The organism is Rhodanobacter sp. Soil772, from assembly GCF_001428385.1.
GTDB lineage: Bacteria > Pseudomonadota > Gammaproteobacteria > Xanthomonadales > Rhodanobacteraceae > Rhodanobacter.
In genome coordinates, this window is sequence record NZ_LMSK01000003.1 from 114,387 (window position 1) to 229,729 (window position 115,343).

At 66.9% G+C, this 115,343-nt stretch carries 91 protein-coding genes, 1 pseudogene and 1 riboswitch (2 of these 93 cut by a window edge); of the genes and pseudogenes, 48 read left to right on the top strand and 44 right to left on the bottom strand.

Annotation, left to right across the window (positions count from 1 at the left end; translation table 11 throughout):
- The 6 genes from ASG75_RS12145 to ASG75_RS12170 form a co-directional block, all read right to left on the bottom strand.
- Window positions 1-250, bottom strand: partial view of a peptide chain release factor 3 gene (locus ASG75_RS12145; RefSeq protein WP_056389665.1) — the 5' end (the start) only. 1,352 nt of this gene lie to the left of the window's left edge; only the first 250 of its 1,602 coding nucleotides appear in the window; its start codon is at window positions 248-250; its stop codon lies off the left edge, out of view.
- A gap of 642 nt (window positions 251-892) precedes the next feature.
- Window positions 893-1,360: a PIN domain-containing protein gene (locus ASG75_RS12150; RefSeq protein ID WP_056389667.1), complete on the bottom strand. Its 468-nt coding sequence runs from the start codon at window positions 1,358-1,360 to the stop codon at window positions 893-895.
- Entirely contained in the window at window positions 1,360-2,514 is a 1,155-nt protein-coding gene (locus ASG75_RS12155; RefSeq protein WP_056389670.1) for an ImmA/IrrE family metallo-endopeptidase, read from the bottom strand. The genes ASG75_RS12150 and ASG75_RS12155 overlap by 1 nt, the downstream gene beginning before the upstream one ends.
- 178 nt (window positions 2,515-2,692) lie before the next feature.
- Entirely contained in the window at window positions 2,693-3,043 is a 351-nt protein-coding gene (locus tag ASG75_RS12160; protein WP_056389673.1) for a helix-turn-helix domain-containing protein, read from the bottom strand.
- Entirely contained in the window at window positions 3,040-3,405 is a 366-nt protein-coding gene (locus ASG75_RS12165) for a DUF6516 family protein (RefSeq protein ID WP_056389676.1), read from the bottom strand. The genes ASG75_RS12160 and ASG75_RS12165 overlap by 4 nt, the downstream gene beginning before the upstream one ends.
- 150 nt (window positions 3,406-3,555) lie before the next feature.
- The gene (locus ASG75_RS12170) at window positions 3,556-4,953 is read right to left on the bottom strand and encodes a M20/M25/M40 family metallo-hydrolase (RefSeq protein WP_200935695.1); all 1,398 of its coding nucleotides are present in this window, start codon (window positions 4,951-4,953) and stop codon (window positions 3,556-3,558) included.
- Window positions 4,954-5,257: 304 nt separating this feature from the next.
- Here ASG75_RS12170 and ASG75_RS12175 point away from each other — a divergent pair, with 304 nt between their 5' ends.
- Entirely contained in the window at window positions 5,258-5,824 is a 567-nt protein-coding gene (locus ASG75_RS12175) for a manganese efflux pump MntP family protein (protein WP_056389684.1), read from the top strand.
- Between the two features lie 69 nt (window positions 5,825-5,893).
- Here ASG75_RS12175 and ASG75_RS12180 read toward each other — a convergent pair whose 3' ends face one another.
- From ASG75_RS12180 to ASG75_RS12215, 8 genes are all read right to left on the bottom strand, one after another.
- Entirely contained in the window at window positions 5,894-8,821 is a 2,928-nt protein-coding gene (locus ASG75_RS12180) for a TonB-dependent receptor (RefSeq protein ID WP_056389687.1), read from the bottom strand.
- 289 nt (window positions 8,822-9,110) lie between these two features.
- The gene (gene fusA, locus ASG75_RS12185; RefSeq protein WP_056389690.1) at window positions 9,111-11,240 is read right to left on the bottom strand and encodes an elongation factor G; all 2,130 of its coding nucleotides are present in this window, start codon (window positions 11,238-11,240) and stop codon (window positions 9,111-9,113) included.
- A gap of 175 nt (window positions 11,241-11,415) precedes the next feature.
- Window positions 11,416-11,778, bottom strand: a complete 363-nt coding sequence (locus ASG75_RS12190; RefSeq protein ID WP_056389693.1) for a response regulator — start codon at window positions 11,776-11,778, stop codon at window positions 11,416-11,418.
- Window positions 11,775-15,338, bottom strand: coding sequence for a chemotaxis protein CheB (locus ASG75_RS12195; RefSeq protein WP_082547599.1), 3,564 nt, complete (start codon window positions 15,336-15,338; stop codon window positions 11,775-11,777). Before ASG75_RS12195 ends, ASG75_RS12190 begins: the two co-directional genes overlap by 4 nt.
- Before the next feature lie 88 nt (window positions 15,339-15,426).
- Window positions 15,427-16,038, bottom strand: a complete 612-nt coding sequence (locus ASG75_RS12200; RefSeq protein WP_235580219.1) for a M24 family metallopeptidase — start codon at window positions 16,036-16,038, stop codon at window positions 15,427-15,429.
- Window positions 16,039-16,103: 65 nt separating this feature from the next.
- Window positions 16,104-16,466 (bottom strand): DUF1304 domain-containing protein, encoded by a 363-nt coding sequence (locus tag ASG75_RS12205; RefSeq protein WP_056389702.1) that lies wholly within the window; start codon window positions 16,464-16,466, stop codon window positions 16,104-16,106.
- 104 nt (window positions 16,467-16,570) lie between these two features.
- A complete protein-coding gene (locus ASG75_RS12210; protein WP_056389705.1) occupies window positions 16,571-17,728 on the bottom strand; it encodes an acyl-CoA desaturase in 1,158 nt (385 codons plus the stop codon).
- 96 nt (window positions 17,729-17,824) lie between these two features.
- The gene (locus ASG75_RS12215; protein ID WP_056389707.1) at window positions 17,825-18,550 is read right to left on the bottom strand and encodes a 2OG-Fe dioxygenase family protein; all 726 of its coding nucleotides are present in this window, start codon (window positions 18,548-18,550) and stop codon (window positions 17,825-17,827) included.
- A gap of 498 nt (window positions 18,551-19,048) precedes the next feature.
- Window positions 19,049-19,164, top strand: a riboswitch (SAM riboswitch).
- Between the two features lie 88 nt (window positions 19,165-19,252).
- Between ASG75_RS12215 and ASG75_RS12220 the strand changes: the two genes are divergently transcribed.
- Genes ASG75_RS12220 through ASG75_RS12230 form a run of 3 tightly spaced genes read left to right on the top strand, consistent with a single transcriptional unit; the run spans window position 19,253 to window position 22,580 of the window.
- The gene (locus ASG75_RS12220; protein ID WP_056389709.1) at window positions 19,253-20,275 is read left to right on the top strand and encodes a homoserine O-succinyltransferase; all 1,023 of its coding nucleotides are present in this window, start codon (window positions 19,253-19,255) and stop codon (window positions 20,273-20,275) included.
- Window positions 20,276-20,313: 38 nt separating this feature from the next.
- Window positions 20,314-21,501 carry a cystathionine gamma-synthase gene (gene metB / locus ASG75_RS12225; protein WP_056389712.1) on the top strand — a complete coding sequence of 396 codons (1,188 nt, stop codon included), beginning with the start codon at window positions 20,314-20,316 and terminating at the stop codon, window positions 21,499-21,501.
- Window positions 21,498-22,580, top strand: coding sequence for a homoserine dehydrogenase (locus tag ASG75_RS12230; RefSeq protein ID WP_056389715.1), 1,083 nt, complete (start codon window positions 21,498-21,500; stop codon window positions 22,578-22,580). Before metB ends, ASG75_RS12230 begins: the two co-directional genes overlap by 4 nt.
- A 3-nt stretch (window positions 22,581-22,583) precedes the next feature.
- On the opposite strand, the gene ASG75_RS12235 is transcribed toward ASG75_RS12230, so the two are convergent.
- The 3 genes from ASG75_RS12235 to ASG75_RS12245 form a co-directional block, all read right to left on the bottom strand.
- Window positions 22,584-22,877, bottom strand: a complete 294-nt coding sequence (locus tag ASG75_RS12235) for a helix-turn-helix transcriptional regulator (RefSeq protein ID WP_056389718.1) — start codon at window positions 22,875-22,877, stop codon at window positions 22,584-22,586.
- The gene (locus tag ASG75_RS12240) at window positions 22,874-24,202 is read right to left on the bottom strand and encodes a HipA domain-containing protein (RefSeq protein ID WP_157616969.1); all 1,329 of its coding nucleotides are present in this window, start codon (window positions 24,200-24,202) and stop codon (window positions 22,874-22,876) included. The genes ASG75_RS12235 and ASG75_RS12240 overlap by 4 nt, the downstream gene beginning before the upstream one ends.
- A 128-nt stretch (window positions 24,203-24,330) precedes the next feature.
- Complete coding sequence (locus ASG75_RS12245; protein WP_056389724.1) at window positions 24,331-24,939, bottom strand: YceI family protein; 609 nt, start codon at window positions 24,937-24,939, stop codon at window positions 24,331-24,333.
- Between the two features lie 262 nt (window positions 24,940-25,201).
- Here ASG75_RS12245 and ASG75_RS12250 point away from each other — a divergent pair, with 262 nt between their 5' ends.
- Complete coding sequence (locus ASG75_RS12250) at window positions 25,202-26,788, top strand: hypothetical protein (protein ID WP_056389728.1); 1,587 nt, start codon at window positions 25,202-25,204, stop codon at window positions 26,786-26,788.
- 54 nt (window positions 26,789-26,842) lie between these two features.
- On the opposite strand, the gene ASG75_RS12255 is transcribed toward ASG75_RS12250, so the two are convergent.
- From ASG75_RS12255 to ASG75_RS12265, 3 genes are all read right to left on the bottom strand, one after another.
- Window positions 26,843-28,507: an APC family permease gene (locus ASG75_RS12255; protein ID WP_056389731.1), complete on the bottom strand. Its 1,665-nt coding sequence runs from the start codon at window positions 28,505-28,507 to the stop codon at window positions 26,843-26,845.
- Between the two features lie 105 nt (window positions 28,508-28,612).
- A complete protein-coding gene (locus ASG75_RS12260; protein ID WP_056389734.1) occupies window positions 28,613-31,567 on the bottom strand; it encodes a DEAD/DEAH box helicase family protein in 2,955 nt (984 codons plus the stop codon).
- On the bottom strand, window positions 31,564-33,495 hold the full coding sequence (locus ASG75_RS12265) for a DNA methyltransferase (RefSeq protein ID WP_056390626.1): 1,932 nt from the start codon (window positions 33,493-33,495) through the stop codon (window positions 31,564-31,566). The genes ASG75_RS12260 and ASG75_RS12265 overlap by 4 nt, the downstream gene beginning before the upstream one ends.
- Before the next feature lie 92 nt (window positions 33,496-33,587).
- On the opposite strand from ASG75_RS12265, the gene ASG75_RS12270 reads away from it, so the two are divergent.
- On the top strand, window positions 33,588-34,034 hold the full coding sequence (locus ASG75_RS12270) for a hypothetical protein (RefSeq protein WP_056389737.1): 447 nt from the start codon (window positions 33,588-33,590) through the stop codon (window positions 34,032-34,034).
- Window positions 34,035-34,059: 25 nt separating this feature from the next.
- On the opposite strand, the gene ASG75_RS12275 is transcribed toward ASG75_RS12270, so the two are convergent.
- From ASG75_RS12275 to ASG75_RS12285, 3 genes are all read right to left on the bottom strand, one after another.
- The gene (locus tag ASG75_RS12275; RefSeq protein WP_056389740.1) at window positions 34,060-34,410 is read right to left on the bottom strand and encodes a helix-turn-helix transcriptional regulator; all 351 of its coding nucleotides are present in this window, start codon (window positions 34,408-34,410) and stop codon (window positions 34,060-34,062) included.
- Entirely contained in the window at window positions 34,407-34,730 is a 324-nt protein-coding gene (locus ASG75_RS12280; RefSeq protein ID WP_056389745.1) for a type II toxin-antitoxin system RelE/ParE family toxin, read from the bottom strand. The genes ASG75_RS12275 and ASG75_RS12280 overlap by 4 nt, the downstream gene beginning before the upstream one ends.
- A 124-nt stretch (window positions 34,731-34,854) precedes the next feature.
- Window positions 34,855-36,237, bottom strand: a complete 1,383-nt coding sequence (locus ASG75_RS12285; RefSeq protein WP_056389749.1) for an L-serine ammonia-lyase — start codon at window positions 36,235-36,237, stop codon at window positions 34,855-34,857.
- Window positions 36,238-36,305: 68 nt separating this feature from the next.
- Here ASG75_RS12285 and ASG75_RS12290 point away from each other — a divergent pair, with 68 nt between their 5' ends.
- The gene (locus ASG75_RS12290; RefSeq protein WP_056389751.1) at window positions 36,306-36,536 is read left to right on the top strand and encodes a glutaredoxin family protein; all 231 of its coding nucleotides are present in this window, start codon (window positions 36,306-36,308) and stop codon (window positions 36,534-36,536) included.
- A gap of 37 nt (window positions 36,537-36,573) precedes the next feature.
- Here ASG75_RS12290 and ASG75_RS12295 read toward each other — a convergent pair whose 3' ends face one another.
- The 5 genes from ASG75_RS12295 to ASG75_RS12315 all read right to left on the bottom strand — a co-directional run bounded on the left by ASG75_RS12295 (window position 36,574) and on the right by ASG75_RS12315 (window position 41,024).
- Window positions 36,574-37,968 carry a GTP-binding protein gene (locus tag ASG75_RS12295; protein ID WP_056389754.1) on the bottom strand — a complete coding sequence of 465 codons (1,395 nt, stop codon included), beginning with the start codon at window positions 37,966-37,968 and terminating at the stop codon, window positions 36,574-36,576.
- Between the two features lie 10 nt (window positions 37,969-37,978).
- Window positions 37,979-38,527: a YceI family protein gene (locus ASG75_RS12300; RefSeq protein ID WP_056389757.1), complete on the bottom strand. Its 549-nt coding sequence runs from the start codon at window positions 38,525-38,527 to the stop codon at window positions 37,979-37,981.
- A complete protein-coding gene (locus ASG75_RS12305) occupies window positions 38,524-39,099 on the bottom strand; it encodes a cytochrome b (RefSeq protein WP_056389760.1) in 576 nt (191 codons plus the stop codon). Before ASG75_RS12305 ends, ASG75_RS12300 begins: the two co-directional genes overlap by 4 nt.
- Window positions 39,096-39,716, bottom strand: coding sequence for a YceI family protein (locus tag ASG75_RS12310; RefSeq protein ID WP_056389763.1), 621 nt, complete (start codon window positions 39,714-39,716; stop codon window positions 39,096-39,098). The genes ASG75_RS12305 and ASG75_RS12310 overlap by 4 nt, the downstream gene beginning before the upstream one ends.
- Window positions 39,717-40,022: 306 nt before the next feature.
- Window positions 40,023-41,024 (bottom strand): polyprenyl synthetase family protein, encoded by a 1,002-nt coding sequence (locus ASG75_RS12315; protein ID WP_056389766.1) that lies wholly within the window; start codon window positions 41,022-41,024, stop codon window positions 40,023-40,025.
- Between the two features lie 132 nt (window positions 41,025-41,156).
- Here ASG75_RS12315 and ASG75_RS12320 point away from each other — a divergent pair, with 132 nt between their 5' ends.
- From ASG75_RS12320 to ssb, 10 genes are all read left to right on the top strand, one after another.
- Window positions 41,157-42,359: an MFS transporter gene (locus ASG75_RS12320; RefSeq protein ID WP_056389771.1), complete on the top strand. Its 1,203-nt coding sequence runs from the start codon at window positions 41,157-41,159 to the stop codon at window positions 42,357-42,359.
- Window positions 42,360-42,457: 98 nt separating this feature from the next.
- Window positions 42,458-43,429, top strand: a complete 972-nt coding sequence (locus ASG75_RS12325; protein ID WP_200935705.1) for a DedA family protein/thiosulfate sulfurtransferase GlpE — start codon at window positions 42,458-42,460, stop codon at window positions 43,427-43,429.
- Window positions 43,430-43,683: 254 nt separating this feature from the next.
- Window positions 43,684-43,776: a K(+)-transporting ATPase subunit F gene (gene kdpF, locus ASG75_RS16035; RefSeq protein WP_082547600.1), complete on the top strand. Its 93-nt coding sequence runs from the start codon at window positions 43,684-43,686 to the stop codon at window positions 43,774-43,776.
- Window positions 43,773-45,551 (top strand): potassium-transporting ATPase subunit KdpA, encoded by a 1,779-nt coding sequence (gene kdpA / locus ASG75_RS12330; RefSeq protein WP_056389776.1) that lies wholly within the window; start codon window positions 43,773-43,775, stop codon window positions 45,549-45,551. The genes kdpF and kdpA overlap by 4 nt, the downstream gene beginning before the upstream one ends.
- 3 nt (window positions 45,552-45,554) lie before the next feature.
- A complete protein-coding gene (gene kdpB / locus ASG75_RS12335) occupies window positions 45,555-47,627 on the top strand; it encodes a potassium-transporting ATPase subunit KdpB (RefSeq protein ID WP_056389779.1) in 2,073 nt (690 codons plus the stop codon).
- The gene (locus ASG75_RS12340; RefSeq protein WP_056389782.1) at window positions 47,627-48,424 is read left to right on the top strand and encodes a TorF family putative porin; all 798 of its coding nucleotides are present in this window, start codon (window positions 47,627-47,629) and stop codon (window positions 48,422-48,424) included. The genes kdpB and ASG75_RS12340 overlap by 1 nt, the downstream gene beginning before the upstream one ends.
- Window positions 48,425-48,434: 10 nt before the next feature.
- A complete protein-coding gene (kdpC, locus tag ASG75_RS12345) occupies window positions 48,435-49,019 on the top strand; it encodes a potassium-transporting ATPase subunit KdpC (RefSeq protein WP_056389785.1) in 585 nt (194 codons plus the stop codon).
- A gap of 39 nt (window positions 49,020-49,058) precedes the next feature.
- Window positions 49,059-51,722, top strand: a complete 2,664-nt coding sequence (locus ASG75_RS12350) for a sensor histidine kinase KdpD (RefSeq protein ID WP_056389788.1) — start codon at window positions 49,059-49,061, stop codon at window positions 51,720-51,722.
- Window positions 51,719-52,408 carry a response regulator transcription factor gene (locus ASG75_RS12355; protein WP_056389790.1) on the top strand — a complete coding sequence of 230 codons (690 nt, stop codon included), beginning with the start codon at window positions 51,719-51,721 and terminating at the stop codon, window positions 52,406-52,408. The genes ASG75_RS12350 and ASG75_RS12355 overlap by 4 nt, the downstream gene beginning before the upstream one ends.
- 174 nt (window positions 52,409-52,582) lie before the next feature.
- On the top strand, window positions 52,583-53,086 hold the full coding sequence (gene ssb / locus ASG75_RS12360; RefSeq protein ID WP_056389793.1) for a single-stranded DNA-binding protein: 504 nt from the start codon (window positions 52,583-52,585) through the stop codon (window positions 53,084-53,086).
- Between the two features lie 83 nt (window positions 53,087-53,169).
- Here ssb and ASG75_RS12365 read toward each other — a convergent pair whose 3' ends face one another.
- Window positions 53,170-54,027, bottom strand: coding sequence for a LysR family transcriptional regulator (locus ASG75_RS12365; protein WP_056389796.1), 858 nt, complete (start codon window positions 54,025-54,027; stop codon window positions 53,170-53,172).
- A 324-nt stretch (window positions 54,028-54,351) separates the two neighbouring features.
- Between ASG75_RS12365 and ASG75_RS12370 the strand changes: the two genes are divergently transcribed.
- Complete coding sequence (locus ASG75_RS12370; RefSeq protein WP_056389799.1) at window positions 54,352-54,867, top strand: lipocalin-like domain-containing protein; 516 nt, start codon at window positions 54,352-54,354, stop codon at window positions 54,865-54,867.
- 198 nt (window positions 54,868-55,065) lie between these two features.
- Here ASG75_RS12370 and ASG75_RS12375 read toward each other — a convergent pair whose 3' ends face one another.
- From ASG75_RS12375 to ASG75_RS12395, 5 genes are all read right to left on the bottom strand, one after another.
- On the bottom strand, window positions 55,066-57,033 hold the full coding sequence (locus ASG75_RS12375; RefSeq protein WP_056389802.1) for a M1 family aminopeptidase: 1,968 nt from the start codon (window positions 57,031-57,033) through the stop codon (window positions 55,066-55,068).
- A gap of 29 nt (window positions 57,034-57,062) precedes the next feature.
- Window positions 57,063-58,289 carry an AGE family epimerase/isomerase gene (locus ASG75_RS12380; RefSeq protein WP_056389805.1) on the bottom strand — a complete coding sequence of 409 codons (1,227 nt, stop codon included), beginning with the start codon at window positions 58,287-58,289 and terminating at the stop codon, window positions 57,063-57,065.
- On the bottom strand, window positions 58,286-59,266 hold the full coding sequence (locus tag ASG75_RS12385) for a carbohydrate kinase (RefSeq protein ID WP_056389809.1): 981 nt from the start codon (window positions 59,264-59,266) through the stop codon (window positions 58,286-58,288). The genes ASG75_RS12380 and ASG75_RS12385 overlap by 4 nt, the downstream gene beginning before the upstream one ends.
- 2 nt (window positions 59,267-59,268) lie before the next feature.
- Window positions 59,269-60,525, bottom strand: coding sequence for a sugar MFS transporter (locus ASG75_RS12390; RefSeq protein ID WP_235580241.1), 1,257 nt, complete (start codon window positions 60,523-60,525; stop codon window positions 59,269-59,271).
- 99 nt (window positions 60,526-60,624) lie between these two features.
- Window positions 60,625-61,677 carry a LacI family DNA-binding transcriptional regulator gene (locus ASG75_RS12395; RefSeq protein WP_056389816.1) on the bottom strand — a complete coding sequence of 351 codons (1,053 nt, stop codon included), beginning with the start codon at window positions 61,675-61,677 and terminating at the stop codon, window positions 60,625-60,627.
- Between the two features lie 132 nt (window positions 61,678-61,809).
- Here ASG75_RS12395 and ASG75_RS12400 point away from each other — a divergent pair, with 132 nt between their 5' ends.
- The 6 genes from ASG75_RS12400 (at window position 61,810) to ASG75_RS12425 (ending at window position 70,751) form a co-directional block, all read left to right on the top strand.
- On the top strand, window positions 61,810-64,149 hold the full coding sequence (locus ASG75_RS12400) for a GH92 family glycosyl hydrolase (RefSeq protein ID WP_056389818.1): 2,340 nt from the start codon (window positions 61,810-61,812) through the stop codon (window positions 64,147-64,149).
- 112 nt (window positions 64,150-64,261) lie between these two features.
- Window positions 64,262-66,025, top strand: coding sequence for an ATP-binding protein (locus ASG75_RS12405; RefSeq protein ID WP_235580220.1), 1,764 nt, complete (start codon window positions 64,262-64,264; stop codon window positions 66,023-66,025).
- Window positions 66,026-66,034: 9 nt separating this feature from the next.
- Complete coding sequence (locus tag ASG75_RS12410; protein WP_056389823.1) at window positions 66,035-66,481, top strand: response regulator; 447 nt, start codon at window positions 66,035-66,037, stop codon at window positions 66,479-66,481.
- 78 nt (window positions 66,482-66,559) lie between these two features.
- Entirely contained in the window at window positions 66,560-68,128 is a 1,569-nt protein-coding gene (locus ASG75_RS12415; RefSeq protein WP_200935699.1) for a response regulator, read from the top strand.
- A 32-nt stretch (window positions 68,129-68,160) separates the two neighbouring features.
- Entirely contained in the window at window positions 68,161-69,486 is a 1,326-nt protein-coding gene (locus ASG75_RS12420; RefSeq protein WP_056389826.1) for an FtsX-like permease family protein, read from the top strand.
- Entirely contained in the window at window positions 69,483-70,751 is a 1,269-nt protein-coding gene (locus ASG75_RS12425; protein WP_056389828.1) for an FtsX-like permease family protein, read from the top strand. The genes ASG75_RS12420 and ASG75_RS12425 overlap by 4 nt, the downstream gene beginning before the upstream one ends.
- A 12-nt stretch (window positions 70,752-70,763) precedes the next feature.
- Here ASG75_RS12425 and ASG75_RS12430 read toward each other — a convergent pair whose 3' ends face one another.
- The 7 genes from ASG75_RS12430 to pgmB all read right to left on the bottom strand — a co-directional run bounded on the left by ASG75_RS12430 (window position 70,764) and on the right by pgmB (window position 85,006).
- A complete protein-coding gene (locus ASG75_RS12430; RefSeq protein ID WP_056389830.1) occupies window positions 70,764-72,152 on the bottom strand; it encodes a sigma-54 dependent transcriptional regulator in 1,389 nt (462 codons plus the stop codon).
- A 64-nt stretch (window positions 72,153-72,216) separates the two neighbouring features.
- A complete protein-coding gene (locus ASG75_RS12435) occupies window positions 72,217-73,317 on the bottom strand; it encodes an alpha/beta hydrolase (protein WP_235580221.1) in 1,101 nt (366 codons plus the stop codon).
- A gap of 38 nt (window positions 73,318-73,355) precedes the next feature.
- Window positions 73,356-75,632 (bottom strand): glycoside hydrolase family 65 protein, encoded by a 2,277-nt coding sequence (locus ASG75_RS12440; RefSeq protein ID WP_056389838.1) that lies wholly within the window; start codon window positions 75,630-75,632, stop codon window positions 73,356-73,358.
- Window positions 75,633-75,705: 73 nt separating this feature from the next.
- Window positions 75,706-77,952: a glycosyl hydrolase family 65 protein gene (locus ASG75_RS12445; protein WP_056389841.1), complete on the bottom strand. Its 2,247-nt coding sequence runs from the start codon at window positions 77,950-77,952 to the stop codon at window positions 75,706-75,708.
- Window positions 77,953-77,994: 42 nt separating this feature from the next.
- Window positions 77,995-79,254, bottom strand: a complete 1,260-nt coding sequence (locus ASG75_RS12450; protein ID WP_056389845.1) for an MFS transporter — start codon at window positions 79,252-79,254, stop codon at window positions 77,995-77,997.
- Window positions 79,255-79,358: 104 nt separating this feature from the next.
- On the bottom strand, window positions 79,359-81,908 hold the full coding sequence (locus ASG75_RS12455; RefSeq protein WP_056389848.1) for a TonB-dependent receptor: 2,550 nt from the start codon (window positions 81,906-81,908) through the stop codon (window positions 79,359-79,361).
- A 41-nt stretch (window positions 81,909-81,949) separates the two neighbouring features.
- The gene (pgmB, locus tag ASG75_RS12460; protein WP_235580222.1) at window positions 81,950-85,006 is read right to left on the bottom strand and encodes a beta-phosphoglucomutase; all 3,057 of its coding nucleotides are present in this window, start codon (window positions 85,004-85,006) and stop codon (window positions 81,950-81,952) included.
- Window positions 85,007-85,318: 312 nt separating this feature from the next.
- Between pgmB and ASG75_RS12465 the strand changes: the two genes are divergently transcribed.
- On the top strand, window positions 85,319-86,323 hold the full coding sequence (locus ASG75_RS12465; RefSeq protein WP_082547602.1) for a LacI family DNA-binding transcriptional regulator: 1,005 nt from the start codon (window positions 85,319-85,321) through the stop codon (window positions 86,321-86,323).
- A gap of 4 nt (window positions 86,324-86,327) precedes the next feature.
- Here the strand turns inward: ASG75_RS12465 and ASG75_RS12470 are convergent, their stop codons facing one another.
- The gene (locus tag ASG75_RS12470) at window positions 86,328-87,980 is read right to left on the bottom strand and encodes a HAMP domain-containing sensor histidine kinase (RefSeq protein WP_056389852.1); all 1,653 of its coding nucleotides are present in this window, start codon (window positions 87,978-87,980) and stop codon (window positions 86,328-86,330) included.
- A 303-nt stretch (window positions 87,981-88,283) separates the two neighbouring features.
- On the opposite strand from ASG75_RS12470, the pseudogene sucC reads away from it, so the two are divergent.
- The 3 genes and pseudogenes from sucC to ASG75_RS12485 all read left to right on the top strand — a co-directional run.
- Window positions 88,284-89,450, top strand: a pseudogene (sucC, locus tag ASG75_RS12475) (ADP-forming succinate--CoA ligase subunit beta); the annotation flags it as partial.
- A gap of 11 nt (window positions 89,451-89,461) precedes the next feature.
- Window positions 89,462-90,337, top strand: a complete 876-nt coding sequence (sucD, locus tag ASG75_RS12480; protein ID WP_056389858.1) for a succinate--CoA ligase subunit alpha — start codon at window positions 89,462-89,464, stop codon at window positions 90,335-90,337.
- A gap of 87 nt (window positions 90,338-90,424) precedes the next feature.
- Entirely contained in the window at window positions 90,425-92,116 is a 1,692-nt protein-coding gene (locus ASG75_RS12485; protein WP_056389861.1) for an NAD+ synthase, read from the top strand.
- A gap of 106 nt (window positions 92,117-92,222) precedes the next feature.
- Here the strand turns inward: ASG75_RS12485 and ASG75_RS12490 are convergent, their stop codons facing one another.
- The gene (locus ASG75_RS12490) at window positions 92,223-93,089 is read right to left on the bottom strand and encodes an outer membrane protein assembly factor BamD (RefSeq protein ID WP_056390637.1); all 867 of its coding nucleotides are present in this window, start codon (window positions 93,087-93,089) and stop codon (window positions 92,223-92,225) included.
- A 71-nt stretch (window positions 93,090-93,160) separates the two neighbouring features.
- Between ASG75_RS12490 and rluD the strand changes: the two genes are divergently transcribed.
- The 3 genes from rluD (at window position 93,161) to clpB (ending at window position 97,681) form a co-directional block, all read left to right on the top strand.
- Window positions 93,161-94,135 carry a 23S rRNA pseudouridine(1911/1915/1917) synthase RluD gene (gene rluD, locus ASG75_RS12495; RefSeq protein WP_056389864.1) on the top strand — a complete coding sequence of 325 codons (975 nt, stop codon included), beginning with the start codon at window positions 93,161-93,163 and terminating at the stop codon, window positions 94,133-94,135.
- 71 nt (window positions 94,136-94,206) lie between these two features.
- Window positions 94,207-94,956 (top strand): peptidoglycan editing factor PgeF, encoded by a 750-nt coding sequence (gene pgeF / locus ASG75_RS12500; protein WP_056389867.1) that lies wholly within the window; start codon window positions 94,207-94,209, stop codon window positions 94,954-94,956.
- Window positions 94,957-95,083: 127 nt separating this feature from the next.
- Complete coding sequence (gene clpB, locus ASG75_RS12505; RefSeq protein WP_200935701.1) at window positions 95,084-97,681, top strand: ATP-dependent chaperone ClpB; 2,598 nt, start codon at window positions 95,084-95,086, stop codon at window positions 97,679-97,681.
- Between the two features lie 226 nt (window positions 97,682-97,907).
- On the opposite strand, the gene ASG75_RS12510 is transcribed toward clpB, so the two are convergent.
- Window positions 97,908-100,280, bottom strand: a complete 2,373-nt coding sequence (locus ASG75_RS12510) for a TonB-dependent receptor (protein WP_056389875.1) — start codon at window positions 100,278-100,280, stop codon at window positions 97,908-97,910.
- A gap of 284 nt (window positions 100,281-100,564) precedes the next feature.
- Between ASG75_RS12510 and ASG75_RS12515 the strand changes: the two genes are divergently transcribed.
- The 17 genes from ASG75_RS12515 to queE all read left to right on the top strand — a co-directional run.
- Window positions 100,565-100,855: a zinc ribbon domain-containing protein gene (locus tag ASG75_RS12515; protein ID WP_056389878.1), complete on the top strand. Its 291-nt coding sequence runs from the start codon at window positions 100,565-100,567 to the stop codon at window positions 100,853-100,855.
- Window positions 100,856-100,946: 91 nt separating this feature from the next.
- Complete coding sequence (locus ASG75_RS12520) at window positions 100,947-101,540, top strand: DUF3011 domain-containing protein (protein ID WP_056389880.1); 594 nt, start codon at window positions 100,947-100,949, stop codon at window positions 101,538-101,540.
- Window positions 101,541-101,650: 110 nt separating this feature from the next.
- Entirely contained in the window at window positions 101,651-103,423 is a 1,773-nt protein-coding gene (gene aspS / locus ASG75_RS12525) for an aspartate--tRNA ligase (RefSeq protein ID WP_056389884.1), read from the top strand.
- 99 nt (window positions 103,424-103,522) lie between these two features.
- Window positions 103,523-104,158 carry an alpha/beta hydrolase gene (locus ASG75_RS12530; protein ID WP_056389886.1) on the top strand — a complete coding sequence of 212 codons (636 nt, stop codon included), beginning with the start codon at window positions 103,523-103,525 and terminating at the stop codon, window positions 104,156-104,158.
- A gap of 99 nt (window positions 104,159-104,257) precedes the next feature.
- Window positions 104,258-104,983, top strand: a complete 726-nt coding sequence (locus ASG75_RS12535; protein ID WP_056389889.1) for a YebC/PmpR family DNA-binding transcriptional regulator — start codon at window positions 104,258-104,260, stop codon at window positions 104,981-104,983.
- A gap of 113 nt (window positions 104,984-105,096) precedes the next feature.
- Window positions 105,097-105,657 (top strand): crossover junction endodeoxyribonuclease RuvC, encoded by a 561-nt coding sequence (ruvC, locus tag ASG75_RS12540; RefSeq protein ID WP_235580223.1) that lies wholly within the window; start codon window positions 105,097-105,099, stop codon window positions 105,655-105,657.
- A gap of 37 nt (window positions 105,658-105,694) precedes the next feature.
- Entirely contained in the window at window positions 105,695-106,291 is a 597-nt protein-coding gene (gene ruvA, locus ASG75_RS12545; RefSeq protein ID WP_056389892.1) for a Holliday junction branch migration protein RuvA, read from the top strand.
- Window positions 106,292-106,308: 17 nt separating this feature from the next.
- The gene (locus tag ASG75_RS12550; protein ID WP_200935707.1) at window positions 106,309-108,195 is read left to right on the top strand and encodes a potassium transporter Kup; all 1,887 of its coding nucleotides are present in this window, start codon (window positions 106,309-106,311) and stop codon (window positions 108,193-108,195) included.
- 212 nt (window positions 108,196-108,407) lie between these two features.
- A complete protein-coding gene (gene ruvB / locus ASG75_RS12555) occupies window positions 108,408-109,457 on the top strand; it encodes a Holliday junction branch migration DNA helicase RuvB (protein ID WP_056389899.1) in 1,050 nt (349 codons plus the stop codon).
- The gene (gene ybgC, locus ASG75_RS12560) at window positions 109,450-109,869 is read left to right on the top strand and encodes a tol-pal system-associated acyl-CoA thioesterase (RefSeq protein WP_056389902.1); all 420 of its coding nucleotides are present in this window, start codon (window positions 109,450-109,452) and stop codon (window positions 109,867-109,869) included. The genes ruvB and ybgC overlap by 8 nt, the downstream gene beginning before the upstream one ends.
- Window positions 109,870-109,903: 34 nt before the next feature.
- Window positions 109,904-110,590 carry a protein TolQ gene (tolQ, locus tag ASG75_RS12565; protein WP_056389906.1) on the top strand — a complete coding sequence of 229 codons (687 nt, stop codon included), beginning with the start codon at window positions 109,904-109,906 and terminating at the stop codon, window positions 110,588-110,590.
- Window positions 110,591-110,603: 13 nt separating this feature from the next.
- Window positions 110,604-111,056: a protein TolR gene (gene tolR, locus ASG75_RS12570; RefSeq protein WP_056389908.1), complete on the top strand. Its 453-nt coding sequence runs from the start codon at window positions 110,604-110,606 to the stop codon at window positions 111,054-111,056.
- On the top strand, window positions 111,043-111,987 hold the full coding sequence (tolA, locus tag ASG75_RS12575) for a cell envelope integrity protein TolA (protein ID WP_056389911.1): 945 nt from the start codon (window positions 111,043-111,045) through the stop codon (window positions 111,985-111,987). Before tolR ends, tolA begins: the two co-directional genes overlap by 14 nt.
- Window positions 111,988-111,995: 8 nt before the next feature.
- Window positions 111,996-113,315: a Tol-Pal system beta propeller repeat protein TolB gene (tolB, locus tag ASG75_RS12580; RefSeq protein WP_056390642.1), complete on the top strand. Its 1,320-nt coding sequence runs from the start codon at window positions 111,996-111,998 to the stop codon at window positions 113,313-113,315.
- 248 nt (window positions 113,316-113,563) lie between these two features.
- Window positions 113,564-114,070, top strand: coding sequence for a peptidoglycan-associated lipoprotein Pal (gene pal, locus ASG75_RS12585; RefSeq protein WP_056389914.1), 507 nt, complete (start codon window positions 113,564-113,566; stop codon window positions 114,068-114,070).
- Window positions 114,071-114,111: 41 nt separating this feature from the next.
- A complete protein-coding gene (ybgF, locus tag ASG75_RS12590) occupies window positions 114,112-114,933 on the top strand; it encodes a tol-pal system protein YbgF (RefSeq protein WP_056389918.1) in 822 nt (273 codons plus the stop codon).
- A gap of 12 nt (window positions 114,934-114,945) precedes the next feature.
- Window positions 114,946-115,343 carry the 5' portion of a 7-carboxy-7-deazaguanine synthase QueE gene (gene queE, locus ASG75_RS12595; RefSeq protein ID WP_056389922.1) on the top strand. Its footprint extends 289 nt past the window's final position, so the window shows 398 of its 687 coding nt (coding positions 1-398); its start codon is at window positions 114,946-114,948; the stop codon falls past the right edge of the window.

The following is a 115,343-nucleotide window of genomic DNA, read 5'->3' on the forward strand; positions in this document are numbered from 1 at the left end:
GGTTGACGATCTTGCCGTCGTACGGAAACTGCATCACCGACGACGTCACCGAAATCCCGCGCTCCTTCTCCAGCGCCATCCAGTCCGAGGTGGCGCTGCGCGACGTCTTGCGACTTTTCACCGACCCCGCCATCTGGATCGCGCCGCCGAACAGCAGCAGCTTCTCGGTCAGCGTGGTCTTGCCCGCGTCAGGATGGCTGACGATGGCGAAGGTGCGGCGGCGGCGGGTTTCTTGGAGATGGGTGGGCATGGGGGCGGGTTGGCTGGAGCGCGAACCGGTAATTGTAGCGTGGATGGGCTTCTGCTCCCTCTCCTCCGGCAGCGCCGGGGGAGAGGGTTGGGGAAAGGGGTGCTCTTGTACTAGTGAGTGGCAAGAGCTTTCGTGCGCCTGCAGCGCCCGAGGTACTTCTCTTTTGCTTGTCCAAAAGAGAAGTACCCAAGAGAAAACGACACCCCGCTTGGCGCTTGCCGGGCCTCCTGCCCGGCAAGTCCGTGAGCCGGGGCCGGGCTTTTCGAACGGGCTTCCTGCCCGTGCGAAAAGGAGTCGACCTCCTGTCGACTCCCGCTACGCGGCCTGTCGTCCCCGCCTCACCGCCGCACAGGGGCCCCGGGTAGAGCAGCGCGCCATCCTGGCGCGCACTCGGTGCGCCACCGCTGCGCGGCGGCGGAGGAGCTGGTTGCCAGGGCCGCTGTCTTGAGGACGGCTTCCAGGGTGCGGGAGAGCCTCGGTTCGGTCTGGAGCAACTGCTCAAAAGTGCACTCTGGCCCGAGTTTCAGACCCCGAGTTTCAGTTGCACCAAAGGGTGCAGGAGGGTGTTCTGCTGCAAGTAATCGTGGCCGGCGTCCCTCAGCCTGATCAAAGCGACTTTTGGGTGACTGATGCCAGGATTGCTCAGAATTCCCAGCCTTCGCTCTCCATAAAGCCTTCAAGGTCGAGGTATGGGATCTTGAAGTGATCGCAGATGTTGGGCACCTTGACGGCATGTGGCTTGAGTCGCTCCATCGTCACGACGGTGCCGCCGATGGCATAGGCGCGGGCCACGATGAATGCATCAGCATTGCGGCCACCCTTAAAGAGCTTTTGCTTCTCGATGTTGGCCTGGAAGTGCGCCACCGAATAGATTTTCCCAACGAAGGCACCTTCCTTCGCGTCGGGTGTCGTGAAGAGCCTCTCATTAGCCTTGGCCCATTCAGTATCACCGCCCGGCGCCCCATCGTGCAGCTCGTGATAGGCCTCGCGCGTCGACGTGATCTCGCCGCCCGCAACGAGTTGGTCAAATGCCTCCCACAGCGAGACAAAGCGCTTGCGGTAATAGTTCTTGTGCAGGTTGGAAATGACGTTGGTGTCCAGTACGTACATTAGAGGCCTCCCCCCGCGAATTTCTCTGCGAAGGTCGGCAAGCTCTTCGGCTTGAGGTTCAGGTACTCGGCGAGCTGGCCGCGGTCAAAGCGGCGCTGGTAGTACCTCGTAAAAGCCAAGTCGATGTAGCGTTGGCCTAGGTAAGCATGCTGGCTGTTGTAGTAGTTGCCCGATGACTCGGCGTCCTTGGGTTTCATCTGCGCGGCCCATTCCTTCGCAGCCGCTCCGTACTCGTCGGCGTCGATTAATCCGCGGTCCAGGAACTTCCGATAGATCACCTCGCGGCTCACGTTGAAATAGCCGGCGAACTGCGTTGCAAGCGGCCTTCCGATCCTGGTGCCATCGAGCATCTTGTCCAATACGTCGTCGGGCACCAGGACACGCGCGGCCAGACCATTGCAGATGATCTCGATCTTCTGCTCGGCATTGCCTAGGTGGTCGATGAAATGGTCATCGGACAGGTCAACGCCGCTCGTGTGGAACAGCAGGTGTCCAAGCTCGTGGAAAAGCGTAAAAATTTGACGCGTCTTCGCCGAGCTATTGTTGATGTAGATAACCGGGAACTCGTCGTCGTACAGGCAGAAGCCGAAATAGTTAGGCGCGCGAAAGGCGTCTTTAAAGACGTACACGCCGGCCTTCGCCGCGAATACCTCGCGCCAATTCTCTAGCGCCTTCTCGACGCTTCTCCAGCTCGCTTGCTCTTCAATGCTTACGCCAAGATAGGCACGCACTTTGGCGGCGATCTTGTCGAGGGAAGCGTCTGGGGAGAACTTCAGGTCGGCGGAGATCACGCGGCCTGCAGGATTCTTCGAGTCGTTCAGCTCGGCCAGGTTGAGCTGCATTGCCTGACCACGGCGCAGGAAGAAGCGTACCGTGCGCGGAATGGCGGCGAAGTCCTCCGCCGTGAGCGTGCGGAAAGACTGCTCAATCGGCGGCACCTGGGGCGGCTTCGGAAAGAAGAAGACGGCCACTGGGATCTTGAACCGCTCGGCCATCTGTTCCACCTGCACGTAGCTCGGCAGCGCCTCCCCTGCTTCCCAGGTAGCGATCTTCTTGAAGTGACGGACGGCATCGTCTATCGAATAGCCGGCACGTTCTCGCGCCCACTGCACTACAGCAGGAGTGATCGGTAGTCCGTCCTTTATATCGGCCATATCAGCGACCTTCGCCCCGTTCTATGGAGACGAGGATGTTGGAGAAAAGGTTTCGGGGACAAATTTCAGGGACAAATTCGACAGGGACAATTTCCGACGTTGCCCCCTTTTTTGCGGGCACCTTTCGCGGAAGCTTGATTGTTTGTTGGCTCGGAAAGCAAGAGCTTTCGTACATTTGCTACGCCGCCTGAATCACGAATTCACTGGCCGTGGCGACGGGCTGCACGTTACGCAATGTGCGGCGCATCTCGACCAGTCCATAGCGTTCCATCGTCTTGAGTGTCCGCGAAAGATTACTGGGCGCACGCCCGGTGAACTCCGCGAGCTGGCTCAGTGACTCGGGCTTCTGTTCCCTGATGACACGCAGCAACGCGCGGTTGTCGTCGGACAGCACTTCGGCCAGCGAGCGCATGGAGGTGAACCAGATCTTCGGCTCGCTGGGGCGTGGCTGATGATCGCCGCGCGCAATGGCCAGTGCACGGGCGCGGATGGCTTGTTGGGATGCGATGCCGATGACCAACTTTTTCATGACTTCGTTTCCTCAAGTACGCGGTCGACTTCGTTGAAGAAATCCTCCAGCAATTGCTGCGGGCTGGTGAATTCGTACGGCACGCCCTTGTCGCTGACGTGACGATGTCGATGGTCGTAGGTCAGACGACGACCTGCATAGCGCTTGCGCTTCGGTGGCCTGACGGCATGCGCATTGTCGAAACCGAGTAACCGCGTGCCATAGCGATCATGCAATGTCAGCACGTAGCGTATGCCGTGTGGCACATGCTCGTTTGCCTCGATACGCCATGCCTCGATCTTGATCCAGAAACCGTTGCCCTGATCGTAGATCTCGCCGTTGAGCAACAGCAGCGTTTCCAGTCCCACGTCTTCCTTTGACATGACTATATATCATCCGATGATAACTTCAATGAATCCCGCCACGGTTTGTAGCGGCTGGTCGCATGCCGCTCCATGAAACGGAGTCAGGTTCAGTTGTTTCAGCATCTGTCCGAGGACGGAGCCGACATCACGCCAGCTTCGCCAGGTACATCACTTCGCCAACTGCACCAACACCCGATGCCAGAACTCCAGCCCCGCCGCGACTTCCGAGGCCGGCAGCTTCTCGTTGAGTCCGTGCGCAAACGTGTCGTCCGGTTTGGTGAAGGCAGCATCGATGCCGTAGCTGGGGACGCCGGCGTTGCGGAAGTACATGCTGTCGGAGGCGCCGGCGGACATGCCGGGTACGACTTCCACGCCCGGGAAGCGGTGGTGCACGGCGGCGGTCACGGCGGCGATCACGTCCTGGCGCAGGGGTGAGGCGGGGCTGGCTACCGGTGCGGGCGACAGCACGGTGACGCTGGCGGATTTGTCGTTGATCACCTTGACCAGGGTGTCGCGCACGCTGTCGACCGGCGTGCCGGGGAAGATGCGGCAGTTGATGTTGACGCTGGCGCTTTGCGGCAGGGCGTTGAGCGCGTGGCCGCCGTTGAGCATGGTCGCCACGCAGGTGGTGCGGATCTGGCCGACGTAGGCGGGGTCGGCGGAGATGGTGGCCGCGGCGGCGGCATCGTCGGGGTGGGCGGCGAAGCGGGTCATCGCGGCGCCCAGCGGGCCGGGCGTGTGCGCGCCGAGCGCACGCAGCGAGGCGAGCGTGATCTCGTTGCTGAGCGGCGGAAACTGGTAACCGGCGACGCGGTCGATGACGCGCGCCAGCCGATAGATCGCGTTGTCCGCGTTGGGTTCGCTGGAGTGCCCACCGGCCGAGGTCAGGCTGATATGGAAGTCCGCGTAAGTCTTCTCGGCGGCCTGGATCTGGTACAGCGCGGGCTTGCCGGTATCCGGGTTCAGGGTGCCGCCGCCGGCGTCGGCGTTGAGCAGGAATTCGGCGTCGTGATAGCGCTTGGCCAGTTCGCGGGTCGAGGCCATCGTGGTCTCTTCGTCGCCGGACAGCAGCAGGATCAGGTCGTGGCGCGGCTTGAAACCCTCGTGCTTGAGCCGGATCAGCGTTTCGACCAGCACCACCACCGCGGTTTTCATGTCCGCCGTGCCGCGGCCGTAGAGGTAGCCGTTCTCCTCGATCAGGGTGAACGGGTCGCGGGTCCAGTCCTTGCGCTTCGCCGCCACCACGTCCATGTGCCCGGACAGCAGGATCGGCTTGCCTTCGCCGGTGCCGCGATAGCGCGCCACCAGCGCGGCGGTTTCGCCCACCGGGATGATCTCGACGTCGCTGTCGGCAAAGCCGGCGGCCTTGAGTTTGTCGGCTAGATACGCGGCCAGCACCGGCACCTGGTGCTCGCCCTCGACCGTGGGGACGCTGATGGCATGCTTCAGCGTGGCCATGGTTTCGGGCAGCGCCTCGGCGGTGGTGCCGGCGTGGGCCATGCCGATGCCGGCGCAGAAGACCAGCGCGGCCGCCGCGGCGGGCCCAAGTGCTCGTGGTGCTCTCATGCGAAGTCCCCTGTCATGTCGTGAACGAAGCCCGAGTATGCGCGGCGGCCCGCGCGCTTGTCATATGCCGGGCTCGCTGCGCGATCGTGCTAACCTTGCCGCCGCGCTGGCGGTGCTGCCGTCGGCGCGACACCCCTTGGGGAGTAGCCTGCCTCGTTCCGCGAGGCGTCTTCGTCAACATGCTCGGCCTATCCCGCCGTGGCGAAGACACCGATCCTGGTTGGCGAGACCAACGGCTGACGGCGCCACGACGGTGGGGCGCGCCGTCGTGCCGTTGCGCCTTGCCCGACCGCTATGGCTACCCATGAATCCCGTTTCCATCCTGCTGCTCGGCTTCGCCATGTCCGCCGACGCGTTCGCGGCGGCGATTGGCAAGGGCGCGGCCATGACCCGGCCGCGGCTCGGTCAGGCCATGCGTGCCGGCCTGATCTTCGGCGTGATCGAGGCGATCACCCCGGTGCTCGGCTGGTTGCTGGGCAAGGGCGCCTCACGCTACATCGAAGCCTGGGACCACTGGATCGCGTTCGGCCTGCTGCTGGTGCTGGGCCTGCACATGGTCCGCAACGGCTTCAAGCCGGAGTCGGACGAGCCGGTCGACGAGGCGAAGAAGCACGGCCTTGTCGGCCTTGCGCTCACCGGCCTGTCCACCAGCATCGACGCGCTGGCGGTGGGCGTGGGGTTGGCCTTCGTCGACACGCCGATCGCGGTGGTGGCGGCGGTGATCGGCCTGTGCACGTTCAGCATGGTCACGCTGGGCATCATGCTCGGCCACGTGCTCGGCGCCATCGTCGGCAAGCGCGCGGAGATGATCGGCGGGATCATCCTGATCGGCGTGGGCGCGGTGATCCTGTACGAGCATCTTTCCGCGTGATGGACGCCCCATGAAAAACCCGGGGATCGCTCCCCGGGTTTCGTGGCTTTCCTGCGGCTGCCGGGTTGCCTACAGCTTGTAGCTCAGTCCGAGCATCACCGTGCGGCCCCAGGTGTCGTATTCCAGCGGGCGTGTCACCTGGACGCCGTTGGGCAGGCCGGAAACCTGCACGGTGGTGTCCGGCGTGTTGGTGAGGTTGCTGACCTGCAGCAGCAGCGACAGGCCGTTCCAGTTGCCTTCGGAGAACGCATAGCCGAGTTGCAGGTCGGTCTGCTTGTTGGCCAGCACCCTGGTGTAGCCGAGCTGGTCGAACAGCGCCACGGCTTCACCGGTGAAGGACGAGCGGTAGCGTTCGGCCACGCGCACCGACCAGCCGTACTTCTCGTAGTACAGCGCGAGGTTGGCGACCTTGCGCGACAGGCCGGGCAGGGTGGCCGGGCCGCCGGGGATCGACGAGATCGAACTGACCGGGATGTTGCTGTTGGTCAGCGAGAAGTTGCCCTGCACGCCGAAGCCGTCCAGCGCGTCTGCCAAGAGGCCGCCTTCCAGCACGCCGGACAGCTCCACTCCCTGCATCTTGCCGCCGGTGCCGTTCGCGGGCCGCGTGAACGAACCGATGTTGCTGGTCGGCGTGAGCGTGGGATCGTTGTTGGTGTAGTGCGAGAAGTCGTAGTCGAGCGTGGTCTGGTTGTAGACGTAGTTCAGCAGGTTCTTGTTGAACACCGCCGCGGCGAGATAGCTGGACTTGCCCAGATAGAACTCGTACGACAGGTCGGCACCGACCGCGATGTACGGCTTCAGCTGCGGGTTGCCGCCGCTGCCGGACCACAGCACCTGACCGGCGCCGGGGCCTTCCAGCACCTTCGACACGCTGGCGGAGGTGGCGACCTTCTCGTCGTCGATGCGCCCGCGCGCCATCGTCTTGGCCAGGCCGAAGCGCAGGACTTGCCGCTCGCTGAGCTGCGCGGCCAGGTTCAGGCTGGGCAGCACGTTGTTGTACTTCGCGCCGTCGGTGATGCTGCCGACCAGGGTGTCGCCATCGGTCTGCAGCGCGGTGGAGGACTGGTCGGTGCGTACGAACTGCACGCCCACGTTGCCGCGCAGCGGCACGTTGCCCAGCATCGTCTCGATGTTGAACTTGGCGTAGGCCACCGGCACTTTCTCTTCCACCGTGTAGTTGCGGCTCCAGTCGCCCTGGCCGTTGCGCTGGGTCAGGTAGAACTGGTTCGCCAGCGCGCCCAGCACGTCGTAGTAGAGGATGCCCGGGATGCCGCCGTAGCCGAGCGAGGTGGGCCCGCGCAGGAAGGCGGGATCCACCGGTGCGCTGAAGTGGTTGTCGTAGGTGTCCGCCGTGGAACCGTTGCCGTTGAGCCAGGCGAAGTTCACGTCGGCCTGCTTGGTCTTGGTGCGGTCCGAGTAGTTCACGCCCAGGTTCATGCTGCTGAAGATCCAGCCTAGCGGGTGACTGACTTCCAGGCGCACCGCCTTGATCGTGTCCTTCTGGCGGTCGAATTCCTGGCGGCCGTTGTAGCCGTAGCCGTCCGGGTCGGTGAACACCACCGTGGCGGGATTCGCGAGGTCGACGCCCGGGGCGAACTGCGGATAGCCGTTGCCGAGCGGGGTGCGGAAGTCGACGCTGGTGAAGGCGCCGCCGGCCAGGCCGGTGAACAGGTAGGCGTCGTGCAGTTTCTTCTTCGCGCTGGAATAGGACAGGTCGGCAGTGGCCGCCCAGCCGTTGCCGAAGTCGTACTGGTTGTTCCAGCCGGCCGAGAACAGCTTGTCGTGTTCCTTGGTGTACTGGTTCTGCAGGATCGGCGCGATGCCGTCGATCGTGCCGGAAGTGACCACCGGGTAAGGCTGCGCCGGCGTGACGCCCACGTTGGAGTAGCTGACGTTGTCCCACGGGCTGCTCGACCACTGCGCGCCGTTGGTGAACTTCTTCTCGCCGAAGGTGGAGTGGTACAGGTCGAGGGTGGAGTGGTAGTTGTCGCCCGGCGCCCATTCCAGCACGGCCATCAGGCCGCTGCGCCGCTGGGTCAGCGACTGCGCGCGCAGCTGCATGCCTTCCTGCGAGAGCACGCCGTCGGGCAGGCCCGGCGTATGCGGTCCACCCCAGTTTTCCTCGGCGCTGCCCGGACCGTTGTTCATGCTCCACCACCAGGCCTGGTACTGCTTCTCCTGGATCGGCGAGTCGAGGTGGGCGAAGCCCACGGCCACGCCCAGGGTGTGGTCGAAGAACTGGTCGATGTACGAGATGCTGGCGCGGTGGCCCATGTCGCCCACGCCGCTGCCCGGGCTGAGCTTGCCGTTGCTGGTGTGCTCGCCGCGCAGATTGACGGCGAAGGCGCGGTTGGGCAGGTCCAGCGGATGGATGGTGTGCAGGTCGACCGTGCCGGACAGGCCCTGGCCGATCAGGCTGGCGTCGGGCGTCTTGTAGATCGCCGCGCCGCTGATCAGCTCGGACGGGTACTGGTCGTATTCCACGCCGCGGTTCTCACCGATCGTGGCCTGCTCGCGCCCGTTGAGCGTGGTGCCGGCAAAATCGGGCGCCAGGCCGCGGATCGAGATCACGTTGGCGCGACCGTTCAGGCGCTGGGTGGCCAGGCCCGGTACGCGCGACAGGCTCTCGGCGATGCTCGCGTCCGGCAGCTTGCCGATGTCCTCGGCCGAGATCGCCTCGATGATGTTGTCCGAGTTCCGCTTGGCCTTCAGCGAATTCTCGATGCTGCCGCGGATGCCGGTGACGACGATGGTGTCGAGGTTGCTTACCGTGTTCTCGGACTTCTTGTTCTTCTTTGCGCTGGCGTCGGCTTTCTTGTCGACGGGTACCGTCTGGCTGTCGGTCGGCTGCGGCGCCTGCGCCTGCGCCTGCTGGGCCGACGCCGTGCCGGCCAGGACCAGGCCGAGCAAAGCGGTGGCGCAGGCGGCAGCCAACGGCCGCTGACGGATACGGACAGACCGCGCAAGCAGTGCATGCGGCAAGTGATGAGAATTCATGGGATCCCCTGTTGGATGGTAGGTGCCCCCCGGCACCCGGAAGCAGGAAGTGTCGACCCTGCGGGCGGACAATATGCTACTGCTCAGCGGAGCGAAGGCGTTCCCTACCGTTTTCCTTCGGTACAGGAACGGTGGAGTTGCCGTCGAACGGAACGGGCGCGCCGCCAGCCTGGGCGCAGCTTCCGCCGGATCGTATACCGATAGGCGCAAAAGAAAACCCGGAGATCGCTCCCCGGGTTCGCTGCCTTGCGCCGGCGAGCATCGCCGGCGTGCGCTCGAAGACGAAGCCTTACTTCGCCTCCTTCTCCATCAGCTTCTCCACCATGCTCGCCGGCACGTCCTCGTAGTGGTCGAACTCCATGGTGAAGGTACCGCGGCCGCGGGTGGCCGAACGCAGGAAGTTGATGTAGCCGAACATCTCGGCCAGCGGCACGAAACCCTGCACGAAGGCGGAGCTGCCTTTCTGGCCCTGGTCGCTGACGGTGCCGCGGCGGCGGTTGATGTCGCCGATGACGTCGCCGAGGTAGTCCGCCTCCATCACCACTTCCAGATGCATGATCGGCTCCAGCAGTTTCGGCTTGCTGAGCTTCTGCGCCTCGCGGAAGCACTGCCGGGCGGCGATCTCGAACGCCAGCGCGGAGGAGTCGACGTCGTGGTACTTGCCGTCGATCAGGCGCGCCTTGAAGTCGACCACCTCGTAGCCGGCGACCTGGCCTTCCTGCGATTCGGCCTTGACCGAATGCTCGACCGCCGGGATGTACTCGCGCGGCACGCGGCCGCCGACCACCTCGTCGGAGAACACCACGCCCGAGCCCGGTTCGCCCGGCTCGAAGATCATCGTCACTTCGGCGAACTGGCCGGAGCCGCCGGTCTGCTTCTTGTGCGTGTAAGTGTGCTCGACGGTCTTGCCGAACGCCTCGCGGAAGCTGACCCGGGGCTTGCCCATGTTCGCTTCCACGCCCAGCTCGGTGCGCATTCGGTCGATGGTCACCTCCAGGTGCAGCTCGCCCATGCCCTTGAGCACGGTCTGGCCGGTTTCCTGGTCCACCTCGAGCTTCAGCGACGGGTCGGCCTTGACCATCTTGTAGAGCGCGCTGGACAGCTTGTCGACGTCGTTGCGGTTCTTCGGCTCCACCGACACGCTGATCACCGGGTCGGGGAAGCGCATGCGTTCGAGCAGCGCCGGATGCGCCGGGTCGGCCAGCGAATCGCCGGTCTCGGTGTCCTTCATCGAGACGAAGGCGCAGATGTCGCCGGCGCGTACTTCGTCGATTTCCCGGGTGTCGTCGGCCTGCACCTCGACGATGCGGCCCACGCGCTCCTTCTTGCCGCGGGTGACGTTGAGCAGGGTGTCGCCCTTCTTGATCACGCCGGAATAGATGCGGCAGAAGGTGAGCGTGCCGAACTGGTCGTTGATCACCTTGAACGCCAGCGCGCGCGCCGGCGCGTCGTCGGTGACGACCTGCTCGCCGATGACATGGCCGTCCTCGTCGACCATCGCGATGCCGCCGTTCTCGCCCGGGTAGGGCAGATAGTCGACCACGGCGTCCAGCAGCTGTTGCACGCCCTTGTTCTTGTACGACGAGCCGCACAGCACCGGCACCAGTTCACCGGTGACGGTGCCGCGGCGGATGCACTGCTTGAGCACCGCCGGGTCGAACTCGCCGGTGTTGAGCAGGCGCTCGAACGCGTCGTCGTCCAGCGCCAGCGCGGTTTCCAGCAGGTTCTGGCGCAGCTTGGGCAGGTCGGCGATCCACGCGGTGTCGGCGCTGGCGCCGAACGTCAGGCGGGCCTTGATCTCGTCCAGCGGCACGGTTTCCCACACGCTGTCCTTGTCGTCGGAGGCCCACAGGTAGCCCACGCCGGCGACCAGGTCGGCCATGCCGACGAACTCGTCGCTGCTGCCCAGCGGCACCTGGCACAGCAGCGCGTTGGCGCCCAGGCGCTCGCGGATACCCTTCACGCAATGCGCGAAGCTGGCGCCGATGCGGTCCATCTTGTTGACGTAGCAGATCCGCGGCACCTTGTACTGGTCGGCCAGGCGCCAGTTGGTCTCGGTCTGCGGCTCCACCCCGGCGACGCCATCGAACACCACCACCGCGCCGTCGAGCACGCGCAGCGAGCGGTTCACCTCGATGGTGAAGTCGACGTGTCCCGGGGTGTCGATCACGTTGATCTGGTGGCCCTTCCACTCGGCGGTCACCGCCGCCGACTGGATCGTGATGCCGCGCTTGCGCTCCTGCTCCATGTAGTCGGTGGTGGTGGAACCCCTGCCGTCCTTGGTGTCGTGCACGTCGACGATCTGGTGCTTGCGCCCGGTGTAATAGAGGATGCGCTCGGTGGTCGTGGTCTTGCCCGCGTCGATGTGCGCGATGATGCCGATGTTGCGGTAGAGGGTCAGGGATTTCTTGCGGGCCACGGGCTGGACTCCGGAAAGGGGCTGCACGAACGCAGCCAAGTGACAGCTCAAATGCTGTCTGTGGCGGACTTTTTCAATGCGCGAATGGCCGTGCCGGTTCGACATGGCGGGTCGGGGCAGCGCAACGGTGCCCGGCAGCGCGCGCGACGGCACGTTCCGCCATCGGCGAAGGCGCTTAGGCGGCGCGCAGGGCGGTCAGCGCCGCGGCCAGCTGCCGGGTGTCGTAGGGTTTCTGCAGGACGGTTTCGTTGCGCCATATCTCCGGGATGTCCTCGCCGCCGTAGCCGGAGGAAAACACGAAGGGTATGCCGCGACGGCGCAACACCACGGCCACGGGGAAACTCTGTTCGCCGGCCAGGTTGATGTCGAGGATCGCCAGGTCGATCGATGCGAACTCGGCCAGTTCCATGCATTTGGCCAGCCGCGCGCCCTTGATCACGTGGTAGCCCGAGGCGCTGAGGCGATCTTCCAGCATCATCGCCAGCATCATCTCGTCTTCGGCGAGCAGGATGCAGGGCAGGTTGCTGTGGATGGTCATCGGGAAACTGCCTCGTCCAGTGGTACATCGATGGTGCAGGTGACGCCGTCGGGCGGAAAGGCGAGCGATACCTCACCATCCAGTTCATACGGAATGCCTTCGTCGATCAGGCGTGAACCGAAACCGCGGCGGGTGGGCGGTTCAACCAGGGGGCCTCCGGTTTCCGTCCACTGCAGCAGCAGCCACGGACGGTGGTCCTTCACGCGTGTCGCCCAGGTGACGGTGACCTGGCCTTCGGGCACCGACAGCGAGCCGTACTTGCCGGCATTGGTGGCCAGCTCGTGCAGGGCCATGCTCAGCGCCAGCGCCTGCTTCGGCGGTAGATTGAGTCCGTTGCCCTGCAGGCGCACCCGCGCATCGTTCACGCGCGTGTCGCTGTCCTGCCGGTATGGCGCCAGTTCGTTGTTGATGATGCCGGCCAGCGGCGCGCCGAGCCATGCGTCCTGCGCCAGCAGGTTGTGCGTATGCGACAGCGCCAGCAGCCGCGACAGGAAGCTTTCCGTGAAGGCCGGCAGATCCGCCGCGTTGGCGATGGTCTGGTGGGCGATCGCCTGCACCGTGGCCAGGGTGTTCTTCACCCGATGGTTGAGTTCGGCCATCATCATTTCCGTATGCCGCGCCGCGCGCACGCGCTCGGTCACGTCGCGCGCGATCAGCTTGCCGGCGAACATCGCGCCGTCGTGGTCGCACACCGGCGAGTAGCTGATCGCCAACGGCACCGACTCGCCGTCCGGGCGCACCCAGGTCATGTCGAATTCGGCCAGCCGAGTGGGCCGCTCGTGGCTGACGAAGAACTTCCTGGTCTCCTCGGATGGCTCGGGCGGCAGCAACATGTTCAACGGCTGGCCGACCACCTGCTCGGCGGACAGGCCGAAGATGCGTTCGGCACTGGCGTTCCAGCTGGTGATCCGCTCATCCAGCGCAAAGCCGAAGATGGCGTCGCGCGAAGAGTTCACGATCGCCGCCAGGCGGGCGTGCTCGTTGTTCAACTGCTGGCTCTCGGTGATGTCGACGAAGGTCAGCACCACGCCGTCGACGACATTGTCGAACGTCAGGTAGGGGCGCATGCGCAGCAGGAAGGTCGGCGCGTCGCCGGTCCCGCGCAACATGCGCTCGGTGACCGTCATGTCGTGCAGCACCTGCGCCACGTCATTTTCCAGTTCCGGGTAGTTGATGCGCGGCGAGATCTCGGTGATCGGGCGGCCCTTGTCGCCGTCACGCAGGTGGAACAGCTCGGTCATCATCGGCGTGTAGCTGCGGATGTACAGCTCGCGGTCGAGGAAGATGGTCGCGATATGCGTGCTGTCGAGCAGGTTGCGGATGTCGTTGTTGAGCCGGTTCAGCGCTTCGTTCTTGCTGTTGAGCTCGGCGTTGACGATCTGCAGCTCCTCGTTGATCGACTGCATTTCCTCGGTGGAGGTTTCCAGCTCCTCGTTGGCGGATTGCAATTCCTCGTTGACCGACTGGTATTCCTCATTCGCCGATTTCAGCTCCTCGCTGGCCGTTTCGTGCAGGTCGATCGCGGCATGCAGCTGCACGCGGGTTTCCCGCAGCTCGTCCTCCAGCGTATGGACGCGCGCGAGCTTGCTGCCGGGTTTGCCATCGGCGGCCGTTTCGGCCGGGCGCGGCGCGAGTTCGAGCTCATGGAAGGCGATCACGCACATCTCGACCTTGCCACTGTCATCAGCCAGCGGCTCCGCGATCAGCCGCAACGACCGCTCCTGTCCGTTGAGCAGGAAGGTCAGCTCCTCGCGGATCACCCGCCCGCCGCTGGCGAAGGCCTGCAGCGCGGCGGCGCGCACGACGCCACGCAGGGGTTTGTCGAGCAGCTGGAACAGGTTGAGGCTGGCTGCGCCGGTCGATGGCGCCAGGTAACGCCCGGTGTCGCCGCCGAAGCGCAGCACGTCGTGGCTGGCGTTGATCACCACGTAGGCCGGCGACCATGGCTCCAGCGCCTGGCGCGCACGCTGGTCGATCGGGTCCTCGGCCTGCCGCGGCGTGGCGTATTCGGCACTGTTGAAAGGGCGAAGCTGCATGCTGACGAAATCCCGTGGGCGTGTGTGTGCATCGTCGCGGCGCACGTACAGCCGCTGCTTCTTGTCCAGTTCGGTGAACAGGCGCGCGTTGCGGGCCAGTCGTTCCGATGGGCCCAGCAGCAGGAAGCCGCCGGGTCGCAACGCGTAGTGGAACGACTGCACCAGCCGTTCCTGCAGGTCGTTGTCGAGGTAGATCAGCAGATTGCGGCAGGAGACCAGATCCATCCGCGAAAACGGCGGGTCCTTGATCACGCTGTGCGGCGAGAAGACGCACATCTCGCGGATCTGCTTGACCACGCACCAGTCGTCGCGATCCTTGCTGAACCAGCGCTCCAGGCGCTCGGGCGAAATGCCGTTCAACGGCGCGCGGTAACGCCCGGCGCGGGCACGGGCGATCGCCTGGTCGTCGATGTCGGTGGCGAAGATCTTCACCTTCAGGCCGCGTTGCGAACCCATCGCCTCGCGCAGCAGGATCGCGATGGAATAGGCCTCCTCGCCGGTGGCGCAGCCGGGCACCCAGACCCGCAGCACGTCGTCGCTGGCCCGGTCGGCCAGCAGCGACGGGATCGCGATGGTGCGCAGTGCCTCGAACGCGACCGGGTCGCGGAAGAACTCGGTGACTCCGATCAGGAACTCGCGGAACAGCAACTCGTGTTCGTTCGGATACTGGCGCAGGTGGTCGATGTAATCCGCGACGGTCTCGGCCTGCACCACCAGCATGCGCCGCTGGATCCGCCGCATCAGGGTCTTTTCCTTGTACTGGCTGAAGTCGTGGCCGACTTCGGCATGCAGCAGTTCGCAGATGGTTTTCAGGTGCGCCGCCACGTCGCCGCGCACGCCATCGGAACCCTTCTTCTGCTGCGCGGCGTGCATCTGCTTCTGGTAGGCGAGCAGCCGTGCCGGCATGTCGGACACCGGCATGACGGCGTCGACCAGCCCGGTGGCCACCGCATTGGCCGGCATGCCGGTCATCGCTTCGTGGTCGAAACCGGATTGCGCCAGCGCCAGCCCGCCGTGATCCTTTACCGCGCGCAGGCCTTGCGCACCGTCGTTGCCGGTGCCGGCCAGCACCACGCATACCGCGCAGTCGCCCTGGTCCTCGGCCAGCGACGTGAAGAACGTATTGATCGGCCAGCGATGCTCGCGCGGCGGCGCCGGCTTGCATACCTGCAGCACGCCGTCGGCGATGGTCAGGGTGGTATTCGGCGGAATCACATAGACATGCCGCGCTTCGACGCGCATGCCATGGGTCGCCTCGAGCACCGGCATGCTGGTGCTGCGGCCAACCAGCTCGGCCAGCAGGCTGTTGTGATCGGGCGCCAGATGCTGCACCAGCACGAAGGCCAGCTCGCCATCCACCGGCATGTGCGCGAAGAACGCCTTGAACGCTTCCAGCCCGCCGGCCGAGGCGCCGATGCCGACGATCATGGTGCTGACTGGTGGCGGCTTGCGAAGCTTTGCCGATGAGCCACCCTTGCCGGCGGTCGCGGCGGGGGTGGGCACGGGCTTCAGATACGAGGGCATGCGGGGCAGCCTGAAATCCAGGCAGAACCCGGATAAGGCGGCAGCATAGCGTGCCTGCCGTTCACCTCGGGTGATTGCCCGCAGGCAATCAGCGCGCCAGCAGATCCTCGTGGAACGCGCCGAACGGTTCCGTCGGATGCGCAATCTGGATTTCCAGTATCCACAACCCGCTCGACGGCGACGCTTCCAGGTTGCCGAGGTCGCCGCCCTGGTGGATCGAGTGCGGGAAGTCGCTGACCCGGTGCCCCTTGATCGCGTGATTGAAGCGCCAGCCCATCGCCTCGGCGCGTTCGCCGGCAAACGCATACAGCGCCTGGCCGCTCAGTCCTTGCGAACGCCATGCCGCGGCCACTTCGCCGAACAGCGCGCGTGCGGCGTCCGCGCAGGCCTGCCGCTGCGGCGCGTGACCGACCACGAAGGTGTCGCCCACATCGCCTTCGTGGCCGTCGAACACCAGGCCGAGGTCGACGAAGTAGCTGTCGTTCTCGCCCAGCCGCACGTTCGGATCGGAGCGTTGCCGATACGTCTTGAGGGTATTCGCGCCGATGCGGATCAGCACCGGATGCCACAGCCGCTCGTAGCCCAGCTCGCGGAACACGTCCAGCGCCGCGGCCTTCGCCTCGTCTTCGCTGATGCCCGGGAGCATGCACGCGCGGATGCCGTGCAGCGCGGCCCAGGTTTTTTCGCGGGCGTGTTGCATCCGCGCAGGATCGAAACGTTGTCCGACAGCTTCGCGCGGGGGAGGCGTCATGGGTGTCTGTGCTATCAGGTCAGATGGATGAGCACCAGTGCGACCAGCGCCGGCAGCGCCTGGATCCACAGGATCTTCCGGCTTGCGGTCAGCCCGCCGAAAATCCCGGCGATCAAGACACAGGCGAGGAAGAACACCTTCACGCTGAAACCGGCGCCGCCGGAGCCGAGACAGAGGCCCCAGACCAGGCCGGCGGCGAGGAAGCCGTTGTAGAGCCCCTGGTTCGCGGCAAGCGCCTTCGACTGCTCGGCGAATTCCGCCGTGGTGCCGAACGCGCGGCGACCGGAGGGGCGGGTCCACAGGAACATTTCCAGGATCAGGAACCACAGGTGCAGCAGCGCGATGACGGCAATCACGACATTGGCGGCGATCGACATGGCAACTCCCCTTGAATGGCGCCGGGCGACGCCTCAGCGGCGGAGTGTCGCAGCCGCCCTGGCCGATCGCAATGCGGGAGCGCCGGCGCCGGTTCGCGCCCTGCTCATGCCGGCGTCAGTGCGGGCACGCTGGCGGCCGCCGATTGGCCCAGCCGCCGCAGCAGGCGATAGTGCGAGGCGATGCCGGCGCCGAATGTGCGATGTTCGCGATAGGTCACGCCGAACTCGCGGCAGGTGTCCTCCACCACGCGGGCGACCAGCGGGTAGTGCACGTGCGAGATGCGCGGGAACAGGTGGTGCTCGACCTGGAAGTTCAGGCCGCCGATCAGCCAGCCGAGCACCCGGTTGCCGCGGGCGAAATCCACCGTGGTCTGCAGCTGATGGATCGCCCACGGCGCCTCCATCTGCCTGCCGCTTGCGTCCGGCAGCGGGAACGCCGCTTCCTCGACCACGTGCGCCATCTGGAACACCAGCGCCAGCAGCACGCCGGCGACCGCCGAGACCAGCGCGTAGAACAACAGCACGGTGCCGAGCGGATGAAAGGCCAGCGGCAGGCCGAACGCGAGGGTGAAGAACACCAGTTTGCCGATCACGAACCCGGCCAGGTCCCAGCCTTTCGGGCGGTCGAACGGGCGCTCGCCGACGGTGCCGGTGAGCATGTCGCGGAAGTCGCCGTACAGGTGCCAGCGGATCGCGGTGACGCCGTACAGCGGCCACAGGTACAGGTGCTGCCAGCGATGCCACGGCCGCCGCGGTTGCTGCGGCGACAGCCGGCCGAGCACGCCGAGGTCGATGTCGCTGTCGTGCCCGGCCACGTTGACCCAGGTGTGGTGGAAACGCGCGTGCTTCCACTGCCAGATGTACGAACTGCCGCCGACCAGGTCCAGCGCCAGCGCCATCAGCCGGTTCACCCAGCGCCGCTCCGAATACGCTTGGTGGCCGCCGTCATGCATGATGTTGAAGCCGATCGCCGCCGTCGCGATGCCCAGCACGAGGCCGAGCAGCAGGCCTTGCCACCAGGTGTTGGCGAGGAACACCAGCGCGACGTAGGCGAGCGCGAACACGCCGAGGATGATGGCCGTCTTCAGGTACATCTGCGCGCTGTCGCGCTGGCGGGTGCCGCTGCGCTTGAACTCGGCATCGACGCGGCGACGCAGTTCGCGATGGAAGCTGTTGTCGCCGTTGAACTTCAGCCGGTCGGCGTGGGCATCCGGCGGCGGCGCGGCCGCAGGGATCCCGCGATGTGTTGAATCGAGGGACATGGTAGCGCCTGCGAAAGATGAGGTCGCCATCTTACGCGATGCGAAGTAAGGCGAATGTTGCGCTGGTCGTGGAAAGTGCCGAACCGGCACGCCGCGCTACGTGGTGGCCTTGAACGTCACCACCAGCACGTCGCGGTGCGCCGGTTTCGACGGGTCGAGCGGCGTGACCGCGGTGACGCCGTGGAACACGCGGGCGTCGTCGACCAGCGCCGCATCCAGCGCATGGGTCAGCGTGAAGCTGCCCAGCAGGCTGCGGTCGGCAGCGTGGATGGTGGTGGTGCCGCGCTCGATGTTCTCGCGGTCGATCAGCAGCACCAGCACGTAGTCGACGCCGTCGCGGTGCACGCCTTCGGGCGTGGGCTCGCCGGCTTCGTCGGCGCGTGCCTCGATGCGGAACTGGTGTACCTCGACGTGCCAGTGGCGGGTGGCCGGCGCCAGCGCGCCGAAGCAGTCGTGGCAGAAGCCGAGGATGCGACGCAGGCTGGCGCCATCGGCGATCGCCGGCAGCACCGGTTCGAACCAGCGCTGGAGGTCGCCCTGCAGCGGGTTGTACTTGAGGCTCTGGTAATGCGGCTGATGCGCCTCGCGGCGAATGCCGCCGTCGGCATCGGCGGAGAACGTGGCGTGCCGGCGGCGGCGATGGCGGCCGCTGGCGGCGAGGTAAGTGTCCAGTGCCAGGTCGTTCCAGCTGGCGGCGAACGCGGACCAGTCGGTCAGGGCCTGCGCCTGCAGCAGGCCGCGCATGGTGTCGGCGGTGACGAAGGCAAAGCCGTCGCGCTGCAACCGGTCGTGCAGCGCGGACGTATCGGGGAGGGGAGTCATCCGATTACGTTAGCAGGACCGGCATGAAGCGGCGATGGCTGCGATGTGGTGGGGCGGCGGCGCTGAGGCCGCCTTTCTCCCTCCCTGATTGCAGGGGAGGTTTCGATTTGCTGCCGATGGCGCCTTGCAAGTTCAGCCAGGAAACGCCCGCGCCAGCCAGTCCGGCACCGGGATGCCTTTCCCGCGCAGGAAGGCCGGGTTGAACGGCTTGACCTGGTGGCGCGTGCCGGCGCGAAGTTCCCGGGGGCGAGCAGAACAGCTCCTGCTGCTCGCCGGCGTCGCGGTGGAAGCGGGTCGGGCCTTCGACGGAGTCGAGGGTGAAGTCGGGGCGTCGTTGCCCGGTTGCAGGCTCGTGGCAGTCTCCGTGGCGAATGCCTTGATGCGTCAAGCTTGGCTCCATGCCACTTGGCGACAAATGACTTGATCGAATAACCATATATACGCCTAGACGTTTAGACGTCTATTGACAGGATGTCGTGAAGCATTCACTATCCGCTCCACTCATCGAGACCGGCTGAGGGACAGGCCCTTTGAAGCCGGGGCAACCTGCGGAGCGTTTCCGCCACGGTGCCAACTCCTGCGGAGGTGCTTCGGCATCCACCGGAAGATGGGCGTCATCCGGCTTGCGGCGGTCTGCCGCCGAATCCGGGGTTGGCGACCTTTCCGGTCCTTCGCAGGGCGATGCCGACCGGAGAGAGTTGCATGACGTTCCTGCCCGAAACCCGTTGCACCGAAGCCAGCCAGGCCGCCTTCGCCGTTCTTCCCGAACCGCGCGTGCGGCTTACCGCCCAGCGCAGCACACGCCGGCTGCAGCTCAACCCGAAGTACGGCAGCGGCCCGCGCGAGGTCGAGGTGAGCTACCTGTGGTGCGGCGCGGCGGGCGCGCCCACCGTGATCGTGCAGGGCGGCATCTCGGCCGATCGCGACGTCACCGCGCTGGACGGCGATGCCGCGCCGGGCTGGTGGCAGGCGCTGGTCGGCAGCGGCGCGGCGGTCGACCTGGAGCGCTGGCGCGTGCTGGCGATCGACTGGCTGACCCCGGACCGGCTCGGCGCCGGCTCGGTCTCCAGCGAGGACCAGGCCGACGCGCTGGCCGCGCTGCTGGGCGCGCTGGGCATCGCGCAGGTGCATGCCTTCATCGGTTCGTCCTACGGCGCGATGGTGGCGCTGGCGTTCGCCGCGCGGCATCCGCGCAGCGTCGAGCGCCTGCTGCTGCTGGCCGGCGCGCACCGGCCGCACCCGCTCAGCACCGCGCAGCGCAGCGTGCAGCGCGGCATCGTGCGGCTGGGCCAGGCCAGCGGCCGGGCCGACGAGGCGTTGGCATTGGCGCGCCAGCTGGCGATCACCACCTATCGCGGCAGCGCCGAGTTCGGCCGGCGTTTCGCCGGCGGCCCGGAGTGGCGCGAGGAACGCTTCCATTTCCCGGTCGAGGACTACCTGGCGCACCAGGGCCGCCGCTTCGTCGAGCGCTTCGATGCGGATCGCTTCCTCGCGCTGTCCGAGTCGATCGACCTGCATGACGTGCAGCCCGAGCGGATTCCCACCCCGACCACGCTGATCGGTTTCCCCTCCGACCGGCTGGTACCGCTGGCCGACCTGTGCGAGCTGCAGCGCCGCCTGCATGGCCCGGCCACGCTGGAAGTGGTCGAGTCGCCGTACGGCCACGACGCTTTCCTGAAAGAACCCGAACAGCTCGCGCCGTTGCTGCGCGAAGCGCTGGCCTGATTCCCCGTCCCCGCACAACAAGAACCGGAGATCTCCCGATGACCGAGCCCGCCCCCTGTACCCGCGCCGTGCGCGCCGGGATCGAGAGCGACACCCAGCACGGCGCCGTGGTGCCCGCGCTGCACCTGTCGACCAACTACAGCTTCGCGGGTTTCGGCCGCAAGCGCGCGTACGACTACTCGCGCAGCGGCAACCCCACCCGCGACCTGCTCGGCGATGCACTGGCGGAACTGGAGCAGGGCGCCGGCGCGGTGGTGACCTCCAGCGGCATGTCGGCGGTGGCGCTGGCCTTGGAGCTGGTGCCGGCCGGCGCCACCGTGCTGGCGGCGCACGACTGCTACGGCGGCACCTGGCGGCTGCTCGACGCATGGGCGAAGAAGGGCCGCTTCCAGGTCGAGTTCGCCGACCTCACCGATAGCGTGGCGCTGGCCGCCGGCCTGGCGAAGAAGCCGGCGCTGGTGTGGGTGGAAACGCCGTCGAACCCGCTGCTGCGGATCACCGATATCCGCCACGTGGCGCAGGCTGCGCATGCGGTGGGCGCCTTGCTGGTGGTCGACAACACCTTCCTGTCGCCGGCGCTGCAGCAGCCGTTGCTGCTCGGCGCGGATGTGGTGGTGCACTCCACCACCAAGTACATCAACGGCCACAGCGACGTGGTCGGCGGCGCGGCGGTGGCGCGCGACGCCGCGGTATTCGATCAGCTGAAATGGTGGGCCAACTGCAACGGCCTCACCGGCGCACCGTTCGACAGCTACCTTACCCTGCGCGGCCTGCGCACGCTCAGCGTGCGGCTGCGCCAGCACCAGGAAAACGCCGCGCGTATCGCCGAACAACTCGACGCGCATGCGGCCGTGCGCAAGGTGTATTACCCCGGCTTGGCCAGCCATCCTGGCCATGCGCTGGCGGCGCGGCAGCAGCAGGGTTTCGGCGCGATGTTGAGCTTCGAGCTGGACGGCGACGTGGCGCAGATCGAGGCATTCGTCGACGGCCTTCAATACTTCTCGCTGGCCGAGTCGCTGGGCGGGGTGGAAAGCCTGATTGCGCACCCGGCGAGCATGACCCACGCCTCGATGGCACCGGAGGCGCGCCGCACCGCTGGCATCGCCGACAGCCTGCTGCGCGTGTCGGTAGGCATCGAGGACGGCGACGACCTGCTGCGCGATCTCGACGCGGCGCTGGTCCGTGCCGCGGCCGCAGGGACGTCCAAACGCCGGGTGCTCGCATGAGCGCGGTGCTGGCCGAGCGCGCGGCGAGCGCCAGGAGCGAAGCCTCCACCACCATCGCGATCGTGCTGCTCGGCACCGGCGTGGTCGGTGGTGCGCTGCTGAAATTGCTCAACACCTCTGCCGCAGGTTCGCTGCGGCTGGTCGGCGCGGCGAACTCGCGCCGCCAGCAGACCGATCCGGTCAGCCTGTCCCAGCGTAACCTGCGCGAGCAGCTGAACCAGCACGGTGCCCCGCGCGACAACGCCAGCCTGCTCGCGGCGCTGGACGCCAGCGCAGCGACGGCGAAGGTGATCATCGACGCCACCGCCAGCGCGGCCTTGGCGTCGCGCCACGCCGAGTGGCTGGCGCGCGGCTACCACGTGGTCACCGCGAACAAGGCGCTGGCCGGCGGCGACTTGTCCGGCTGGCGTGCGTTGCAGGCCGCGCTGGCGCATGGTGCGCGCTACGGCGACTCGGCCACCGTCGGCGCCGGCTTGCCGGTACTGTCCACGCTGCGCCGCCTGCGCACTTGCGGCGACGGCCTGCTTACCCTGGAAGGCGTGTTTTCCGGTTCGCTGTCGTGGCTGTTCAACCAGTACGACGGCGGCCGCCCGTTCTCCGAGCTGCTGCGCGAGGCGCGCCAGTTCGGCTATACCGAACCCGACCCGCGCTCGGACCTGTCCGGCGAGGACGTGGCGCGCAAGCTGCTGATCATCGCCCGCAACGCCGGTTTCGCCTTGGGCACTGACGAGGTGCAGGTGGACGGCCTGGTGCCCGAGGCGCTGCGCGGGCTGAGCACCGAAGCGTTCCTGGCGCGGCTGGAGGAACTCGACGCGCCGCTGGCCGCCCGCCATGCGCAGGCCAGCTCGCGTGGCTGCGTGCTGCGCTTCCTGGCGCGGCTCAACCAGCGCGGACATGCCCGCGTCGGCCTGGTCGAAGTGCCGCTCACCCATCCCGCCGCGCGGCTGTACGGCACCGACAACCAGTTCGCGCTCACCACCACCCGTTACCACGCCCAGCCGCTGGTGATCCAGGGGCCGGGCGCGGGGCCGGAGGTGACCGCGCAGGCGCTGCTGGGGGATGTGCTGGCGCTGGCTTGAGCTTCAGGGTTTCGCGTCGATGGCGGTCGGCGGCGTGCGTGACACGATGCCCACGCGCATGCCGAACGGTGCGAACACCGCGTTGAGCGTGCGCACGGTCGGGTTGCCCTGGTCGTGCTCGAGCTGTTGCAAGGTGTTGAGCGAGATCCGGCACATGCGGGCGAACTGCTCCTGGTGCAGGCCGGTCAGTTCGGTGCGCAATCGGCGCACGGCCGCGCCGATGCTGGTGCGACCGTCCAGCAGTTCCGCCTGCAATTGGGCCAGCAGTGCCTGGCGATCGGCGAGGGCGGCGCTCATGCCAGCAGCCCCCAACGGCGCAGGCGCGCATCCAGCCCGCCTAGCGCGATGCGCGGGTGATCGAACACTGCCTCCGGCAGGCCGAGGTCGCGCAGCAGGTCCGGCACCGCGCACAGTGCCGAGGCGTCCGCGCGCAAGTCGTCGAACAGCCGCTGCGGGTCGCCCCATGGCTGCAGCGTCGCGCAGGCGGCGCGCCAGTCCACCTCGCCGGCGACTTCCACCGGCGCAGGCCACTTGGTGGTGCGCGAGATGCCTTCCTCGTCCATCACCATCGGCGCCAGGTCGTAGATCGGCGCCAGCTCCAGCCGGTCGGCGTGGCGCAGCACCGCGGTGTTGCGGCCGTGGTTGTCGCTGTTGCCCAGCACCAGGTTGAGCAGGTCGCGGCGCAGATACTCGCGCAGCAGCGCCGACACGTCGCCGGCCTGGCCGGCGGCGATCCAGGCCGAAGCCAGTGCGGCAACCGCCTGCGGATGGGTCATGTAGCTGCCGGGGCGGGTCACACCGGCCAATGAGTAGACCGATTCCACCGCGATGCGCCGCACGGCGCCGGCGACGATGGCGCGATCGAAGCGCGGCAGCCACAGGCTGGGGCGGGCCGCTTCCTCCAGCCGCATCGCGTCGCCGCCGACCGCGGCGATGTGCAGCTTCGCCAGGGCGCGGTAATAGCAGTATTCCGCGCGCAGGATCGCCTGGTCGGTCGGCCCGCCGTTGCCGCGCGGGAACTTCACGAACCAGTGCCGGTGTGCCCGTGTGTCGTCCAGCGTCGCGTCCGGGTGCAGCAGGCCGCCGGCATCCTCGGTGAGCAGCAGCTTGGGCGCCTCGCCGCCGGCGCCGGTGGCGCCGCCGATCGCCGCGCCCTGTTCGTAGGCGTACTCCAGGAAGCGCGCGTCACGGGCCACCACTTCGGCCATCGGGAAACCGATCGATGGCCCAGGCAGTGCCTCGAACGCGGATTTGATGCGCAGGTGCCCGACCGGCGCCGGCGTGCATTGCGCCAGCAACTGCAGGTCGGTGGCGCCGGTGTCGGCCCGCACCGGCATAGCCAGGCGTTGCAGCAGGAAGCGCCGCGCCGCGCCGCTCGGTTCGATGTCGAACAGGAACGCCGGCCACTGCGGCTCGGTGCGGATGGTCCAGTCCAGCGGCAGCGTCGCGCTGACAGCTGCCGCGGTGGTCACCCCGAGCCGCTCCATGTGCGCCACGACGTAGGCGTCCAGGTAGCCCAGCGTGCAGGGGCTGGCGTGGCCGTCGGCCGGGCGCAGAAACGCCAGCTCCATGGCGTCGTGCCACTGGCCGTCCAGGTGAAGCTGCACGATGAGAGGGATCACGCCAGTTTCTGCTACCCAATGAAATGGGTGCAGTATACCCATTGCTGGCCAATAAAGACAATATAATAGGTTTATCGACCATAATTGGTCGTAAAGCCCTAATATAAAGTGTATTCAACGGCCTGCGATCAGCGTCGCGCGATATCCGCCTCGGCGATCGCCTCGACCTGGATGCGCAGCGTCACCGCCATGTCGAAACCGTAGGGCTTGCCGGCGTCCATGCCGAACGCGTCGCGCTGGAACGTGGCCAGCGCGTCGGCGCCGCACACTTCGCGTTTCAGCAGCGGGTGCGGCATGCACTTGAAGCTGTCGATCTTCAGTTCCAGCGGACGAGTCACGCCGTGCAGGGTGAGCGTGCCGATCACCCGGGTCGGTTTGCCGTCGACGAAGCCGGCGAGTTGGCCCTTGTAGATGGCCTGTGGGTAGTTCGCCGTGTCGAACAGCTCCTTGCCCTGCGCCTTCTCATTGAGCTGGTCCTGGCCGAAGTCGGCGCTCTTCATGTCCACCACGACATTCACCGTGCCGCTGCCGGCCGCCTTGTCCAGCGTCACCGTGCCGCTGCTGTGGTTGAACTTGCCGCGCCACACCGACAGCCCGCCGAGATGGTCGGCTTCGAAGCTGGGGTAGGTGTGGTCCGGGTCGATGCGGTATTCGACCGTGGCGGCGCTGGCGGTGGTCAGCGACAACCAGGCGAGCAGGCCGAGTGCGTGCGTCGTGGAGCGGGTCTTGGGCGACATGGGCGATTTCCTTTCGTGACGTGAGGAGCAGGGCGTTTGCAGGAACGACGAACCGGGCGGCGCGATTTCGACAATGCAGCAACGCCGGGTGATCGCTGCCATCCCGTGTTGCGCCGCGGCGTGGTTGCCGCCAATACTCCCGTTCGCGCCCCACGTCTGGAAGTCCGAATGCACAAGAAGATGATTCGATGAATTCCCGTTCGCCGGCCATACCGGCACTCCCGCACGGCGGCTGCGCGAGCCGTCCAGACAGATCCCGCCCATGAACACTTCAGGCAATCGCTGGTTCGCCCCCGGCGACCTCAATGGCTTCCTCGGCCTGGTGGTGGACAACCTGTCCATCATGGGCTTCCTCGCCGCGGCGCTGATCGGCCTGTTCGGCTTTCCCGCGGACATCGTGTTTTTGCGCATGTTCCCGGGCACCGCGCTGGGCGTGCTGCTGGGCAACCTCGCGTATACCGCGATGGCGCGCCGGCTGGCGCGGCGCAGCGGCAGCGACAACGTGACCGCGATGCCGCTGGGGCTGGATGCGCCGACCAGCATCGGCATGGCGCTGCTGGTGCTCGGCCCGGCCTTCCTCGGCTTCAGGCAGGGCGGCATGGACGAACACGCCGCGGCGATCGCCACCTGGCAGCTGGGCATGGCCTCGCTGGTGGTGATGGGCGTGCTGAAGTTCGTGCTGTCGTTCTTCGGCGCGATGGTGCAGCGGCACGTGCCGCGCGCCGGCCTGCTCGGTTCGATCGCCGGCATCGCGCTGGTGCTGATGGGCTTCCTGCCGCTGGTGGAGATCCTCAAGCTGCCGGTGGTGGGCTTTGCCGGCCTCGGCGTGGTGCTGTACGCGCTGGTGGCGCACGCGCGGATGCCGTTCGGACTGCCCGGCGTGCTGGTGGCGTTCGTGCTCGGCGCGCTGCTGTACTACGGGCTCGGCCCGCTGGGCTGGCTGGGCGCGGGCTACCACGCGCCGGCGGCGTGGCAATGGCGTTTCGCGTTGCCGTGGCCGACCCTGCAGTGGGTGGAAGGGCTTGCGTACATCGTGCCGTACCTGCCGCTGATCCTGCCGTTCGGCCTGTTGATGGTGGTGGGCGGCATCAACGTCACCGAGAGCGCGCGTGCCGCCGGCGATGACTATTCCACCCGCGACATCCTGCTGGTCGAGGCGCTGGCGACGCTGGCGGCCGGCTTCTGCGGCGGCGTGGCGCAGACCACGCCGTACATCGGCCAGCCGTCGTACAAGGCGATGGGCGCGCGCAGCGGCTACACCCTGCTCACCGGCATCGTGATCGGGCTGGGCGGCGTGTTCGGTTATCTGTCGAACCTGGTCGAGCTGGTGCCGCTGCCGGTGCTGGCGCCGATCCTGGTGTTCGTGGCGATCGGCATCACCGTGCAGGCGTTCGAGGCGACGCCGATGCGCTACGCGGCCGCGGTGGTGTTCAGTTTTTTCCCGGCGATCGCGCGGATGCTCACGATCAAGCTGAGCGATCCCGCCTACGTCTCGCCCGAACACTTCGCCCAGTTGTTCAACGACGGCACGCACGGCATCTCCGAGCTGGCGGTGATCACCGTGCTGGGCAACGGCTTCATCATCACCGCGATGGTCTGGGCCAGCTTCGTGGTGGCGCTGATCGACCGGCGCCCGCTGCGCGCCGCGCTGATCCTGCTGCTCGGTGGGGCGCTCAGCCTGTTCGGGGTGATCCACTCGGTGGAGCTGTCCGGCGGCATCTACCTGCCGTGGCTGCTCGATGCCGCCTCGCGCGGCATCGTGTGGCAGTTCGCCGGCGCCTACCTCGTGCTGGCGATCGTGCTGGTGCTGCTGTCGCTGGGCAGCCGCGAGCGGACGGCCGTTCGCTGAAAACAAAAACGCGCGGCTCGTCGCCGCGCGTTCCGGTCGAACGGATGGCCGGGTTCAGTGCCCGGTGATGCGTTCCGCGGTTTCCTCGTCCGGCGGCACCAGGGGCGCGTTCGGATCGACCTTCGCCTCCAGCTCCGCCGCTTCCACCGACGGCGTGCGCCAGCCGGACTTCACGCCCCACAGGTAGAACACCAGGCCGATCACGGCGACCACGGCCAGGTCCATGCCGTAGGACAGGTAACCCTTGCCACCGAAGGTGGTGCTGCCGGCCCAGGAGACCAGCGCCAGCGTGGGCAGGTAGAACACCAGCCACCAGGCGCCCTTCATCTGTCGCCCGAAATCGTGCCAGCCGGACTTGGCCTGGTAGTAAAAATACACCGGCAACGCGACCACCATCAGCAGGATGATTTCGCCGGTCAGCGGCCACTTCGCCCAGTACAGCAACTCGGTGGACATGATGAAGGCGACCCCGGCGAGCACCGACAGGCCGCTCAGCCGCAGCGGCCGGTGCAGCCCCGGCGCGGTACGGCGCAGCGTCATCACGCTGACCGGACCGGTGAGGTAGGAAATGATCGTGGCGACCGAGATCACCGCCGCCAGCGAACCCCAGCCGCGGAAGAAGAACAGGAACAGGAACGACACCGCCAGGTTCACCCACATCGCCGGGCGCGGAATGCCCCACTTCGGGTGCACGCGGCCGAGGATCTTCGGCAGCGTGCCGTTGCGCTCCATGCCGTAAAGCATGCGCGCGGTGGTGGCGGTATAGGTCATGCCGGTGCCGCTGGGGCTGATCACCGCATCGATGAACAGCAGCGTCGCCAGCCACTGGAGGCCCAGGATGATCGCCAGGTCGGCGAACGGCGAGCTGAAGTTGATCCCGTGCCAGCCGACATTGGCCAGCATTTCCCGCGGCACCGCGCCAATGAACGCCACCTGCAGCAACACATAGACCACCGTGGCCAGCAAGATCGAGCAGACGATCGCGAACGGGATGCTCTTGCCCGGGTTGCGCGCTTCGCCGGCCAGGTTCACCGGGCTCTGGAATCCGTTGAAGCTGAACACGATGCCGGCGATCGCCACGGCCGTGAGGATCGAGGGGAAGTCGGTCTTGTGCAGTTCACCGTGGATGCCGACGCTGAAATTCTCGGCATGGAAACCACTGGCGATCAGCAGCACCGCGGTGAGCGCGGGGATCACCAGCTTGAACAGGGTGATCGCGGTATTCGAGCGCGCGAACAGCTTGACGCTCCAGAAATTGAACAGGAAATACATCACCACCAGCACTGCGGCAATCAGCAGGCCGTTGGTGCTCAGCTCGCCGTGCCCGCCGGGCATCTGGTGATACAGATCCTTCGCCCACTGCCACTTCCACGACGACATGTACTGCGCCGAGGCCTCGGCTTCCACCGAGATCACCGAGACGATCGCGATCCAGTTCGCCCACGCCGCGATGAAACCGACCAGCGAGCCATGCGAGTAGTGACCGTAACGAACCATGCCGCCGGATTCGGGAAACATCGCCCCCAGTTCGGCGTAGGTCAGCGCCACCGTCATGATGATCGCCGCACCGATCACCCAGGCCCAGATCGCCCCCGGACCGGCGATCTGCGCCGCGCGCCACGCGCCGAACAGCCAGCCCGAACCGATGATCGAACCCAGGCCGGTGAGCATCAGGGCGAACGGGCCGACGTCGCGGCGGATCTGGCTGGCTTGGGACATCGACGTTCCTGCGGGGCGCCACGACGGCGCGGAAGAGGGCGATATTTGCAGAGTTTGTGGCCCGCTGTCACCCGGCAGAGGTCATGCGGGCCACTGGCGGGCGCGTCAGTCGCCCAGGGCCAAGCCACCTTGCGACTGCGCCGTCGGCACCGCGCGGGCGCGCGAGAACGCCAGCAATTCTCCCAATCGCGCACCCTTCTCCCGCCAGTCGTGAAACAGCGATTCGCCAACCAGCGCGTAGTGCCAGGCCCGTCCGCCACGCAGCTCCGGTTCCAGCGCGTTGATCCGCTCGCACCAGGTCGTCGCCGCTTTCAGCTTGCGCTGCACGTTCGGGTGACCGACCTGTTGCTGCGCCTTGGTCTCGACCAGGTAGATGGCATCGGCCGTGCGCACCAGGAAGTCCGGGATGTAGAACGCGGGCATGCCGTCGTCCTTCACGTAGCGCAGGCGCACGAAGTCGTGGCGGTTCTCGCTGATCTTGCAGAACGCCTCCACGCCGGCGTCCAGTTGCGCCCACTCGATGAACGCACGCTCCAGCCCGCCGCTGCGGGTCGGGTAGGGCAGCCGTGTGTAGATGCATTTGGCCACTTCCAGCGAGGCGCTTTCGCGCACCATCAGCTTCGTCACCTCGGACAACCGACGATGGCGCACTTCGGTGACGCCGCTGACGGTGTGTTCTTCGGCGCGCACCAGCGCCAGCCCGAAGATCTTCACGATATGGTCGATCACCGGCTGCAGCAGCAACAGCCGCCAGCCCTCATCCTCGAATGGCTCGAATGGCTCGTCGAACAGCCGCTCGCGGATGTATTCGTCCAGTGCCGTAGCCAACGCCACCGTATTCATCTGCAGATATGGCGTGGTCAGGTGATAAGCGATCCGGTTGCCCTTCGGCAACGGCTGGTTCAGGGCCTGGCTGATCCGCCGGGTCAGCCGCGACAGCAGCTCGTTGTAACCGCTGACGTTCATTGCCACGCCGTCGACGCGGTAGTCGCCGAACAGGGTGCTGCTTTGCAGGTCCTGCGACGTGAAGGTGTCGCCCTTGCCCAGCAGTTCGGCCAGTTTCGCGCGGCTCATCGCGCTGAAGGTCGGCAAAGCGGCGATGTCAATCGGCAGGTGTTCGACGTTCTCGTCGGCCTCGCGCAGGATGAACGGGATGGCGAAATCGTACTTCTCGAAACCCTCGCGCAGTTCGGCGGCGATCAGGTCGCCGGTGCTGCTGTCTTCATCGTCGCCGGTAGTGCCGACCAGGCCTTCGGCCATCAGTTCGTCGTAGTAGCTCTGAAATGCCGGGTGTTCGACGATCGAGAGGATGTCGATCATGGAGCCTGGCTCTTCGCCACGGTTGATCCGCTCGCGGTTTTCACGCTTGATGTCGACAAACTCCGGGTCGCGCCACATCAGCCGCAGGCCACGGCCTATCAGTTGCTCGACCAGGATAGGTGCTTGGCTTGCACGCAGCGGCACGATCACGCAGATATTGTTGACGTCGAAGCCCTCGCGCAGCATCAGCACGTTGACGATCACCCGCGGCTGCGCGTGCTTGTCCACATTGAACAGGCGCTGGCGCAGCGGTGCCCAATCCTTTTCACCAAGGTCTTTCTTTTTTCCCGAGTCGACGGTGATCACATCTCCCGCGTGCAGCCCTTCATCGCGCAGGAACTCTTCGACCAGGGGCGATACGGTAGTGTCCTCGCACACCACCAGCATCTTCGGGTGGCGGGTGGCGTCGACACGGGCGAAATCGGCCTCCAGCTTGCGCAGCTTCTGCAGGCCCGCGCGCAGCATCACGCGCTGACCCTCGGCAAGCGCGGCGTTGCCGTCGGCATCGCGCTCGGCCTTGAACTCCAGTGACTCCAGCGGCAGCGCGCCCAGCTCCTTGCGCTTGTCCAGCACCAGCGACTTCACCAGCCCCAGCCGCATCGCCGCCTTCAGGTCGAAATCCACCACGATGTGCGGGAAGTAGATCTTGCGCTTGTTCCTGCCGCCGCCCACGTCGTTGTATGGCGTGGCGGAAAAATCCATCTGCACGAAGCGGCGGCCCTTGCCCGCGGCGATGATCGACAGGCTCTTCTGCCACTCGACCTCGGTAGTTTCGCCTTCCTTCTTCAGCTCATGGATATGGTGCGCCTCGTCGTTGAACACCATCAGGTCGGGCAGGTCGGCGAGATAGGAGAGCACGTTGCCGCGCGCCCAGCGCCGGTCCAGCACGTCGAGACTGTTGCCGGTGGCGCGGCCGGGCGTCAGCGGCAGCACGGCATAGGCCACGCGCGCCGCGTCGGCGACCATGCCGGGCGTATCGACCCATTCGGCTTCTTCCTGCTCGGCTTCCTCCTCGGCTTCGCTGAGCAGGTGCCAGTTGGTGATCGCGATCATGCCGTTGCCGGTGGCCTTCAGGCCGATCTCCTGCTTCTGGCAGACGTTGCCGCGCACGAATTGCTCGATCCGTTCGCGCCGCGCCGGCGGCGTGAACAACTCGGCGTAGCTGGCGATGTCGGAGCTGGCGAAGTCGCGGCTCTTGTCCTCGTTCTCCTTGCCCAGGAACGCATCCAACAGGCGCTCGTACACGATCAGCCCCGGTGCCACGATCAGGAAGCGGCGGGTAAAGCGTGGATCGTCGCGGCCTTCGTCCAGCGCCGCGGTCTTGTTCAACAGCTGCCACACCAGGAGTGCCTGCAGCACCCAGGTCTTGCCGGTGCCGGTGGCCATCTTCAGGCAGTACTTCGGGTGGCCGTGCTTGCCTTGCGCCACGTCGGCGAGCCGCGTGCCTTCCAGCAGCGCATCGGCGCAGACCTGCGCGTACAGGTCCTTCAGGTTTGGACTGTCCAGCACCTCGTGCGCCACGATCACGTTGAGGATCGCCTGGCGCTGGCCGGGATGGAAATTGAACGTACGCGACTGGCAGGCATCGTCGCCAAACCACCAGTGCAGCAGCTCGGCCGTCACCGGCGTCACCAGTTCGTACAGGTCGGCGATGCCCTGTTCCAAGCCGATGCACAGTTGTTCAGTACGACGGGTGAGTGCGGCGGCCAGCGCCAGTGGCTGCTCGGTGGGGTGGCTCATGCGCGTGGCCCCGCCACCACCTGCACCACCTCGGCCTCGAAGCCGAACACGTCGACCACGCGCACGCAGACGCGGCGCTCGCCGGGCTTGTGCGGCACGTTGAAGTTCGCGGCGGTCACCACGCGCAGCGGGTCGTCGTCGTTGGCGGTATTGCCGCGATAGTCCTGCCATACCGAGCGGAACACTGCACCGTCGTAGTCCGGGTCCACCGCCCAGTACTCGATCAGCGCCAGCGGCTCGGCGTTGGCCACCTTGAGCAGCTTTTTGCGGTTGTCCTCGTCGAGGTTGATCGCCTCGGGCGAGAGCAGCACGTAATTGTCCAGCACGACCTGCAACTGTTCCTCATCGCCGCTGCGCTGGCGGTGCACCGGCTTGATCGTGAGGTACTGCAGGCTGGAGAAACGCACCTGGCCGCGCAGCTTCTCGATGCCGCCCTTCTTGCGCAGGCGGTCGAGCAGGTCGGGCGGGATCACCAGCACTTCCAGCCGCGGGTCGTTCAACGCAGTGATGCTCTGGCCGATCGACGGCTCGAAATTCCAGCCCAGCACCACCACCCGGTCCCAGCCGCCGAGCAGGTGCTCGCGCTGCGCGATCGCCTTGCGCAAGGTGGCGTCGCCGGTGAGCTTGTTCGGCGAATCCACCAGCACCAGCGTCTTCTTTCCACCGAACACCACCGCACCGAGATTGCGCAGCGGGTTGTCTTCCGGCTGCAGCGGCAGCGCGCCATACAGCGACAACACGATCCCCGACAGGTCGCCCACGCGGAAGCTGCGCCCCAGCGAACTCTTCGCCGCCTCGACCTGGTAGTCACCGATCGCCTGGTACAGGAATGGCTTGGCACCCTGGTCGATCAGCCGCTTGCGCATGATCATGCAGGCGGGCTTGCCAAGGTCGGTGGTGATCCAGCGGCGACCGAGTTTTTCGGCGACGGCGGCGGTGGTGCCGGAGCCGCCGTTGAAGTCGGCGACGAGATCATTCGGCTTCGAGGCAGCTAGGAGAATTCGTTCGAGTATCGATTCAGGCTTTTGGGTCAGGTATCCGGAGTTTTGAGTTTTGTCGGCAGGTTGAAGCATGGAGAGACGCCAAACAGAGTCCACCGTTCGGACATCTCGCTCGACATATTGGACGTTGCCATGTTCGTCGCGCGCATTAACCATGCGTCCGTCCACCTTCTTGCGGACAAGCTGCTTAACCGCTTTCGCTCTGCGCTCCTCCTGATGCTCAAAGAAGTATTCGGATTTTTCGTTCTTTGCGTACCAATAGATGACATCGTGTGATCGAGGAAAGAGTTTATTTCGCGTGTCTGGCATTTTGTTGTAGTAGTACCAGATGAGTTCGTTTCGAAATTGCTTCTTCCCAAACAACTCATCAAGGACGATCTTGACGTAGTGCCCGATGTGCCAGTCCAAGTGGACAAAGATTTGTCCGGTATCGGCAAGTAGTTCGTGCATCAGCACCAATCGCGGCGTAATCATCGCCAGATACGACGCCGTCCCATCCGACCACGTATCCGAATACGCGAACTGCTCGATCACCGTCGGTTTCTGCTCCAACTCGACGCCGGGCAGCGACACCTTGGTGCGATAGTCGGCCTTGGAATCGAATGGCGGATCGATGTAGATCAGGTCGACCTTGCCGCGCAGGCTGGGTGTGTGTTCGTCGCCGGCCAGCAGCGCGGCCATCGCCAGCAGGTTGTCGCCGTAGATCAGCCGGTTGGTCCAGTCGGCGCTGCCTTCGTCGCCCAGATGCGCCTGCCGGTTCGCCGCGGTGATCCAGTCGCTGTCGCGCGTGTCCTTCGACGGCAGCACCCACTCTCGCGTCTGCAGGCTGACCCGGTGGCGTCCTTCCAGGCTCTCCAGAATCTTCTCGGCCTGTTTGCGGCCTTCCCTGACGATTTCCGGCAGCTGTTCCAGCAGTGAATTGGTCACGCGGCCGTTCCCCATGAATTAACTACAAACGTTAATCATAGTGAACTCTATACGTGAACCGGTAGGCCGGACGGCCGCTAAGTTGCCAAGGGATGAGCAATGAACGCGCCGAATTCTCGAAACGTCTGGCTGCCGCGATGCTCGCGCAGGGCCATGAGCCGCGCCCGGGAGTGCTGGTCACGCAGTTCAACCTGCGTTTTCCGGGTACCTCGGTGGTGTTCCAGACGGCTTCGCGCTGGTTGAACGGCAAGGGGATTCCCGAGCAGGACAAGCTGGTCGTGCTGGCCGACTGGCTGAAGGAAAGCCCGGACTTCCTGCGGTTCGGCGATCGGGCCGCGCGCGGAAAGCGTGGCGTCAGGCAGGTCAAGGAAGAGGCGCCGGCGTACGACGACCAAAAGATTTTCGATGTCTACCGGACACTGCCGGCTGCACAGCAGAAAGTCGTATGCGACGTGATTCTTGCCTTGGCAGTACCGCCTTCGAGGCGGTCGGCGTCAGCCAAGCCACGCGCCGGCGTGAAAGCGAACAGCCGCCGATAGCGGCGTGGGGCGGGCAGTATCAGTCCTACGAAGCTGCTTTTGACCGGCGCGATGTCCTGGGCTTTGGTGCCAGCGTGATATGCAGCTCGCAGCCCACCGCATCGGCATAGCGGCGTAGCGTTGCGATCGAGGGCGCGTGCTTGCGGCTGCCGGCGCTGGATTCCAGCCGTGCCACGGAGGCCTGCGCGATGCCCATGCTCGCGGCGACATCCGCCTGGGTCATCTCGGCAAGCTGGCGCGCGCGCACCAGTTCGCCCAATGCGGCGAACTCGTCGGCAAGTGCGTCGTAGGCTTCGGCGAACGCGGGGTCTTTCGACCAGCGTTTTTTCGTGGCCGCGACGTTCAGGGGCACCGGGTTGTAGCGTTCAGGGGTCATGCCTGTACCTCTTTTTGCCGCGCCCGCGCTTTGGCCAGCTCACGCGCAGGGGTCTTGTCTGTTTTCTTGATGATGGCGTGCAGGATCACGATGCGCTCGCCGACCAGGGTGCAGTAGAACGCCCTGCCAATGCCTTCGCGGCCCTTGGCGCGCACCTCGAACAGGCCCGCGCCCATGGCCCTGGTGTGCGGCATGCCGATATCCGGCCCGTACGTCTGCATCAGTTCGGTGATGCGCACGAATCCGGCACGGATGCCGGCAGGCCATGTTTCCAGCTGTTCGGCCACCTTCGCGTTGTAGTAGCTCAGCTGCCATGCCATGACTATATCATCCTTGTTATCATGAGTACGGTCGCGCGGGGCGGCCGGCGGACGGTTCCTTCCTTGAGTGTCCTGCGTGAAGTATCGCCCGCGAGCGGGCTCCTCTACATGGAGCGGCGTGGTTTCAGCACTCGATGACGTTGACCGCGAGGCCGCCGCGGCTGGTTTCCTTGTACTTGTCCTTCATGTCGCGGCCGGTGTCGCGCATGGTCTTGATCACCTTGTCGAGGCTGACGCGGTGCTTGCCGTCGCTCTTCAGGGCCATGCGGCTGGCGTTGATGGCTTTCACCGAGCCCATCGCGTTGCGTTCGATGCAGGGAATTTGCACCAGGCCGCCGATCGGGTCGCAGGTGAGGCCGAGGTTGTGTTCCATGCCGATCTCGGCGGCGTTCTCGACCTGCATCACGTTGCCGCCGAGGGCAGCGGTGAGGCCGCCAGCGGCCATCGAGCAGGCCACGCCGACTTCGCCCTGGCAGCCCACTTCGGCGCCGGAGATCGAGGCGTTTTCCTTGTACAGGATGCCGATCGCGGCGGCGGTGAGCAGGTAATTGATGATGCCTTCGTCGTCCGCTTTCGGGCAGAAGCGCAGGTAGTAATGGCCGACCGCGGGCACGATGCCGGCGGCGCCGTTGGTCGGCGCGGTGACGACGCGGCCGCCGGCGGCGTTTTCCTCGTTTACTGCCAGCGCATAGAGGTTCACCCAGTCGAGGATGGTCAGCGGATCCTTCAGCGCGGCTTCGGGCTGGTCGCGCAGGTCGGCCAGCATTGCCGGCGCGCGACGGGTCACTTTCAGGCCGCCGGGCAACACGCCGGGCGAACGCAGGCCGCGTTCGACGCAGTCCTGCATCGCCTTCCAGATGGTCAGCAGGCCGACGCGGGTCTCCGCCTCGGGGCGCCACACGCTCTCGTTCGCCATCATCAGCTGGGCGATGGTCAGCTTGTGCTGTTTGCACAGCGCCAGCATTTCGTCGCCGCTGCTGAACGGGTAGGGCTGGGCAGTGGTGTCGGCGACGATGCGGTCTTCGGCCGCTTCGTCGGTGTTGACCACGAAGCCGCCGCCGACCGAGTAGTAGTCGCGGCTGGCCAGTTCGTTGCCGTCGGCGTCGTACGCACTGAAACGCATGCCGTTGGTGTGGAACGGCAGTTTCTGGCGCTTGTTGAAGACCAGGTCGGCTTTCTCGTCGAAGGCGACTTCGTGCTTGCCGAGCAGGCGGATGCGGCCCGTGCCGCGGATGCGTTCGAGCGTGGCGGGGATCTGGTCGGGATCGACCGTATCCGGGTGCTGGCCCTCGAAGCCGAGCAGCACCGCCTTGTCGGTACCGTGGCCGCGGCCGGTCATCGCCAACGAGCCGTACAGCTCGGCGCGCACGCGGGTCACGCGGTCGAGTACGCCCTTTTCTTCCAGCCAGCGTTCGGCGAAACGCGCGGCGGCGCGCATCGGCCCCACCGTGTGTGACGACGAAGGTCCGATGCCGATCTTGAACAGGTCGAATACGCTGACGGCCATGGGCTCTGCTGCTGGTTATGTGGGTTGAGCGGCTATTCTACGCGGCACCCCCGCCCATTCGCAGCCGCATGCCCGACCTGATCCTGTACCAGCGCGACTACTGTCACCTGTGCGACCTCGCACTGGCCGTGCTGGCCGAGGCGCGCGCGCCGGATTTCGACAGCGTGTGGGTGGATGACAGCGCTGCGCTGGAACAGCTTTACGGCACCCGCGTGCCGGTATTGCGTGATGGGCGGGACGGGCGTGAACTGGATTGGCCATTCGATGCGGCCGCGGTGCGCGCATTTCTGGCGAAGTGAACTCCCTCCCCTGCCAGCAGGGGGAGGTTAGGAGGGGCTAAGCGCGGCGGGCTTTCAACCGCTTGAGGATTTCCTCGCGCGCCTCGCGCAGGATCGAGTCGCGGTCGAGGCTGGCGACGATGTCGGCGACGGCGCGTTTGGCGCCGGCTTCGCCCCAGGACTTGCCGGCGATCAGGTAGCGTTCGGCGGCGCGGCCGATCAGCACGGTGGCGTACCAGCCCAGCGCGCCTTGCGCCGCGGCGGTGACCACGACCGACAGGCCGGCGCTCATGCCTTTCAATGCCGAGGCGACCAGTTGCATGCCCCAGATCGCACCCATCAGCGCGGCCAGTTGCGCCGAGATCACCGCCACCAGCCGGCCGGATTCGGCACGGGTCAGCGGCAGGCCGTAGACCCGCGACAGCTGCACCACCATCGCCGCGTCCAGCCCGGCGGCGGCGAGCAGGTCGGCCACCGGGATCGGGTTCAGCGCCACCGCCACGCCCTTGGCGAGGCAGTATTGGCGGATCAGTTTCGCGGCCACGGCCTGACGCGTCTGCGCAATGCGTGCGCTGACCTGATCGGTGAGCCGGCCGGCGTACAAGCCGGCGTTGATCGCCGACAGCGTCTTGCCTTCGCGCGCGGCGATCGCCAGCAGGCGCTCGCGCAGGGCGGCGACGTCGGGAAGACGTGGTTGCTCGCGCACCTGTTCGTGCCCGCGCGCGTCGACCTCGACCACGCGTTGCGCGGCAGGATGCGCCGCCACCGCAAGCACGTCTTCCGCGCGCACCAGGCCGGCCACGCGCAGGCGCAGGTGCTGCAGCAGGCTGTCCAGTTCGTCGCGGCCGTAGCGGTCGGCCTTGTTCAGCGCCAGCAGCAGCGGGCGCTGGGTGGCGGCGAGCGTCTTCAGCGCGTCGAGTTCCTCGCGGGTAAGGTCGCCATCGCAGACGAACACCACCAGGTCGCTGACCTCGGCCACCTCGAACGCCAGGCGCTCGCGCGCCTCGCCGTCGAGTTCGTTGATGCCAGGCGTGTCGATCAGCACCAGGCCGTCGTGCTGCGCCTCGTCCAGCATCGCGTGTTCGGCATCGGTGGTGGTGCCGTGCAGGACGCCCACCGTGAACGCCTCGCGGCCGAGCAGGGCATTGCCCAGCGCCGACTTGCCGGCGGAGACGCGGCCGAACACGGCGACGTGCAATTCGCCGCGCTCGAGCTTGTGCAGCATGGCCTCGATGCGCGCGAAGTCGCTGGCCAGCTCGCTGCGCAGCGCGGCCGGGATGGTCGGATCGTCCAGCAGCGCACGCAGACTGTCGGCGACCCGCGTCGAACCGACCGTGTCGCGGGGTGGCGGCGTGGCCACGGGGCGGCCCGGATCAGGCCTGATCCGGTCGGGCCTGATCGAGCCGGGCCTGATCAGGCCGCGCAGGCGTTGCCACAACGTGTCGCTCGCCATCGCGGCGGGGTTACTTCGGTGCCAGCTGCAGGTGCGCGGTGACCTTCACGTCGCCGCCGATCACCGAGGTGTCGGCGTAGTCGCCGGTGCCCACGCCGAAGTCCAGCCGCTTCACCATGCCGGCCACGTCCAGCGTGGCGCCGCCGGCCCGCGGCTTGAACGTCACCTCGAGGCTCACCGGTTTGGTCACGCCGCGCAAGGTGAGCGTGCCGTCGGCGATCACCTTGCCGCCGCTCTGGCGGAAGCCGGTGGTGACGAAATGGGCTTTCGGGAATTTCGCCGTGTCGAAGAAATCCGCGCCGGGCAGCGCGCCGTCGCGATCGGCGTCGCCGGTCTTCACGCTGGACAGGGTCACTTCCACGTCGAACTTCGAGTTGGCGAGGTTCGCCGCGTCGTAGCGGATCGCCGCGGTCCACTGGCCGAACCGGCCGTTGAACGATTCACCCTGGAAGGTGTTGCTGAAGCCGAGCGTGCTGCCCGCCGGCTGCACGGCGTAATCGGTGGCAGCCGCGGCGCAAGGCAGGGCGAGCGCCAGCAGCAGGATGGCGAGACGTTTCATCGGTGGTCTCCTTCGGAAGGGGGGCGCAGACGGCCGAACGGCAGCATCCGGCGCAGCACGTTGTCGTTGTCGAACACATGATGTTTCAGTGCACCGCCGACATGCGCCACCAACACCAGCAGCAGGAACCAGAACAGGTACTCGTGCACGCCGTGCGCAAAATCGCGCAGCGCGTCGTTCTTCGCCACCAGCGCCGGCAGGTTGAACTGCTTGAACCACTGCAGCGGTTTGCCGGTGACCGAATTGAACCACCAGCCGCTGAGCGGCAGCAGCACGATCAGCACGTACAGCACGCCATGCGCCGCTTGCGCGGTGAGTCGCTGCCAGCGTGGCATGGGCTCGTCGGGCGGACGGCGGTCGGCCCAGCGCCACGCGATGCGCAGCAGCACCAGCGCCAGCACGGTCAGGCCGATCGACTTGTGCAGGGCCAGCCAGTTGATCTTCTGCATCGGTGAATGCGCCAGGTCCATCAGCAAGCCGAACAAGCCGTTGCCGAGGATGCCCAGCGCGATGACCCAGTGGAAGAATTTGGCGACCGAACCCCACTGGCGGTCGTTGCTGCGCAAACTCATGGTTGCTCCTTCATGGGTGGAACGGCGTGCTCGTCGCTGGTCGCCTCCAGTTCCAGCCACACGCTGACCTGCGCGCCGATCGAGTTGGGGTTGGCGGTGATGCCGAAGCTGTTGCGGTCCAGGCTGGCGGTGGCCGAGAAGCCGGCCACCTTGTGCGATTCGTAGATGGTCTTGGCGGCGCGGTTGAAAGTGAACGCCAGATCCAGCGGACGGGTGACGCCGCGCAGGGTCAACTGGCCGTGCAACACGCCGTGCTGGTCGTCCGTGCGCTCGACACCGGTGCTGCGGAAATGCGCGTAGCGGTGGTTCGCGCAGTCGAGCAGGGCCGGCTTGCACACCGCCTTGTTCCAGTCGGCGTCGCCCATGTCCAGGCTGGCCAGGTCGATGTCCAGTTCGGTGGCTGCCGTGCTCCAGTCGCCCGGGTCGAAACGCAGCCAGCCGCGCGCGATGTGCAGCCGCCCGAACGGTCGCGAATAGCCGTTGTGGCTGATGCTGAAGACGACCTGGCTGTGCACCGTGTCGTAGCGCCAGCCGTCCCCGGCGGCATGCGCCGCCGCCAGCGGTAGCAGGGTCGCCGCGAGACACCACAGCCAGCGGATTGAGTGCAAACGGAACATGCGGTGAAGTCTGGCCGATTGACGCCGAGGCTGCCAGCGCCGGTGGCTGAACAATGGGTTTCCGGGGGCGAGCCAATCGGCGAGGCTCGCCGAAAAAACCCGTTCGCCCCCGGATCAAGTCCGGGGCAGGCTCTGAGCTTGTCGAAGGGCGTTGCGTGACGCTGGGCCATCAGATCCTTCCGTTCGTCCTTCGACAGGCTCAGGACGAACGGAAGGGGGCAGGCTCGGGACAAATGGAAGGAGCGACAGGCGAGGGCGAACGGAAGGCTTCGGCAGGCAGAGTTTGCTGTCGAAGCCGCCACGTCTTCAGAACGTGCGCTGCACCGAGTAGTCGGCCAGGGTGGCCAGCGCGTCGCGGTGGGCTGAGGGGGGCAGGGTGGCGAGGGCGGCGCGGGCGGCACGGGCGTGCAGCAGGGCACGCTCGCGGGTGCGTTCCAGCGCGCCGGAGTCGCGGATCGAGGCGATGATGCGATCCAGCGAGTCGAGGCCGCCGTGCTCGATCGCGTGGCGCAGCGACTGCGCCTGCTCCGGGTTGGCCTTTTCCAGCGCGTAGATCAGCGGCAGGGTCGGCTTGCCCTCGGCGAGGTCGTCGCCGATGTTCTTGCCCAGCGTGCCGGCGTCGCTGGTGTAGTCGAGCAGGTCGTCGGCGATCTGGAACGCGTAGCCCAGTTCCATGCCGTAGCGGCGCAGCGCATCCACCTGCTCTTCGGGCAGGCCGCCGAGGATGCCGCCCAGTTCGGTGGCGGCGGCGAACAGCACGGCGGTCTTGCGTTCGATCACGGCGAGATAAGCAGCCTCGCTCACGTCGGCGTTGCCGATGTTGAGCAACTGCAGCACCTCGCCTTCGGCGATGGTGTTGGTGGTGTCGGCGAGGATGCGCATGATGCGCATGTCGTCCAGTTCCACCATCAGCTGGAATGAGCGCGAATACAGGAAGTCGCCGACCAGCACGCTGGCGGCATTGCCCCACAGCGCGTTGGCGGTCTTGCGGCCGCGGCGCAGGTCGGATTCGTCGACCACGTCGTCGTGCAGCAGGGTCGAGGTGTGGATGAACTCGATGATCGCGGCGAGCTTGGTGTGGTGTTCGCCGTGGTAGCCGGCGGCACCGGCGGCCAGCACGTGCAACATCGGGCGCAGCCGCTTGCCGCCGCCGGCGATGATGTGGTCGGCGATCTGGTTGATCAGCACCACGTCGGAAGACAGCCGCTGGCGGATCAGCGCGTCGACACGCTGCATGTCGGCGGCGGCGAGGTCGCGCACCTGGGCGAAGTCGGCGGGGCGGGTGGCGTCGGCGGGCATCGAATTCATGGAGGCATCACAGCGGCGTAGGACGTGATTATAGAGGGTGCAGGAAGTTGCGCCGCGACATGTCGCCACAAACCGCTGCGCGGGGCGCGACCCTATAATGCCGGCAATGCCCCTATCGACACCTCTCCCCCGGTGAGCAAACTCACGAGCCTGGAACTGCGCAGCGCGCTGACGCTGGCCTGCGTGATCAGCCTGCGCCTGTTCGGCCTGTTCCTGATCATGCCGGTGTTCTCGCTGTACGCGAAGACGATGCCCGGCTCCACCGGCTTCATGATCGGGCTGGCGCTGGGCGTCTACGGCATCGGCCAGGTACTGCTGCAGATCCCGCTGGGGCTGCTGTCCGACCGCGTCGGGCGCAAGCCGGCGATCACCCTGGGATTGATCCTGTTTGCCATCGGCGGGCTGATCGCGGCGATGTCGCATACGCTGACCGGCATCGTGATCGGCCGCGCGGTGCAGGGCATGGGCGCGGTGGCCGGCGCGGGCATCGCGCTGGCGGCGGATCTCACCGCCGAGGAAAACCGCGGCAAGGTGATGGGCATCATCGGCGTGTCGATCGGCCTGGCGTTCCTGCTGGCGCTGATCCTGGGACCGCCGCTGGAGGCGATCGCCGGGCTGCCCGGCCTGTTTGCCGCCACCTCGATCCTGGCGCTGGTTTCATTGCTGCTGCTGTGGCTGATCGTGCCTACGCCGGAGCGCCCGCGCGCACCGGCCGCGGCGGGTTTCGGCCCGGTACTGGCGATGCTGCGCGACAGCCGCATGCTGGTGCTGAACGGCTCGGTGTTCTTCCTGCATGCGCTGCTCACCGCCAGCTTCGTCGGCCTGCCGTTGCTGCTGGCGGACACGTTGCACCTGCCGGTGAACCGGCATTGGGAGCTGTACCTGCCGGTGATGACGGTGGCCGCGTTCGTGATGGGCGCGACCATGCACCACATGCGCGAGATCGCGCAGAGCCTGCGCATCGTTATGGTGTGCGTGGTGGCGATCGGGCTGGCCCTGCTCGGTTTCGCGCTGTCCGGCAGCCACCTGGCCGCGTTCGGCGTGGCCGCGGCGGTGTTCTTCTCCGCGTTCAACCTGCTGGAGGCAGCACTGCCCAGCCTGGTCTCGCGGCTGGCGCCGGCGCACCTGCGCGGTGCCGCGATGGGCGCGTATTCGACCAGCCAGTTCCTCGGCGCCTTCGTGGGTGGCACGCTGGGCGGCATCGCGCTGGGCCGGCTCGGCCCCGACGGCGTGTTCGTCTGCGCCGCGGCGCTGACCCTGCTGTGGCTGCCGCTGGTGATCGCCGGCTCGCGGCGGATCGGTCGCGCGGCCGTCGCACAGGCACTGCCCGTTTAGGAACCCGAGGGGTTTGCAATAGCCGCCCGGCGGCCCAATCATGGGTGCGCGCGGCGTGGCCGCATCGTGCACCGGGTACCGCTCCGATGGCTCATGAAATCATCGCGCTGATCGCGCAGTACGGCGTGCTGCTGGTGTTCCTCAACGTGCTGGTGACCCAGCTCGGTGCGCCGGTGCCGGCGGTGCCGACGCTGGTGGTGGCCGGTGCGTTGGCGGCGGGCGGGCAGGTGCCGGTGGTCGGCGTGCTGCTGGTCACCGTGATCGCCTGCTTGCTCAGCGACGCACTGTGGTACGCGGCCGGCCGGCGCTACGGCGCGGGCGTGATGCGCCTGCTGTGCCGCATCTCGCTGTCACCGGATTCGTGCGTGCAGCGCTCCGAACTGCAGTTCCAGCGCTGGCGCGGACAGGTCCTGCTGATCGCCAAGTTCGTGCCCGGGCTGGCCACGGTGGCGCCGCCGCTGGTGGGCGCGATGGGCCTGGCACCGTCCGCGTTCGTGCTGTTCGACGGACTGGGCTCGCTGCTATGGGCGGTCGTGGCGATCGGGCTGGGCTATGCCTTCGCCGCGCAAATCGACGACCTGCTGGCCGCCATCGCGAATGCCGGCACGCTCGCGCTGGAGGTGCTGCTGGGCCTGCTGGCGCTGTATGTCGTCGCGCGCTGGTGGCAGCGCCGGCACCTGCTGCGCACGCTGCGGATGGCGCGCATCACGGTCGAGGAGCTGGAGCGCGCGTTGAAGTCGGAGCCGGCACCGGTGGTGCTCGACGTGCGGGCGGAAGGATCGCGGCTGCTCGATGCGCGGGTGCTTCCCGGCGCACTGCTGCTCGACAACCGCGGCATCGACCGCAGCGTGCACGACATTTCGTTCGATCGCGAGCTGGTGGTCTACTGCAACTGCCCGAACGAGGTGTCCGCGGCCAGGGTCGCCAAGGTCCTGATCGCCCAGGGATACCGCCGGGTGCGCCCATTGCTGGGCGGGCTGGAGGCGTGGGACGCGGCCGGCTATCCGGTCGACCGGCTGCCTTCGCCGGTGGGCGTTGCGGATGACGGGGTCGCACGCGCTACCGGCTGATCGCTACGCGCCGAAAATTTACGCGTTGCATACGCGGATCGGCCGAATCGCTACCCCTTTCTTATGCGGCGCTTCCTACAGTGCCCGCCTCATCCCGTGAGGCGACCCCGATGGATTTCGTCTACCTGTTGTTCCTGCTCGTGCTGTGCGCGGCCGCGCTCGGCTTCCTGCTGCTCTGCGACCGGCTCAGCCCGCGCAAGTGAGCCGCGCCTGCCGCTCTCCTCATCCGCCTTCCCAAGCGTGAGTTCCCTGCCATGAATGTCCTTTATGTCCTCGCCACGCTGATCGCGGTGGCGTTGACCGGCTACCTGTGCGTGGCCCTGCTCAAACCGGAGTGGTTCGAATGACCACCAACGATTTCCTGCAGACCGGCCTGTTCCTGCTCGTCTTGCTGCTGCTGGTGAAGCCGGTCGGCAGCTACATGGCGCTGGTGTTCGCCGATGCGCCGAACCGCATCACCCGCTTCGGCGGCCGCATGGAGCGCGGCATCTATCGCTTGTGCGGCATCCGCAGCAGCGAGGAGATGAGCTGGAAGCGCTATGCGCTGGCCATGCTGCTGTTCAGTGTGCTCGGTCTGCTGGTGGTGTATGCGCTGCAACGCCTGCAGGGGTGGTTGCCGCTCAATCCACAGCATTTCGGCGCAGTGTCGGCCGAGTCGTCGATGAACACGGCGATCAGTTTCATCACCAATACCAACTGGCAGGGTTACGGCGGCGAGTCGACGATGAGCTACCTGACCCAGATGCTGGGACTGGCGGTGCAGAACTTCCTGTCCGCAGCGACCGGCATCGCGGTGCTGGTGGCGGTGGTGCGCGGCTTCAGCCGGCGCAGCGCGCTCACCATCGGTAATTTCTGGATCGATCTCACGCGCAGCGCGCTGTATGTGCTGCTGCCGCTGTCGCTGCTGCTGACCTTGCTGCTGGTATCGCAGGGTGTGGTGCAGAACTTCAGGCCCTATGCGGACGTGCCGGTGGTACAGGCCACCAGCTACACGGAGACGGTAAAGGACGCCGCCGGCAATAGCGTGACGCGCGACGTTCCGGTCACCACGCAGACCCTGCCGATGGGCCCGGCGGCCTCGCAGATTGCGATCAAGCAGCTGGGCACCAATGGCGGCGGGTTCTTCAACGTGAACTCGGCACATCCGTACGAGAACCCCACGCCGTTCAGCAATTTTCTCGAGCTGCTCTCGATCCTGCTGATTCCCGCGGCGCTCTGCTACACCTTCGGCATGATGGTCGGCGACCGCCGCCAGGGCTGGGCGCTGCTGCTGGCGATGCTGCTGATCTTCGTGCCGCTGCTGCTGGCCTGCACGGCGGCGGAGCAGGCTGGCAATCCCGCGCTGGCACCGCTGGGTGTCGACCAGCACGCCTCGGCGTTGCAGGCCGGCGGCAACATGGAAGGCAAGGAGACGCGCTTCGGCATCGTCAACTCCACGTTGTGGGCCACCGCGACCACGGCCGCGTCGAATGGCTCGGTGAACGCGATGCACGACTCGTTCACCCCACTCGGCGGCCTGGTACCGATGTGGCTGATCCAGCTGGGTGAGGTGATTTTCGGCGGCGTCGGCTCGGGCCTGTACGGCATGCTTGCCTTTGCTGTCGTCGCGGTGTTCATCGCCGGGCTGATGGTGGGCCGCACGCCGGAATACCTCGGCAAGAAGATCGAAGCCTACGAGATGAAGATGGCTAGCCTCGCGGTGCTGCTGCCGTGTGCACTGGTGGTGATCGGCACGGCGATCGCGGTGATGGTGCCGGCCGGCGTGGCAGGCATCGCCAACCCCGGCGCGCACGGCTTCAGCGAGATCCTTTACTCGGTCAGCTCGGCGTCGAACAACAACGGCAGTGCGTTCGGTGGTCTCTCGGCGAACACGCCGTTCTGGAACGTGCTGCTGGGCATCTGCATGTTCTTCGCGCGCTTCCCGCTCGCCATCGCGATGCTGGCCATGGCCGGCTCGCTCGCCGCCAAGCGTCACGTGCCCGAATCCGCCGGCACGCTGCCGACGCATACGCCGTTGTTCGTCACGCTGCTGGCCTGCGTGGTGATCGTGGTCGGCGCACTCACCTTCCTGCCGGCACTGGCCCTGGGGCCGATCGCCGAATCCCTGATGTCGGGACACTGAACCATGACCGCACATACTCAAGCTGTTGGTGGCTTCGATCGCGAGCTGATTCTCACGGCGATGGCCGATGCGTTCCGCAAGCTGTCGCCACGGATGCAGTTCCGCAATCCGGTGATGTTCGTGGTGTTCGTCTGCAGCGTGCTGACCACGGCGCTGTGGGTGCAGGCGCTGGCCGGCCGCGGCGAGGCGCCCACCGGCTTCATCTTCTGGGTCAGCCTGTGGCTATGGTTCACCCTGCTGTTCGCGAACTTCGCCGAGGCACTGGCCGAAGGCCGCGGCAAGGCGCAAGCCAATGCGTTGCGCGGCTCGCGCAAGGACGTTATCGCGAAGAAGCTCGCCGCGGCCGACCGCAACGCGGCGATCACCTTCACGCCGTCCAGCGAGTTGCGCAGCGGCCATCACGTGCTGGTCGAGGCAGGCGAGCAAATGCCCGGTGACGGCGAGGTGGTGATCGGCGCGGCCAGCGTGGACGAGAGCGCGATCACCGGCGAATCCGCGCCGGTGATCCGCGAGTCCGGCGGCGACCGCAGCGCGGTTACCGGCGGCACCCGCGTGCTGTCGGACTGGCTGGTAGTCCGCATCACCAGCAATCCGGGCGAGAGCTTCCTCGACCGCATGATCGCGATGGTGGAAGGCTCCAGGCGGCGCAAGACGCCGAACGAGATCGCGCTGACGATCCTGCTGGCGAAGTTCACCCTGATCTTCCTGCTCGCCTGCGCCACCTTGCTGCCGTACTCGATCTACAGCGTGCAGGTGGCCGGTAGCGGCAACCCGATCACGCTGACCGTATTGATCGCGCTGCTGGTCTGTCTGATCCCCACCACGATCGGTGCACTGCTTTCGGCGATCGGCATTGCCGGGATGGACCGGATGATTCGCGCCAACGTGATCGCCACTTCCGGCCGCGCGGTCGAGGCGGCCGGCGACGTCGACGTGCTGTTGCTGGACAAGACCGGCACGATCACCCTGGGCAATCGCCAGGCGGTGGCGTTCTACCCGGCGCCGGGTATCGACGAAAAGATCATGGCCGAGGCCGCGCAGCTGGCCTCGCTGGCCGACGAAACGCCGGAAGGTCGCAGCATCGTGGTGCTGGCGAAGGACAACTTCGGCCTGCGCGAGCAGCAGCTCGAGGCGATGCACGCGCAGTTCGTGCCGTTCACCGCGCAGACGCGCATGAGCGGCGTCGATTTCGGTACGCGGCAGATCCGCAAGGGCGCGCTGGACGCCGTGGAGAAACATCTGCAGGCGCAGAACAGCCACCTGCCGCCGCTGGTCAAGCGCATGGCCGAGGACATCGCGCGGCGTGGCGCCACCCCGCTGATCGTGACCGAGGGCGATCGTGCGCTGGGTGTGATCGAGCTGAAAGACATCGTCAAGGGTGGCATCAAGGAGCGTTTCGCCGAGATGCGCAAGATGGGCATCAAGACCATCATGATCACCGGCGACAATCCGCTCACGGCTGCGGCTATTGCAGCGGAGGCTGGCGTCGATGATTTTCTCGCCGAGGCCACGCCGGAAGCGAAGCTGAAACTCATCCGCAGCATCCAGGCCGAGAACCGGCTGGTGGCGATGTGTGGTGACGGTACCAACGATGCACCGGCGCTGGCGCAGGCCGACGTGGCGGTGGCGATGAACACCGGTACGCAGGCCGCGAAAGAGGCCGGCAACATGGTCGACCTCGATTCCAACCCGACCAAGTTGATCGAGGTGGTGGAGATCGGCAAGCAGATGCTGATCACCCGCGGCTCGCTCACCACGTTCTCGATCGCCAACGACATCGCGAAGTATTTCGCGATCATCCCGGCTGCGTTCGCGACTACCTACCCGGCGCTCAACGTGCTCAACGTGATGCATCTGGCGACACCGCAGAGCGCGATCCTGTCGGCAGTGATCTTCAACGCGCTGATCATCATCTTCCTGATCCCGCTGGCGCTGAAAGGCGTGAAGTACCGCGCACTCGGCGCCGGTGCACTACTGCGCCGCAACCTGCTGGTCTACGGCCTGGGCGGCATCGTGGTGCCGTTCCTCGGCATCAAGCTGATCGACCTGTCGCTGGTCCTGCTGGGGCTGTCCTGATGCGCATCCTTGTCATCGCCACGCTCGCCGCGGCACTCGTCCCTGGCCTCGCCGACGGCATGCTGGCAAGCAACATCACCGGCAATATCGCGCTGACCTCCGACTACATGTTCCGCGGCCTCACCCAGAGCTGGGGTCGCCCGGCGATCCAGGGTGGTGCCGACTACGCCAACCCGAACGGTTTCGCCGCCGGCTTCTGGGGTTCCAGCATCAGCGAGCGCAGCTATCCGGGCGGCGCGATGGAGCTGGATCTGTATGCCAGCTACGGTCAGGCGATCAACAGCGACTGGTCGTGGCGCGCCGGCATCTATGGCTATGTCTATCCCGGTGCCAGCCTCGATCAGGCCGGGTTGGCGTCGCGCTCGCTCAACACGGTCGAGGCCAATGCCGCGTTGACCTGGAAGCAGTTCACGCTGAAGTACAACCATGCGTTCACCGACTACTTCGGCGTGGACACCGAGCAGGGCTATCGTGGCGATTCGAAAGGCACCGGTTACCTGCAGCTGGACGCCGCGTTCCCGTTGAACGACGCATGGAGTCTGGCGCTGCACGCCGGCCACACGCACTACACCACCACCCTGGTCACACCGCTGGCCAGTAGTGCGCGCGACCCCAGCTACAGCGATTTCGGTGCCACGCTGAAGTACCAGCTCGCCACGCACTGGTCGCTGAGTGCGGGCCTCACCTATGCCACCCATGCGGATTTCTACCGCCGCACTTCCAGCTTCCTCGACGCCAGTGACACACGCAATGTCGGCGGTTCGCGCGGCTTCGTGATGCTGCAAGGAAATTTCTGAGGAACATCCCATGAGCAAACTGTTACGACAATCCTTCGTCCTGCTGTTGCTGATGACCGTGATCACCGGCGTGCTCTATCCGCTGGCCACCACCGGGCTGGCCCAGCTGATCTTCCCGCACCAGGCCAACGGCAGCCTGATCGTGAAGGATGGCGGGCCGATCGGCTCCGTGCTGATCGGCCAGTCGTTCAGCGACCCGAAGTACTTCTGGGGCCGGCCGTCGGCGACCTCGCCGAATGCGTACAACGCCAGCGCTTCGTCGGGTTCCAACCAGGGTCCGACCAATCCGGCGCTGACCGAGGCGGTGAAGCAGCGCATCGCCGCGCTACACGCGGCCGATCCGGGCAACAGCGCGCCGGTGCCGGTGGACCTGGTCACCGCCTCGGGCAGCGGACTCGATCCGGAGATCAGTCCCGCCGCGGCGCAGTACCAACTGGCGCGGGTGGCAAGGGCGCGTGGACTGAGTCCTGCGCGGGTGCAGGCGCTGGTGAACGCATGCACCCGCGGCCGCCAGTTCGGCCTGCTCGGTGAGCCGCGGGTGAATGTGCTGCAGCTCAACCTGGCGCTGGATGCGGCGCAGACGCATGGCAGCTGATCGCGCTACCGTAACGCCATTTCCCGGACCGACCCTGGCATGAGCGAACCCTCCCGCGAAGCACGCGCCGATGCCCTGCTCGGCACGGCGCACGACGACAGCCGGCGGCTGAAGGTGTTCCTCGGCGCCGCGGCGGGCGTCGGCAAGACCTACGCCATGCTGTCGGCCGCGCGCGAGTTGAAGCGGCAGGGCGTGGACGTGGTGGTCGGCCTGGTCGAGACGCACGGCCGCGCCGAGACGGCGGCGCTGCTGGAAGGGCTGGAGGTGCTGTCGCGCCGGAAGGTGAACTATCAGGGCCGCGATTTCACGGAGTTCGATCTGGATGCCGCGCTGGAGCGCCGGCCGGCCGTGCTGCTGGTGGACGAGCTGGCCCACAGCAACCTGCCCGGCGGGCGGCACGAGCGGCGCTGGCAGGACATCGCCGAGCTGCTCGACGCCGGCATCGAGGTATACACCGCGCTGAACGTGCAGCATCTGGAGAGCCTCGCCGACCAGGTGCGGCGGATCACCGGGGTCAACGTGCGCGAGCGGGTGCCGGATGCGTTCCTCGACCGCGCCCGCGACATCGTGCTGGTCGACCTGCCGCCGCGCGAACTGATCGGGCGGCTGAAGCAGGGCAAGGTCTACGTGCCGGAGACTGCAGCGGCGGCGCTGGATGCGTTCTTCTCGCCGACCAACCTGGGCGCGCTGCGCGAGCTGGCGATGGACACCATGGCCGGCCACGTCGACAGCGACCTGCGCGAGTCGATGCTGGCGCGCGGCGGCACGATGCCGGTGCGCCGGCGCGTGCTGGCGGCGATCGACGGCCATGCGCAGAGCGAATACCTGGTGCGCGTGGCGCGGCGCATCGCCGAGCGCCGCGGCGCGCCGTGGAGCGTAGCCTTCGTCGACACCGGCGCACGGCTGGAGCCGGCCCGGCGTGAACGGCTGGAAGCGGCGCTGCGGCTGGCGCGCCGGCTCGGCGGCGACACCGTGGTGCTGCGCGGCGCGACCATCGCCGACGAACTGCTGGCGCATGCCGACCGCGAGGGCGTGGGCCAGATCCTGCTGGGGCGTACCCGCGAGCGCCTGCTGGCGCGCATGGTCGGCCGCTCGCTGACCCAGCAGCTGCTGCGCCGCGGCGCGCACCTGGAGCTGACCATCATCGCCACGCCGAGCGAGCGGGCGGCGTCGCGGCGACGGCTGCGTTTTCCCGGCGGGCGGGGTTCGCGCGGCGAATACGTCTACGCCACACTCGCCGCGCTGGTCGCGTTGGGCCTGTCGTTTGTCGCCGATCGCTACCTGTCGGTGGCCAATCTGTCGCTGATCTTCCTCACCGCGGTGCTGGCGGTGGCGGTACGCACGCGCATGATGGTGGCCGTCTATACCGCCATGCTGTGTTTTCTCGGCGACAACTTCTTCTTCGCGCCGCCACGCTACACGCTGGCGATCGCGAATTTCGACGACGTGCTGGCGGTCAGCCTGTTCCTGATCGTGGCGCTGGTGTGCAGCCACCTGGCGACGCGGCTGGCCAGCCAGGTGGAATCGCTGCGCGGTGCCCAGGTGCAGTCGCGCGCGCGGCTGGTGCTGGGCCAGCGGCTGGCCGCCAGCACCGACGCCGAGGGCATCCGCAAAGCGGGCGCCATCGCCCTGGCGCAGGCCTTGCGCGGCGAGGCGACGATCCTCGTCCGCGATGCCGGCGGCCGGTTGCAGGTAGCTGCCTGCGCGCCGCATGAATTCGCCTTGTCGACGCAGGACCTGGCCGCCGCCGACTGGAGCGAACGGCACGCGGCACAGGCCGGGCGGCATACCGATACGCTCAACGCCGCGCCGTGCTGGATGCTGCCGTTCGGCGGCGAGGAAAACCGGCTTGGCGTGGCCGCATTGCGTTTTGCCGCGGACAGCAGCGCGCCCGACCAGGACCAGCGCAGCCTGGCGCTGGCGATGGTGCAGGACATCGGCCAGGCACTGGAACGCGCGCGCCTGGCCGACGAACTGGAGGGCGCCCGCGTGCAGGGCGAGACCGAGCGTCTGCGCAACGCGCTGCTGTCGTCCGTATCGCACGACCTGCGCTCGCCGCTGGCCTCGATGATCGGCGCGGCCGACACGCTGGCCAGCTACGGCGAACAGCTGCCGCCGGGCGAGCGCCGCGAGTTGCTGGAGGCGATCCTGGGCGAGGGCCAGCGGCTGGACCGCTACATCCAGAACCTGCTCGACATGACCCGGCTCGGCCACGGCACGCTCAAGCTCAACCGCGACTGGACCGATGTCGCCGAGATCGTCGCCGCCGCGGTCGGTCGCCTGTGCAAGCTGTTCCCGACCCTGCGGGTGGAGACCATGCTGCCGCCCGACACGCTGCTGCTGTTCGTGCATCCGGCGCTGATCGAACAGGCGCTGTTCAACATCCTGGAGAACGCCGCGCGCTTCTCGCCCGCCGACGAAGCGGTGCAACTGGTGGTGCGCGGCGAGGGCGACCGGCTGCTGATCGACGTCAGCGATCGCGGCCCCGGCATCCCGGAGGCGGAGCGGGCGCTGATCTTCGACATGTTCTATTCGGTGTCGCGTGGCGACCGCGCCAGCCAGGGCACCGGCCTCGGCCTGGCGATCTGCCGCGGCATGATCGGCGCCCATGGCGGCAGCGTGGAAGCGTTGCCGCGCGACGGCGGCGGCAGCACGATCCGTATTACCCTGCCGCTGCCTCCACCCCCCGACCGTGCGCCATGAATGCCTCGCCCCGCGTGCTGGTGATCGACGACGAACCGCAGATTCGCCGCTTCCTCGACATCGGCCTGCGCGCCGAAGGCTACGAGGTACTGCTGGCCGCCACCGGTGAGGAAGGCCTGGCGCTGGCGGCCACGCAGTCGCCGGACCTGGTGATCCTCGACCTCGGTCTGCCCGACATGGAGGGTCACGCGGTACTGGTCGAGCTGCGCCAGTGGAGCCAGCTGCCGGTGCTGATGCTGTCGGTGCGCAACGCCGAGAGCGAGAAGGTGAGTACGCTGGACCACGGCGCCAACGACTACATGACCAAGCCGTTCGGCATCCAGGAACTGATGGCGCGGCTGCGCGCACTGCTGCGCAACCGGCCGGGCGAGCCGGAACATCCGCCGCGTTACGACGACGGCCATCTGGCCGTCGACCTGGCGCGCCGCGAGGTGAGCCTGGACGGTGCGCCGCTGGCACTGACCCGCAAGGAATACGCCGTGCTGGCGCTGTTGCTGCAGCACGCCGGTCGCGTGGTCACCCAGCAACAGCTGCTGCGCGAGGTGTGGGGACCAACCCACACCAGTGACAGCCAGTATCTGCGTATCGTGATCGGCAAGCTGCGGCAGAAACTGGGCGACGACCCGGCCAACCCGCGCTGGCTGAAGACCGAGCCCGGCGTGGGCCACCGCTTCATCGTGAACTGAACGCCCCGGCATCCGCGGGTCGGTGCCGACCGCCGGCAGCGGACGGCGCCGACCCGCGGTTCAGGTTTTCCGCGTCTGGACTCGGCCCTTCCCGCGGTTATGATAGCCAGCCTGATTCACCACTCCGGCCGCAACCCATCGCATACTTGCGGCCGGCTCAACGAGGACATTCCCATGGCACGTGGCGTCAACAAAGTCATCTTGATCGGCAACCTGGGCTCGGATCCGGAGCTGCGCAGCACCGGCGGTGGCACCAGCATCTGCAGCTTCAGTCTGGCCACCTCCGAATCCTGGACCGACAAGCAGTCCGGAGAGAAGCAGGAACGTACCGAGTGGCACCGTATCAAGATTTTCGGTCGTCTCGGCGAGATCGCCGGCGAGTACCTGAAGAAGGGGCGTCAGGTCTACATCGAAGGTTCCATCCGCACCGACAAGTTCACCGGCAAGGACGGCGTCGAAAAGTACTTCACCGACATCATCGCCAGCGAGATGCAGATGCTCGGCGGCGGCAGTGAAGGCGGCGCGGGCGGTGGCGGCTTCCAGCGCGAACGCCCGCAGAGCGGCGGCGGCCAGCGCCAGGGCGGCGGTCAATCGCGCGGCGGCGACGACTACGGCAGCCAGCGCCAAGCCCCGGCTCCGGCCGACAGCGGCTTCGCGGACGACGAGATCCCGTTCTAGAGGACACCTATCTAGAAGTGTTGATTTAAGTTTGAAAAGCCCTTGCTCTTGCAGGGGCTTTTTCTTTCCCGCTTTGTTTTCGACTAGGTAGCTTTAGACAGATTTTTGAATGCCATCGCCAGCGTATGCAGCGCATTGCGCGATCGGCGGTCATGCAGCGCCGAATACAGCACCACCTCGTGCGTGGGTAGCGGAGGCAATGAAAGCGCGTGGCCAATATCGATGGTGCCAGACGGCGCAGCACGCTTCGGCAGCACGGCAACTGCCAATCCAATCGTCGCTGCAGCCCCCACCACGGCGGCGCCCTTGCCGATAAACACCTCCGTCCAGGCGATGCCGGCACTATCAAGCGCACGGACCGCTGCCGCACGGATGCTGCATGTTTCCCCCTGGGTCGCTAGCGGCAACGGTTGACCTGCACGCGGCTGCCAGTGCGGGGCGGCGATCCAGGCGAACGATTCGGCGAACAGCACTTCGCCGTTGCGACGACGATCTTCCGGCTGCAATACCAGGGCAGCATCCAGCGCGCCATCGTCATAGGCCTTGAGCACTTCGTTCGAGCCGGCCACGCGTAGCTCGATCAGCAGATTCGGATCGTGCTCGTTCATCCAACGCAACAAGCCGGGCAACTCGCTGCCCACCAGTTGGTGGCTGATGCCGATAACCAGTCGGCGCTGCTTCACTTCAAATGAGGCGATGGCGCGTTCATGCGCCCCAACCAACTCGCGCGCGGCCTCCATGAAAGCGGCCCCCTCGGCAGATAGCCGCACTTGGCGCGGCGTTCGCTCCAGCAGCCGTCGGCCCAACTGGTCTTCCAGCCGGCGCAATTTCAGGCTGATCGCCGATTGCGTGCTGTCCAGCGCGTCTGCGGCGCGGGTGAAGCTCTGTAGTTCGGCGGTCAGGACAAAAGCCTTGACGGCATCCAGGTCGAGGGATTTCATGGCTTATCCATGTCATTTTTAAATGACTGAAATACGTATTCATATGTTTTCTAAATGGATGATAGCGCACACACTGCGCCGCACATCGTCCATCGAAGCGGCAAATCTTTCGTTGGCCGGCTTCCAGTCATCACCTAAACAGGTACGTGCTCATGCGCTCGCTCTGGCGCGGTCTGCTGACGCTGCACGGCCATGTCGTCGATTCGCGTCGCACGCTCCGATGGGCCGATCCGTCCGCATGGAAAGCACAACAGAACACCGAAAGGACGAATGCATCAGGCAACCACACCGCCGATTTGGCAGAACCTTGCAGGATATCCAGTCATGAAATCAGCAAAGACATTTCTATTCGCCCTTCTGACCCTTCTCCCGATCCACGCGGTCACCGCCTCGGAGCCCGATAAAATGAATACAGTGGCTGCCATCGAAGGCACCTGGACGCTTGCCTTTGCCGACGTCAAACATCCGGATGGAACGCGCACACATGACTACGGCGATGCTCCCAAGGGCAGGCTGCAGATCGATCATGCCGGGCACTACTCGCTGTTTGTCCTCGACAACTCGCGCCCCAGGTTCGCCGCCAATGACAAGAAGGCAGGGACGCCAGGTGAATTCCGGGCTGCCACGCTGGGAGCAAGCGCTCATTTCGGCACCGTCGATATCGACCCCGTGAAGGGCACGCTTACCTTCCGTATCGAGGGAGCGACGTATCCGAATTGGGAGGGAGCTACCCAGGTGCGCAGTTATGTGCTGAGCGGTGACGTGCTGAGCTACGAGGTGCCGCCGCGACCGAATGGCGATATCCCGATGACGGGGTGGAAGAAACTACGCGTTGATTGAGGCGCGTGGATATACGCTTTCGAGATCCCGTCGTGGACATCTATTGATACGGATCCCTGCGTTTCAGAGTCGTTCGCCTCTCTTTGCCGTCATCCCTGCGAAGGCAGGGATCGCACTTCACTGTTGTAGAGCGATTTCTGCCTTCGCAGGAATGACGGCCGTGGAGAACGAGCCTGTAACAGAGTGTTTCGCAGCGGCTTACTTCAGCTGCACCGTGTTGTTGCCACGGTCGACGTCGGGTAGCGCATGCGTCGGATCGATACTGACGGACTTCGCCTTGCGCGTGCCGTCCACGTGCACGACGTAGCTGCGGTGTTGCTGCCAGGTTTCCCACGGCACACGCACGTCCTGCTTGCTGCCGTCGTCGTAGGTCACTTCGAGGGTGGCGGGGAGAACGAGCTGGTCGAGGTTGGCGACGGTGACGTCGAGGCCCTTGCGGTAGTCGCCGTCGGTGTAGGCGGCTTTTTGCACGGCGATGTCGAATTGCCAGTTGTGTTGGAACCAGCCGCGCCAGAACCAGCCCAGGTCTTCGCCGGTGTCGCTTTCCATGAAGCGGAAGAAGTCCGACGGGCTCGGGTGCTTGTACGCCCAGGTGGCGATGTAGCGGCGGAACGCCGGGTCGAAGCGTTCCGGCCCGATGATCTGTTCGCGCAGCAGCACGAGGCCGAACGCGCCCTTGAAGTAGCTGATCGGGTGGCGGTACTTCTCCGGCGTCATGTCGGCGCCGTTGAGCAGGGCGGGTGCGGCGGGATCGGCCAGCACGGCGGCGATCTCGTCGGCCGGGTTGCCGCCGCCGGGCGCGTATTCGCTGTCGCGCTTGGGCGCGTATTCGCCGTGGTTGAAGGCGTCGTCTTCGTAGACGTCGATGAAGGTGTTGAAGCCCTCGTCCATCCACGCGTCGCGGCGCTCGTTGCTGCCCACGATCATCGGGAACCAGCTGTGGCCGATCTCGTGCGCGATCACCATGTGCAGCTTGCTGCCCTTGGCCAGTTTGTGGTCGAAGGTGATGCCCGGGTATTCCATGCCGCCAGCGGTGCCGGCCTCGTTGATCGCCACCGGCCACGGGTAGGGATACCACTGCTTCGAGAAGTGTTCGGTGGAAGCCTTGAGGTATTCGGTGGCGCGGCCCCAGGCGGCGTTGCCGCCGCTTTCGGCGGGATAGACCGACATCGCCAGCGCGGTCTTGCCCTCGGGCAGGTTGATCCGCGCGGCGTCCCACACGAACGCCTTCGAGGCGCCAAACGCCACGTCGCGGGTGTTCTGCATGCGGAAGTGCCAGGTCAGCGTGCCGCTCTGTTTTGGACGGCTGGACGGCTGGGTGACTTCTTCCGGCGTGCGGATCATCACCGTGGCGTCGCTGTGGCGGGCCTGCTCCAGCCGCTGCCGTTCGGTCTTCGTCAGCACCTCGTCGGGGTTCACCAGCTCGCCGGAGCCGGCCACGACCATGTCCCACGGCACGGTGATCGCGTAGTCGAAGTCGCCGTATTCCAGGTAGAACTCGCTATTGAGGTAGGGCGCGGTGTCCCACCCGCGCAGGTCGTCGTACACGGCCATGCGCGGGTACCACTGCGCGATCTCGAAGATCTCGCCGTTCTTGCTGGGATTGACGTCGGTGCGCCCGCCGAATTCGCCGGGCACGGTGTAGCTCCACGCGATGTGCAGGCGCAGGCTGCCGCCGTTGCCCTTCAGCGCCGCGGGCAGTTGCACCTGCATGCGCGTGTCGGAAACCAGCCATTTCACTGGCTGCCTGCGACCGTGCGCGTCGTCCACTTCGACCGAGGCAATCTGGTAGCCGTCGGTGAACTCGGTGGGGAACTTGCTGGTGAACGCGCCGCGGGCGTCGTGGCGATAGCGGTTCTGGTCCAGCTGCAGCCACAGCACGTCGAGCGCGTCGGGGCTGTGGTTGGTGTAGCTGATCACCTCGCTGCCGCGCAGCTGCCGCGTGGCCGGATCGAGCGTGGCGGTGATCGTGTAGTCGGCGCGGTTCTGCCAGAACAGCGGGCCGGGCTTGCCGCTGGCCGAGCGATAGGCGGTGGCCGGCTGCGGGTAGCTGTACGGGGCGAAGGTCTGCAGCGGGTCGAAGCGCGCCGTGGCGCCGTCGGCGGCGAACGCAGGCGCGGCCAGCAGGGTGGCGGCCGTGATGGCGAGGGAAATCGCTAACTTCATCGTGCAGTGCCTTGAGGGAGAGTGGTGGATCACGGCTGGCCGCCGGCGCGCAACAGCGCCAGCACTTCGTGGCAGGCGCCCATGGTGTGGTAGTCGGTCTTGCCGGCCGGGCTTTTCTCGTCGTCGTACTTGCGGTTGTCGCGGGTGAGGATGCGGTACCAGGCGCCGTAACGGTGGTCGACGAAATGCTGCCACGCGTACGCCCACAACTTCCCGTACCAATCGTCATAGGCGGGCTCGCCGGTGCGCGCGTGCAACCGTGCGGCGGCGGCCAGCGATTCGGCCTGCACCCAGAAGTACTTGTCGTCATCGCAGACGCTGCCGTCGGGCGCGAAGCCGTAGCAGATGCCGCCGTACTCGCTGTCCCAGGCGCGCGCCAGCGCGGTGTCGAACAGCTGCCGCGCGGTGGGCAGCAGCCAGTCCTCGTCGTAGCCGCGTGCGCGCAGCAGCGGCTCCATGATCAGCAGCAGCTTGGCCCACTCGGTCTGGTGGCCGGGCTGGAAGCCCCACGGGCGGAACAGGTGCTTAGGATCGTCGCGGTGGTAGTTCCAGTCGATGGCCCAGTCGCGGTCGTAGTGCTCCCATACCAGCCCGCCGGCCAGCGCGGCTTGGCGGCGGGTCATGTGGTCGGCGAGGGTGTACGCGCGGTCGAGATAGCGCGGCTCGCTGCTGGCCTGGTAGGCGGCCAGCATCGCCTCGCACATGTGCATGTTGGCGTTCTGGCCGCGGTAGTCGCTGAAGTGCCAGTTCGCATCGGCCTCGTCGCGGTACAGGCCGGCGTCGGCGTCCCAGTAGTGCTGTTCCAGCAGGTGCCAGGTTTCGTCCATCCACGCGGCGGCTTCGCCGATGCCGGCCTTGCGCGCGCTGGCATAGGCGAGCAGCACGAAGGCCACGCCGTAGGCATGGTTGGTGCGGTCTTCCGGCTGCTCGTCGCGGATCGTCCAGGCGTAGCCGCCGGTGTACGGGTCGCGATGCACTTCGCGCAGGTAGCGCAGGCCATGGCGGGCCGCTTCGAGGTATTCACTGCTGGAAGCCGCGGCGTTGTCGAACTCGATCGCCGCCATCGCGTAGTTGAAGACGAAGCGGGTACTGCTGACCAGGTGCCGGTGGGTGCGGTCGTAGATCGTGCCGTCGTCGCGGAAGTAGTGGAAGAAGCCGCCTTCCGGGTCGATCGCGCGCGGGTGGTAGAACGCCATCGTCTGCGCGATGTGCTCGCGCAGGAAATCGGCGGAGCGGAAGTCGGGAGTGGCGTTCATGCCTGTTGCTCCATGAAGGCCAGCACCTCGTCGCCGCGCGGCATCGCGGCGAACGAGCCCTGGCGGGTAACGGTGAGGGCGCCGCAGGCGGCGGCGAAGCGCAGCATCGCGTGCAGGCGCGGCAGTTCGGTGACCAGCCGGTCGAGCCGTTCGGCGCCGGCGTCGAGGTCGGCCAGGCAGCACAGCAGGCCGCCCATGAAGGCATCGCCGGCGGCGGTGGAGTCGACCACGGCGACCGCGTAACCGGGCAGCTCGCCTTCGGCGTCGGGGTGGAACCAGCGCAGCGGCCTGGCGCCGTCGGTCACCACCATCAGCCGGGTGCGGCCCAGCCACAGGCGGTCCAGCGCAGCCTGCTCGCCGTCCGGCGCCAGCCAGGCGAATTCCTCGGCGCTCAGCTTCACCACGTCGGCCAGGTGCAATGCCGGCCACAGCAGCGGGTGCGGATCGACATCGGCCGGCCACAGCGCGGGGCGCAGGTTGAGGTCGAAGCTGACCAGCGCACCGACGCCGTGCGCGCGCTGCATGCCTTCGCGGGTGGTGGCGGCGAGCGTCGGGTCGGTCATGCTGTTCGAGCAGACGTGGAACACGGCGACGTCGCAGAAGGTGTCGGCGCGGAAGTCGGCCGGCTGGAACAGCAGGTCGGCGGTGTTGTCGCGGTAGAAGCTGAAGCTGCGTTCGCCGTGTGCATCCAGGGTGACGAAGGCCAGCGCACTGTTTGCCGTATCGGTGCGCACGACGTCGGCGGTGCCGACGCCGGCCTGCTGCAGGCTGTCGAGCAGGAAGTCGCCGAAGCGGTCGCGCGCGAGCATGCCGGCGAAGCGCGCGTGTCCGCCGAGCCGCGCGGCGGCGACCGCCACGTTGGCCGGCGCGCCGCCGGCGAACGGCGTGAAGCGCGCAGCGAAGCCGCGCGCGTCGAGGCCGTCGGCGTGCAGGTCGATCAGTGCCTCGCCGAAGCACAGGATGGGTCGCATGGCCATCGTCAATGATTTTCGTCGGTGGCCGGCGGCGGGGTGCTGCGGATCTTCGAGCCGCTGACGCCGTAGAACACGATGTACAGGTAGCACAGCAGCGGCAGGAAGAACGCGTGCTGCAGGCCGATGTGATCGGCGAACACACCCTGCACGTAGGGAATGATCGCGCCGCCCACGATCGCCATGATCAGCAGACTGGACGCCTTGCTGGTCATCGGCCCCAGCCGCTCGATGCCGAGCGCGAAGATGGTCGGGAACATGATCGAGTTGAACAGGCCGATCGCGATGATGCTGTACATCGCCACGTTGCCGCTGCTCAGCATGGTGGTCAGCACCAGCAGCGCGTTGATCGCGGCGAACAGGGCAAGCAGCTTGCGCGGCGAGAACTTCGCCATCAGCGCCGAACCGACGAAGCGGCCGACCATCGCGCCGCCCCAATACCACGATACGTAGTGCGCGGCCTGCTGCTCGCTGATGTGGCCGATCTCCGGCATCGACAGGTAGTTGACCATGAAGCTGCCGATCGACACTTCCGCGCCGACGTAGAAGAAGATGCCGAGCACGCCGAACAGCACGTGCGGATGGCGCAGCACCTCGACGAAGCCGTGGCGGTCGTGGTCGCCCCTGTCGGTGGCCTCGGTCAGCGCCGGCAGGCGGAACAGCCACACGAAGATCGCCAGCAGGAACAGCACCACGGCCAGCCCGATGTACGGGAACTGCACCGCCTGCGCCTGCTGGGTGTCGTAGAGCAGGCGCTGCGCCGGTTCCAGCGCGGTCAGTTCGGCCGGGCTCTTCACCACGTTGGACAGGATCAGCAGGCCGCCGAACAGCGGCGCCAGCGTGGTGCCCAGCGAATTCAGCGCCTGCGCCAGGGTCAGCCGGCTGGAACTGGTTTTTTCCGGACCCAGCAGCGCCACGTACGGGTTGGCCGCCACCTGCAGCACGGTGATGCCGGTGGCCAGCACGAACAGCGCGCCGAGGAACGCCGGGTACAGGTGCAAGCTGGCCGCCGGCCAGAAGCCGAGTGCGCCGACACCGGCGATCGCCAGCCCGGCCACGATGCCCTTCTTGTAGCCAAGCGCGGCGATCAGCCGGCCGGCCGGCATCGCCATCAGGAAGTACGCGCCGAAGAAGGTGAACTGCACCAGGATCGCCTGGGCGTAGTTGAGCTGGAAGATCGACTTCAGGTGCGGGATCAGGATGTCGTTGAGGCAGGTCAGGAAGCCCCACATGAAGAAGATGGTGGTGAGCACGCCCATCGCCATCGGGTAGTCGGTATAGCGCTCGCCATGTGCGGGCGAGTCGGGCGTCGGTGACGGAACTTGGGCGAAGGCCATGTGGATTCCCCGGAAAGTGTGGTGTGGTCAGGCGGTGAGTGGTGGGCAGCTGCTTTCGCGAACGATCAGTTGTACCGGTGCCACGGTCTGGTGGCTGGCGGCCTGCGGTTGCTGCAGGCGCTGCAGTACCAGTTGTGCCGCCTGCTGGCCGCGCTCGCGCGGCGCAACCGACAAGGTGGTCAGCGGCGGCGTGCCGAGCGCCGCTTCGGCGATGTCGTCGAAGCCGGTCAGCGCGAAGTCCCGGCCGGGGTGCAACCCGCGCTGGTTGAGGCCGAGCACCAGGCCCAGCGCGACCGCGTCGTTGTAGCAGACCGCCGCGGTCGGGGCGAGTGCGCCGGCGAACAGGGCGGGCGCGTGGTGGGCGGCATCCAGTCGGGTCGGTGCGCATTCGATACGCCAGTACGGTTCGGTGCGCAGCCCGGCCGTGTGCATCGCCTCGACGTAACCGGCGTGGCGCTGCCGGCACGAGCTGGAATCGTGATGGCCGCCGAAGAACGCGATGTGCCGGTGGCCGCGGGCGATCAGGTGTTCAGTAGCCAGGCGGGCGCCATGCTGGTTGTCCAGCATCAGCTGGTCCCAGTGCGCGAATTCGGGCAGCGCGCCGCCCAGCTCGCGGTTGAACAGCAGCAGCGGCACGCGCCGACCGACCACGGCCAGCACGTCGTGCGCCTTGCTGTGTTCGGCCGGCGACAGGATGATCCCGGCCGGGCCGTGTTCCAGTAGCGAGCCGAGCACCGCCTGCTCGCGTGCGGGCGACTCGCCGGTGCAGCCGAGCAGGGTGACGAAGCCGGCGGCGGCCAGCGTCTCGTCCACGCCGGCGGCGAACTCGGCGAAGAACGGATTGGCCAGGTCGTTCAGCACCAGTGCGATGCTGGTCGAGGTGCGCCGGCGCAGGTTCGCCGCGGCGCGGTTGTAGACGTAACCCTGCCGGCGCAGTTCCTCCTCGACCCGGACGCGGGTGAGCTTGTTCACCAGCGGACTGTCGCGCAGCACCAGCGACACCGTGGCGCGCGACACGCCGCAGCCCGCGGCGATGTCGTTCAAGGTCACCTTGCGCCCGATCGGAGTTTGACTCGGCATGCAGTTTCACCGGATTAGAACGATCCAAATGTAACTTATCGCTGCCGTTGCGCACGTCGCGGCGCAGCATGCCTTGACCGGCAGCGAGTGTTAGCGTGCCGCTTTGAATCGTTCCAGCAAACGAGATCGACGATGACCATCCGGCTGCATGGCGTACTCCCCTGTCTGCTCGGTGCCGCGGTCGGCATCGCGGCGATGACACCTGTCGCCGCGCGTGCCGACGGCCACGCTGCGGCGGTCGACCCGCGCATCGGCAGCGGCGGCGACGGCCACACCCTTCCCGGCGCCACCGTGCCGTTTGGGATGATCCAGCTGTCGCCGGACACCGCGATGCCGGACTTCAAGCACGCCTACAAGTGGGCTGCCGGCTACCAGTACGGCGACAGCAGCATCCTGGGTTTTTCGCACACGCACTTCTCCGGCTCCGGCCATTCGGACCTGGGCGACGTACTGGTGATGCCGATTGCCGGCGACGTGCGGCTGGAGCCGGGCGACCCGACCAGGCCGGGCAGCGGCTACCGCTCGCGCTTCTCGCACGCCAGTGAAGTAGCGCAGGCCGGCTACTACGCGGTGACACTGAGCGACTACGGCGTGCGCGCCGAACTCACCGCCGGGCGGCGGATCGGCTGGCACCGCTACACCTTCCCGGCCGGCAAGCCGGCGCACGTGTTGCTGGACCTGCGCCCGAGCATCTACGACTACGCCGGCAAGGTGCTGTGGTCGAGCCTGCGCGTGCGCGGCGACGGCACCGTCACCGGTTGCCGCACCACCCGCGGCTGGGCGCCGGGGCGCGAGCTGTGCTTTGCCATGCGTTTCTCGCAGCCGATGACTTCGCGCGAGCTGCTCAATCGCGAGGCCGACATCGCCTACAAGGGGTTCAAGGGGCCGGGCAACCAGGCCGAGGATCGCGATGCGCAGGACGGCCGCGCACTGGTCGGCGTGTTCGACTTCGGCAAGCTGAAGAAGCCGCTGGAGGTGAAGGTGGCGATCTCGCCGGTGAGCGAGGCGAATGCGCTCGCCAACCTGGACAAGGATGGCGCGGGCTGGGATTTCGACGCGCGCCGCGCCGAGGCGAAAGCCGCCTGGGATGAGGCGCTGGCGGTGGTCGACATCGACGCGCCGAAGACCGCGAAGACACAGTTCTACACCGCGCTCTACCACGCCATGCTGTCGCCCACGCTGAGCATGGACGTCAACGGCGAGTACCGCGGGCCCGACCACGCGGTGCATCGCGCCGATGGCTTCGAGTTCCACTCGACCTGGTCGCTGTGGGACGTCTACCGTGCGCAGCAGCCGTTGATGGTGTTGCTGAATCCCGCGCGCAGCACCGATTTCATCCGCTCGCTGATCGCCGCGCGCGAGGCCAGCCCGTTCGGCATCCTGCCGGTGTGGGCGTACCAGGGGCTGGAGACCTGGTGCATGATCGGCTACCACGCAGTGCCGGTGATCGCCGACGCGTACATCAAGGGCGTGCGTGGCTTCGACGCGGACAAGGCGTTGGCGGCGATGGTGGCCAGCGCCACCTACGCGCCGTACGGTGACCTCGCCGACTACATGAAGCTCGGCTACGTGCCGATCGACAAGGAACCCGAAGGCGCCTCGAAGACGCTGGAATACGCCTACGACGACTGGTCGCTGGCGCAGATGGCGAAGGCGATGGGCAAGACCGACGTCGCCGCCACGTTCGCCAAGCGGGCGGCGAACTGGCGTCATGCATGGGATCCGAAAACCGGTTTCATGCGCGCGCGGCTGAGCGACGGCACGTTCCGCGAGCCGTTCGACCCGACCGCCGCCGGCTACGGCAGCGACTTCACCGAAGGCAACGCATGGCAGTACTCGTGGTACGTGCCGCAGGACGTGGCCGGGTTGATCGGCGCGATGGGCGGCGATGCGAAGTTTGTCGCGAAACTCGATGCCTTGTTCGACGCGAAGGTCGACCCCTCGCACTTCAAGCACGTCGAGGACATCACCGGGCTGATCGGCTGGTACGCGCACGGCAACGAGCCCAGCCATCACATCGCCTATCTCTACGACTACGCCGGCGCGCCGTGGAAGACGCAAGCCAGGCTGAAGCAGATCATGGACAGCCAGTACGCACCGCGCCCCGACGGCCTGAGCGGCAACGACGACCTCGGCCAGATGTCGGCCTGGTACGTGTTCACCGCGCTGGGCTTCTACCCGGTGACGCCGGGCAGCGACGAGTACGCGATCGGCCGGCCGTTCGTGTCGCGCGCCGCGATCCATGTGGGCAGCGGCCGCACGTTCACGGTCACTGCATCGCCGCTGGATGATGCGCATCCGTACGTCGGTGCGGTGACGCTCAACGGCAAGCCGCTCGATCGCACGTACCTGCGCCACGGCGAGATCGTGGCCGGCGGCGAGTTGCACTTCACCATGCAGGCCGGGCCGAATCGCGAATGGGGCCGCGCGGCGACAGCCCGGCCGGCGGCGATGAGTCGCTACGATGAATAAGTCGCGCCCGCGTGGCTTGGGTGAGGCATGGATGAAACATGCCAGAATGCGGCAGGAACCCTTTGACCGTAGGTCGGCCGATGCAGCGGGCGGGATGAAAACCAGGGGAGTCATGCGCTGGCGTACCGTTGGCCTGTTGCTGGCGATGCTGATCATCGTCGGCCTGCCGTATATCGTCACGCTGCAGGGAGCGCGCGATACCGAGCAGGCCACCGAGTGGGTGGTCCGTTCGACCGAGGTGAAGTCGCTGGCCTATCGGGTCGCTTATGTCGTGCACGACAGCGAGGCGGCCACCTATCGTCTGCTGGCAGGCGACGTGAACGAGGCCACGCATGCGCGTGCGGCGCGGGTCGGCAAGGAGGTGCCGCCGCTGCTGCAGGAACTGCGCAAGATGACCCGCGACAATCCCGATCAGCAGGCGCTGATGGGTGCCCTGGCCGGCGGCGTCAATGGCCGCCTGACCCTGATGAACCAGGCGCTGGCCCGGCTGCAGCAGGGCAATCCGGAGGGTGCCCGGCAGTCGCTGCGTGACGCCGACGACCTGTTCGGCATGAATGCGCAGATTGCCGGCATCGTGCAGATCGAGGACGGCCTGCTGAAGCAACGCCGGGAGGAGGCCACGCGGCAGTCCCTCGATGGGCGCATCGTGCTTTCGATCACCGCGCTGGCGCAGATCCTGCTGCTGGCCATCATCGTGATCGCCTCCGAGCGGCAGATCGGCCGGCGTCTGCTGGCCGAGACCCGCGAGGGCCGCGCGGTGCTGCGTTCGCAGCTGATCTTCCAGGCGGTGCGCGAACCGATCGCGCTGTTCGACGAAAACCTGAACAGCCTGCTGGTGAACAACGCCTTCAGCGAGCTGTACGGGATGGACTCGGGGCAGCGCTCGCAGCCGCTGGTGCAGATCGGCGAAGGCGCCTGGAGCGACAACGTGCTGCTGCAACGCCTGAACGACGTGCTGCTGCGCGATCGCGAGCTGTGGGACCACGAGCTGGTCCAGCGCACCGTCGACGGGATCGATCGGCACCTGGTGATCAATGCACGCCGGCTGCAGCAGCACGACGGCGGCGCGCCGGCGCTGCTGCTGACGGTCAGCGACGTCACCACGCGCGCGCTGGCCGAGCAGCAGGTGAACGAGCTCAATCGCCAGTTGGAAGGCAAGGTCACGCAGATCTCCGACGTCAACCGCGAACTGGAGGCGTTCAGTTATTCGGTGTCGCACGACCTGCGCGCGCCGCTGCGCCATATCGCCGGGTTCGCGCGCAAGCTGGAGCAGCACCTGGGCGACCACGTCGACGAAAAATCCGGCCACTACATCGAGGTGATCGCCAGCTCGGCGCAGCGCATGGCCGTGCTGATCGACGACCTGCTGGTGTTCTCGCGGCTCGGCCGCGGCGCGCTGCGGCTGCAGGCGGTGGACATGCAGTCGCTGGTCGACGAGGCCCGCGCGCTGGCCGAATCGGGTGTGCCGGATCGGCGTATGGTGTGGACCATCGCGCCGTTGCCGATGGTGATCGGCGATGAGAACATGCTGCGCACGGTCTGGCAGAACCTGCTCGGCAACGCGGTGAAGTACACCGGGCATTGCGAGGTGGCGCGCATCGCGGTGAGCGTGCAGCAGGGGCGCAATGGCGACTACGAATTCACGGTAAGCGACAACGGTGCGGGGTTCGACATGCAGTATGCGGACAAGTTGTTCGGCGTGTTCCAGCGCCTGCACCGCGCTTCGGAATTCCCGGGCAACGGGATCGGGCTGGCCAACGTGCGACGGATCGTGGCGCGCCACGGCGGTCGCGTCTGGGCCGAGGCCGAGCCGGGGCAGGGTGCCCATTTCCATTTCTCGCTGCCGGCCACCGACGCGGCCGGCACACGCACCTGAGAGCGAAGCATGAACAAGAAAGACCTGCGCACCATCCTGCTGGTCGAAGACAGCCTGGCCGACGCCGAAATGGCGATGGACGCGCTCGGCGAAGCGCACCTGGCCAACCCGGTGGTGCACGTGGAAGACGGCGTGGAGTGCATGGACTATCTCTACTGCCGCGGTGCGTGGGCCGCACGCGATCCGGGCGATCCGGCGGTGGTGTTGCTGGACATCAAGATGCCGCGCATGAACGGGCTGGACGTGCTGACCGCGATGCGTGCCGATGAGCGGCTGCGGCGGATTCCGGTGGTGATCCTGTCGTCCTCGCGCGAGGAAAGCGACCTGGCGCGCAGCTGGGACCTGGGCGCCAATGCCTACGTGATCAAGCCGGTCGACGTGGACCAGTTCTTCGACGCGGTGCGCACGTTGGGGCAGTTCTGGGCGGTGCTCAACCAGGCGCCCGAGCACGAATGAGCGAATGGAACGCGGCGACTCGCATCGGCCCCAGGCTGCATGCGGCGCCGGAAACGGGCGGGGGCAGCAGGGAACCATATGCCAAACCGGCAACTTCGGGCGATACCGGCCATCCGGGTGCTGCAAGTCGAGGACAGCCAGCTCGATGCCGAGCTGGTGCTGGCCGAGCTTGATGCCGATCACATCGGCTACGAGGTGCGCCTGGTCGACGACGAGGCGAGCTTCCTCGCCGCGCTGATCGGCTTCAGGCCGCACATCGTTTTGTCGGACCTCAGCATGCCCGGGTTTTCCGGTCAGCATGCGCTCGACCTGCTGCGCCGGCGCGACGAGGACCTGCCTTTCATCTTCGTCTCCGCCACGCTGGGCGAGGAGGCGGCGATCGAGGCGCTGCGCAACGGCGCCACCGACTACATCCTGAAGCAGAACCCGGCCCGGCTGGCCAGCGCGGTGCGCCGCGCGCTAAGCGAGGCCGAAGCGCGCCGGGCCAGCCGCCGCTCCGAGGCGGAGCTGATCCGCGCGCAGCGTTTCGAGAGCCTGGCGATGCTCGCCGGCGGCCTCAGCCACGACTTGCGCAATTTGCTGCAGCCGCTGCTGCTGGCCGGCGACAGCCTGCAGGATTACCAGGACGACCCGCGCCTGGCGCGGCTGGGCAAGCTGGTGCGCGACTGCGGCAAGCGCGGCCTGGACATGGTGCACTCGATGCTGTCGTTCGCGCGCGGCGCGCGCCGCGCGGAGCAGGTGCGGCTGGGCGCGCTGTTCAGTGCGTTCGATCTGCTGATGCAGGGCAGCGTGCCGCGTACGGTATCGATGGAACTGGTCATCGACGATCCCGAACTGTCGTTCGAGGGCAACCACACCGAACTGCAGCAATGCCTGCTCAACCTGTGCCTGAACGCGATCCAGGCCATGCCGGACGGCGGCCATCTGCGCGTCGAGGCCACGCAGACGTCATTGTCGGCGGATTTCTTCCTGCCGGAAGAACAGCCGCGACTGGGCCGTTACCTGTGCATCAGCGTGATCGACGATGGCCCCGGCATGGACCAGTCGGTGCTCGAGCATCTGTTCGAACCGTTCTTCACCACCAAGGAAGCCGGCACCGGACTCGGCCTGCTTTCATGCCAGCGGATCGTCGACAGCCACGGTGGCGTGATGCGGGTGGACAGCGAACCGGGCCGCGGCACCCGCTTCGACCTGTATTTCCCGCTGGAGGAGCCGGTCGTCGACGGCGGCCAGCCGGAGGGCGAAGACGACCTGGAAGGCGCCGCCGAACGCGTGCTGGTGGTGGTGGAGGAGGCCGGCCAGCTGTCGCTGCTGGCCGATACACTCGATGCCTACGGCTATCAGGCGCATGCCAGTCAGAGCGGTACCGCCGCGCTGCAATGGATCGAAGCCGGCGGCCTGCCCGACCTGGTGGTGCTGGATGCGGACATGAACCTGTTCACCGGCGTGCGCACGCTGGCCGCGCTGATCGAGCATGGCTACAGTGGCGCGGTGATCCTGCTGGCGCGCCCCGGCGCCACGCCGGACCTGCGCGAACTGCCCCTGCTGGAACACCTCTACGTGATCGACAAGCCGGTCACCACCCAGGCGTTGCTGCGCGCCTTGCGCAAGGCGCTGAATGCGGCCGGCAACGCGGCCGATGCGTGAGCCGCGCGGGTACGACGACCACGAGGACAAGGATGTTTGCGGACTACCTTGATCTGGCCCTGCGCAGCTTCCGCCGCAGCAAGGCGCTGACCGCGCTTGTCGTGCTGTTGATGGGCTGTGGCGTGGCCACCTGCATGGTCACCTTCGCGGTGTTTCGCGCCACCGCAGCCGATCCGATTCCTTGGAAGTCGAACCAGCTGTTCGTGCCGCAGATCGACAACTTCGGGCCGGCGCAGAACTGGAAGGGCGAGCCGCCGAACCTGCTCAGCTACACCGACGCCACGGTATTGCTGCATGCGCGACAGGCGCGGCGGCAGGTGCTGATCTACGGCAGCAAGTGGACGGTAATGCCGGGTGACGCGCAGCACCTGCCGTCTTCACAGGAGGGCGATGCGGTCAGCCATGACTTCTTCGCGATGTTCGACGTGCCGTTCCGTTACGGCGGCGGCTGGTCGGCCAGCGACGACGATCAGCGCGCGGCGGTGGTGGTGATCAGTAGCGCGCTTAACCAGAAACTGTTCGGCGGCGCCGACAGCGTGGGCCGCGAGATCAATCTGGATACGCACGCCTACCGCATCGTGGGCGTGCTGGACAACTGGAATCCCAGCCCGCGCTTCTTCGATGTGAGCAGCACGTGGTATCCCTTCAGTCATCCCCGCCAGCTGTATCTCCCGTTCAGCCGTGCCATCGATCTGCAGAAAGCCGCCAGCACCAACTTCTATTGCAGCACAAACTCGGTCGATCCCTACCTGCCGAACTGGGACAGCATCCTGCACAGCGAATGCGCGTGGATCGCCGCGTGGGTGGAGCTGCCCACGCGCGCTGACGTGGAGCGCTACCGCGGCTGGCTGCACAACTACGCGGCTGAACAGCAGCGCGTCGGCCGCTTTGCGTGGCCGCCCAACGTGCGCCTGTCCGATGTCGGGCAGTGGCTGGACGTGATGAAAGTGGTGCCGAAGGCATCGGCGCTGTCGATGATCGTCTCGGCGAGTTTTCTGCTGATCTGTCTGGTCAACGTGGTCGGCCTGATGCTGGCCCGCTTCATGCGCCGCGCGCCGGAGATCGGCGTGCGCCGCGCGCTGGGCGCGTCGCGCGGCGCGATCTATCGCCAGTTTCTGGTCGAGGCGGCGGCGATTGGATTGGCCGGTGGCGTGCTGGGCCTGCTGCTGACGGCGCTGGGCATGGCCGGCATCGGTCACGTGTTCGAGCCGGAAATCGCCCGGCTGGCGACGCTGGATGCATCGCTGTTGCTGCTGACCGTGCTGGTCGCGGTGGCGGCCAGCTTGGTCGCCGCGCTGTATCCCACCTGGCGCGCCGCCCAGGTGCAGCCGGCGTGGCAGCTGAAGTCGAACGGATGAACATGACGATGCAGATACGACCGATCCTGGCCGCGTTGCGTCGGCACAAGATGGCCACGCTGCTGATCGTGCTGCAGATCGCGCTGACCCTGGCGGTGGTCAGCAACGCGCTGTTCATCGTCAAGACGCGGGTGCTGCATCTGTCGCGCCCGACCGGCACCGACGAGGCGCATCTGTTCGTCATCAAGAACGGGTGGATCGGCCAGCCGGACGTACCGCACATCGACGCGCAGATGCGCGCCGATCTGGTGACGTTGCGCAGCCTGCCGGGCGTGCACAACGCGTTTGCCAGCGAAGCCTATCCGATGCAAGAGGGCGGTGGCGGGCTGGTGCGCATCAAGCATCAGGTCGCGCAGACGACGAAGGCGCAGCTCGCCCTTTCCTATTTCGCCGACGAGCACGCACTCGACACGTTCGGCACCGCGCTCGTGGCTGGCCGCAATTTCCGCGCCGACGAGATCGTGAGCCTCGGTCCGTACGATGCGTCGAGACCGGCGGTGATCATCATTACGCGCGACCTGGCGCACAAGCTTTTCCCTGACGGCGCGGCGGTGGGCCAGCGCGTCTATCTCAGCGACGACGGCCCGAGCACGATCATCGGCATGGTCGATCGACTGCAAGGCAGTTACGCGGGCAGCAGCACGCGTTCGATCGACGAGGACACCGTCCTGGTGCCGGCGCGTTACGCCAGCTCCGACGACGGGGCGAGCTATGCCGGCGGTACGGTCTATCTGGTGCGCGCGCAACCGGGCCAGCTCGCGGCGGTACTGCGCGCGGCGCCGGCTGCACTGGTCGCGCAGAACCGCATGCGCGTGATCAGCCCGGAAGACGGCGTGGTTACTCTGGAACAGGCGCGCACAAAGGCCTACGCCACCGATCGCGGCGTGGCGATCATGATGGGCGCGGTGTGCGTGTTGCTGCTGCTGGCGACGGCCGGTGGCATCGTGGGCTTGAGCAGCTTCTGGGTCGGCCAGCGCCGTCGCTCGATCGGCGTGCGGCGTGCATTGGGCGCGACGCGCGGCGACATCCTGCGTTATTTCCAGACCGAAAATGCCCTGATCGTCGGTATCGGCGTGGTGCTGGGCGTGGCACTCGGCATCGCCGCGAACCTGTCGCTGATGACGCACTACGAACTGCCGCGGATGCCGCTGTGGGTGCTGGGTGTCGGCGCGCTGTTGCTGTGGCTGCTTGGCCAGCTGGCTGTGTTCGGCCCGGCGCGGAGCGCCGCTGCGGTGCCGCCGGTGGAGGCGACGCGCTCGGTGTGAGCGTGCTCTGCCTCAGTCGATGCCGAGCTTCTTCAGCTTGTAGCGCAGCGCGCGGAAGGTGATGCCGAGTTTGCGGGCGGCGGCGGTCTTGTTGTAGCGCGATTCTTCCAGTGCCTTGACGATGGCGGTGCGCTCGAGGTTGCTGATGTAGTCGTCGAGACCGCCGTTGGCGCTGGCGGCCGCTGGTGCCGGCGCTGCCTGCTGGCCTGGTGTCGCCGCCTCCTGGCTGGGCCGCGCGCTGCGTTGGGGCAGCATCAGGTCGACGGCTTCGATGGTGCTGCCGTCGCACATCGCCATCGCGCGTTCGAGGACGTTTTCCAGTTCGCGCACGTTGCCGGGGAAGTCGTACGCGTCCAGCGCGTCGCGGGCGGACGGCGACAACTGACCGATGCTTTCGCCGCTCTTGCCGGCCAGCGCCTTGAGGATGAACGCGGACAGCTGCGGCACGTCGCCGCGGCGCTCGCGCAACGGCGGCACGCGCAGCTCGATCACGTTGATGCGGTAGAACAGATCCTGGCGGAACTGGCCCTGCTCGACCAGCTGGCCGAGGTTCTTGTGGGTAGCCGAGAGGATGCGCACGTCCACCGGGATTTCGTCGCGGCCGCCGATCGGGCGCACCGCCTTTTCCTGGATCGCGCGCAGCAGCTTCACCTGCATGTGCAGCGGCAGTTCGGCTACTTCGTCGAGGAACAGGGTGCCGCCCTGGGCGGCCTGGAACAAGCCTTCCTTGTCCACGCTGGCGCCGGTGAAACTGCCCTTGCGGTGACCGAAGAACTCGCTCTCCATCAGCTCGGACGGGATCGCGCCGCAGTTGACCGGCACGAACGGGCCGCTGGCGCGCGGGCCCTGCTCGTGGATCAGCCGCGCCACCAGCTCCTTGCCCACGCCGGATTCGCCGGCGATGTAGACCGGCGCCTGGTTGCGCGCCAGCTTGCCGATGGTGGAGCGCACCTGCTGCATCGCCGCGGAGTCGCCGATCAGGCGGTCGCCGGAATCGCCGGTTTTCGCGGCGGCGGCACCGGTGCGCCTTTCCTCGGCCAGGCGCAGCGCGGTACGCACCAGGCCGCGCAGCATCTGGATGTCGACCGGCTTGGAGACGAAGTCGAATGCGCCGGCCTTCAGCGCGTTCACCGCGGCGTCGACGTTGCCGTAGGCGGTGATCATCGCCACCGGCATGTCGGGATGGTTCGCGGCGATCAGCTCGATGATCTCGTGGCCGGTGCCGTCAGGCAGCCGCATGTCGGTGAAGCACAGGTCGTAGCTGCGTTCGGCCAGCGCGCGGCGTGCCTCGGCGACGGTGCCGACGGCGTCGACCTGCAGGTCCATCCGCCCCAGCGTGATGGTCAGCAGTTCGCGGATGTCGCGTTCGTCGTCAATGACCAGGACGGTCTGTGGGTTCATGGCACGGCGCGTGGCTATCGATGCAGCAGAGAATACCCGGCCCCGAGCTGCGGGGCAAAGACTGTTAGTGCCCCAGCCGGCGGTCGAAGAAGCGCACCATCACCGCGTATGCCTCGCGCGATTCGGGCATGTCCGGGTCGGAGAAGAACGAATGCCACATGCCGTCCCAGACGTGCAGCTCGGTATCCACCCCGGCCGCGGTCAGCAGGGCCTGGCTGTGCAGGACCGAGCTCAGGGTGAAATCGCGGCTGCCGGTGATCAGCAGGGTCGGCGGGAATTTCGCCGGCAGCGCGGGCGAATTGGCCGGGAACACCAGCGGATCGCTGGCGCTGGCGCCCTTGAAGTACGGCAGGTCGGCCAGCTTGAGCGGCCCGGCGGGCGGCGAGTCGCCGCTCAGCACGGGCGCCACGTAGGCGGAATCGCCGCCGAGGTCGCTGATCGAGCCGCAGAAGGTGCCGATCGCTCCCGGCACCGGCAGCTTGTGGGTGATGATCCGCGCCACCGCCTCGCCGGTGAGCACGCCGCCGGCGGAGCAGCCGTAGATGCCGATGTTCCGCGCCGGGTACTGCTTGAGCAGGGCACGGTAGACCGCCTCGACGTCCTCGCTGGCGGTCGGGAACACATGTTCCGGCCCCTGCCGGTAGTCGACGCTGACGACCTTGATCCGGCCCAGGCTGGCCAGCGGAATCGACTCCACCAGCCCGCCGCTGTGTGCACCCCACAGGAAGGCGCCGCCGTGCAGGTTGATCAGCACGCGGTGCCGCTGCTTCGCGGCGATGCCTTGCGCCGGCAGCACCACGTCGGTGGGCACGCCGCCGGCGGTCTCGGCGTGGATCTTCACCGGATAGAGTTTCTGCATGCGCTTGGCGCGATCGGTGTTGATCCTGTCGTAGTAGGCGCGACTGGCGGCGATCGAGCCGATGCCCGGCGCGTGCCGGCTTTGTTCGAGCATCCGCTGGAACTGCTGCTGCGCCTCGGGCGACGCATACGCCGAGTACGGCACGACGAAGGCGGGCACGCTCACGTTGCCGCGGCTGTCGACGCCGGGCCGCTGCGCTTGCGCGAACGCCGCGGTGCTGAACATACTGATGTAGAGCAGGCCGATGTAGAGCAGGCCGGTGCAGAACGCGGTTTGCATCAGCCGGTGGGTGCGTAGTGCAGGCATGGCCTTTCTCCTCGTCGATGCGGGGGGCGCTGGCGGTTCTAAAGTGCGTGGCGGACCAGTTCCGGCTTGCCGTCGGCCGCGCGGCGGACCGTGATGTCGTAGTAGTGGCCGCGCAAGCTGACGTGCTTCAGCGTGAACGACTTCCACGGCGGCGGCAGCACCGGCGCATACGCCTCAACCAGTCCGTCCTGTTCGAGGCGCAGGCCGGTGAAGCCGTAGAGGATGTTCTGCAGCAGGCCGCCCGAGGCGGTCAGGAAATAGCCGGTGTTGTTGGTGGCGGTCTCGGTGCGCACGTTGAACGGCGGTTTCAGCACGTGGGTGGTGAGGTTGCGCTGGAACCACGCGCCGGCCGTGGCCGCGTCGCCCAGCGTGGCGGCGGCGATCGACACGGGCGAAAGCCCCATGCTGTTCGGCTCCTGCCGCGACCGTTCGATCAGCCCCATCGCGTAGTCGAAATCGTTGCGGCGTACCTCGGCGCTCATCGGCAGGTCCAGCGAGGGATAGGCGAGCGCCGGCAGGGCGGTGTCGCCCCAGGCATCGATGTCGTGCGGCACGCTTTCGTCGAAATCGAGATGGTGTCCGTCCTTCGCCGAGAACGGGATGTGCAGGTGCGCGGCGACATCGGCCCAGTGCGGGTCCGGCTTTGCGCCGACGACGGACGCAGCGGCCGCGGCGATGTTCAACGCCTTGCGCGCGGAGGCGTTGGTGAAGGTGTCGTTCGGCACGTCGTTGTAGGCCTCCAACACGGAGGTGACGTGGTGGATCTCGTAGCGGTGTTTGTCTGCCACCCAGGTCGCGCGGCTGGCCCAGAAATCCGCCACGTCGCGGATCACCGACCAGCCGTAGCGGGCCAGCCACTGGCGGTCGCCGGTGGCCAGGTAGTACTGCCACTGGGCGATGGCGACGTCGGCATTGACGTGGATCTCGCGCTCGCCGAGCACGTAGGCCATGTGCGGCGTCTGCTCGCTGCCGTTCTGCGGATCGGCCTCCCATGGGAACATTGCGCCGCGCAGGCCGCGTGCCTGCGCCCGCGCTTCGGCGGCCGGCAAGGTGCGCGAGCGGAACATCACCAGCGATTTCGCCCGCTGCGGATGCAGCAGCAACAGCGCGGGAAACACCCAGGTGTCGCTGTCCCAGAACACGTGGCCGGCGTAGCCGGGCGTCATGCCGCAACCACCGGTCGCCCAGGCGGTGTCGGGAGTAATGTTGGACAGCAGGTAATAGAGATCGGAATGGACGATCCGCTGCGCCTGCGGATCGCCGTCGATGCGGATGTCCGATGTCCACAGTTCGCTCCAGGCCTTGCGATGCGCGTCGAGCAGGCGCTCGAAGCCGGCTGTGCGCGCGGCCGTGGCCAGCGCGCGATCCTGCTTCGCATCGCCACCCCAGCCAGCGCGCGACAGCGCGACGAACTTGGTGAAAGTGTAGGTCTGTCCCTTGCGCACTTTCGCGGTGAGGTTCAACGCCACCCGGTAGCGGCTCCGATACACCCGCAGGTCGCTGGGCTGCAGGCCCGTGGGCAGATCGATCGCGGCGGCTTCGGCCATCGACAGGCCTTGCTCGGCGTGGCCGTCCAGCCACAGCGTGCGGTCGGCCGTGTCGCCATCGGCGGCGGTGACGTGCGTGTCGCCGTGGTACCAGAGCACCGCACGGTCGGGCGTGGCCGGCGCGACCGGTTCGAGCTTCAGGTTGCGCGCCGCCACCGCCTCCTGCATTTCGTCACCGGTCAGGCGCGCCAGCGGGAAACGCGGCTGATGCGGCGCCCACAGGTTCAGCGCGAACGACAGCTGCACCTCGCCGTCGAACTCCGGCGTGATCGACAGCTGGGTCGCGGCGAGATGGGGCGAAGCCTGGCTGACCAGGCTGGTCACTTCGATGCGCGTGGCCCGGCCATGGTCGAGGTGGCGGTAGCGCGTGGTGAGCGTGCCTTCGTACAGATTCAGCTGCTGCTGGTAGTCCTGGAACACGGTCGGATCCAGCGCGGCCTGGTTGAGCCAGAAGTGGCCGGCCGGCGAATTGCCCGCGCTGTAGTCGATCTCGCTCCAGCCGGGCACCGCGGCGGGACGCGCGATGTCGCCCTGCGCATAGTCCATGAACGCGACCAGGTAGGCGAGGTTGCCTTCGGTGCCGCGCGGCGCGGTCAGCGTCGACAGGTAGCCGTTGCCGAGCTGGCCGGGAAAGTAGCTGGCGAAGTCCTTCGCGGTGGCCGTCAGCAGGAAGCTGGGATCGGTCGCGGCTCGTGCGCCGACGGCACTGCCGAGGCCGATGACGGCCAGTGCCGCGAGCTGCCACAGTCGACGGGATGCATATTTCATCTCGGCCTCCCCAGCCTTGCCGGTCGTTGCTGGCCGCACCCGGTTCATCCGGGTGCGGCAGGGTGGCGACGTTTCAGATCGCCGTGCGGGTCAGCCTCGCCTTGCCGTCGGCAGCGCGATCGATGCGGATGTCGTAGAGCTTGCCGCGGAACGCGATGCGCCTGAGCGTCAGCGATTTCCAGCCCGGCGGCAGTACCGGCGCATACGCTTCGGCCAGGCCATCGTCCTCGATGCGCAGGCCGCTGAGGCCGTAGACGAAGCTCTGCACGAAGCCGGCCGAGGTGGCGAGGATGTAGCCCGCGTTGTTGGCGACGGTTTCCGTGCGCACGTTGAACGGCGGTTTCAGGAAGCCGACCAGGTTGCGCTGGATCCACTCGCCGGCGGCCTTGCTGTCGCCCAGCTCGGCCGCGCCGACGGCGAGCATCACCATCATCATCTCGTTCGGGTCGTCGCCATGCACCTTCAGTTCGTGCAGCTGGAACGCGAAGTCGTTGCGGCGCACCTGCGGCGACATCGGCAAGTCGAGGTTCGGGTACATCAGCCAGGCCAGCGACGAGCCCATCCAGGTGATCTTGTCGTGCGGCACCGAGGCGTCGAAGTCGAGATGGCGCTGGTTTTTCTCGTCGAACGGGATGTACATCTTCGCGGCGATCGTGGCCCATTGCGGATCGGGCGCGGCGCCGACCAGCTTGGCCGCCTTGATCGCGATCTGCAGCGACTTGCGCGCGGCGGCGTTGGTGAACGAGTCGTTCGGCACGTCGTTATAGGCCTCGTCGGGCGAGGTGACGTGATGGATCTCGTAGCGATCCTGCGCCTTGTCGTAGGTGACCCGGCTGACCCAGAACTGCGCGATCTCGCGGATCACCGGCCAGCCATGCTGCTTCAGCCAGGTGTCATCGCCGCTGGCCAGGTAGTACTGCCACTGCGCGATCGCGATGTCCGCATTGACGTGGATCTCGCGGAACACGCCATAGGCGAAGTGCGGCGTGTGGTCGACGCCGGTTTCCGGGTCGGCTTCCCACGGATACATCGTGCCTTTCACGCCATACTGCTTCGCGCGATCGCGCGCGGGCTGCATGGTGCGCGAGCGGAACATCACGATCGGTTTGGCGCGCTCCGGGTGCAGCAGGAGCAGGGCGGGGAACACCCACGAATCGCTGTCCCAGAAGGCGTGGCCGGCGTAGCCCGGGGTCAGCGCGCAGGCACCCATCGGCCAGGCCGTGCCCACGGTGGAATTGGACAGCAGGTAGTACAGGTCCGAATGCACGGCGCGCTGCACCTGCGGATCACCATCGACCACGATGTCGGACTTCCACAGTTCGTGCCAGGCGGCCTGGTGTTCGGCGAGCAACGCGGCGAAGCCCTTGTTGCGCGCGGCATTGGCTAGCGTCACGTTGTCGCGGGCGTCGCCGCCCCAGTTCTGCCGCGACGCGGCGATGTACTTGGTGAAGATATAGGTCTTGCCTTTCTGCACCGTGACGGTGAGGTTGAGCGATAGCTTGTGCGGGCCTTTTTCCAGCGTCACGCTTTCGATCGCGAGGCCCGGCGGCAGCCCGATCGCGGCCGCCTCGGCCATCGTCAGGCCGTGCTCGGCGCGGCCGTCCAGCCACAGCGTCAGTGCCTTCGTGTCGCCGTCGCTGGCGAGTACGCGGGTGTAGCCGGGGTACCACACGGCGGCGCGGTCGGGCGTCGGCACCGGCTTGTTGTCCAGCGTCTGGCCGCTGGCGATCACCGCGGCGATCATCTCGTCGCCGGTCATGCTGGCGATCGGGAAGCGCGGCTGGTGTTCGGACCATAGCCGGATCGGAAACGTCAGCTGCACCGAGCCATCGAACTGCGGCGTGATGGATAGCTGCGTCGCCGCCAGGTGGTTCGAGGCCTGGCTGACGAACGTGGTGACCTTGATGTCGGTCGACTTGTTCGCGTACACGAAGCGGTAGCTGGTCGACAGCGTGCCGTCGTGCATGTCCAGCGTTTGCGCGTAGTCGGCGAAGATCTTCTTGTCGATCCGGGTCGAGTTGAGCCAGCCGCCGCCGGGGTTGTAGTCGATCTCGCTCCAGCCGGGGATCGCGGCGGGACGCGCGATGTCGCCGGGCTTGTAATCCATGAACGCGACCATGTACGCGCGATTGCCCTCGGTGCCGCGCACCGAAGTCATCGTGGAGAAATAGCCGTTGGCCAGGTAGCTGGGAAAATACGTGCCGAAGTTGTCCGCGGTGCCGGTGAGCAGGAAGCTGGGGTCGGTGGCGGCATGCGCCGGCAGGGCGAGCGTGGCGGCGGCCAGGAACAGGGCGGCGAGGCGGGGGCTGCAGGGTTTCATGGTTGCTCCAGATGAGGCGTGCTTCGAGCCATGGCCGGCGAGCTATTTCGCGGCAAGCGGGGTGGCCGTGGTGGCCGCACGATCGGTCTCGCGCTTGAACAGGAACAGCGTGAGCAGAATCAGGGTCATCGGCACCAGCGAGAAATAGAACGCGTGGATGCCGTCGAAGCTGGCGAACACCCTGGCCGTGATGTACGAACCCAGCGTGCCGCCGAGCGCGGAGAACACCACGATCAGTCCGGTCATCGCCGCATGCATCGGCTTGGGCAGCGAGCTCAGCGCCACCGAGTTGATCACCGGGTAGATCGGCGCCATCAGCAGGCCGAGCAATGGGATCAGGTACGCGGCGGCCGGCGCGTTGAACCAGCCAACATCCGGTCGCGCCGCCACGTCGCGCGCCAGCGGCAGCACCACGATCACCAATACGCCCATGCCGACCACGCACACGTTGAGCAGCACGTACCAGCGCACGCGCTTGAGCACGAAGCCGGCACCGATGCGGCCCAGCGCGGTCATGCCGGCGAGGATGCTGGCAAACTGGATGCTCATCGCGTTCGGCAGCTTCAGGATCTCGTTGTTGAAGGTGGGCAGCCAGGTGCCGAAGCTCTGCTCGATCAGCACGTACAGGAAGGCCGAGGCGAGGAATACGTAGACCAGCGGGCGCACGAACAGGCGCAGCATCTCCATGATCGCGTCGACAAACGAATTGTTGTGCCCCTGCGCGTGCGCGGCGCTTTCGTCCAGCCGGCTGGTGGCCAGCAGCACGATCACCAGCGCACAGGCGCCGGCGAGCAGCCAGTACACGTTGAACCACGCCGGGTTGCCCGGGTTCGCCGGGTCGACGTACGCGCTGAAGATCCAGTTGCCGGCGAGCACGCCGACCATGAACAGGCCTTCGATGGTGTTGGTCAGCCGCGAGTGCGCGGTCTTGTCGGCGGTGAGCAGGCCGATCGAGGAATACACGCCGACCTTGGCCAGCGCGAACGAAAAACCCACGCAGGCAAACAGCAGCCGCGTGGTGAGGAAGGTGGGGTAGAGCGGCATCAGCAGACAGGCGCCGCCGACAATGGCCAGCGCCAGCATCATCGAGCGCCGGTAGCCGAACAGCGGCAGGAACGAGGCGACCAGGAACGAGGTGAACGCGATCGTGAGGTCCTTGTAGCGCTCCAGTGCGCTGGCCGCAGGCTTGTCGATGCCGAACGTGGCCATCGACTGCAGGATCACCGTGCCGACGCTGTTGAGCAGGATCGCGAAGATGATGTAGATCAGCGCCAGCGCGACGATCATGCGGATTCGATTCATGTCACCCCCGGCGCCACGGCATGTGCAACTTCAGGAAAGCGCGCTTCAGAAAAACGCGGTCCGGACCGCTCTGAGGTACAGCCCGGACCGCGCGTGCCGCTGAACTAGAACAAGTACTTCACCTGGAAGTTGATCTCGCGGCCTTCCAGTGGCCGGGCCAGGATCACGCCGCCGGAAACGGCGGTACCGAAGATGCGCGAGTTGCTTTCGGTCAGGCCCAGTTCGTTGGTGATGTTGGTGCCCTGCAGGCGCACCTGCCAGTTCTGCTCGATGTTCGCGATCACACCGAAGTCGTAGGTGTGATACGTGCCCAGCTGCTGCAGACCGGACTGGTCCTGGGTGTGCGGACCGACATGCGTGTAGGTCACGAACGCGGTGACGTCGCCCCACGCAAACGGAATCCGGTAGCTCGGGGTGAACATGTAGCGGACCTTGGGCTGGCGTTGCAACTGCTTGCCGTTGATCGGCGCGCAGCCGGTTTCGCCGGTGACCACGTTGGTGAAGATAAAGCACGAGCTGTTGTGCGTGTAGTGGCCGTCGAGGTAGTTAGCCACCAGCGACAGCTTCAGGTTCTCGACCGGAGTGAGCGTACCGCTGAGGTTGATGCCCTTGGAGTCCGAACCGTACAGCTGCGCTGTGCCGACCGGCTTGCCGGCGCCGTCGGTGGGCTGGTAGGTGAGGCCGTTGAACTGCTTGTGGTAGACGCTGATGTCGGCGTAGACCAGCTCGGACTGGTACTTGAAGCCCGCCTCGATGTTCTGGATCTTCTGCAGCGGCGCGGTGTTGCCGGTGGTGAAGCCGCGGATCGCGTTGTCGAAGTCGCCGAAGTGCACGCCCTTGTTGCCGCGCACGTAGACGCTCATGTTGTCGGCCAGCTGATAGTTCGCGCCGACGGTCCACGAGGTGTGGGTCTTGTCGTAGTTGGTGCGTGCGAACGTGCCGTTGCAGACCGGCACGCCGTTGTTGTACAGCGTGAGCGGGTTGCCATCCAGGTCGACATTGGTGAGGTTGCACACCGTGTTCGAGGCGTCCTGATTCTCCAGGCGGGCCGATGCGTCGAACAGCCACTGGCCGATACGCCACGAGTCGGACAGGTAGAACGCCTTGTTGGTGGCGACGCCGCGTTCGGTGATGTTGTAGCCGCCGTTGTCGAGGAAGCCCTGGTTGTCGGTCAGCTGCTTGGTGGTGCCGCCGTCGTTGTAACTCACCATGATCGGGCGTGCGTTCGGCGTGTTGGTCATCAGCATCTGGTTGCCCAGTGCCCACTTGTCGTCCATGGTGTAGTGCGCCAGGTAGACGCCGGCGGTCAGCGTGTTGCCCTCGAAGATTTCCTTGCTGAGACGGAAATCGTTGTTGATGTTCTTCAGGTGCTTGTGGATGTACCACCAGCCCTGGTGGATCACGCTCTGGTTCGGGTCGACCGCGCCGCCGCCGCCCGGGCCGGCGTAGGTTGCCGTGGCCGAACCGGCCGGTAGCCCGAAGCCGCCCTGGCTGGACGGGGTGTTGTACAGCTCGTCGTTCAGCGTGGCCGGGTTGGAGCCGGAGAACAGCGCGTTGGTGTCGACGTCGCCGGCGTCGATCAGGAACTTGTCGCTGATCGTCCAGCCGTTGCCCAGGTCGTAGTCGAAGTTGCCGCCGAAGAAGTTCATCTTCGCGCCGCGGCCGTTGGCGAGGTCGGCGTTGGTGCCGCCGCCCGGATAGCCGGCCAGGAACACGTGCTGGATGTACTTGCTGTTGTAGGTGTCCTTGAGCGGGTCGAAGCCCGGATAGGCGCTGAAGTTGTCGGTGCCGTTCTGGATCAGCGGGATCGGCGTGATGAACTGGTTCTTGTCGTTCAGCGCGCGGGCATACAGCATCATCGTGCCGCGATCCGAATCGTGGGTCAGCGTGGCGGTGAACTGGCCACCCTTGTCGGCCGGGAACTGCGGGTCGCGCACGCCGTCCGAGTCGCGATAGAAGCCGCCCACGCTGCCGTACCAGTTCTCGGCAACCGGAAAGCCGAAGAAGCCGTCGACGCGCTTCAGGTTTTCCGAACCGTAGGTGACGCCGATGCTGCCCGACGGCACTTCGGTGCCCTGCTTGAGGATGAAGTTCGCGGTGGCGCCGATCTGGCCGTCGCCGAACACCACCGACGGGCCGCCCTGCAGGATTTCCACGCGCTCCACGGTGTCGTCGAGACGGAAGATCGAGGTGGTCTCGAAGAACGACAGCGTGGGCATGCCGTACAGCGGCGAGCCCATCATCTGGGTGGAGAAGTAAGGCGCGTCGCCGCCGCCCGGGAAGCCGGCGATCTCGATGTTCGCGCCGGTCTGGCCGCCGGTCGATTCCGGCCACAGGCCGGGCGCGATCTTCAGCAGGTCGGCCGTGCTCTTGGGGTTGGCCAGCTTGATCTGCTCGGCGGTCGCGGTGGTGAGCGTGTAGCTCGCGTCGATCTTCTTCACGCCGGTGGCCGAGCCGGTGACGACGACCTGCTGCAGGTTCGTGGTCTCCTTGGCATCGGCGGCCTTGCGCTGCGGACTCTTCCTGGCGGTCGCCGGCGCGTTCGTCGCCGAGGTGTCCTGCGTGCTGTCCTGCGCCATGGCCGTCGCGGACATGAGGATGCCTGCGATGGCGGCCGACAGCATCAGTCGGGTCATTTGCTTGTTGTTGCCCATGTCACGTCCTCCCCATCAGTTTCGGTTTGGGTCGCGGCACATCAATTGATATGTCCACGCCAGTTTGTCGTTCGGGTTGTTGTAAAGGTATGTATGTCGAATGTCGCAATGCTCGGTAACACCAGGTCTGCCTCGGCCAGCGCCTGCGCCTGACCGATTCCCACCGCCGCCATCCCCGCAGCGTGAATGCTGGCAATGCCAGCGGCGGCGTCCTCGACGCCGATGCACTCTTCCGGCGCCACGCCGAGCGCGCTCGCCGCAGCGAGGAAAATTTCCGGATCGGGTTTGGAGCGGCTGATCCGGTTGGCGTCGACGACGGCGTCGAACAGCCCGGCGATGCCCAGGCGCTCCAGCAGCAGGCCGGCGTTGCGGCTGGCCGAGGCCAGCGCCACCTTGAGCCCGGCCTGGCGCACCGCCTCGATCGCTGCACGCGCGCCGGGCAGCAGGTTCTGCGGCCCGAAGCGTTCGATTTGTTCGCGGTAGTAGTCGTTCTTGCGCGCGGCCAGGGCCTGCTTCTCCGCTTCCGGGTAAGCGCGCGCAGCGGCCTGCAGCAGGATCTCCAGCGAACCGCGCCGGTCGACTCCCTTCATGCGCTCGCCGGTGGCGTCGTCGAACGGCACGCCGATCTCGTCGGCCAGCCTTTTCCAGGCGGCGTGATGCACCACCGCGGTGTCGGCGATCACCCCATCCAGGTCGAAGACCACCGCCTTCAGCGGCGGCAGCGGATCGACGAAACCCACGCACGGCAGGCGCAGCGGCTGGCCGGCATGCAGGCGTTGCGGCAGGCCGTCGTGCAGGAAGGTGAGCGCGCTGCCTTCGGTGACCGTGTAGCGCACGCCGTCGCGATCGACCTCCACGCGCAGGTGCGTGCCCCGCCAGCGCAGCCCGAAGCGGTAGCCTTGCCACGCCGCGGGCAGTCGGGGCGCCAGCGCCGGCATGCCGTCGTGCACGCGCAGGCCGCCGTAGCCCCAGGTCAGTGCCAGCCAGCTGCCGGCCATCGCCGCCATGTGCAGGCCGTGCGCCGCGTTGCCGTGCAGGTCGTCCAGGTCGACGCGCAAGGTGTCCAGGAAATAGCGCCAGGCCTTGCCGGCATGCCCCACTTCGGCCGCGAGCACCGCGAAGGTGGAGGCGGACAGGGTGGAATCGTGCACGGTGACGCCTTCGTAGTAATCGAAGTTGCGCCGCTTGGCGGCGACGTCGACCTGCTCGCCCGCCAGCATCAGGCCGAGCAACGTATCGGCCTGCTTGCACACCTGGTGGCGGTAGATGCTCAGCGGGTGCATGCGCAGCAGCAGCGGCTGTTTGCCCGGCGCCGCAACCCGTTCGGACGGCAGGCGTGGCTTGTCGAGGAAGCCGTCGTCCTGCGGAAAGATGCCCAGCGCGGCGTCCACCGGCAGGTACATCGCCTTCGCTGCGGCTCGCCATTGCGCCGGCTCGTCGGCGTGCAGGCCGATCCGCGCGGCCAGCGCGGCGTAGTCGGCCGGATGGGTCAGCGCCATCCACTCGGCGGTGGCGGCCGCGTCGCGCAGGTGCCGCTGCGCCATGCGGTTGGTGTAGTGGTTGTTGTCGACCAAGGCGGAGTATTCGTCCGGGCCGGTAACTTCGTGGATGCAGAACGCGCCGCCGCGGCGCGGATTGAAATGGCCGACGTCGAGCCAGATCCGTGCGGTCTCGAAGATCATTTCGGCGCCGCGTTCGAGCAGGAACGCCTGGTCGCCGCTGGCGTCGACGTAGAGGCGGATCGCCCAGGCCACCGCGGCATTGATGTGGTACTGCGCCGAACCGCCGGGAAAGTACGCGGAACACTCGTCGCCGCTGATCGTGCGCCATGCGTACAGCGCGCCGCACGGGTGGTCGAGTTCGCGCGCATGCTGGCGCGCGTGGTCCAGCGTGCGGTGGCGCCAGGTCAGCATGGCGCGCGCCAGCTCCGGCGCCAGTGTGACTAGTGCCGGCAGCATGAAGGCTTCGGCATCCCAGAAGCAGTGGCCCTCGTAGCCCTCGCCGGTGAGCCCCTTGGCGGCGGTGCCGCTGTGGCTGTCGCGGCCGCTGGACTGGAACAGATGGAACAAGTTGAGGCGCAGCGCCTGTTCGGTCGCCGGGTCGCCCGCGATGGCCAGGTCGGCCTGCGCCCAGAGAGCGGACAACACCTGCGCCTGCCGTTCGAGCAGGGCCGGGTAGCCGAGCGCGGTCGCCGCGGTCAGCGTGGCTTGCGCCTGCGCCAGCAGGGTATCCGCGGGATCCGTGGCGAACGGTACGGTGAAGGCGTAGGCGACGTACTTGTCCAGGCTGACGGCCTGGCCCGGCGCAAGCGTGCCCGCATAGGCCTGCACCACGCCATCCGGCGTCCGGCCGGCGTCGCGGAAAGTGAGTTCGGCGGCGTGCCGATGACGCTGCGCGCAGACCAGCCGGATGCCGCTGTGGGTGGTCTGCTGGCCGACCCAGGCCAGCTCCGCGTCGGCCTGGGCGTCCCGGTTGGCGAGGCCTCCATGAATGCGGCTGCCGATGCGCGGGTCGTTGCCTTGTCCGACGGCCTCGCGCGCGGTGCCGATCGAGGATTCCAGCGTGATCGGGCCGCGGTAGTCGATCGAACGCACGCGGTAACGGATCGCCAGCAGTCCGGCATCCTCCAGGCTGACGATGCGTTCGGCCTCGATTTCCAGCGTGGCGCCTTGCGGCGAGTGCCAGCGCAGCACGCGGCGATAACAGCCACGGCGCAGGTCGAGGATGCGTTCGAAGTGCAGCCATTCGCCTTGGTCGAGCCGCACTGGCGTGTCGCCGAGGCGCAGCCGGATGTGCGTGGCGTCGGCGACCGGGATGCGCGTGTCGGTATGGCTGGCGAAGCCGGGGAAGCGTTCGTGGTACTCGATCGGGGTGCGTTCCCACACTCCGGACAGCAAGGTGGCCTGGCTGGCGCTGTCGGCTTCCTCCAGGTTGCCGCGCACGCCGAGCGTGCCGTTGGCGAGGGCAAACAGGCTCTCGTCCTGCGCGAAGTCGGCCGGGTCGGTGCCGTGGCGGACCAGCAGCCACGGGTCGCCCGTCGCTTGGCCGCCAGACGGTGATGCGTCGGGGCTTGTTGCTGCCGTCGTCGGGTGATCCACGATAAATCCCTGTCTTCCGCGCGCTGTTGGCCGGGCCATACCCCGGCTGGCGGGCAGCTTGGCAGCAAATGTTATCGGTATCAAGATACCGATAACATTTTAGTGGCACAGGCCTGCCATGATGGCTTCGGGGGCGGTGGAGAAGGCCATGGATACGCACTTTCCGGTCGCGTCGGCGGGTTGCGGCGAGGCGGCGCGGGGCGAGGTTGCATCGACAGGGCGAATGTCGACACACTGCAGGTGCCGGTGCGGGCCATCGCTGCAGTCCGGCAGCGCCGCGGCACCGGAGCCAAGCCAACAGGGATCAGATAGTTGAGCAAGAAAGGCGCGCGCAAGAATGCGTCAGGCAGCCTGACCATGGCCGACCTGGCGCAACTGGCCGGGGTATCCAAGATCACCGTCTCGCGGGCGCTGGGCGACAGCCCGCTGGTCAACCCGGAAACCCGCGAGCGGATCCAGGTGCTGGCGCGCGAGCATGGCTACAAGCTCAACATCAGCGCGCGCAACTTGCGCCTGCGCCGCAGCCATACGGTGGCGGTGATCGTGGAAATGAAACCGTCCACCGATCGCACCATGTTCGATCCGTACCCGCTGGTGCTGCTGGGCGGCATCTCGCAGGAACTGACCGCGGCCGGCTACAGCGTGCTGCTGACCACCCGCCAGGGCGCCAGCGCGGCGGCGGTGCAGGCGGCCGACGGGCTGATCCTGCTGGGCCAGGGCGCGCACCAGGACGCGGTGCGCCGGTTCGACAAGCTGTGCCTGCCGATGGTGGTGTGGGGCGCGCAGTCGGCCAGCGACGCGCACGTGGTGGTGGGCAGCGACAACCGCCTCGGCGGCGCGGTGGTGGCGCGGCACTTCATCGCGCTGGGCCGGCACCGTCCGGTGTTCATCGGCAACCCCAGCCACCCGGAGATCTTCGAGCGGCTGGACGGCTTCATCGACGCGCTGGCGGTGCGCGGGATCAAGCCGCTGCTGATGCGACGCGACGAGTTCACGGTGGACTCGGGCATGGATGCAGTGCGCTCGCTGCATGCGCGCAAGGTCGGCTTCGATGCGATCTTCGCCTGCAACGACCTGCTGGCGATGGGCGCAATCCGCGCCACGCTGGACCTGGGGCGCTCGGTGCCGGCCGATGTTTCGGTGGTCGGCTACGACGACATGCCGCTCGGCGCCAGCTTCCTGCCGCCGTTGAGTTCGGTGCGGCAGGACTGGCAGGAAGGCGGCATGCTGCTGGCACGCAAGGTGCTGGCGCTGATCGAGGGCGAACCGGCCAGCTCGGAATGCCTGCCGGTCAGCCTGATCGTGCGCTCGACCTGATTTTTCAGCGCGTGGCGGCGGCCTGGGCGGTTTCGCTGGGCTCGGCCGGGCTGCGCGCCGGCGGGGTCAGTACCAGCCGGAAGCAGCTGCCGCCACCGGCCACGCGCACGTATTCCAGCGCCGCCTGGTTGGCGTCGCTCATCTGCCGGGCCAGGTACAGGCCCAGGCCGGTGCCGTATTCGTGGGTGGTGTAGAACGGCTCGAAAATTTGCGCGGCCACCTTCGGCGCGATGCCGGGGCCGCGGTCGATCACTTCCAGGATCGGCACGCCGTGCTCGCCCTGCCGGGTCACCACCATCACCCGCGCCGGCTCGCCGGGCAGGCGGCCGTAGCGCAGCGCGTTCTGCACCAGGTTCCATACCACCTGCTGCAATTGCTGCGGGTCGGCCACCGCCGCCACCGGTACGGGGCTGCTGGCGATCGCGCGCAGCGAATCGGCGCCCAGGTCGTTGCCCTGGCTGTATTCCTCGACGAAGGCCTGCGCCCAGTGGCCCAGGTCCAGCGTCTCCGGGCGCGAGCGCTCGCGCCGCGACAGCTGCAGGATGTTCTCGATGATCTCGTTGAGCCGGATGCAGTGGTTGTTGATGATCTCGACCATGCGCTGGTCGGTGCTGTCCATGCTGGTCGACTCGGCCAGCAGCTGCGCGGAGTAGCGGATCGCCGCCAGCGGGTTGCGGATTTCGTGCGCGATCGAGGCGGACAGCCGGCCCAGCGAGGTGAGCGTGAGCTCCTCGGCGCGGCGCGACAGCAGCGAGGTGTCGTCGAGGAAGATCAGTACGTGCGAGTCGTCGTTCGGCGCCAGCCGGGTGAAGCGCGGCACCACCTCGGGCACGCCGTCGGCGAGCTGGGTGGCGGTCTCGTCGAGTTTGCCGGAGGTCATCCAGTGGTACAGCCGGCGCGACAGCTCCGGCGCCAGCTGGCCGAGGTCGCGCTGGTCGGCGCCGGGGTTGCCCATCAGCATCCACGCCGATTCGTTGATCTGGTGGATGCGGTTGGCGTCGTCGACCAGCAGCACGCCGGTCTTCATGCGGCGGATGATCAGCTCGTTGACCTGGGCCAGGTTGGCCAGGTCGGTGCTGCGCTGCTCGGCCAGCGCCTCGGTGGCGCGCAATTGCCGGCCCAGCACGTGGCACAAGGTGGTGGTGGCGAAGTAGGCGAGGCCGAACAGCGCCGCTTCGAGCAGGTCGCGGTCGCCGGGGTTGTCGATCGAACTGCCGAACAAGGTATGCCCGAGCATGCCCAGCGTGGCCAGCGCGGCAAAGAAGCTGGACAGCCGCAACGGCAGGATCAGCGCGCCGGCGCTGAGGTTCACCGCCAGCATCATCGCGATGCCGATGCGCGCGTCGTGCATCGCGGCGATCGCCAGCACGGCGGCGGCGATGTCCACGACCAGGGTCGCCGCCACGGCTGTCCTGGCATACGGCATGCTGCGCCGGTTCAGCAGCAGCGCGACCAGCGCGAAGACCAGGTACAGCGCCGTTACGGTGCGGGCGAAGTCGGGAGTGGCCAGTTGCGGCCAGCCCAGGCCCGGCGGGCTGAACGCCAGGGCGGCGTAGACCAGCGCCTGCACCAGCCGGAACGCGTTGAGGAACGACAGCTCGTGGCGGATCGTCGCCGTGCCCGCGCGCGAGGCAGTCAAAGGTACTGTGCTGGACATATGCCGCCTGTACTGGGTGGATCAGGGCATTCCCGAGGGTTCCGGCCGAGTATAGACGGGCTGATCGGCGCCGTGCCGATGTCGGAAAGCGCATGGGAGCGCCCTGCGCGGGCGCTCCGCGCAGGCAGCCCTTTCCATCGGCGCCCGCTTCCGCGAAAATGGGCGGCCGTGTTGCGCGGTATGGCCGGCTTCGTCCGGCTGCGCACTGCATGCCGGCAGCGCGCTCATCCGCCGTCCGACCTTCCTGACCCACGCTGATGTCACGCGTGCGGCCGCCATCGTTTCTCCGTTCGCTCGAGGTATCGAATGAATTTCCACGAATACCAGGCCAAAGAACTGTTCGCGCAGTACGGCATTGCCGTGCCGCCGGGCAAGGTCGCCAATTCCCCCGACGCCGCCGTCGATGCCGCCAAGGCATTGGGTGGCACGCAATGGATGGTCAAGGCGCAGATCCATGCCGGCGGCCGCGGCAAGTCCGGCGGCGTCAAGTTCTGCCGCAGCTTCGACGACGTGCGCGCCGCCGCCAAGGGCATGCTCGGCACCAACATGGAAACCTACCAGTCCGCCGGCCGCGCGCTGCCGGTGAACCTGGTGCTGGTGACCGACGCCACCGACATCGCCCGCGAGCTGTACCTGTCGATCCTGGTGGATCGCGACAGCAAGGCCGTCTCGTTTATCGCCTCCAAGCACGGCGGCGTGGACATCGAGCAGGTCGCCAAGGACACGCCCGAAGACATCCACACCATCGTGGTCGATTTCGTCGAAGGGCTGCAGCCGTACCAGTGCCGCCAGCTCGGCTTCGCGATGGACCTCAACGGCAAGCAGGTCAACCAGCTCACGAAGATCATGCTGGGCCTGTACAAGCTGTTCAACGAGCAGGATCTGGCCCTTGTCGAGCTCAATCCACTCGCGGTGCTGGAAGACGGCAACCTCGCCGCGCTCGACGGCAAGGTCAACTCCGACGACAACGCCGAATACCGCCACCCGAACTTGGCCGCGATGCGCGACCTGACCCAGGAAGACGCGGCCGAAGCCGCCGCGGTGAAGTACAACCTCAACTACGTGACCATGGACGGCTCGATCGGCTGCATGGTCAACGGTGCCGGCCTGGCGATGGCCACCATGGACGTGATCAAGCTGGCGGGCGGCGAGCCGGCCAACTTCCTCGACGTGGGCGGCGGCGCCACCAAGGAGCGCGTGACCGAGGCGTTCAAGCTGATCCTGTCCTCGGACAAGGTGCGCTGCATCCTGGTCAACATCTTCGGCGGCATCGTGCGCTGCGACCTGATCGCCGAGGGCATCATTGCCGCGGTGAAGGAAGTGGGCCTGAAGATTCCCGTGGTGGTGCGCCTGCAGGGCACCAATGTCGATCAGGGCCGCGAACTGCTGGCCAATTCCGGCCTGGCGATCACGCCGGCGGATGATCTCAACGACGCGGCCCAGAAGGCCGTGGCTGCCGCGAAGGCCTGAGGAGTAATCGAATGAGCGTTTTGGTCAACAAGAACACCAAGGTGATCGTGCAGGGCTTCACCGGCCAGCAGGGTACCTTCCATGCACAGCAGTGCCTCGACTACGGCACCCAGGTCGTCGGTGGCGTCACCCCGGGCAAGGGCGGTTCCGAGCACATCGGCCTGCCGGTCTTCAACTCGGTCGATGAAGCCGTGCTCGAAACCGGTGCTGACGCGTCCGTCATCTTCGTGCCGCCGCCGTTCGCGGCCGACTCGATCCTGGAAGCGATCGACGCGGGCATCAAGGTGATCGTGGCGATCACCGAAGGCATCCCGGTGCTCGACATGCTGCGCGTGAAAAACGTGCTGCAGCAGCATCCGGAAATCGTGCTGATCGGGCCGAACTGCCCCGGCATCATCACCCCCGGCGAATGCAAGATCGGCATCATGCCCGGTCACATCCACCAGAAGGGCAAGGTCGGCGTGGTCTCGCGCTCCGGCACGCTGACTTATGAAGCGGTGTTCCAGACCACCAACGAAGGCCTCGGCCAGAGCACGGTGATCGGCATCGGCGGCGACCCAATCAACGGGCTGAACTTCATCGACTGCCTGAAGCTGTTCCAGGACGACCCGCAGACCGAAGGCATCATCATGGTCGGCGAGATCGGCGGCAGTGCCGAGGAAGACGCCGCCGAGTTCATCGGCGAGTACGTGAAGAAGCCGGTCGTTTCGTTCATCGCCGGCGCCTCGGCTCCGGCCGGCAAGCGCATGGGCCATGCCGGCGCGATCATCTCCGGCGGCAAGGGCACCGCCGCGGCGAAGTTCGCCGCGCTGGAGAAGGCGGGCGTCACCACGGTGAAGTCGCCGGCGGATCTGGGCAAGGCGCTTGCGAAGCTGATGAAGAAGTAAGTCGGTCCGGCGTAAGTCGGCTCCGTAGTGCTCTAAAATGCGAAGGCCGCGATTCGTCGCGGCCTTCGTCATTTCTGGAGCACGTTCATGGCAAGGCTGCGTCTGGCACTGGCCCAATACGATTTCCCGGTCGGTGCGGTGGCGGCGAATGCCGCCAAGGCCGGCGACCTGATCGCGCGGGCACGCACCGGCGGTGCCGCGCTGGTGGCGTTCCCCGAATTGACCCTCAGCGGCTACCCGCCGGAGGACCTGCTGCTGCGGCCGAGCTTCCTGGCCGCCTGCGACAGCGAGCTGGCCGCGCTGGCGGCGGCGACCAACGGCATCGCCGCCCTGGTCGGCCACCCGCACAGCGAGGGCGAAGTATTCAACGCGGCCAGCCTGCTGCGCGATGGCAAGGTGGAGTGCACCGCGCACAAGCAGGCGCTGCCGAACTATGGCGTGTTCGACGACAAGCGCTATTTCCGCCCCGGCCACGCCTCGGTCACGAGCGTGATCGACGGGGTGAGCGTGGGGTTGCTGATCTGCGAGGATGTGTGGCAGCCGGAACCGGCGGCGCAGGCCGCGGCGGCCGGCGCGGAGCTGCTGGTGGTGATCAACGCCTCGCCGTGGGACGAGCGCAAGCAGGCCGAACGCGAAGCCATGCTGCAGGCGCGGGCGCGCGAAACCGGTTGCGCGGTCGCCTATCTCAACCTGGTCGGCGGCCAGGACGAGGTGGTCTACGACGGCGGCTCGCTGCTGGTGAACGGCGACGGCTCGATCGCCGCGCGCGCGCCGGCCTTCGTCGATGCGCTGCTGTGGGCCGAGTTCGATCCGATCGCGCGCACCTTGTCGGCGGAAGACTGGCCGGTCGCTGCCGACGCTTCGCTGGAGGCGACGCTGTACGCGGCGCTGGTGCGCGGCACCCGCGACTACATCGACAAGAACGGCTTCGGCGGCGTGCTGCTGGGCCTGTCCGGCGGCATCGACTCCGCGCTGACCCTGGCGCTGGCGGTCGACGCGTTGGGCGCGCAGCGGGTCACTGCGGTGATGATGCCCACCCGCTACACCTCGCAGCTGTCGCTGGACGGCGCGCGCGCGCAGGCCGAGCAACTGGGCGTGGACTACCACGTGATCGACATCGAGCCGACCTACCAGTCGTTCATCGGGGCGCTGACTCCGGCGTTCGCCGGCAAGGGCGCCGACACCACCGAGGAAAACCTGCAGTCGCGCATTCGCGGCGCCATGCTGATGGCGCTGTCCAACAAGCATGGCCGGCTGTTGCTGGCGACCGGCAACAAGAGCGAGATGGCGGTCGGTTACGCCACCTTGTACGGCGACATGTGCGGCGCCTATGCGCCGCTGAAGGATGTCTACAAGACCGTGGTGTACCGGCTGTCGCGCTGGCGCAATAAGGCCGGGAATCGGGATTGGGGATTCGGGATTCGGCAGAGCACGCCCTCGCAAGACAGCGGTTTTTCCCCAATCCCCAATCCCCAATCCCCAATCCCGAACGAAGTGATCGAACGTCCGCCCTCGGCCGAACTGCGCGACAACCAGACCGACCAGGATTCGCTGCCGCCGTACGACGAACTGGACGCGATCCTGGTCCGCTTCATCGAAGCCGAGCAGTCGCAGGCGGAGATCGTGGCGCAGGGTTTCCACGCCGACGTGGTGCGCCGGGTGGTGCGGCTGGTGCTGCTGAACGAGTTCAAGCGCCGGCAGTCGGCGCCGGGCCCGCGCGTGACCACCCGCGCCTTCGGCCGCGAACGGCGCTATCCGATTACCTCCGGCTGGAGGTGACGGGATTTGGGATTGGGGATTCGTAAGAGCGGCAGCGCGGGATCCGGCTTTTCCGAATCCCAAATCCCAAATCCCGAATCCCGGAGAGGCGCTTACGCGCCCCGCCTCAGTGATGCCCCGAGAACGGCACCAGCTTGCGCAGCGTGGAGGGCGCACGCGGCCACTTGACGTCGGTCAGGTACGGGTGGTTCGGGTAGTTCAGCGCCAGCACCTGGCGGCTCTGGTCGGCCAGGTTCTTCTGGTCCAGCGCCAGGTAGCTGCGGGTGAGGATGGCCAGCGCGTCGCCGGCCTGCGGGGCCTGCTGGTAGTGCTCGATCACGTACTGCGCGCGATCGGCAGCGGCGATGTAGGCCTTGTTGCGCAGGTAGAACTCGGCCACGTTGATCTCGTACTGGGCCAGGATGTTGCGCAGGTAGATCATGCGCTGGCGCGCGTCGGCGGTGTAGGCACTGTCCGGGAAGCGCCGCGACAGCTCGGAGAAGTCGTCGAACGACTGCAGGTTGTAGCCCTGGTCGCGCCGCGCCTGCGAGCCTTCGCGGTTGATATAGCGCTCGATCACGCCGCTGGTGCGATCAAAATTGATCAGGCCGCGCAGGTAATAGGCATAATCGACATGCTTGTTGGTCGGATACGTCTTGATGAAGCGGTTCACGGTCGACAAGGCATCATCCGGCTGGTTGTCCTTGTACTGCGCGTAGGTCAGTTCGAGTTGGGCCTGCTCGTTGTATTCGCCCGACGGGAAGCGCGCGATCAGGCGCTGGTAGGCCTTGGCGGCGGCGGCGTAGTCGGCGTTTTGCAGCGAGGCGTGCGCGTTGTCGTACAGCGCGACCAGCGGCATCGTGTCGATGGAGTCGCGTTTCGACTTGAACATCGAACATGCGCTCATCGACACGACGAGCGCGAGCACCACAAGCACTTTCAGAACGGGCAATTTGGACATCGGCAGCTTGGGCGAGTCGATTGTTGGGCGCATAAGGAAAGAATTCAGATGTTTGAGCGAAAAGGCATGATAGCCGAAACCGGCCACAGCCCGTGGAGGCCGGCATGACCACGATCCGGCACGAAGCGGAGGTACCGCGGGGCGCGGCGGGACGCAGGTTCGACCAGGCTCTGGCCGAGATGTTCCCCGATTATTCGCGTTCGCGGCTCAGCGGCTGGATCAAGTCCGGCGCGGTGACCCTGGACGGCGAGCAGGCGCCGCCGCGGCAGCTGCTGCGGGGCGGCGAGCAGGTATGCCTGCAGGTCGAGCTGGAAAACGAGGTGTCCAGCGCGCCGGAGGACATCGCGTTGACCATCGTGCACGAGGACGCGCACCTGCTGGTATTGGACAAGCCGGCCGGGCTGGTGGTCCACCCCGGCGCCGGCAATCCGGCCGGCACCCTGCTGAATGCGCTGCTGCACCACGACCCGAAACTGGCCGAACTGCCACGGGCCGGCATCGTGCACCGGCTGGACAAGGACACTTCCGGCCTGATGGTGGTGGCGCGGACGCTGCCGACGTACACCGCGCTGGTCGACCTGCTGTCGCGCCACGAGGTGGAACGCCAGTACGAGGCGGTGGTGCTCGGCACGATGGTGGCCGGCGGTACGGTGGATGCGCCGATCGGCCGCAGCATGGGCGACCGCCTGCGCCAGGCGGTGCGCGATGAGGAAGACGGCAAGCGCGCGGTGACCCATTACCGCCTGCGCGAGCGTTTCCGGGCGCACAGCCTGCTGCAGTGCCAGCTGGAGACCGGCCGTACCCACCAGATCCGCGTGCACCTGGCGCATACCGGCCATCCGCTGGTCGGCGACCCGCTGTACGGCGGCGGCCTGAAGCTGCCGAAGGGCGCCTCGGCGGAGTTGGTTGCCGTGCTGCGCGGTTTCCGCCGGCAGGCGCTGCATGCCGAGAAGCTGTCGTTCATCCATCCGGCCACCGGCGAGGCGCTGTCGTTCGGCGTCGAGCGGCCGGCCGATCAACTGGCGCTGATCGAGGCGCTGCGGGCGGACCTGGCCGAGCACGGCTCGGACCACTACTGACGGCAAGCGCAGGGAGCGCCGCCGATGCATGTGCGATGCTTCCCGAATCCCGAATCCCGAATCCCGAGAAAATGACCGATACCTGGATCTTCCCCGACTGGCCGGCCCCGTCACGGGTCCATGCGACGATCACCACTCGCCTGGGGCCGGGCATCTCGGCGCCACCGTTCGATCGTTTCAACCTCGGCCTGCGCAACGGCGATTCGATCGACGCGGCCCTGTCCAACCGCAGCGCGCTGCAGCAGGCGCTGCGTCTGCCGTCCACGCCGCGCTGGCTGCGCCAGGTGCATGGCGTCAACGTGGCCGAGCTGGGGCCGCTGCCCAGTGCCGACGAGCCGCAGGCGGATGCGGCGGTGTCGCACATTCCCGGCACGGTGCTTTCGATCCTCACCGCCGACTGCCTGCCGGTGCTGTTCTGTGCCGACGACGGCAGCGAGATCGGCGCGGCGCATGCCGGCTGGCGCGGCCTGGCCGGCGGCGTGCTGGAAGCCACCTTGAGCCAGCTGCAGACACCCCCGCCGCGCTTGCTGGCATGGCTGGGACCGTGCATCGGCGCGGCCTCGTACGAGGTGGGCGAGGAGGTGCACAGCGCCTTCGTGGCGTCCGATGCCGGCGCCGCGGGCTGCTTCGCGGCGACCCGGGCCGGGCACTGGTTGTGCGACCTGGCCACGCTGGCGCGGCGCCGCCTGCAGGCGGCCGGCGTGCGGCGCATCCATGGTGGCGGCTTCGATACGCTGGCCGACGCGCGTTTCTACTCCTATCGCCGCGACGGCGCCCGCAGCGGCCGTTTCGCCAGCCTGATCTGGCTGGCCGACAGCTGACGCCACCGCGGTCTTGACGCGCCGTCGTCATGCCGCGTTGCTTGAATCGCCCTCCGTTGTCCGCATTTCACCGGGCAGTGGCGGAGCTGTCCGCCGAAACCTTTCACCTCGTGCGGGGGATCATTCGATGCGGATGGACAAACTCACTTCGCGTTTCCAGCAGGCGCTGGCCGACGCGCAATCGCTGGCCGTGGGCCGCGACCACAACATGCTGGAACCGGTGCACGTGATGGCGGCGCTGCTCGGCCAGCAGGGCGGCTCGACCGCGCCGCTGCTGACCCAGGCGCAGGTCAACGTGCCGCTGCTGACCCAGCGCGTCAACGATATGCTGGAACGGTTGCCTCGGGTCAGCGGGCAGGAAGGCAACATCAACCTGGGCAACGACCTCAACCGCTTGCTCAACCTCACCGACAAGCTGGCGCAGCAGCGCGGCGACCAGTTCATCGCCAGCGAGCTGTTCGTGCTGGCGGCGCTGGACGACAAGGGCGAGCTGGGCGCGGCATTGAAGGCGGCGGGCGCGACCAAGCCGAACCTCGAGGCAGCGATCGAGAAGCTGCGCGGCGGCGAGAAGGTGCAGAGCGAGAACGCCGAGGAACAGCGCCAGGCACTGGAAAAATACTGCATCGACCTGACCGAGCGCGCCGAGCGCAACAAGCTCGATCCGGTGATCGGCCGCGACGAGGAAATCCGCCGCACCATCCAGGTGCTGCAGCGGCGCACCAAGAACAACCCCGTGCTGATCGGCGAACCCGGCGTGGGCAAGACCGCGATCGTCGAGGGCCTGGCCCAGCGCATCATCAAGGGCGAAGTGCCCGAGGGCCTGCGCGACCGTCGCGTGCTGGCGCTGGACATGGGCGCGCTGATCGCCGGGGCGAAATTCCGCGGCGAGTTCGAGGAGCGGCTGAAGGCCGTGCTCAGCGACCTGTCCAAGCAGGAAGGCCGGGTGATCCTGTTCATCGACGAGCTGCACACCATGGTCGGCGCCGGCAAGGCCGACGGCGCGATGGACGCCGGCAACATGCTCAAGCCGGCGCTGGCGCGCGGCGAGCTGCACTGCATCGGCGCCACCACGCTGGACGAATACCGCAAGTACATCGAGAAGGATGCCGCGCTGGAACGGCGCTTCCAGAAGGTGTTCGTGGGCGAGCCCTCGGTGGAGGACACCATCGCGATCCTGCGCGGGCTGAAGGAACGCTACGCGGTGCACCACGGTGTCGAGATCACCGACCCGGCGATCGTCGCTGCGGCCACGCTGTCGCATCGCTACATCGCCGACCGCCAGCTGCCGGACAAGGCGATCGACCTGATGGACGAGGCCGCTTCGCGCATCCGCATGGAGATCGACTCCAAGCCGGAGGAACTCGACCGGCTGGAGCGCCGGCTGATCCAGCTGAAGATCCAGCGCGAGATGCTGAAGAAGGAGAAGGACAGCGAGTCGAAGCAGCGCCTGGCCGACCTGGAAACCGACATCGGCAAGCTGGAGCGCGAGTTTTCCGACCTCAACGAAATCTGGAAATCCGAGAAGGCCGCGCTGCAGGGCACGACCCGGGTGAAGGAGCAGATCGAACAGGCGCGGCAGGATCTGGATACCGCTCAGCGTGCGCAGGACTACGCGAAGATGAGCGAGATCCAGTACGGCCGGCTGCCGGCGCTGGAGAAACAGCTCGCCGCGGCGCAGGCCGCCGAGACGCAGGACTTCAAGCTGGTGCAGACCCGCGTCACCGCGGAGGAAATCGCCGAGGTGGTCGCGCGCTGGACCGGCATTCCGGTCAGCAAGATGCTGGAAGGCGAGCGCGACAAGTTGCTCAAGATGGAGGACGAACTGCACCAGCGCGTGGTCGGCCAGGACGAGGCGGTGCACGCCGTGTCCGACGCGATCCGCCGCTCGCGCGCGGGCCTGTCCGATCCGAACCGCCCGAACGGCTCGTTCCTGTTCCTCGGCCCCACAGGCGTGGGCAAGACCGAGCTGTGCAAGGCGCTGGCCGAGTTCATGTTCGACACCACCGACGCGATGGTGCGTATCGACATGAGCGAGTTCATGGAGAAGCACTCCGTCTCGCGTCTGGTCGGCGCGCCGCCGGGTTACGTGGGCTACGAGGAAGGCGGCTATCTCACCGAGGCGGTGCGCCGCCGGCCGTACAGCGTGATCCTGCTCGACGAGGTGGAGAAGGCGCACCCGGACGTGTTCAACATCCTGCTGCAGGTGCTCGACGACGGCCGCCTCACCGACGGCCAGGGCCGCACCGTGGACTTCCGCAACACCGTCATCGTGATGACCTCGAACCTCGGCTCGCAGATGATCCAGGACGCGGCCGAGAACAGCGAAGGCGGCGACGCGGAGGAGCAATACACCCAGATGAAGGCGTCGGTGATGGGCGTGGTGCAGGCGCACTTCCGCCCCGAGTTCATCAACCGGCTGGATGAGCTGGTGGTGTTCCGTCCGCTGGACAAGGCGCAGATCCGCGCGATCGCGCGGATCCAGCTGACCTACCTGGAGAAGCGCCTGGCCGAGCGCCAGCTGAAGCTGGAGGTCAGCGACGATGCGCTGGCCTTGCTCGGCAACGTCGGCTTCGACCCGGTGTACGGGGCGCGGCCGCTGAAGCGGGCGATCCAGCAGCAGCTGGAGAATCCGCTGGCCAGACAGATTCTCGAAGGCCGCTTCCAGTCCGGCGACACGGTCGAGGTTGCCGCCGAGGGCGGGCAGCTGGTATTCCGCAAGGGCTGAAGCGGACCGATGATCGGGGCAACGTAGAGCTGCCCCACGGCCTGCGAAGAGACAAGGGGGCGCCGTGTCCACCACGCCGTGCGGCGCCGGAGCCCACCCCCGGTTCGCTGCACGGTTCCGCTGCAGGCGGTCAGTCGAGGACGAGGGTGCCGCCGGTGCTCACCAGAACTCCTGCAAAGAAAAGCCCTGGTCCGGCCGGGGCTTTTCTCCTTCCTGTCGCGGGGGCCTACCAGCGATACGCCACCTTGCCGTAGACGTAGGCGCCGTTGAAACCGAACGGCGACGTCGAGCTGTACGGCAGAATGCCCGAGGTGCTGTTCGCGGCGATCACCTTGTCCGGGTATTCGTTGAACACGTTGTCCGCGCCCAGGGTGAAGGTCCAGTTGTCCAGCGTGTAGTCCGTCGCCAGGTCGAGCACCCATTTCGCGGCGAAGGTCTGGTCGTTGGCCGGGTTGGTGTTCAGCACGGTGAACTTGCCGTAGCGCGACAGCGTCGAGCGCAGGCCCCAGTGGCCGAGCGTCCAGTTGCCGCCGAGGGCGAGCTTGTCGCGCGGTGCGCCGATCGTGATGCGGCCGGTCTCCACGCGGCCGATGCGCTGCAGGTTGAGCCCGTTCTGCGCCAGGATCGCCGGGTTCGGGCGGGTGTTGAGGATGGTGGTCTTGTTGTAGTTGTAGCCCAGCGTGAGGTCGAGCCCGCCGCCGGCCAGCTCGGTGCGCCAGCTGCCCACGATGTCGACACCGCGGGTGCGCGTGTCCACCGCGTTGGTGAAATAGCGGCCGCCGGTGACACCGGGGAAGCCATGCGCGGTGAGGTAATTGGTGACTGCGGTGCCGGTGAGGTTCTCCGACAGCACGATGCGGTCGCCGATGCGGATCTGGTAGGCGTCGACGGTCAGCGCGGTGCTGTCGGTGGGCTGCAGCACCAGGCCGAGGCTGTAGTTGACCGACTTTTCCGCCTTCAGCGGCTCGGCGCCGAACGCCCGCCCGACCGGGCTGTTCACCGGGAACGTGCGCACCTCGTACGGCACGCTGCTGATGAACACGGTCGAGGTGGTGGAGTAGTCCTGCTGGGCCAGCGACGGGGCGCGGAAGCCGTTCGACGCGGTGGCGCGCAGCGCGACCTTGTCGGTGAACGCATAGCGTGCCGACAGCTTGCCCGAGGTGGTGTTGCCGAAGTCGCTGTACTTCTCGTGGCGCACCGCCACCGAGCCGCTCAGCTTCTGGGTGACGTCCGCGTCCAGTTCGCCATATACCGACTGGCTGTGGCGGCTGTTCGCGCCGGCGTCGGATGGACGGAAGCCGGGGAACACCTGCGAGCCGCCGCCGAAATAGGAAGTGGGATCGCCGGCGTCGATGGCGTAATTCTCGCGCCGGTATTCCCCGCCGAACGCCAGGGTCAGCGGGCTGGCCAGGCCGTTCACGTCGAAGTCGCGCGAGAAATCCGCGTTGAGCAGCTTCTCGGTGTTGTTCAACCTGCCGGCGTAGAAGTGGGTGGGGCTGGTCGGGCCGAGCTGGGTGTTGAGGCTGTGGTTGACGTCGAACTGCAGGCTGTTCTTGCCGTAGTTGCCGCTGAGATCCCAGTGCCAGTAGTTCGCGGTGGTGCCGCGGATGCCGGCGACGAAGGCGCGGTCCTTCGATGCCGTGGCGATCAGCGGCAGGAAGCCGTCCGGGTAGATCGCCTGGATATTGCGGCTGTCCAGGCCAGGGCGGTAGAAGCCGGCAGACTCCGCGTTGCGGTTGTTGGCGTTCGCGAATGCATAGACGTTGACGTTCGACGACAGGTCGTACTGGCTGTTGAGGAACACCGACTGGTGGGTGACCTCGGGGTCGCCGAAGCGCTGGTTGACGCGGGCATAGCTGGGGTCGGCCGGATTGCGCAGGTCCGGCCCGGCGCGGTCGGTGTAGCCGTCCTTGCCTACGGCGGCGGCCACGCGCAGCCAGCCGTCTTGGCCGAGGTGGAAGCCGATGTCGCCGCTGCCTTCGCGCTGCAGGCCGTCGCCGGCGCTGTACTGGCCCACGCTGGCGGCCACGCTGCCGCCGTCGGCGCCATCCTTCAGCACGATGTTGATCACGCCGGCGATCGCGTCGGAACCGTACTGCGCGGCGGCACCGTCGCGCAGCACCTCGATGCGCTTGACCGCGGTGATCGGGATCGCGTTGAGGTCCACCGGCGAGGAGCCGCGGCCCTGGGTGCCGTTGAGGTTGACGATGGCGCCGGTGTGGCGGCGCTTGCCGTTCACCAGCACCAGCACCTGGTCGGGCGACAGGCCGCGCAGCTGCGCCGGGCGCGAGCCGTCGGTGCCGTCGGTGAGCGACGGGCGCGGGAAGTTCAGCGAGGGCAGCAGCCGCGACAGCGCCGTGGCCAGCTCGGTGGTGCCGGTGCTCTGCAGGTCGGCGGGGTTCAATACGTCGATCGGCGCCAGCGACTCGCCGGCAGTGCGGTTGGATACGCGCGTGCCGGTGACCACCACGGAATCGAGGTTCTTGGCCTTGGCCGGGGTGGGCTGGCTGGCGTCCTGCGCGGCGACATTGCCGGCCAGGGCCAGCAGCACCGCAGCGGGAAGCCATGCCGAAACGATCGGGTTGGAACGTTTGCTCATGGAAACTCTCCAGGTTCATGGGTTGCTGCGGCGCAGCAACTGCAGACTAGTGATGTACCATTGCTTCGTCAATAGACGTATAGACGTCTATCAGTCTAGATGTCCAAACAGTATTTGTTGATTGCGCATGAGGCTGGCAGTCTGGACCGTGTCCGCCCCCGGTTTGCAGGCTACTGCTGCGGGGCGATCATCGCCAGACAACGCCTGGTACGTTGAAATCCGTCCGCGTACCCCGATAATGGCGTGTTGCCGGCCCCACGTTGGTCGGCGTGCCCGGAGTTTCCATGCCCATCTACGAATTCGAATGCGGCAGTTGCGGTCATCGCTTCGACCGCCTGCAGAAGTTGTCCGATACCGATCCCACCGTTTGCCCCGCCTGCGATGCGCCGCACCTGCGGCGGATGGTCAGCGCGCCGTCGTTCCGGCTTGCCGGCAACGGCTGGTACGAAACCGATTTCAAGAAGAACGGCGAGAAGAAGCACAACCTGGCCGATGGCGGCGGTGCCGACGCCAAGCCCGCCGCAAGCGTGCCGACAGCGCCGGCGCCCACGGCCAAGCCGGCCAGCGGCGACTGACCCTCGGCGCAAGCCGCCGCACGGGCGATGTTCAAGCGGGGTTTGGTCTTTCTGCGATAGCGTTGACGGCAACTTCCCGGGGGACAGGTACATGCATCTTTCATCCAGACTTCTGCTCGGCATCGCGGCGACCCTGCTTGGCGTGCTGTCGTTGCCGACGGCATCCCATGCCCAGTCCCGGCAGGGCGATGCGTCGATCCGCTGCGAAAGCATCAACGGCAAGTTCAACCGCTGCGCCGTGCCGTGGCGCGACGCCCGGCTGGTCCGGCAGGAATCGAAGGGCGCCTGCATCCGCGAGGAGAGCTGGGGCGTGGACCGCCAGGGCCTGTGGGTCGATCGCGGCTGTCGCGGGCTGTTCGCGGCCTCGTCCGGCCGCGGTGACTATCGCGACGAACGCACGGGCTACGGCGATGACAGCCGCTACGGCGATCGCGACGATGGCAATCGCCGTGGCGGCTGGCAACCGGGCCCGGGCTGGGATCGACAGATCCGCCTGCAGTGCGACAGCAACAAGAAGCGCTACCAGATGTGCCAGGTCGACGTCGGTCGCCGTGGGCGCGTGCGGCTGGTGCGGCAGATGTCCGATGCCCGTTGCAGCGAGGGCTACAGCTGGGGCTGGAACCGTGCCGGCGTGTGGGTGAACCACGGCTGCCGCGGCCAGTTCGTGGTCGATCGCCGCTGGTGAGCGGTTCCGGGCCGGTCGGCCCGGAGCCCTGCCTGCCGCGGCGGTGGTAACATTCCGGGTCTTTTCCATCTGTTTCGGCCGCCCTGCGGCCTGCCCGGAGTTTCAAGCGCATGCGCACGCATTACTGCGGCCTCATCGATGAGTCGCTGATCGGCCAGACCGTCACCTTGTGCGGCTGGGTCAACAAGATCCGCCTGCAGGCCCACGTCGCCTTCGTCGACCTGCGCGATCACGAGGGTCTGGCCCAGGTGGTGATCGAGCGGGAGAACGCCGCGGCGTTCGCCGTCGCCAACGAGATCGGCAACGAATACTGCCTGCGCGTCACCGGCACGATCCGCCCGCGCGTGTCGGTCAACGACAAGCTGAAGACCGGCACGATCGAACTGGTGGCCGACACGGTGGAAGTGCTCAACGCCGCGAAGGACCTGCCGTTCGCGCTGCACGAGAACCCGAACGAGGACATGCGGATGACCTACCGCTACCTCGACCTGCGCCGCCCCGAGATGCAGGCGATGATGCGCAAGCGCATCAAGCTGGTGCAGACGCTGCGTCGTTACCTGGACGAGCGCGGCTTCCAGGACGTGGAAACACCGATCCTGACCAAGGCCACCCCCGAAGGCGCACGCGACTACCTGGTGCCCAGCCGCGTGCATCCGGGCCAGTTCTATGCGTTGCCGCAGTCGCCGCAGCTGTTCAAGCAGATCCTGATGGTGGCCGGCTTCGACCGCTACTACCAGATCGCGCGCTGCTTCCGCGACGAGGACCTGCGCGCCGACCGCCAGCCGGAATTCACCCAGCTCGACCTGGAGTTCGCCTTCGTCGAGGAGAAGGACGTGCAGGACTTCGTGGAGGAATTGATCCGCCACGTGTTCAAGGAAGTGCAGGGCGTCGAACTCGATGCCACGTTCCCGCGCATGACTTGGGCTGAGGCGATGCGTCGCTTCGGTTCGGACAAGCCCGACCTGCGCATCGCGCTGGAGCTGGTCGACGTCGCCGACGCGGTGAAGCACATCGAGTTCAAGGTGTTCGCCGAGCCGGCGAACGACGCGGCCGGCCGCGTCGCCGCGCTGCGCGTGCCGGGCGGCAGCACGCTGTCGCGCAAGGACATCGACGGTCTCGCCGAATACGCCTCGCGCTACGGTGCGAAGGGTCTGGCCTGGCTGAAGGTCGAGGACCTGGCGAAAGGCCGTGAGGGCATCAACTCGCCGGTGGCGAAGTTCCTCGACGACGCGGCGCTGGACGGCGTGCTCAAGGCCACTGCAGCGCAGAGCGGCGACATCGTGCTCTTCGGCGCCGGTGCGTGGAAGACCGTCACCGACTTCATGGGTGCGCTGCGGCTGAAGGTCGGCAAGGACCGCGGCCTCGTCGAGGACAGCTGGAAACCGCTGTGGGTCACCGACTTCCCGATGTTCGAATACGACGACGAGGCGCAGCGCTTCGTGGCCTTGCATCATCCGTTCACCGCGCCGAAGGTGGATGACGCCGCGCAGCTGCGCGCCGATCCGCACAACGCGGTGAGCCGCGGCTATGACATGGTGCTGAACGGCAACGAGATTGGCGGCGGCTCGATCCGCATCCATCGGCCGGAAATGCAGAGCACGGTGTTCGACTTGCTCGGCATCGGGGCGGAAGAGGCCGAGATGAAGTTCGGCTTCCTGCTGAAGGCGCTGAAATTCGGCGCGCCGCCGCATGGCGGCCTGGCGTTCGGCGTCGACCGCATCGCGGCGCTGATGGCCGGCACCGAGTCGATCCGCGACGTGATCGCCTTCCCCAAGACCACCAGCGCGCAAGACCTGATGACCGACGCGCCGTCGCCGATTGCTCCGGCACAGCTGAAGGAACTGCACGTGCGGGTGCTGGGCGACGAGGTGCCGGGCGCCTGATCCCGCGCGCCGACAGGGTCGGCGCCGGATCGGCCGTGCGCGGGCAGTTGCCGGCGGCGTTGCCGTTTCTTCCACTTCGCGTCGGGTGTCATTTGCTTCATGTCTGATCACGTGATCCTGCTGCACGGCCTGTGGATGCGCGGTTTCGCGCTGTCCATGCTGCACCGCCGGCTGATCGAGGCGGGTTTTCGCGTGCACCGCTTCGATTACCTGAGCGTGGCGGCCACCCAGCAGCGCATCCTGGACCGCCTGCAGGCGCGCATGGCCGCGCTGGCGGGGGAGGCCGATGCGGTGCACCTGGTCGGCCACAGTCTCGGCGGCTTGCTGGCCTTGCGCGCTTGTCTCGATGCCGAGCTGCCACCGGGCCGCATCGTTTGCCTGGGGTCGCCGCTGAAAGGCAGCGCCGCTGCGCGCGGCTTCGCCGCCTGGGGGCGTGGCGGCGAGGTGCTGCTGGGGCACAACCGCGAATTGCTGCAGCAGGGTTTCGAACGCTGGGACGGGCCGCGCGAGGTCGGCGTGATCGCCGGGCGCATGCCGCTCGGCCTGGGCGCCATGCTCGGCCATTTCGCCGGCGAGCACGACGGCACCGTGGCGGTGGAGGAAACCCGCCTGGCCGGGCTGGCCGCGCATTGCGTGGTCGAGGCGAACCATACCGGCCTGCTGTTCTCGCATGAGGTGGCGCGGCTGGTGGCGGAATTCCTGCGGAATGGGCAGTTCACGGGAACTCCCGGCTGAGTCGTCATGCCGCGGTACGGCGATGGCGATGCGGCCGGCACGACGGCCGAATTCAGGTAAAATTGGCCGCTTGTCCAATCGCTTCGCGCAGGAATCGTCATGGGTAGAGGCCCGTCCATCGAAGGTCGCAAGAACGCCGAAGACGCCAAGCGCGCCAAGGTGTTCACCAAGCTGATCCGCGAGATCACCGTCGCCACGCGCGCCGGGGTGGCCGACCCTGGCGGCAACCCGCGCCTGCGCGCGGCGATCGACAAGGCGCTGTCGGCGAACATGACTCGCGACACCATCGATCGCGCGGTCAAGCGCGGCTCCGGTGTCGACGGCGGCGCCGACATGCAGGAACTGCGCTACGAGGGCTACGGCCCGGCCGGCATCGCGCTGATCATCGAAAGCTTCACCGACAATCCCACCCGCACCGTGGCCGACGTGCGCTACGCGCTGACCAAGCACGGCGGCAACCTCGGCACCTCGGGCTCGGTGGCGTTCCAGTTCACCCGTTGCGGCGAACTGGTGTTCGCCACCGGCGGCGACGCGGCGGCCGAGGAAAAGGTGCTGGAAGCGGCGCTGGAAGCCGGCGCCGACGACGTGCTCAACGAGCACGGCGAGAGCATCGTGCTGTGCACGCCGGAGAGTTTCGAAACGGTGCAGCAGGGGCTGATCGCGGCCGGGCTGAGCGCCCAGCACGCCGGCGTGGTGATGCGCCCGAACAACCGTGTCGAAGTGCCGGAGGAAGCGCTGGAGCAACTGCTCGACCTGCTCGAGAAGCTCGACGCGCTGGACGACGTGAGCGAGGTGTCACACAACGCCTTGCTGCCGACGACGTGATTCGGGATTCGGGATTGGGGATTCGGTAATGCACAAGCACGCGACATTCGCGGCACTGCAATCGGCCGACCGCAGCTCGATATCCGCGGGCACGGAAAAGCGAAATCCCGCTTGTGACTGACGAATCCCGAATCCCGAATCCCGAATCCCGTGCCGTCAGAATTATCGGCATCGATCCCGGCAGCCAGCGTACCGGCGTGGGCATCATCGACGTGGACGAGGTGGGCAAGCTCACCCACGTCTTTCACGGTGCGCTGGCGGTGGCCGGCGAGGCCACGTTCCCGCTGCGCCTGAAACGCATCTTTGACGAACTGTGTGACATCATCGCCACGCATCAGCCCGCCGAGTGCGGGATCGAGCGCGTGTTCATGGCGCGCAATCCGGATTCGGCGTTGAAGCTTGGACAGGCGCGCGGCGCCGCGATTTGCGCGGTGGTCAGCCAGGGGATCGTGGTGCACGAATACGCAGCAACCGAAGTGAAGCAGTCCGTGGTCGGCAGCGGTCGCGGCGACAAGACCCAGGTACAGCACATGATCGGCGTGCTGCTCGGCCTCAAGGGGCCGCTGCAGGCCGATGCCGCCGATGCGCTGGCGGTGGCGGTGACGCATGCGCACACCCGCGCCAGCCTGGCCCGCGTCGGCATTCCGCGCACGGCCTGGAGGCGACGCCGGTGAGGGCGTCGGCGATGAACAAGGCAGGGAGGCGACGCCGATGATCGGACGTCTGCGCGGCATCCTGATAAGCAAGCAGCCGCCGTCGCTGCTGGTCGAGGTCGGTGGCGTCGGCTACGAGGTCGAGGCGCCGATGTCGACGATCTACGACTTGCCGGGCCTCGGCAAGGAAGTGACCCTGCTCATCCATCACGCGGTGAAGGAAGACAGCATCACGCTGTACGGTTTCCTGCATGAGAGCGAACGCACGCTGTTCCGCAACCTGCTGAAGGTCAGCGGGATCGGCGCGAAGATCGCGCTGGCAGTGCTGTCCGGCGTGTCCACCGATCACTTCGCGCGGCTGGTGCATGCCGGCGACGTGGTCGCGCTGACCAAGGTCCCCGGCATCGGCAAGAAGACCGCCGAGCGCATCGTGGTGGAGCTGCGCGATCGTCTCGATGGCCTGTCCGGCATGCCCGGCGCCGCGCTGCATGCGGCCGGCGCGCCGCTGGATGCCGCCGGCGAAGCCACCGTGGCGCTGCAGCAGCTGGGCTACAAGCCAGTCGAGGTGAGCCGGCTGGTGCAGAAGGTCGCCGCCGAGGGCGACGACGCCGAAGCGATCATCCGCAAGGCCCTGCGCGCGGCGCTCGGGAGCTGATCGTGGGACAGCAGACCATGCAGGGCGAATCGCCGGCCGAGAACCGGCGCCGGTTGCGGACGCTGGCGCTGGGTGCGATCGGCGTGGTGTTCGGCGACATCGGCACCAGCCCGCTGTACACCATGAAGGAAACCCTCGGCACGCACGGCATGACGCCGACCGAGCCGGCGGTGCTGGGCGTGCTGTCGCTGGTGTTCTGGGCGCTGATCATGGTGGTGTCGCTGAAATACGTCACCTTCGTGATGCGCGCGGACAACAAGGGCGAGGGCGGCATCATGGCGCTGATGGCGCTGGCCCAGCGCTCGATGAGCGGCTCGGCGCGCGCGCGCTGGGTGCTGGCCGGCTTCGGTATCTTCGGCGCGGCGCTGTTCTACGGCGACGGCGTGATCACCCCGGCGATCTCGGTGCTCGGCGCGGTCGAGGGCCTGCAGGTAGCCGCGCCCGGCCTGGGCAAGTACGTGGTGTGGATCGCGCTGGCGATCCTGCTGGGCATGTTCGCGGTGCAGCGGCACGGCACGCACAAGGTCGGCAAGGCGTTCGCGCCGGTGATGACGCTGTGGTTCGTGGTGCTGGCGGTGCTCGGCGTGCGCCAGATCATCGCCAATCCGCAGGTGCTTTATGCGGTCAACCCGCTGCATGCGGTGCGCTTCTTCGTCAGCCACGGCGATACCTCGTTCATCGCGCTCGGCGGCGTGGTGCTGGCGTTGACCGGCGCCGAGGCGCTGTACGCCGACATGGGCCACTTCGGCAAGAAACCCATCCGGCTGGCCTGGTTCGGCTTCGTGCTGCCGGCGCTGCTGCTCAACTATTTCGGCCAGGGCGCGCTGTTGCTGGGCGACCCGCTGGCGATCTCCAGCCCGTTCTACCTGATGGTGCCGCCGTCGCTGCTGTATCCGATGATCGTGCTGTCGGCGGCGGCGGCGGTGATCGCGTCGCAGGCGGTGATTTCCGGCGCGTTCTCGATGACCCGCGAGGCGATGTCGCTGGGCTATTCGCCGCGGCTGGCGGTGGTGCATACCTCGCGCGAGATGTCCGGGCAAATTTTCGTGCCGTGGGTCAACCGCATGCTGATGGTGCTGGTGATCCTGGCGGTACTCGGCTTCCGCAGCTCCGACAACCTGGGCGCCGCCTACGGCATCGCGGTGACCGGCACCATGACCATGACCACCCTGCTGGCGCTGGTGGTGGCGCGCAAGCGCTGGAACTGGAGCTGGCTGACGGTGGTGCTGGTCGGCGTACTGTTCCTGATCATCGACCTGTCGTTCTTCGGCGCGAACCTGCTGAAGGTGGCGCACGGCGGCTGGTTCCCGCTGGTGCTGGGCGTGGTGCTGTTCAGCGTGATGACGACCTGGCGCCGCGGCCGCGAGCTGGTAGTGCGCGAGATCAAGCAGGGCGGGCTGGCGCTGGCGCCGTTCATCGAGAACATCGCCGAGCACCCGCCGCTGCGCGTGCCGGGCACGGCGATCTTCCTCACCGCGAACCAGCACGCCGTGCCGCATGCGCTGCTGCACAACCTCAAGCACAACAAGGTGCTGCACGAACGCAACGTGCTGCTGACGGTGGAGACGCTGGAAACGCCGGTGGCCGAGGCCGACGAGCGCATCGCGATCACCCCGATGGCCGGCAACTTCTTCGGGCTGGAGCTGCGCTTCGGTTTCGCCGAGGACCCGAACATCCCGCTGGCGCTCACCCAATGCACGCGCGAGGGCCTCGGCTTCGACATGATGGATACCACCTTCTTCCTGTCGCGCGAAACCATCGTGGCCGACGCGCGCCGCCCCGGCATGGCGCTGTGGCGCGACAAGCTGTTTGCGTTCCTGTCGCGCAACGCGATGCCGGCCACCGCGTTCTTCCAGATCCCCGGCAACCGGCTGATCGAGCTGGGCGCGCAAGTGGAGATTTGATCCGCGAGCGGATCAGATCTCCACCGCGATCCATGGATGGATCGCACGCGGGCTGACCGCCTTGGCGATCAGCCCGCGGAGCCTGGTCGGGCATCGCCCGATCAGGSGAGCCAGGAAAGTGCAGGAAAGCACTTTCTTGGCACAGAGGGGACGGCTGCCTTTGCTGGTGATTCCCGCTCCTTTTCCCACGCGTGAGCCGCCATAATGCCGGCATGACCGAAGCCCGCATCATCACCGCCGCCGCCCAGCTCGACGACGAGGCGCTGGAAGCCACCATCCGGCCGAAGCGGCTGGCCGAGTACCTCGGCCAGCAGGCGGTGCGCGAGCAGCTGTCGATCTATATCGAGGCGGCCAGGAAGCGCGGCGGGGCGCTGGACCACGTGCTGATCTTCGGGCCGCCGGGCCTGGGCAAGACCACGCTCAGCCACGTCATCGCGAACGAACTGGGGGTCAACCTGCGCTCCACCTCCGGCCCGGTGCTGGAGCGCGCCGGCGACCTCGCCGCGCTGCTGACCAACCTGGAAGCGAACGACGTGCTGTTCGTCGACGAGATCCATCGCCTGTCGCCGATCGTCGAGGAGGTGCTGTATCCGGCGATGGAAGACTTCCAGATCGACATCATGATCGGCGAAGGCCCGGCCGCGCGCTCGATCAAGCTGGACCTGCCGCCGTTCACCCTGATCGGCGCGACCACCCGCGCCGGCATGCTCACCGCGCCGTTGCGCGACCGCTTCGGCATCGTGCAGCGGCTGGAGTTCTATACCGCCGACGAGCTCACCGCGATCGTGCGCCGTGCCGCGAAGATCCTCGGCATCGTCTGCGCGCCGGAAGGGGCGCAGGAAATCGCCCGCCGCTCGCGCGGCACGCCGCGCATCGCCAACCGCCTGCTGCGCCGGGTGCGCGACTACGCCGAGGTGCGCGCCGGCGGCGAGATCACGCTGGCGGCGGCCCGTGCCGCGCTGGACATGCTGAAGATCGACCCGGAAGGTTTCGACGAGCTGGACCGGCGCCTGCTCGGCCTGATCATCGAGAACTTCGACGGCGGCCCGGTCGGGGTGGAATCGCTGGCCGCCGCGCTGAGCGAGGATCGCGGCACGCTGGAAGACGTGGTCGAGCCGTACTTGATCCAGCAGGGTTACCTGGTGCGCACCGCCCGCGGCCGCATGGTCAGCGCCAAGGGCTGGCGCCATCTGGGGCTGACCCCGCCGCCACGGCTGGCGCAGCCCGCCGACCTGTTCGATGCCGGAACCGACGATGCCTGAATCCGCTCCCACGCCGCCCTTCAGCTGGAAGGTACGGGTCTACTGGGAAGACACCGACGCCGGCGGCGTGGTCTATCACGCCGGCTACCTGCGCTTCATGGAGCGCGCCCGCAGCGAGTGGATGCGCGCGCTCGGCGTCGACCAGATGGCGTTCAAGCAGGCCACCGGGCTGGCCTTCATGGTGCGCGACATGCACATCGACTTCCTCAAGCCAGCCCTGCTGGATGATGAACTGTCGGTAACGGTCGAAGTCAAAGAACGGCGCGCAGCCAGTATCCTGTTCGCCCAGACGATCACGAAGACGGACGGCAGTTGCCTGATCCGCGCAAGCGTCCGGGTGGCCTGCGTGGACCTCGGGCGCATGCGGCCGGCCCCGATACCGGCCGACCTGATCCCGCAACCCGCACCCTAGACAACCAAGCCGACTGGCGGAGAACCTGCAAGCAATGAACGGTGGACTGAATGTATTTTCGCTGGTCGCGGATTCGAGCGTGCCGGTAAAGCTGGTGCTGCTGATCCTGCTGGTGTTCTCGTTCCTGTCGTGGGTGATCATCATCCGCAAGTACTCGCAGACCAAGGCGGCGATGGAAAACGCCGAGGAGTTCGAGGAGCGCTTCTGGTCCGGCGGCGACCTGGCCCAGCTGTTCCGCGAAGTCAGCAACCGCAACGGCGGCACCGGCGGCATCGAGAACATCTTCGAGTCGGGCTTCCGCGAGTTCGCGCGCCAGCGCCAGCGCAAGACCCACGACACGCGCAGCGTGATCGAGGGTTCCGAACGCGCCATGCAGGTCGCCGGCACGCGCGAGATCGGCCTGCTCGAGCGCAACCTGGAATTTCTCGCCAACGTCGGCTCGATCAGCCCGTACGTGGGCCTGTTCGGCACCGTGTGGGGCATCATGGGTGCGTTCCAGGGCTTGGGCGACATGAAGGACGTCACCATCGCGGTGGTCGCGCCGCACATCTCCGAGGCGCTGATCGCCACCGCGATGGGTCTGTTCGCGGCGATCCCGGCGCAGTGGGCGTACAACCGCTACGCCACCAAGGTCGAGCGCATCGCGTCGCGCTACGACGTGTTCCAGGAGGAGTTCTCCTCCGTGCTGCAGCGGCAGATCCAGACCGACGACGTCGCCTGAGCGGAGAGCAGCCATGCGAACCTCCGGGCGCCAGCGGCGCTACAAGCTCAAATCCGAAATCAACGTGGTGCCGTACATCGACGTGATGCTGGTGCTGCTGATCATCTTCATGGTCACCACGCCGATGATGAAATCCAATGTCGATGTGAACCTGCCGCAGGCCGACGCCAAGTCGCTGCAGCAGAAGAAGGATCCGGTCATCGTCACCGTGAAGCAGGACGGTCAGCTGTTCCTGACCTTGCCCGGTACCGAGAAGGAACTGCTGGACGCCGCTGCCCTGCAGGCCAAGGTGGGTGCGTTCGTGCGCCAGAATCCGGACGTCAACGTGCTGGTGGCCGGCGACGATCAAGGCCATTACGGCGGGGTAGTCGAGGTTTTGGCCGACCTGCAGCAGGCCGGCGTGGCCAAGGTGGGCCTGATGGCCCAGCCCGTGCAGGGCAAGAGCACGTCCAATGGACGAAAGTAAGGCGACGCCGAAGGCGGTCGTACTTTCCGCCATCCTGCACATCGGCATCGTGGGGTTCTTGTTCCTCGCGGTGCTGCCGTGTTCGACCTACGAGAACGTGTTCAACGCGCTGCATCTGCCGGCGTGGATGAACCCGATCACCTGCGCGAAGCCGCTGGAGCTGCAGGGCCAGATCATCGAGGCGACCCTGATCGGCCCCACCGGCAGCCCGCCGCCGAAGGCGGTGAAGGTCAAGCCGGTGCCCAATTCCACCCCGCCGCCGCCGACCGTGCCGCCGCCGACCCCGCCGCCGCCCGAGACGCCGCCGGTGAGCGCGCTGCCGCCGCCGCCCAAGCACGTCGACGTGAAAGACCAGGAGCGCGTGGTCGAGGATGCCGCGCAGAAGGCCGAAGAGGCCAAACAGCTGCAGGAAGAGAAGGAGCGCCAGCGCCAGTCCGAACTGGATGCGGAAGCGGCCAAGAAGAAGGCGGAACAGAAGAAGAAGCTCGACGAGCTGTTCGCCAAGATGGACGCCGCCTCGGCCCAGACCAAGCAGCTGGACAACAAGGCGAAGCAGGCCAAGCAGCAGTTGGAGGACCTGAAGAACGCGCAGGACGACGGTCAGCCCGACCTGCCGGCCGCGGCGCAGCGCCAGACCGGCAACAACAGCCAGAACAGCAACCTCGCCGACGAATACGCGGCGGCCATTCAGAATGCGGTCACGCCGAACTGGTTAAGGCCGGATAACATACCGGCAGTTCCGTGCCAGGTTCATATCGTGCAGTCGCCCGGCGGTGACGTGATGAGTGCCACCGTCGATTCCAGCTGCCCGTACGACGATGCTGGCCGGCGTTCGGTCGAGAATGCGGTACTGCGCACCAAGACCTTGCCCTACAAGGGCTTTGAAAGCGTGTTCCAGCGCAACCTCACCTTCACATTCAGGCCGCAATGATCAAGCCCATGCGCAAATTCAGCTCAAGCTTCGCCGTCATCCTGCTGGCCGCGATGGCGTTGTTCGCCGGCCCTGCCGCCGCCCAATCGTTGAATGTCGACATCGTCGGCGGCGTCAAGACCGCCACCCCGATCGTGGTGGTGCCGTTCGCGCAGGCCGGCGGGGCGCCGTTGTCGACCGACATCGCCGACGTGATGCGCAACGATTTCAACCGTTCCGGCAAGTTCCGTTCGCTGGCCAAGAGCGACATCGTGGAGTTCCCGTCCAAGGGGTCGGACATCAAGTTCGCCACCTGGCGCCTGCTGAAGCAGGACTACATCGTGGTCGGCAACGTCCGGGATGCCGGCAACGGCATGGTGCAGGTCGAGTACGAGCTGTGGGACGTCAACAAGCAGCAGAGCCTGCTGCACCAGCAGATGCCGCCGGCACCGGTGGGCGACCTGCGCGGCGTGGCGCACCAGATCGCGGACATCGTCTACGAGAAGATCACCGGCGTGCGCGGCGCCTTCTGGACCCGCATCGCCTACATCACCGCGGTCGGCCTGGGCAACAACACCACCTATTCGCTGATCGTGGCCGATTCGGACGGCTACAACCCGCAGGTGGTGGCGCGCTCGAAGGAGTCGCTGCTGTCGCCGTCATGGTCGCCGGATGGCCGCAAGATCGCCTACGTCTCGTTCGAGAGCGGCAATTCGTCGATCTACGTGCAGGACATCACCACCGGTTCGCGCCAACTGGTGGCCGCCCATGCCAGGGGCATCAACGGCGCGCCGGCATGGTCGCCGGACGGCAGCAAGCTGGCGGTGGCGCTGTCCTACGTCGGCAACCTCGAATTGTTCGTGCTGGACCTGGCCAGCCGCCACGAAACCCGGCTGACCAACAGCCTGGCGATCGACACCGAGCCGGTCTGGGCGCCTGACGGGCAGAGCATCTATTTCACCTCCGACCGTTCCGGCCGGCCGCAGATCTACCAGGTTCCGGCCAGCGGCGGCACGCCGCAGCGGATCAGTTTCCAGGGCCAGAACAACGCGAACGCCTCGGTGAGCTACGACGGCAAGCAGATCGCGATGGTGCAGGGCAACGGGAACGTGTATCGTATTGTCATCATGGATCGCAGTCTGGGTGACCAGGTGCGTCCTCTCTCGCCGGGCCCGATCGACGAGTCCCCGAGTTTTGCTCCGAATGCCAGCATGCTGCTGTATGCCGCTACTGAAGGACGTCGCGGCGTGTTGTACGCCGTATCGGCTGACGGTCTGGTCCGCCAGCGCCTCGTACTTTCCGATGGCGACGTGCGCGAACCCGCCTGGGGGCCATACCGGCAACGTTGATTTTCATGCTGCTGCACGCAAGTGCGGCAGCATAATGCCCAGGGACTGGGCCCGGACAGCGCCTTTGCGGCGCGTTTCGGTTTCCGGCTGTGGCGCCTTGCCGCGTCATGGCCAGTCAGAGCGACCGTGCAGCGTCACGCACTGTCGATCTTTCAAGTGTCAAAATAACAGCCGGTCGACCGGCGTCAGCTGTCCCGTAACCTCAGTCGTCATCGTTTGTCGGAACTCAACTCGTAAGGAACGTCACCATGAATAAGACCGTTCGCGTCGCCCTGGTTGCCCTGCTCTGCGTAGGCGCGGCCGCTTGCTCCAAGAAAGCAGAAGTCAAACCGCAGCCCGCTCCGGAGCAGGCCGCTCCGACCCAGGCCCCCGTGTCTGATGGCAAGTACACCCCTGCCGACCTCGATACCGATGCCTGCCTGCGTCAGCGCGTCGTGTACTTCGACTTCGACAAGACCGAGATCAAGCCGGAATTCCAGCAGATCATGGCGTGCCACGCCAAGTACCTGCAGGACCGCCCGACCTCGCACATCCGTCTCGAAGGCAACACCGACGAGCGCGGCACCCGCGAGTACAACCTCGGCCTCGGCGAGCGTCGTGGCAATGCCGTCTCCGACGCGCTGCAGGCCAACGGTGGCTCGGCCAGCCAGCTCGAAGTGATCAGCTACGGCAAAGAGAAGCCGGTGTGCCGTGAGCACAACGAGGATTGCTGGAGCAAGAACCGCCGCGTCGAGATCGTCTACACGGCGCAGTAATGATGAAGCGACTGGCTAACAGCTTTGCAGCCAGGTTCAGCATGGCGGGCGCAATCGCGTCCGCCATGCTGTTCGCGTTCCCGGCATTCGCGCAGGACTCGCGGTTGAGCCTCGCCGATCGCGTCACGCGGCTGGAACAGCAGGCACAGAACAAGGACCAGTCCGGTACCGGCATGGTCAACCAGATGCAGCAGCTGCAGGCACAGGTGCAGCAGTTGCAGGGACAGATCGAGGAACTGCAGCACCAGTTGCAGACGCTCGACGACAAGAACAAGGCCCAGTACACCGACCTCGACGCCCGCATGGGTCGCCTCGAGGGAGGCAGTGCGGGCGCCGCCGCCACGGCAGGCAACAACCCGCAGACGCAGGCCGGCAACCCGGCCGCCGCGGCCAGTGCCGCCGCTACCGCCGGCAACACGGCGGCAAGCCAGCCGGCCACGGCCGGTAACAGCAGCACCGCTGCTGGCGATCCAGCCGCGGCCCAGGCCGCCTACGATGTGGCCTTCAAGGCGATTCGCGCGGGCAATTACGTGGAGGCTTCGCGCGAGTTCCGCAGCTTCATCCAGCAGTACCCGAACCATGCGCTGGCGCCGAATGCCTGGTACTGGCTCGGCGAGTCGTACTACGCCACCACCAATTATCCGGTTGCGCTGGAGTCGTTCCAGCAATTGCTCAGCCAGTTTCCGCAGAGCGACAAGGCCCCCGACGCGCTGCTCAAGGTCGGCTACAGCCAGCTGGAACTTAAGCAGACCGCGGCGGCGAAGACCACGCTGACCCAGGTCACCACCAAGTACCCGGGTTCCAAGGTGGCCAGCCTGGCCCAGGAACGCCTGCAGCGCCTGCAACTGCAGTCGGGCAACTGAGCAGGTAGCGATATGGGTGGTAATGACGCGCGCGAGGCGTCCGGCACGCCTGCCGTTGCCGAGCGCTTGCGCATCACCGAGATCTTCCACTCGATCCAGGGCGAGGCCGATGCGATCGGCTGGCGCACCGTGTTCGTGCGCCTTACCGGCTGCCCACTGCGCTGTGTCTGGTGCGATACCGAGTACTCGTTCTACGGCGGCAACTGGCATGCGATCGACGACATCCTCGCCGAGGTCGCCTCGCATGGTGCGAAGCACGTCTGCGTGACCGGCGGCGAGCCGCTGGCGCAGAAGCGCTGCCTGATCCTGCTGCGCAAGCTGTGCGACGCCGGCTACGAAGTGTCGCTGGAAACTTCCGGTGCGCTGGACGTCTCCATGGTCGACCCGCGCGTGCGCAAGGTGATGGACCT

What these genes read in the sequence shown, in the direction of transcription:
- ASG75_RS12180 (WP_056389687.1), bottom strand. Translation starts at nt 8,821, where the DNA reads ATGAATTCTCATCACTTGCCGCATGCACTGCTTGCGCGGTCTGTCCGT.
- ASG75_RS12355 (WP_056389790.1), top strand. Translation starts at nt 51,719, where the DNA reads ATGAATGCCTCGCCCCGCGTGCTGGTGATCGACGACGAACCGCAGATT.
- ASG75_RS12250 (WP_056389728.1), top strand. Translation starts at nt 25,202, where the DNA reads ATGAACACTTCAGGCAATCGCTGGTTCGCCCCCGGCGACCTCAATGGC.
- ASG75_RS12255 (WP_056389731.1), bottom strand. Translation starts at nt 28,507, where the DNA reads ATGTCCCAAGCCAGCCAGATCCGCCGCGACGTCGGCCCGTTCGCCCTG.
- ASG75_RS12370 (WP_056389799.1), top strand. Translation starts at nt 54,352, where the DNA reads ATGAAATCAGCAAAGACATTTCTATTCGCCCTTCTGACCCTTCTCCCG.
- ASG75_RS12165 (WP_056389676.1), bottom strand. Translation starts at nt 3,405, where the DNA reads ATGTCAAAGGAAGACGTGGGACTGGAAACGCTGCTGTTGCTCAACGGC.
- ruvB (WP_056389899.1), top strand. Translation starts at nt 108,408, where the DNA reads ATGACCGAAGCCCGCATCATCACCGCCGCCGCCCAGCTCGACGACGAG.
- ASG75_RS12215 (WP_056389707.1), bottom strand. Translation starts at nt 18,550, where the DNA reads ATGACTCCCCTCCCCGATACGTCCGCGCTGCACGACCGGTTGCAGCGC.
- ASG75_RS12195 (WP_082547599.1), bottom strand. Translation starts at nt 15,338, where the DNA reads ATGCCCTCGTATCTGAAGCCCGTGCCCACCCCCGCCGCGACCGCCGGC.
- ASG75_RS12235 (WP_056389718.1), bottom strand. Translation starts at nt 22,877, where the DNA reads ATGAGCGCCGCCCTCGCCGATCGCCAGGCACTGCTGGCCCAATTGCAG.
- ASG75_RS12315 (WP_056389766.1), bottom strand. Translation starts at nt 41,024, where the DNA reads ATGAATTCGATGCCCGCCGACGCCACCCGCCCCGCCGACTTCGCCCAG.
- ASG75_RS12245 (WP_056389724.1), bottom strand. Translation starts at nt 24,939, where the DNA reads ATGTCGCCCAAGACCCGCTCCACGACGCACGCACTCGGCCTGCTCGCC.
- ASG75_RS12425 (WP_056389828.1), top strand. Translation starts at nt 69,483, where the DNA reads ATGAACATGACGATGCAGATACGACCGATCCTGGCCGCGTTGCGTCGG.
- ASG75_RS12155 (WP_056389670.1), bottom strand. Translation starts at nt 2,514, where the DNA reads ATGGCCGATATAAAGGACGGACTACCGATCACTCCTGCTGTAGTGCAG.
- ASG75_RS12410 (WP_056389823.1), top strand. Translation starts at nt 66,035, where the DNA reads ATGAACAAGAAAGACCTGCGCACCATCCTGCTGGTCGAAGACAGCCTG.
- ybgF (WP_056389918.1), top strand. Translation starts at nt 114,112, where the DNA reads ATGGCGGGCGCAATCGCGTCCGCCATGCTGTTCGCGTTCCCGGCATTC.
- ASG75_RS12305 (WP_056389760.1), bottom strand. Translation starts at nt 39,099, where the DNA reads ATGAGTTTGCGCAGCAACGACCGCCAGTGGGGTTCGGTCGCCAAATTC.
- ASG75_RS12170 (WP_200935695.1), bottom strand. Translation starts at nt 4,953, where the DNA reads ATGAGAGCACCACGAGCACTTGGGCCCGCCGCGGCGGCCGCGCTGGTC.
- kdpA (WP_056389776.1), top strand. Translation starts at nt 43,773, where the DNA reads ATGACCACCAACGATTTCCTGCAGACCGGCCTGTTCCTGCTCGTCTTG.
- ASG75_RS12275 (WP_056389740.1), bottom strand. Translation starts at nt 34,410, where the DNA reads ATGACCCCTGAACGCTACAACCCGGTGCCCCTGAACGTCGCGGCCACG.
- ASG75_RS12530 (WP_056389886.1), top strand. Translation starts at nt 103,523, where the DNA reads ATGTCTGATCACGTGATCCTGCTGCACGGCCTGTGGATGCGCGGTTTC.
- ASG75_RS12490 (WP_056390637.1), bottom strand. Translation starts at nt 93,089, where the DNA reads ATGCGCCCAACAATCGACTCGCCCAAGCTGCCGATGTCCAAATTGCCC.
- ASG75_RS12440 (WP_056389838.1), bottom strand. Translation starts at nt 75,632, where the DNA reads ATGAAATATGCATCCCGTCGACTGTGGCAGCTCGCGGCACTGGCCGTC.
- ASG75_RS12350 (WP_056389788.1), top strand. Translation starts at nt 49,059, where the DNA reads ATGAGCGAACCCTCCCGCGAAGCACGCGCCGATGCCCTGCTCGGCACG.
- ASG75_RS12420 (WP_056389826.1), top strand. Translation starts at nt 68,161, where the DNA reads ATGTTTGCGGACTACCTTGATCTGGCCCTGCGCAGCTTCCGCCGCAGC.
- ASG75_RS12380 (WP_056389805.1), bottom strand. Translation starts at nt 58,289, where the DNA reads ATGAACGCCACTCCCGACTTCCGCTCCGCCGATTTCCTGCGCGAGCAC.
- ASG75_RS12455 (WP_056389848.1), bottom strand. Translation starts at nt 81,908, where the DNA reads ATGGGCAACAACAAGCAAATGACCCGACTGATGCTGTCGGCCGCCATC.
- ASG75_RS12260 (WP_056389734.1), bottom strand. Translation starts at nt 31,567, where the DNA reads ATGAGCCACCCCACCGAGCAGCCACTGGCGCTGGCCGCCGCACTCACC.
- ASG75_RS12400 (WP_056389818.1), top strand. Translation starts at nt 61,810, where the DNA reads ATGACCATCCGGCTGCATGGCGTACTCCCCTGTCTGCTCGGTGCCGCG.
- ASG75_RS12550 (WP_200935707.1), top strand. Translation starts at nt 106,309, where the DNA reads ATGCAGGGCGAATCGCCGGCCGAGAACCGGCGCCGGTTGCGGACGCTG.
- kdpC (WP_056389785.1), top strand. Translation starts at nt 48,435, where the DNA reads ATGAGCAAACTGTTACGACAATCCTTCGTCCTGCTGTTGCTGATGACC.
- aspS (WP_056389884.1), top strand. Translation starts at nt 101,651, where the DNA reads ATGCGCACGCATTACTGCGGCCTCATCGATGAGTCGCTGATCGGCCAG.
- ASG75_RS12405 (WP_235580220.1), top strand. Translation starts at nt 64,262, where the DNA reads ATGCGCTGGCGTACCGTTGGCCTGTTGCTGGCGATGCTGATCATCGTC.
- rluD (WP_056389864.1), top strand. Translation starts at nt 93,161, where the DNA reads ATGACCACGATCCGGCACGAAGCGGAGGTACCGCGGGGCGCGGCGGGA.
- ASG75_RS12470 (WP_056389852.1), bottom strand. Translation starts at nt 87,980, where the DNA reads ATGTCCAGCACAGTACCTTTGACTGCCTCGCGCGCGGGCACGGCGACG.
- tolR (WP_056389908.1), top strand. Translation starts at nt 110,604, where the DNA reads ATGCGAACCTCCGGGCGCCAGCGGCGCTACAAGCTCAAATCCGAAATC.
- tolA (WP_056389911.1), top strand. Translation starts at nt 111,043, where the DNA reads ATGGACGAAAGTAAGGCGACGCCGAAGGCGGTCGTACTTTCCGCCATC.
- pgeF (WP_056389867.1), top strand. Translation starts at nt 94,207, where the DNA reads ATGACCGATACCTGGATCTTCCCCGACTGGCCGGCCCCGTCACGGGTC.
- kdpF (WP_082547600.1), top strand. Translation starts at nt 43,684, where the DNA reads ATGAATGTCCTTTATGTCCTCGCCACGCTGATCGCGGTGGCGTTGACC.
- ASG75_RS12535 (WP_056389889.1), top strand. Translation starts at nt 104,258, where the DNA reads ATGGGTAGAGGCCCGTCCATCGAAGGTCGCAAGAACGCCGAAGACGCC.
- ybgC (WP_056389902.1), top strand. Translation starts at nt 109,450, where the DNA reads ATGCCTGAATCCGCTCCCACGCCGCCCTTCAGCTGGAAGGTACGGGTC.
- ASG75_RS12150 (WP_056389667.1), bottom strand. Translation starts at nt 1,360, where the DNA reads ATGTACGTACTGGACACCAACGTCATTTCCAACCTGCACAAGAACTAT.
- ASG75_RS12340 (WP_056389782.1), top strand. Translation starts at nt 47,627, where the DNA reads ATGCGCATCCTTGTCATCGCCACGCTCGCCGCGGCACTCGTCCCTGGC.
- tolQ (WP_056389906.1), top strand. Translation starts at nt 109,904, where the DNA reads ATGAACGGTGGACTGAATGTATTTTCGCTGGTCGCGGATTCGAGCGTG.
- ASG75_RS12205 (WP_056389702.1), bottom strand. Translation starts at nt 16,466, where the DNA reads ATGTCGATCGCCGCCAATGTCGTGATTGCCGTCATCGCGCTGCTGCAC.
- ASG75_RS12190 (WP_056389693.1), bottom strand. Translation starts at nt 11,778, where the DNA reads ATGACCATCCACAGCAACCTGCCCTGCATCCTGCTCGCCGAAGACGAG.
- ASG75_RS12200 (WP_235580219.1), bottom strand. Translation starts at nt 16,038, where the DNA reads ATGCAACACGCCCGCGAAAAAACCTGGGCCGCGCTGCACGGCATCCGC.
- ASG75_RS12280 (WP_056389745.1), bottom strand. Translation starts at nt 34,730, where the DNA reads ATGGCATGGCAGCTGAGCTACTACAACGCGAAGGTGGCCGAACAGCTG.
- clpB (WP_200935701.1), top strand. Translation starts at nt 95,084, where the DNA reads ATGCGGATGGACAAACTCACTTCGCGTTTCCAGCAGGCGCTGGCCGAC.
- ruvA (WP_056389892.1), top strand. Translation starts at nt 105,695, where the DNA reads ATGATCGGACGTCTGCGCGGCATCCTGATAAGCAAGCAGCCGCCGTCG.
- ASG75_RS12390 (WP_235580241.1), bottom strand. Translation starts at nt 60,525, where the DNA reads ATGGCGATGGGCGTGCTCACCACCATCTTCTTCATGTGGGGCTTCCTG.
- pal (WP_056389914.1), top strand. Translation starts at nt 113,564, where the DNA reads ATGAATAAGACCGTTCGCGTCGCCCTGGTTGCCCTGCTCTGCGTAGGC.
- ASG75_RS12415 (WP_200935699.1), top strand. Translation starts at nt 66,560, where the DNA reads ATGCCAAACCGGCAACTTCGGGCGATACCGGCCATCCGGGTGCTGCAA.
- ASG75_RS12450 (WP_056389845.1), bottom strand. Translation starts at nt 79,254, where the DNA reads ATGAATCGAATCCGCATGATCGTCGCGCTGGCGCTGATCTACATCATC.
- ASG75_RS12210 (WP_056389705.1), bottom strand. Translation starts at nt 17,728, where the DNA reads ATGTCCCTCGATTCAACACATCGCGGGATCCCTGCGGCCGCGCCGCCG.
- ASG75_RS12290 (WP_056389751.1), top strand. Translation starts at nt 36,306, where the DNA reads ATGCCCGACCTGATCCTGTACCAGCGCGACTACTGTCACCTGTGCGAC.
- ASG75_RS12430 (WP_056389830.1), bottom strand. Translation starts at nt 72,152, where the DNA reads ATGAACCCACAGACCGTCCTGGTCATTGACGACGAACGCGACATCCGC.
- ASG75_RS12220 (WP_056389709.1), top strand. Translation starts at nt 19,253, where the DNA reads ATGACGTTCCTGCCCGAAACCCGTTGCACCGAAGCCAGCCAGGCCGCC.
- tolB (WP_056390642.1), top strand. Translation starts at nt 111,996, where the DNA reads ATGCGCAAATTCAGCTCAAGCTTCGCCGTCATCCTGCTGGCCGCGATG.
- ASG75_RS12175 (WP_056389684.1), top strand. Translation starts at nt 5,258, where the DNA reads ATGAATCCCGTTTCCATCCTGCTGCTCGGCTTCGCCATGTCCGCCGAC.
- ASG75_RS12285 (WP_056389749.1), bottom strand. Translation starts at nt 36,237, where the DNA reads ATGGCCGTCAGCGTATTCGACCTGTTCAAGATCGGCATCGGACCTTCG.
- ASG75_RS12230 (WP_056389715.1), top strand. Translation starts at nt 21,498, where the DNA reads ATGAGCGCGGTGCTGGCCGAGCGCGCGGCGAGCGCCAGGAGCGAAGCC.
- ASG75_RS12295 (WP_056389754.1), bottom strand. Translation starts at nt 37,968, where the DNA reads ATGGCGAGCGACACGTTGTGGCAACGCCTGCGCGGCCTGATCAGGCCC.
- ASG75_RS12270 (WP_056389737.1), top strand. Translation starts at nt 33,588, where the DNA reads ATGAGCAATGAACGCGCCGAATTCTCGAAACGTCTGGCTGCCGCGATG.
- ASG75_RS12510 (WP_056389875.1), bottom strand. Translation starts at nt 100,280, where the DNA reads ATGAGCAAACGTTCCAACCCGATCGTTTCGGCATGGCTTCCCGCTGCG.
- ASG75_RS12385 (WP_056389809.1), bottom strand. Translation starts at nt 59,266, where the DNA reads ATGGCCATGCGACCCATCCTGTGCTTCGGCGAGGCACTGATCGACCTG.
- metB (WP_056389712.1), top strand. Translation starts at nt 20,314, where the DNA reads ATGACCGAGCCCGCCCCCTGTACCCGCGCCGTGCGCGCCGGGATCGAG.
- ASG75_RS12310 (WP_056389763.1), bottom strand. Translation starts at nt 39,716, where the DNA reads ATGTTCCGTTTGCACTCAATCCGCTGGCTGTGGTGTCTCGCGGCGACC.
- ASG75_RS12395 (WP_056389816.1), bottom strand. Translation starts at nt 61,677, where the DNA reads ATGCCGAGTCAAACTCCGATCGGGCGCAAGGTGACCTTGAACGACATC.
- ASG75_RS12485 (WP_056389861.1), top strand. Translation starts at nt 90,425, where the DNA reads ATGGCAAGGCTGCGTCTGGCACTGGCCCAATACGATTTCCCGGTCGGT.
- ssb (WP_056389793.1), top strand. Translation starts at nt 52,583, where the DNA reads ATGGCACGTGGCGTCAACAAAGTCATCTTGATCGGCAACCTGGGCTCG.
- ASG75_RS12515 (WP_056389878.1), top strand. Translation starts at nt 100,565, where the DNA reads ATGCCCATCTACGAATTCGAATGCGGCAGTTGCGGTCATCGCTTCGAC.
- ASG75_RS12160 (WP_056389673.1), bottom strand. Translation starts at nt 3,043, where the DNA reads ATGAAAAAGTTGGTCATCGGCATCGCATCCCAACAAGCCATCCGCGCC.
- kdpB (WP_056389779.1), top strand. Translation starts at nt 45,555, where the DNA reads ATGACCGCACATACTCAAGCTGTTGGTGGCTTCGATCGCGAGCTGATT.
- ASG75_RS12375 (WP_056389802.1), bottom strand. Translation starts at nt 57,033, where the DNA reads ATGAAGTTAGCGATTTCCCTCGCCATCACGGCCGCCACCCTGCTGGCC.
- ASG75_RS12520 (WP_056389880.1), top strand. Translation starts at nt 100,947, where the DNA reads ATGCATCTTTCATCCAGACTTCTGCTCGGCATCGCGGCGACCCTGCTT.
- sucD (WP_056389858.1), top strand. Translation starts at nt 89,462, where the DNA reads ATGAGCGTTTTGGTCAACAAGAACACCAAGGTGATCGTGCAGGGCTTC.
- ASG75_RS12365 (WP_056389796.1), bottom strand. Translation starts at nt 54,027, where the DNA reads ATGAAATCCCTCGACCTGGATGCCGTCAAGGCTTTTGTCCTGACCGCC.
- ASG75_RS12300 (WP_056389757.1), bottom strand. Translation starts at nt 38,527, where the DNA reads ATGAAACGTCTCGCCATCCTGCTGCTGGCGCTCGCCCTGCCTTGCGCC.
- ASG75_RS12445 (WP_056389841.1), bottom strand. Translation starts at nt 77,952, where the DNA reads ATGAAACCCTGCAGCCCCCGCCTCGCCGCCCTGTTCCTGGCCGCCGCC.
- ASG75_RS12435 (WP_235580221.1), bottom strand. Translation starts at nt 73,317, where the DNA reads ATGCCTGCACTACGCACCCACCGGCTGATGCAAACCGCGTTCTGCACC.